The organism is Zwartia hollandica (genome assembly GCF_019923725.1).
Classification (GTDB): domain Bacteria; phylum Pseudomonadota; class Gammaproteobacteria; order Burkholderiales; family Burkholderiaceae_B; genus Zwartia; species Zwartia hollandica.
The window spans coordinates 168,761-280,826 of record NZ_JAHXRI010000006.1 but is presented as its reverse complement, the minus strand read 5'-3'; the positions used below and the strand labels follow the sequence as shown (position 1 = coordinate 280,826).

Sequence of the window (112,066 nt, the reverse complement as noted above, 5' to 3'; positions counted from 1 at the left end):
CGTGAGCGCTTGGGGCTACTGACGGCGATTGCACGCAACTTGCCAGCCTTGATCTGACTGATCACGGAAGGGATGGTGGCGAACATAAAGTCAATTCGGCTGGAGAGCAGATCGTTTAAAGCCTCTGCGCCTTTGTAGGGAATGTGCTGCGCGTCCGTGCCAAGGGCATCCATCAACATAAAGCTCGAGAGGTGCGCAGAGGTGCCGACGCCTGTAGAGCCGTAATTCATTGAACCTTTAGGCTGCGACTTGAGATAGGCCACAAACTCTTTGTAGTTGTTGACGGGAAGTTTTGGACTCACCACCAATACGTTCGGGACGTCTGCGATTAAAACGATCGGCACGAGTTCAGTTAAGGGATCGTACCGAAGATCTTTATAGAGGGTGGGGTTGATCGCCATGGGTCCAACGGACGCGACCGTTAAGGTATAGCCATCGGCGGGTGAGCGAGCCACCATTTCGTTACCGATATTTCCACCCGAGCCAGGTTTGTTTTCAACGACGAAGCTTTGTTTAAGTTGCTCGGCCATCAGGTTACCAACGCTGCGGGCAATGATGTCTGTTGTTCCGCCGGCAGTGAACGACACAACGATTTTGACGGCCTTGTTTGGGTAGTCTGCAGCCGATTGTGCATGAGCTGTGCGTGTTGTGCTGATGCCGAGTACGGCTGCACCGAGTACAAGGGATACCTGGCGGCGCTTCAACGAAGAAGGAAGGTCTTTTGATTTCATGTTCGTGATCTCTGGGTGTGTGCGTTAATAAAGTTTCTACTCAACTTTGAGTTTGCCAGCCGTTGCAAGTTCCGCTGCGATCTTATCCTCTCGTTTAAGCAGAACACTGAAAGCATTTGTCGGACCTGGTCGCGCGATACTCGCTACGTTGAGCAACTGCTCTTTTACAGCAGAGTCTTGTAAAACTTTAAACAGCGCATCACCCAACTGCTTGACTGTTGCCTCTGGTGTTTTGGCAGGAGCTAAAAGACCAAGCGTTGTGCTGATATCTAATGTCGGCAGACCTACTTCTTTGGTGCTGGGTGTTTCAGGCAAGAGCGGATCGCGTTCTGGCGCCAGCACACTTATTGCCGTCATGCGACCGCCTTTTATGTGTGCAACCGAACTTGAGAGTTGATCAACCATGGCATCGATCTGACCGCCTAACAAATCGATAATGGCAGGGCCTGAACCTTTATAGGTGACCACGTTTAAGTCTAATTTCGCGATAGATTGCAACTGCATGATCGCGATGTGATTGGTGGTGCCAATCCCCGCATTGCCAATGCTGACTTTGCCAGGATTGGCACGAGCGTAGGCGAGAAAGCTTGCCATGTCTTTAAACTTTGGGTTGCCAGCTCGTGTTGTAAAGACTAGCGAGGTTGAGGAGATCAGGCCAATACTTTCAAAGCTATTGATGGTGTAGGTGGTGGAAACCATCTTTGGCACGATCACGAGCGGGTTAGGTGTGGTGATCAAGAGAGTGCTGCCATCTGGCTGCGCGCGTGCAACCTCAGCAGCGGCGACCGAACCACCACCACCCGGGCGGTTTTGAACAACGATTGTTTGTCCGAGTTGTTTCGACAGCGCGGGAGCAATGATGCGCGCCACGATATCAATATTGCCGCCCGCAGCGAACGGCACAAGCATCGTAATAGGCTTGGGTGAGGTTTGTGCCATTGCGGGTGCGATGGCTGTGAGCGCACTGAGGGCAATCGCTTGCAGGGTTCGTCGACGCAGCATGGGGTTTCCTTTGTTGTTTTAGTTGCGGTAAGAGGTGTCGGTGCGATCAAGCTTGCGCAAAAGTGCTGTCCACTCCATTACGCCGTAAGGACGACGCGTACCAGGCTGATAGTTATTCCATGTTTCATCTAACACTTTTTGCGAAACTTTTGACAAAGGCGTGTTGCAAGACATGGCGCCGATTTGTGCTCGGCACGAAAGCTCTAGACGATGCATCCAGTTAAACGCTTCTCCGATTGTGCGACCAACGGTGAGCGCACCATGGTTACGCAAAATCATCGCTTCGCTGTTGCCCAGATCGCGCACGAGGGACTCTTGCTCCGTCTCGTCTAACACGACACCTTCGTAGTTGTGATAACTGATCTTAAGAAAGCGCATGGCTGTTTGCGTGAGAGGCAGCAGGCCACACTCGAGCGATGAGACCGCCATCGAGGCCCAGCTGTGGGTGTGAATCACGCAGCCGACATCGGGACGACCATGGTGGACCGCGCTGTGTATGACAGATCCGGCCTTGTTGACGCCGTAATTCAAATCACCGAAATCGGGCTTGCTCAAGACGTTGCCGTGGTGATCTACTTTAAGCAGGCTCGACGCAGTGATTTCCTCGTACATCATGCCGTACGCGTTGATGAGGTAAGTCCCCTCTTCGCCAGGAATGCGCGCCGAAATATGGTTGGCAATCATGTCTGCCATGCCATACATTTCGACTAGGCGGTAACAGGCGGCGAGATTGACGCGTGTGTCCCACTCTGCATCTGATACTTTGCCTTTAAGCGAAGGAATATTCAGAACGCCCTCTTTCGACATGATTGCTTGCCCCTTTGTGTTTTGCTGTTTATGCTTAGCCCGCACTTGGCCGTGTGTACTTGAACCGGATAATATCGGTAGAACGCTTATTGTGCCGTAAATTAATCCTAAGAGCCCCGAGAGTCCCAATGAAAAAACTAGCCTCAATACTCCTGTGCGGCGTGGCGTTCGTCAACCTCGCGGGTTGCCAAGGGAGTGCCGTTTATTACCATCGGGACCCCGCTCGACAGATCGTGGTGCTAGATCAGCGAGAGGTTAGCGTAGTGCCGCTGGGCAATGGCCGCTGGGAGGCGTTCGGTGGCAAACAAGGTGGTTCGTCAGTCGAGGATCTTGAAAAGCAAAAAGCTCGCCAAATTGAGGCGATTGAAAAGGTGACCGCATGCAGAGTCACTACGACAGAGTTTCCACCGGATAAAAACGAGCGGCGCTTATTGATCCAGGCGACGGTCGTGTGCGAGCCGCCGCCTAAGCGCTAAGGTCGCCCTATACCTGTCTTAGCCTCTACCATCCGCGCCATGTATGCTGCGGTCGGAGAGCTTGTCTCATTGGCAAGCCCTTTGGCTGCTCCAAGGCGGTCGCGGTCTTCGCGATTTTGACTGATTTTCCACTTTGCCTGCACTCGAGTCACCGAGAGTTCAATGGCGACGATTGCTTCGAGCATCTTGTCGAGGTAGCCGGCCGGTGCATCTAAGACTTGCCACGGCGCGGTGCGACCTGCTTCCATGGAAGCGGTTAACTGATCCACAACCTCAAGTTTGGTTTGAGCATCATGAGAAACAGAAAGTTTTCCATAAATGTGGGCGACGGCATAGTTGTAGGTTGGTACGACCTCGTGGTGAACCTGCTTGGAGGGATACCAGTTCGGTGAAATATAGGCGCTAGGCCCCTGAAAAATCACCATCCACTCAGCATCGGTTGAGGCGGCTTGCCAGACAGGGTTGCTTTTTGCAACGTGACCAATGAGCTTTGCGCCGGCAGCTAAGTCTCCTTCCAAGAGAAACGGGATGTGATCTGCTTCGAGAGCGCCGTTCTGGGTGGTGACAAGAACGCCCAACGGAAAGTGTGCAATGAGCTCTGACACGACACCAAGGTCGTCTTGTTCAAAATGTTTTGGGTTGTACATGTTAGAACTCTAAAAAGCGTTTCACTGACTGATTAAATCGGTGTATATATCTTACAGTGAATCTAATTTGCTTCAACAGGGTTAACTATGTCAAAGCTTCCACTAGGTTTGTTTGCAGCCACCCGCGCGATTGCTGCGGGTACTCTGGCGCCTCAGGATTATGTCAAACAGTGCTATGCGCGCGCTGAAGAAACCGAACCATGGTTGCGCGCATTCGTTTCGCGTAACGCCCTAGAAGATCTCCTGGCCCAAACCGGGGATGGCGAGTGGGCAGGTATTCCCGTTGGTGTGAAGGATTTAGTTGCGACGCAGGATTTGCCGACAACCAATGGTTCGCCGATCTACGCAGATCAGATGCTAGGCCATGATGCGCCGATCGTGGCGAAGATCAGGCAGCTTGGCGGGTTGGTTTTTGGCAAAACAGTGACGACAGAATTTGCCTTTCGCCAGCCTGGCCCAACGGTGAATTTTTGGAACCGCGGCCATACGCCAGGAGGCTCCTCCAGCGGTTCCGCGTCGGCTGTGGCGGCCGGTGTCGTGCCAATTGCGCTAGGCACCCAGACCGTCGGGTCGGTCATCCGCCCAGCCGCGTTTTGTGGCGTGGTGGGACTCAAAGCTAGCTATGGTGCAATTCCGCGTGCGGGGGTTTTTCCTTTGTCCGGTTCGCTCGATCATGTAGGATTTTTGGCGCGTTCAGTCAATGACGTTGCCTATGCGTTCAATACATTGCGGAATCGTTCAGTCGGTGAACCGGATGCGATAGTGTTGCCGGCTGTGCCAATGGATGCGCAGACGGGCATAGCTCCTAGCGCTGCGCCACGAATAGCATGGCTTAAGACGCCTCATGATGCGCTCGTAACCCCTGAACAAAAAGAAGCGATGGCGCAGTCGGTTGCGGCTATGCGTAAGGCGGGTGCGGTGGTTGAGGAGTTTTCCTTGCCTGACGCCTACTGGCGTGGGATTGAAATGTTGCAATGTTTGCTTGAGTGCGAGGCTGGTGTGATACACGCGGATCACTTTAAGAATCATGCGGCGTTACTGTGTGAGTCGATTGCAGATCTCGTCAAGAAGGGTCGCAACCGCACTGCCTATGAATATTTAGAAGTGCGCGCAGCGCAACAAGCCTTACGCCATGACATGATGAATCAGCTCAAGGGTTTTGATGCAATTCTCACGATCCCTGCGACCGGTGCGGCGCCAGAGGGCTTGGGCTCTACAGGCGACCCGGTATTTTGTGCGCTATGGAGTTTCTTAGGTTTGCCAGCGATCACCCTACCAATCGCTCGCTCGACAAAAGGTCTGCCCCTTGGTCTGCAACTCGTGGCACCTTACAAGCAAGATGCACACTTAATGCGTGTCGCACGATGGGCAGAACTTAGTCTGCCGGCTGTGGCCGCTTAAGTTGGTCGTTTAACCGCCCGTGATTGCGTCGCCATAAGGAGACATGATCTCGGTACAGCCCATGTTCAGTTCGCCGTCCCGCATGACTCCAGCGGGGCAGGCGAATGCATAGGGGTATACGTTGCGTCGCGTCGCAGTGACTGGAAAGATTTTTTCTAGTGCAGCGAGTACGTCGGCAGGGAGTGCCTGATCAGCAGTCACTTTACCCACGCCGCTGACGTCAATACGTGGTGTGTGGAACGCCTCTTCGAGGCTTAAGCCGTGATCCATAATGAAAGAACTTAGTTGCATGACGGCACCAAGAATCTTGCGCCCTCCCGATGCGCCAATTGCAAAGCGTCGACCCGACGCATCTTCGCCGATGACTGGGTTGTAGTTCGCGAGACAACGCTTATTGGGCGCCAATGAGTTTGGTTTGCCGGGCTCTGGATCAAACCACATGATGCCGTTATTCAGGAGCAATCCTGTGGACGGCGACACAACGCGTGAGCCAAAGATGGAAAGTAGCGTTTGCGTGACCGCACACATATTCCCGTGACGATCGACGACGCTGAAGTGTGTGGTGGAGCCAGGCGCTTTGGGGGATTCGTGATCACCCATGTTTTCAAACCGCAACTTAAATGCAGCATCGAGCGCGCGCGCGAAGGCGGTATAGGTTGACGCACCCGGTGTGCCTTTGACAGGATTTAGTTCGCTTGCCAGCAATTCGAGCGCTTTGCCGAACGTGGGACCGCCCGTTAAACCAGGTGTTGCAAACACACGGCCACCGCGGTAGTTGATCGTGAGAGGTTCGACCAATTCAGCGCGATAGTCCGCGAGGTCTTGCATGCTTAGACAACCACCTTTCGCACGAATATCATTGACGAGTTTCGCCGCGATATCACCTTGATAAAACGCCTTTGATCCGCCTTCTGCAATTTGACGTAAGGTTTGTGCAAAAGCTTTTTGATCAAGGTGTCTTTCGTTGAGCGATGTCCATTCGCCCGCGATCGGCCAATGCCCTTGCTCTAAAAACATCGCAGCGGTATCCGGGTCTTTGCTTAAGACGCGTGCATTGGCTGCAGTAACAAGCGTGGTGTACCAATCGACCAACAGACCTTCTTCGGCAAGGCCGGCAGCAGGCATCACAAGATCTTTCCAGGGCATGCGCCCAAAGTGCTGGTGTGCGAGATCCATTCCTGCGACGACGCCTGGCACGGCGACTGCTGTTGCGCCCATCACGTTGCGATCATCGACAACTGAAGGCCATGGAAACAGATCAGAAGATTTGCCCGTGCCGCTTAAGGGATAGTTTGCCGGATTTAGCTCTCGTGGAGAGCGACAACCAAAATTGACAACGCGAGCGCGACCTTCATTTGCGCGCCACAACACCATGGCACCCCCGGCCGCGGGCCCACTCATCCAGGGCTCGACGACACCGATCGCGAAGGAGGTTGCAATTGCGGCATCAACCGCATCGCCCCCTGCATCGAGCACGGCAGCACCGACTTCCGCTGCACGTCGATGTTGGGCTGCGACAACGCCACCTTTTGTGGCGATTACGGTTTTATGAATGGTTTGGGTACTCGAGAAATTTTCTGTCATGGCAAAGCCTTGTTGGTGCTTAAGTGATTTTCTTAAACCACTCACGCAATGTTGTCGTAAATAATTCTGTACGCGAGACGGGAAAAAAATGTCCGCCGTAATCAAATATTTTTAAATCTGACCCGGGAAGCAAGGCGTGGAGTTGTTCTTGTAAAAAGGCGGGCACAATCAAATCGTCGCGTGCCCCAAGTACCAGCCGCGGCACGTTGATGGCTGACAGTGCAGCGCTTTGATCGTAAGCGACCAAGGCGTCAATGCGCTCCATCACGATGCGCTGCGCAGCGGGCGTCAGGGGAGCATTGCGCACTGCAGACTCTAAGACTGCCCAGTGCGCGTTGAGCCAAGCGGTGTCGTAACCCATAAACACCGAAGAGCTGGCATAGGCCACGGGGTTGTGCACAAGCATCTCCCGACGCACCGAGAAAAGCTCTTGTCGGTGCCGACTCGGTGCCCCCCAGGCGCCGCTCATGACGCACGCACGTACGCGTTGTGGATGACGCAAGGCAATCGATTGTGTGATGCAACCGCCTGTTGAATGGCCCACAATAAGAGCCGAGTCAATTTCAAAATGGTCCAACACGGCCAAACAGTCGTCTGCGAGCTGATCGATGGTGCACGCCGCTGAGCCGCGGGTACTGTTTGCGATCCCCCGCTGATCCAAGCGTATAACTTGATGTTGCGGTGTAAGTGCAGCTAGGCAGGGCTGCCAGAACCCTGCGGTGCCCCCTAGCCCACTGATCAACAGCAAAGGCGCGCCGGCACCCGCGCTGTGCGCCTCGAGGAGGGCCCCGTCGGGTAATGCAATGTGTTCGACGCGAGGTGCTGAAGAATGGTTGGTCATGTCTATTTATGAATAATCACTTATTCTGCGTAGTATCGTGTAACAACGCACCATTTGCCAACCTAGGAATTCAGCCTGTGTGCCTTCAGTCCTGTAGAAGTTTTAGCTTACCCAATGTCTGACGACAATCAGATCATTGTTCCGCCCTCGTTTATTGCCCTGTTCGTCGAGCCTGGTCGCATTAAACCCAGTGCGTCGCGTGAGCATATCTTTGCGCGCTACGACTTGTGTGAGGATATGGCTAACCTTTTGACGGAACAGGCTAGCAATAAGCTTTGGGAGCTGGGCATTACCGAAGCCGATGTCCTTGAGCGCATCCACCGGGGCCTGCTGACGCAAGATGTCGGACTGACCGAGGCGGAAGCTGGATGGGTGGTGCAACGGCTCGCTGAAATTCTCGGCTGGGAGACTCAGTAAGAGCCATATGATTTATCATCAAGCGCACAAAACAACATAACAACACAATCATGGAGACAGCATCATGGCGTTGATTAACTACATCACCCAAATACAGTTCGATTTTGGGGCGATTAGCTTATTGCAGTCTGAGTGTGAGCGTGTTGGTATTCAGCGTCCGATGTTGGTGACTGATGCTGGGGTGCGGGCCGCAGGTTTGGTGGACCGTGTGTTGGCGCAACTAAAAGATCCTAAAAGCGTACAGATCTATGATCAAACCCCGCCGAACCCCCACGAGGCAGCGGTACGAGACGCCCTCGCCATGTACAAACAGGGCAAATTTGATGGAATGATCGCTGTTGGGGGCGGATCGGCCATGGATTTAGCCAAAGCGGTTGCAGTCTGCGCGGCACACCCTGGACCGCTAAAAGACTTTATCGCGGTCAATGGCGGTACGGCGCGCATCACCGCGGCGACGGCTCCGATTATTGCGATCCCGACGACATCTGGTACAGGAAGTGAAGTGGGTCGAGGTGCGATGCTGATTTTGGATGATGGTCGCAAGGTGGGCTTGTTATCTCCGCATATTGTCCCGAAGTCGGCGATTTGCGACCCAGAGCTGACTCTGGATTTGCCGGCATTATTGACGGCTGCAACCGGCATGGATGCGATCACTCACTGCTGTGAAACATTCATGTCCTCAGCCTTGAATTTTCCCGCGGAAGGGATTGCGCTAGACGGCTTATGGCGGGGATGGCGGCATATTGAACGTGCAACAAAAACACCCCATGACCGTGAGGCGCGCTTTCACATGATGAGCGCGTCCACACAAGGCGCGATGGCATTTCAAAAAGGTTTGGGCGCTGTCCATAGTTTGAGCCATGCGCTGGGTGGCATGAATCCAAAACTGCACCATGGCACGCTAAATGCGATGTTTTTACCGGCCGTTATTTTGTTTAATGCCAGCGAAGCATCGATGCAAAAAGGTAGAAAATTAGAGCGCTTGGCGGAGACAATGGGGCTGGGTCAGCCAGCAGAGGTCGCACCGGCAATCAAGGCGTTGAATCAAAGGCTTGGCTTGCCGAGCGGTTTGGCTGCGATGGGCGTCACGCCTGAGATGTTTCCCCGGGTGATTGAAGGCGCCATGGCAGATCACTGCCATAAAACCAACCCTCGTACACCGACTGCGGAGGATTATGCTGACCTACTCAAGCAGTCGATGTAGCGTTTTTACAAAAGGGCGCTAGCCCTTTTTTTCAGCGTTGTAGCGCTCGATGCCGTCAAGTATTTCTTGGTGCGCGTCGTCTACACCACCCCAACCCTGGACCTTGACCCACTTGCCTTCTTCGAGATCTTTGTAGTGCTCGAAGAAGTGTTGGATCGCGTTTAGGCGCATCGGATGAATATCTGCAGCCTGCTTCCAGTGGCTGTAAATGGGCAAAATTTTGTCTTCTGGTACGGCGAGCAATTTGGCATCGTCACCGGCTTCGTCCGTCATTTTTAATACACCTAAAGCACGGCAGCGCACCACCACTCCTGGGATTACAGGGAAGGGAGTAATCACTAACACGTCTACGGGGTCACCATCGCCGGCGATTGTTTTTGGGATATATCCATAGTTACATGGGTAGTGCATTGAGGTACCCATAAAGCGATCAACGAAGATTGCGCCCGACTCTTTGTCGACCTCATATTTGATGGGGTCGGCATTCATCGAGATCTCAATAATCACATTGAATGATGCCGGGATCTTTTTGCCGGGCTTGACGTTGTCGAGACTCATGGGAACTCCGAGATAGGCTTAGTTAGTGAATACCCTAATCTTAACAAATAAACAAAGACTCCCTCTCAGTGCGAATCTGCGGGATACTGTCCCTGCCACTTTTTTGAGTGCTCGACTGGGAAATACCCTTGTCGGAATAACAAGTATTAAAGAGATAACACTTAAGGAGTTTTAGAGCATGAGCAACGTTACGTTGGGCCTCTATTTTGCCTTGGGCTGCGGAGTACTCGCGGTCATATATGGCTTTGTAGTGCGGTCCTGGATTTTGAGCCAAGGCACGGGTAATGCCAAGATGATGGAAATCGCAGCAGCGATCGAGCAAGGCGCTGGCGCTTACCTTTCCCGGCAGTACAAGACCATCGGTATCGTCGGCGTTGTACTTGCCATCTTGATAGCAGTGTTTCTTGATCAAGCGACGGCCGTCGGCTTCGTGATTGGTGCAGTGCTTTCCGGCGCCTGCGGTTTTATTGGTATGAACGTCTCGGTTCGCGCTAACGTGCGTACCGCCGAGGCTGCAACCAAAGGCATGAACGAAGCGCTTAACGTTGCCTTCAAGGGTGGCGCGATTACCGGCATGCTGGTGGTCGGTCTAGGCCTGCTCGGTGTTGGACTGTTCTATATGTACCTACAAGCCACCGGCGGTAGCAAGAGCATGTCTGCCATATTGCATCCATTGATAGGTCTGGCTTTTGGCTCTTCACTGATCTCGATCTTCGCGCGTTTGGGTGGAGGCATTTTCACCAAAGGCGCCGACGTTGGTGCGGATTTGGTGGGAAAGGTCGAAGCAGGTATTCCTGAAGATGACCCACGCAACCCAGCTGTGATTGCAGACAACGTGGGCGATAACGTTGGCGATTGCGCAGGGATGGCCGCAGACTTGTTTGAAACCTACGCCGTGACACTCATCGCGACGATGGTGTTAGGTGCGTTGATGATTAAGGTTGCCACTGCTGAGGCGGTCATTTACCCCTTGGTACTCGGTGGAATCTCGATCATTGCCTCGATCATTGGTTGCTCGTTCGTGAAAGCAACTCCCGGTATGAAAAACGTCATGCCTGCGCTGTACAAGGGTTTGGTCATTGCTGGTGTGATTTCTCTGGTTGCGTTCTATTTCGCGACGAATTGGATCATGCCTGACAACATCCTGGCTGACGTCGGTTTTGCCACGGGCGGCAAGATGCGCTTGTTCGGTGCAACAGTTGTTGGTTTGCTTCTGACAGCGGTGCTTGTTTGGATTACCGAGTACTACACTGGGACGGACTACGCGCCTGTTAAGCACATTGCTAAGGCGTCGAGCCAAGGCCATGGTACGAACATCATTGCTGGTTTGGGCGTGTCCATGCGTTCAACCGCTTGGCCTGTGCTGTTTGTATGTGCGGCCATTTACTCGGCCTATTGGTTAGGTGGCATTTACGGTATCGCAGTTGCTGCGACCTCGATGCTGTCCATGGCGGGTATTGTTGTGGCGCTGGATGCATATGGCCCCATCACCGATAACGCCGGCGGTATTGCCGAAATGGCTGGCTTGCCACAGTCGGTGCGTGACATTACCGATCCGCTTGATGCCGTCGGTAACACGACAAAGGCCGTGACAAAAGGTTATGCGATTGGATCAGCCGGCTTGGCTGCTCTGGTTCTATTTGCTGACTACACTCACACGCTTGAAGCAAACGGTGCAAAGGTCGTATTCGACCTGTCGGATCACCGGGTCATTATTGGTCTGTTTATCGGCGGCTTGATTCCATACCTCTTTGGTGCGATGGCGATGGAAGCGGTTGGCCGTTGTGCGGGTGCCGTGGTTGAGGAAGTGCGTCGCCAGTTCCGCGACATTAAAGGCATCATGGACGGCTCAGGTAAGCCTGAGTACGACAAGGCGGTTGATATGCTGACAACAGCCGCTATCAAAGAAATGATTATTCCTTCTTTGCTACCAGTCGTTGTGCCAATCGCCGTTGGTTTGTTACTAGGACCTGAGGCCTTGGGTGGTCTGCTGATGGGTACGATTGTGACGGGTCTGTTTGTCGCGATCTCCATGTGTACAGGTGGTGGCGCTTGGGATAACGCCAAGAAGTACATCGAGGAAGGTCATTACGGCGGCAAGGGCTCTGATGCCCATAAAGCTGCTGTGACGGGCGATACGGTGGGCGATCCCTACAAAGACACAGCAGGCCCTGCTGTGAACCCGCTGATCAAGATCATTAACATTGTTGCACTCTTGATTGTGCCGCTGATCGTTTAAACGACAGCTCAGCGAGTAAAGCCGCCCCAGGAGACTGTGGGCGGTTTTTTTTGGCTATGATGAAACATATGAAAAACACACTGACTCTTTGGCGCTTTCCGAATCTGCGCATTATTGCGATCCGTTTATTCATGGTGGCGATGATCGTGGGCGTTGCAGCACCGTCACCCGCGCAGGCTTTGAATGTGGGCGACACGCTCAAGCTTGGTCCCATCACCCTCATGGACGGTAAGGTGTTGACGCCTGAGGATTTGGCAGGCAAACACATCGTGTTGCAAATTTGGGCATCGTGGTGTCCGTATTGCCATCGCCAGAATCAAAACCTCATGCAACTTGCACGCGATACAAAAGGCAGCAATCTTGTTGTCGTCGGTCTGTCGATTGATAAGGATCCAAAAGCAGCTGCGCAGTATGTGCAGAAACACGGATTGAACTTTCCAGTCGCGATGATGACACCAGAGCTTGACCGAGCGATAGGCAAGCGTAAAGGAATACCAGAGCTTTACGTGTTGGACCCGAAGGGAAAGGTTTTACAAAAAGACACTGGCGAGATGATTGATCTCGATGTTTTTGAACTAGACCGATTCGGTAAATAAATGATCGACGCACCCATCGCTGCACGCGTGGGGCGTCAATCTTGATTTAAGGCTTGATGTAGGCGAATTTTTGCTTTGCTTGAAGCTCAGCGAGGCGGGCGACACCCGAGGGGGTGAAGTTGGCTTCAAGAACAAACTGGTCGCGTTTCAGATTACGATTTTTGAGCGTGATTTCGCACACTTCGAATACCACACCACGTGACACAAGGGCCGAGACGAGCGAGGCGTATTCAATTTTGCCACTTTTATCGCGCGCACCATCCATCAAAAAGTCGACACCATTTGCATGTGTCACGACACGGATCTTCGTCTGGGGTGCGACATCAAGATGATTACGAATGTTACGTAAACCTTTTATGCCCTGTGCGTCAGCATCATCGATGTGATAGACCACGCTGATAACATCTTGTGCCGTGGCGACAAAAGAAACCGTTGCACCAGCAACGACAATAGACAACGCAATGAGCCAGTTTTTCATGCTTAGCTTCCTATTCCTGGATTGTTAGCCGCACCCTTGATCAGAGGAAGACTTGGTGCTTTGGCTGACACGGTTTTGATATCGCGCAGATACGTGGCAATCACGTCCCAAATAGGCTCTCCACCCGCGTCTCGAGCGGCTTCCGAGACAGGTGCCCAGCCCGCAACCTTGTAGGTTTTGCTGGCCTCGATCGGCTTGTCGCCCAATCGCATATCAGAAATTCGGTTTCCAGCGCTCGCAGTAGGATCAATGCTGTACTGCATACCACCGACGCGCACCATATCGCCACCCTGTTGATAGTAGGGGTCGGGGTTAAAGAGGTTGTCCGCAACGTCTTCCAGAACCGTCTTAATCATCTCGCCGCTCATTGGGGTGAGCGTGGTGTAGGGATAGGTGATCGCGGTTTGATCTAGCAAGTGTTCCATTGTGATAGCTTGGCCTGGAAGCAGCGACGTACCCCAACGGAAGCCGGGTGAGAAAGCAATTTCGGCACCCTTCATTTTTATTAACCCGTCAACGATCAGTTGATCGAAGGATCCGTTAAAGTTACCGCGACGATAAAGTGTTCCTTCAGCGACCGCGAGCTTCTCAGCGAGTTTTGTTTCATAGGGAGCACGGATCTTGTCAATCAGCGCATTCATCTGCGCATCGGCGGGAAGTAAATCTGCAAATACGGGCAGCAGACGGTATCGGAAGTCAGACACTTTGCCGTCTTTCACGTCCAAGTCAAGAACGCCCAAAAACTTACTGTTCGAGCCTGCGTTCGTCACAAGCGTCACGCCACCGGGGTTAGACACTTTGACCGGAACCGGCACACCATCGTGCGTATGTCCACCCAAAATCGCGTCGATACCTCGAACACGGCTCGCCATCTTGAGGTCGACATCCATGCCGTTATGCGACAGCACGACTACGGCTTTCGCACCATTGGAGCGTGCGTGATCGACCGTCTTTTGCATGTTTTCTTCTTCGATGCCAAAGGACCAGTTTTCAACGAGGTAACGAGGATTAGCAATGGGCGTGTAAGGGAATGCTTGGCCGATGATGGCAACCTTGACGCCGTTCATTTCACGCATTGTGTATGCGTCGAAAACCGGATCTTCAAAATCTGTCGTCTTAATATTTTGCGCGACAAAGTTGACCTTTCCATCAAAATCTTTTTCGACAATTTCCTTGACCCGTGCCTCACCGAGCGTCATTTCCCAATGGGCGGTCATCACATCAACGCCCAAGGCTAGACAGGCATCCACCATATCTTGGCCCTTGGTCCATAATGCGGTACCTGACCCTTGCCACGTATCGCCCCCATCAAGTAACAACGCACCAGGGCGACTTGCACGAACTTGTTTAACCAAGGTGGCGAGATGCGCAAAGCCTCCGACCTTGCCGTATTGTGCAGCAGCTTTATCGAAATCCAAGTACGAGAATGCATGGGCCTCGCGCGAGCCGGGCTTGATTCCATAGTGCTTGAGCAGAGCGTCACCGACTAAGTGTGGCGCTTTGCCGAGTTGTCCACCGAATCCTAGATTGACGCTAGGTTCCCGAAAATAAATCGGCTTGAGCTGTGCATGGCAATCGGTGAAGTGCATGAAATGCACGTTACCGAATTTCGGTAGGTCGTAGAGATTCGCGGCAGACTGCGCCCGGGTCAGGTTTGAACCGAGCGATAAGCCGGCAGCAGAAGCTGCTGCCAGAACCTGTACAAATTCTCTACGACTCATGCCCATTTTTACTTCCTTACGGCGCTCAATGCGATTCGACTACTTTATTGATTAACAGGTGAGGCAGGATCAAGCAGTAACGCCATTACGTCTTTAATTTGCTGTTCGGTAAGCAAGTTAAAGTGCTGCATACGAGGCATATTGCTGCAAGCGTTATAGGCTTTAGAGTTGCTAATTCGATTCCAGGTGTAGGTCAGGATAACGTCGCTGTTGCCACGCGTTTTTCCGTAACCCAGTAAGGACGGACCAATCGTACCGTGAGAGATTTCTTGTTTTGAAACCTGATGGCAGTTGTAGCAGCCTCCGCCATTAACGGTTTTTAAAGAGTCGGTCCAAGTTGCACCACGCCCGCTTTGTGCAATCTTCTCGCCCGTAGCCCAGTTGCCTAAATATTTTCCGTCTGAGGGTGGCTTAATCGCAGCAAGTGCGGCAGCTTGCAGCGCCTCGGCTTTCTTCTTGCCCTCAGGGCTGTCACGAAACTTCTCATCCGAACAGAGTGCTTGGATCTCGTCTTGCTGAATGCGATCCAGCTTGGCAATTCCTTGCTCACGGAAGCTACGATCCATCACAGCTTGTACGGCGGGATCAACTTTTTGTGCCGTGGCGGTGGCACTTATCATGATGCTGCCTAGAGCCAAGGTGGTGCCAGCAGCCAGTTTGAGTAGTGTGTTGTTCATTTTTATCTCCCTGGAGTTAGCGTTTGAGGCCCGGTGTGTTCACCGTTCCGCCGTTTGCAGTGTTTGCCATAAACACGGACAGAGCGATTGTGACGTCGGAGCCGTAAATCGGGAAAGGCATACGCTGTTGACGATAGCAATCGTTCAGACGTTGTTGCATCGTCCAGAAGGTTCCGCTCGAAACGCGATAGGCAGGCCAGTTACCCCAACCTTCCGCCGCACCTTTCTGTACTGTCAGGTTAGGTAGATCTTGCATACGAATACGCTTGTTGTCCACCGCATGGCAAGAGGCACACGAGAAGTCCATCGGACCACCTTGTAGATAAAAGATCTTTTCACCCAGTGCGAGCATTTCTTTTTCTTTTGGGTGGTTCACTGATACGTTGATCTTCATCCCTTTCGATTGCGTGACGACATACGCGACGATCGCTTCGATATTCTTACGCACGCCCTTACCAAAGGAACCATTGACCATTTCAGCTTCTGGAATCCCTTGTAGGGTCGTCATGCAGGTCATCAAGCGCGATTCGAGATCTTGTACGCGATTGGTGTCGGCAAAATAGCGTGGCAGTTGTGCTGAAGCCCCTTTCACAACGCCTGGGCCAAGGCCAAGATCGCATTTTTCAAGCGAAGCCTTCTTAGGACCTGCAGGTTTTTCCCATAACTCTTCGCCCTCGGCTTCATATAATTCTGCGGGGTTGCCATCAGCCAGCATTTTGCGATATTCCGCAAGCTGGTCTGAGGCCGATTGCGCGAGTGTGATAGCAGATGAGCTGAGCAAGACGCTTGTCAGCCCAGCGAATAAGAACCGTTTCATGGTTGTCTCCATTTGTGCGAACCGCATAATCGCGGTTCGACTTTTACCGACATATCAAAATTATTTGACGTCTGTTTTATCCGTACGGGTCTCGTTTTTGTTATCGACCCAGGTCACGACGATCGTGTCGCCTTTCTTACCACTGCCTTTTAATTTGAATTGTAGGTAGGGGTCTTTTGATACTGCAGGCCCGAACTGTGCTGAGTAGACCAGTTTGTCACCGATCTTTGCTTCGAGCGTTGAAATAAACCAAGCGGGGATAGTTGCGCCCGCGGCGTCTTTACGTTGACCGGTTTCCATGTCGTGTTTCATCAGCACACGTACGTCCACTACCCCGTCTTTTTCGGTTGCACGAATGCGCATTGGGTTTGCCATGATTATCTCTCTTTGCTATGTTCAGTGTTTGTTCTGTACTTGCGACATCGGCACACTTAGCCGCCGCAGCCGCCTAGGGTTACCTTGACCTCTTTGGAAGTCATTAGCCACTTACCGTCTACTTTTGCCAGGGCAAAGACATTCGAGGTTTGCCCCATCTTGACGCGCGTGGATGCAAACGCCTCAGATCCGGCGGGAATAATAAACATTGCAGCGAGTGCGCTTGGGTTCTTTTCAACCAAGATGGCGAGCTCGGTGGCCTTAAGGTTTGTTTCAACACCGATTGGTACAACCGCACCGTTCTCTGCGATATCCGGTGCACGCAAGGTAATGGCATCCGATTTAGTTGGCGTGGCGCCACCAAAAACCTTGGCTACGTCATCGATGGATTTGGCTTCGAAGGCAGCCTTGTTCCAGGCGGCTGCTTCAGCCTGGGTCATCAGGCCGGCACTGGCCATGAGCCCGACTATTGCTGACATTTGCAGAAGTCTGCGACGTTGTACGTTCATGAGAGTTCCTTTACTGGATAAATAGATTGATAGTTGAATTCGTTTATAGGCGTAGGCGTTGATGCCTAGGGCGTCTTTAGCATCCATGTTACTAAACTCGTAATCTCCGCATCGGGCAATTGAGGATGCGGTGGCATGGGAATGGCGCCCCATGCGCCAGCGCCACCCAACTTAACCTTTGACGCTAGTTTAGCAACGACATCCTGATCTTTGTACTTTTTTGCTACCTCAGCGATGGAGGGGCCAACGCCCTTTGCGGCCGGCGCGTGACAGGCCGTACAGTTATGCTTTTGGAAGGCGGCTTGCAGTGTTGCCCCGTTGGCGGGGGCCGAGGTCGTCGAGGGAGAGGCACTTGCCGGGGCGGTTACTGCCGCGACTGGGGTGATAAAACCCGCTCCCGGGAGGCTTTTAAGCGGTGGTTTGGTGCTATCCGCCCCTCTAAAGGGACCAAAGCTACGATTTTGCTCGGCGATGTTTTCGTGGGCATTCCGCGCAAAATCCGGCAATGACGAGGTGATTTTGCCGTCAGGTAGGCAGTTGCTCATGCAGGCGTCGCCCTGTACGTCTGGTTTTCCTTCGATTGCCCACATCCCGTGTTGAGTTGTTGTGCCGTTTCGGTTTGGCATGCGTGCCTGTACGTCATTCATATTCTTATCGCTCAGGGTAAAGTCCTCAGGGACAATCTCCCCTAGCGCAAGAATGTAGGCAACCAATGCGTAGGTATCGTCCGCAGATAGTGTGCGAGGAGCGTTCCAAGGCATGGCGCGATAGATGTAGTCGTACAAGCTCGAGAGCGTGGAGACCCTCATCAGGGTCGAGCGCTGTGGCTGGTTGGGATCGGTGAGCGAGGCAACACGCCCCGTTTTGATGTCTTTCGCGGTTGTTCCACCGACGATCGGGGTGAACACTTCGTTCGATTCACCAAAAACACCATGGCAGTTCGCACACTTTGCTTCCCAGAGCTCTTGCCCCTGCTCTGCCGTTCCCGATCCTTTCGGGATGCCCTTGAAGTCAGGGCGTACATCAATATCCCATGCTGCAACTTCAGCGGGCGTGGCAGTGCGGCCTATACCAGGAAACTTCTTTGTATCTTGAGCATGGACCAAGCCACTCAGTAATGTGAGTGTCACGATGCCGGTTAGACGTTTAGCCAACTTGTACATTGCTGACCTCCCCGTTGGTGTCTACTTTCCAGGATTGAATCGCGTTATTGTGATAAATCGAACGAGTCCCGCGGACCTCGCGCAGCATTCTGTAGGACGGTTGAATATGGCCCGTATCGTCCGTAGCGCGCGACTGCAATATTGCAGGCTTCCCATCCCAAACCCAATCGATATTAAAGCGCGTGATGGCTTTGGTTAATACGGGGGTCTCCATGCGCGCTTCGCGCCAGTTGCGTCCGCCATCCACCGAGACGTCAACGCGCTTGATCTTGCCGCGACCAGACCATGCCATGCCGCTGATGTTGTAGAAGCCTGTTTCGAGCAGCTGCTGTCCGCCAGAGGGTGTGGTGATGACTGACTTGCACTCTTGAATTGAGGTGTATTGTCGGTGCATACCATCTGGCATCAAGTCCATGTAATGCACTGCTTCATCTTTTGAAGCGTAGGGCATATCGCCGACTTCTATCCGACGCAACCATTTCACCGAGCTGACGCCTTGGACGCCCGGGACGACCAAGCGCAATGGATAACCATTTTCTGGGCGCAGCATTTCGCCATTCATTCCCCAGACAACGAGCACATCATCGAGCGCCATTTCCATCGAGATGGTACGAGTCATACCCGAACCATCCCCACCTTCGGCCAGAATGTACTTGCCCTTTTTTGTGTCGGCTCCAGCCATGTCCAGCAGGATGGATAGGGGCACGCCGGTGAATTCGCAACAGGAAAGCATGCCGTGGGTGTATTGCACGGTAGGGACAGCAACGTTGCCCCATTCCATTCCTGTGTTCGCTCCGCATTCGATGAAGTGGATGCGTGAAACGGAAGGCAAACGCATCAGGTCTTCCATTGTGAAGACTAACTCCTGCTTGACCAAGCCATTGATCATGAGTCGATGTTTGGCAGGATCAATGTCGTACCAGCCCTGATGGTGGCGCTCGAAATGCAGGCCGTTGGGCGTGATGATCCCAAACAGTCCCTGTAGTGGAGCAAACGCAACCGAAGCGGCTGAAACGCGTGTTAGGCCAGGCGATTCGCGACGTTGTAGATTTGCCTCGTACTTGGAGGGCATGCCATAGGGTTTGGCGGCAACAGGTTGGCCTAGCGTGGTCTGCCAAACCTGTTTTTCAAGAATGTTCGGGTCGCCTTTGGCGCCTTGGGCAAGCGCCGCTGCTGTTGCGGTGCTAGCGCCAGCTGCCATCGCTGTTAAAAAGCTGTTTCGTAGGAAACTGCGTCGTGCCTCGGTAATCCCGTTTGCCGATACTTCTGAGGCAAGCTCAGCAGGAACAAAGTTTTCTGGCGCTCGCTTAAGTCGACCCAGCTTTAGCCGCAGATCATTCGTTTTCAAGAGGCCTCCTACGCAAAGAAAAAATAGTGGCTGACACAGCTATATTTTTTAGTTATAAATAAAGATGTAAAAGTAATATAACAATAAAGCGATGGATATTCAGGCATACCCTAGGGTAGACTGACCTGAATAACTAAAAAATGTTTTGCTTAGCGGAGATCCCATGCATTCAGACCAGATTAACGACATTGAGGCGCTAGCAGGTAAGCCACGCCGTTCTCGCCGAGAGTTTTTGCGCAACACGACGGCTGCAACGGCCTGTTTAGGATTTGCGTCGGTCGCTGAACCAACCTTTGCTCAGGTGATTCAAACCAACTTCGATGGCATCGAGGCCGGAGAAGAGACCATCAAGGACGGCGACACTGAGTTATATGCCTACGTAGCGAGGCCAAAGAATACTGCCGGAAAATTACCGGTCGTTGTGATCGCCAGTGAAATCTTTGGTGTGCACGAATATATAGCGGATGTTGCGCGACGCTTTGCAAAACAGGGATATCTCGCCATAGCACCAGAATTCTTTACGCGAGCAGGAGACCCTAGCTCTCTTGGCACGATGGCAGAGATCATGGCCCAAATCGTCAGTAAGACCCCAGACAAACAAGTGATGGGCGACATCAGTATTGCGCTCAAATGGGCAGGACAAAAAGGCGGCGACTTGGAGCGTGTGGGCATGACGGGCTTTTGTTGGGGCGGCCGCATTACATGGTTGGCATGCGCCAATCTGCCGCAAATACGTGCGGGCGTAGCCTGGTATGGGAGACTTGTTGGGGATAAAAGTGAAAACTTCCCTGCGCATCCCGTTGATCTGGCGACGCAGTTGAAGGCGCCCGTACTAGGTCTGTATGGCGGCAAAGACACGGGGATAGGCTTGGATACTGTGGACCAAATGAAGCAGGCACTCGCTGCGGCGAAAGACAACAAGGCAGCAGGTGCCTCTCGTTTTGAGATATATCCAGAAGCACCTCACGCGTTTCACGCGGATTATCGCGCGACCTATCAAGCAGGTCCCGCGAAAGACGGTTGGGAAAAATGCTTACAGTGGTTTAAGACGCATGGCGTCTGATTGGGCACGAGGGTAAGTATGAATTGCTAGTGACTTGCCCTCGAGCGATTATTAAAGCAAATATTTATAGATATTAGGAGACGGACCATCATGGCAAGTGTTTCATTACAAAAGGGATTGCTCGCTGCCGGCGTTTGCGCAGCGATGTTTGCGGCGACTGCATCCGCTCAAGATATCCAGGCCCAGCGACTATACGCACAAAGTCTAGCGGCGACCTGTGCGAACTGTCATGGCACGAACGGCGTGAGCGCACCGGGTGCGACCATGCCCGTTATTAACCAACTGACAAGCTCTGCAATGTATGAACAACTGCAAGCTTATAAGACAGGTGCCCGTACAGGAACGATCATGCATCAACTTGCGAAAGGCTATACCGACGAACAGTTGAAAATCATTGCCGATGTACTCGGCAAGAAGAACTAAGGGGATAAGAATGAATCGTCGAATTTTTCTGGGACAAAGCGCCGCAGTCGCCGGACTTGCGATGGGCGTGAGCACACAAACGCGCGCCAATACGCTGAAGTCGGCACAGATCGTGGTGGTCGGTGCTGGCTATGGCGGTGCCACAGCCGCCAAGTATTTGCGTTTGCTCTCGAACAACACTGCACAAGTGACATTAATCGAGCCCAATGCACAATTTATTTCGTGTCCGATGTCTAACTTGGTTGTGGGGGGCTCTCGCCAAATTGCTGAGATCACTTCGCCCTACGCCGGGCTGGAAAAAAATCATGGCGTCAAGATGGTCAAAGATTCGGTCGCGAGTATTGACGCAACGAAAAAAACGGTGCTGCTTGCATCAGGTAAGACCGTCAAATACGACAAGCTCGTGTTGTCGCCAGGCATCGGCCTGATGATGGAGAGTATCGAAGGACTGGATGCTGCTAACAAAGCAGGCGTCACGTTACAAGCATGGAAGGCTGGTCCGGAAACTGTCGCATTACACAAGCAGATCGCTGATATGAAAGACGGCGGTGTGTATGCACTATCGATCCCGATGGCACCTTATCGTTGCCCTCCCGGCCCGTACGAACGCGTGTGCCAGGTTGCAAACTATCTGAAGAAGCACAAACCCAAATCTAAAGTGTTGGTGTTAGACGCGAATCAAGACGTGACGTCTAAAGGTAAGCTGTTCAAGGAGGCCTGGGCCAAGATGTACCCAGGCATTATTGAATACAGGCCTGAGCACAACGTGACGGCAGTAGATGCCAAAACACGAACACTCAAGTTTGATGTTCAGGATGACATTAAGGCAGACGTGCTCAATGTGTTGCCTCTAATGCGCGCCGGAGATCTTGTTGTGAAAGCGGGGCTTGCCGATGCAAATGGTCGGTGGTCCACGGTTAACTATCTGAACTTTGAATCAACGAAAGCAAAAGACGTGCACATCATCGGCGATTCGATTCAGGTCGCGCCGCTGATGCCTAAGTCAGGGCACATGGCCAATCAGCACGCTAAGGTTACTGCTGCGGCAATCGTCGCTGAGTTGGCAGGAATTGCAATTAATCCGCAACCTGTGTTGACCAATACCTGTTACAGCTTTGTCAATGAGTCAGAGGTCGTTCACGTGGCGAGCGTGCATCAATACGTCGCCGCTGAAAAAACGTTCAAAACGGTAGCGGGTTCGGGCGGACTTTCAACCGCGCCAACAGCGCTCGAAGGAACCTACGCATGGGGCTGGGCCAAAAACATTTGGTCTGATGCGCTAGTGTAGGTTTATTGCGCAGCAATAAAGAAAACGGGCTGCTTCCTTTTAAGGAGCAGCCCGTTTGATTTGGTGCCGGAGAAAGGAATCGAACCCTCGACCTTCTCATTACAAGTGAGCTGCTCTACCAACTGAGCTACTCCGGCATTTTGCTTTTATTTCAAAGCGGCACGAATTATAAATGATTTGTTCGGACTAGGTTGTCTTGCGCAAATCCTGTTTATACGAGCCTATTTCACGACGGTAAGTCTAGGCTTCTTGGGGTCCGGCGACGGTGTTGGGGCATCGCTTGCCTTGGTGGGTTCTGCGGTCGCTGGTTTCGCTGAGGCGGGCGCTTGTGCTGTGAGTTCGGCACTTTGTTCGACTTCAAAACCCATACCTGCGCCAGTTTCACGAGCGTAGATCGCAGTCACCGTTGCAATCGGCACATACAGATTTTCGGTCACACCACTAAAGCGTGCTTGAAACTCAATGGCGTCATTACCTAATACCAAACGATTGGTCGCGAGCGAGCCAATGTTCAGGGTGATTTGACCATCACGAACATGCGCAGGTGGGACCATCGTATTGGCATCAACACGCGCCACGATATGTGGTGTGTAGCCATTGTCCGTACACCACTCGTGCAGAGCACGAATCATGTACGGTTTTGTGGAGCTTTCAGCCATTGCGGTATGCGGCGACGTTACGTTTCAAGTGCTGCCCCGCAATTAGCGGCGCATCACCTTTTCGGATGGCGTTAATGCTTCGATATAGGCGGGACGCGAAAAAATACGCTCGCCGTATTTCTGAATCGGTGCCGCAGTTTTCGGCAACTCAATTCCGTAGTGATCAAGGCGCCAAAGCAACGGAGCCATTGCAACGTCGAGCATTGAGAACTCTTCGCCAAGCATATACTTGTTCTTGAGTAGCAGGGGTGCAAGTTGTGACAGACGGTCACGGACTGCAGCTCGCGCCACATTCAGACGCTTCTCGTCGCTGCGCAAAGCGCGGTCTTCGAGAGCCGCCACATGGATGAAGAGCTCTTTTTCAAAGTTATACAAGAACAGGCGAGTACGCGCACGCATCACCGGATCCGCGGGCATTAATTGAGGATGTGGAAAGCGCTCATCAATGTACTCGTTGATGATATTGGATTCATACAGAATCAAATCGCGCTCGACCAGGATAGGTACTTGGCCATAAGGGTTCATCACCGCAATGTCTTCCGGCTTGTTGTACAAGTCGATGTCGCGGATTTCAAAATCCATACCCTTTTCGAACAACACAAAGCGGCAGCGATGTGAAAATGGGCAGGTGGTTCCAGAGTAGAGGACCATCATGATGGATTTCCGTCCTAAAAATGAATGCGGATAAAAGCGAAAGGCCAGCGTCTACGTCGAGCAGACGCTGGCCCGAAAAAACAACTTACTTGACGTGCTTCCAGAACGATGCGTTCAGGCGCCAAGCAATCACAAAGAAAATAGACAAGAAAAGTAAGACCCAGACACCGATTTGCTTACGTTTTTGCTGAACAGGCTCAGACATCCAGGTCATGAAGGCGGTCAAGTCAGCCATGTCGCTGTCGTAAGCCGCTGTACGTTGGGGCTCGAGGGATTTGAACTTATGGTCTACGCTTGCTTTGCCCCGGTAGTTCGCTAACGGCTCGACTTTCGAGGTGGCATAGCCGCTTGCATCAACCGTTGTAACGATGCGCTCCCAACCTGCAGGCTTGCCAGACTGTGCTGGCGCCTGGTGCACGGTGGTTGTCGTCAACTCGCGCAGTCCCTGACGCTCCCAAAGCACATGGGGCATACCCGAGTTTGGAAACGCTAGGTTATCCCATCCCGTAGGCTTGCTTGCATCTCTGTAGTAAGTGCGCAAATAGGTATAAATGTAATCGGATCCAGTTGGGCCGGCATTGATGGATTTCGCTCTTGCCATCACCGACAAATCAGGCGGTGTTGCACCAAACCAGATTTTCCCGTCCTTGGCCGATACTGAGCCCATCATCAAATCGCCGACTTTTTCGCCAGTGAACAACAAGCTTTCTCTGATTTGCTGGTCGGTCAGGCCAATGTCCTTGAGCTTGTTGTAGCGCATAGACGATGCGCTGTGACAGTTCAAGCAGTAGTTGACGAACAGCTTGGCACCGTTCTGCAGCGCAGCGAGATCACTAATGCGGTTTGGTGCTTTTTCGAGGGGGAATGCTCCGCCCGCAGCATGCGCACCTGAGCAGGTGATTACTAGGGCAAGAGCACAAAGCAGCTTCTTGATCATGGTCATTCCGTAATTAAAGTTAGGCTCAATGCGCGTGGAACGTGACGCGGTCAGGGACCGGCTTAAACGTACCCAGGCGGCTCCATACTGGCATCAGAAAGAAAAACCCCAGATAGATGAGCGTGCCAATTTGCGACATCAGGTTAAAAATGTCAGTCGGTGCTTGGGTGCCGAGGTAACCCAACACGATAAAGTTTGCAAAGAAGATGCCGTAAAGCGTCTTGTGCCAGCCTGGACGGTAGCGGATCGACTTGACAGGGCTGTAGTCGAGCCAAGGCAGGAAGAACAACAAGACCACTGCGCCACCCATGGCGACCACACCCCAGAATTTTGCATCAATCAGGCGCAGAAGCACTGCTACGGCGAGCAACACGATTGGAGCGATCAGTTTGACGAGGCCTTTGGTACGCAGAAACAAGACGATTGCAGCCAGAACAGCACCACCTGCCAAGACCCATGTGAAGTCGTCGGTCGTTGCGCGCAGCATCGAATAGAACGGCGTGAAATACCAGACTGGGGCAATGTGCAGTGGTGTTACCAGTGGATTGGCTGGGACGAAGTTGTTGAACTCTAAGAAGTAGCCCCCCATCTCAGGCGCAAAGAAAATAATTGCCATGAAGATGATCATGAAGCCTGCAACACCTAGGATATCGTGCACGGTGTAGAAAGGATGGAAAGGAATGCCATCCAGAGGGCGACCGTATTTGTCCTTTTTGGCTTTGATATCAACACCGTCAGGGTTGTTCGAGCCAACCTCGTGCAGTGCAATGACGTGTGCCGCGACTAAGCCCAGTAAGACTAAGGGGATCGCAATCACGTGGAAGGCAAAGAAGCGGTTGAGTGTCGCGTCGGAGACCACGTAATCACCGCGAATCCAGATCGAAAGCTCAGGGCCGATGAAAGGAATCGCTGAAAACAGGTTCACAATCACCTGCGCACCCCAAAACGACATCTGGCCCCAAGGTAGGAGGTAGCCAAAGAACGCTTCTGCCATCAGACACAAGAAAATGCCGACACCAAAGATCCAGACGAGCTCGCGTGGCTTACGGTACGAGCCATAAATCAACGCGCGCGTCATGTGGAGATACACCACGACGAAGAACATCGAGGCGCCGGTTGAGTGCATATAGCGGATAAACCATCCACCAGGCACTTCGCGCATGATGTATTCAACGGATTGGAAAGCAAACTGCGCATCTGGTTTGTAGTGCATGACCAGAAAGATTCCGGTCACGATCTGCAGCACGAGCACCAGCAGAGATAGTGAGCCGAAGAAATACCAGAAGTTGAAATTTTTCGGTGCATAGTATTCGGACAGATGCGCTTTGTAGCTTGATGTCAGCGGAAAGCGACGGTCTATCCAGCCTAACAGTCCGGTCGTTTCGACGGATTTTTCGCCAGCCATGAAACGGCTCCTTTTACTTTGATCAGTATCGCGTTATGCGGGGTGGTTCAGGGGGCGGGTTAGGCCTTGTTGGTCTCGTCTACACCAATAATGATGCGGGTATCGCTCAGGTATTGGTATGGCGGCACTTCGAGGTTGTCTGGGGCAGGCTTGTTTTTGTAAGCGCGCCCGGCCATGTCGAAGGTCGATCCGTGACAAGGGCACAAGAAGCCACCATCCCAATTGTTGGGCAGGCTAGGCTGTGGCCCTGTTGTAAATTTTGGCGTCGGTGAGCAACCCAAGTGTGTGCAGATGCCAACAGCAACGAAGAGGTCTGGCTTACGCGAACGCCACTCGTTCTTTGCATAAGGAGGCGTGAAGCCAGGACGCAAGGATTTTGGATCTGCGAGTTCAGCATCGTTTTGCTTGAGCGAGCCGAGCTGTTCCTTGGTGCGGTTGATAATCCAGACCGGCTTACCGCGCCATTCGACCGTGCGCATTTCGCCCGGTGCGAGGGTGCTGACATCTACTTCAACCGGAGCGCCCGCTGCGCGAGCTTTTTCGCTGGGCGCAAACGTGCTGACAAAGGGGACGGCGAGCGCCGCTCCAGCTGCTCCGCCAACGGCACAGGTCGTGCCGATCCAGAAGCGACGTGAGGGGTCTGACGGCAGGGTTGGGGGTACCGCGCCTTCGTCGTCGTGCACAATCGAATCGTGACTCATCTTCTATCCTTATCGCAGCCAATGTGTTTGAGCCAACACATTGCAGACTAGTTCATTGCAGGCCAGCAGAGATGTTCCCGGACAGGTTGCCCTGGTCAGATCGCAAATAAGCATTTGCTGCAACTTAAATTAACCCCTTATTATAGCGCTAGCTAAGACGGACTCACAGTAAGGAAAAGAGAAATGATTCAAGGCAAAGAGATTTTGAAGGAATCGCGCGGGATATTTAAGGAATTCCGCGAGTTTGCTGTACGAGGTAACGTGGTTGACCTCGCAATCGGCGTCATTGTGGGAGCAGCATTTGGCAAAATTGTCGACTCCCTTGTTAAGGATATCGTCATGCCAGTCGTCAACTTTTTGGTTGGTGGCTCGATGGACTTCAGTAATAAGTTTTTGGTGTTATCCCGTCCTGCGGGGTATGTAGGGCCCGAGACCTATGCGGACCTGACGAAGGCTGGCGCAACAATTTTTGCCTGGGGCAACTTTTTAACCATTGTCATCAACTTTATTTTGTTGGCTTTTGTGATCTTTTGGATGGTGAAAGCGATCAACACGGCACGCAAGAAGATGGACTTGGAGGCCGCTCCGCCCCCGGTGCCGGAGAACGTGCTGTTGTTACGCGAAATTCGCGATTCGCTTAAAAAATAAGCAGATTAGACCGGGTTGTCGATATCTATAAAGTCAACCTTGAGGCCAAACTGCTGTTGGACCGCCAGGGCCAGTGCCTGGACGCCATAGCGTTCAGTTGCATGGTGCCCGGCGCCGATGAAACCCACCCCAGATTCGCGGGCGAGGTGAACGGTGGGCTCTGAGACTTCTCCGGTAATAAAGACGTTTGCGCCCGCATCGATTGCCTCGCTAAACATTCCTTGTGCTGCGCCTGTGCACCAAGCGATCGTTTGCGCCGGCTGATCGACTGCGCCAACCACGAGCGGTTCACGCCCCAGGCGTGCTGCAACTTGTTTGGCCACCTGACCAAGCGTAGCCGCACCCGGCATGGAGCCGAGCCAAATAAGGTTTGAAGCGCCTGCCGTTCGAGGCGGGCTGGTGGGATCGCTTGCGTCGGGCTGTTGCCGATCTGCCACAAGACCCAAGCGCGAGGCGAGCTGTGCATTGTTGCCCAACGTCGGATGTGCATCAAGAGGCAGGTGATAGGCGATTAAATTGATATTTGCTGCCAGCAGCGCAGCAAGCCGCGTGCGTTGTGTTCCTCGCACGCGCGGATCTTCACCCCGCCAAAACCAGCCGTGGTGCACCAAGATTGCGTCTGCACCTCGGTCAATCGCGACCTCAATTAACGCCTGACTGGCGGTGACGCCCGCGATAATATGGGACACTCGCTCACAACCCTCGACTTGCAAGCCATTGGGGCAGTAGTCTTTGAATGACGAAGCCTTAAGTGTGGCATCGAGCCAAGCGCAGAGCTCGCGGGTCGAAACTGAGGTCATATTTTTCCTGAAATCAAAATGCGTCGAATTTGGTTGATCTTTGCTCAAGCGGTAACGGTATGTTTAGCGATTTTATTCGTGGTGGTGACTTTACGCCCGGATTGGTTGGCCCGTGGAGAAAAACAAATCGTTACGGTCGGGGCGTCGGTGGCCCCTTTGGTGAAGGGACAAGGGCAAGGCATTGCTGCGCCTGGTTCCTATTCTGATGCGGTGGCTTTGGCGGCACCCGCTGTTGTGAATATCCACACCACGAAACGCATTGTGGCACCTCGCATTGTTCTACCGCCCGATCCCGTTTTACGAAAATTTTTCGAACAGATGCCGGGCTATAAGCAGCAGCAACAGGCGACTAGTCTTGGCTCGGGTGTGATTGTGTCAGCAGCAGGACACATCGTGACCAATTTCCACGTTATTAATGGTGCAGATGAGATCCTCGTGGCCTTGCACGACGGACGCCAGACAAGTGCGAAAGTAATTGGCGTGGATCCAGACTCCGATCTCGCCGTATTAAAAATACAACTGCCAGCCCTGCATGCTCTTGGTTTTATGACAGATGAAACACCGCGCGTCGGTGACGTTGTGCTGGCAATCGGTAACCCTTTTGGAGTGGGGCAAACGATCACGATGGGGATTGTTTCTGCGCTTGGCCGCCAAGGGCTAGGCATTAATACCTACGAAAACTTTATCCAAACGGATGCAGCAATTAACCCAGGCAATTCAGGGGGAGCGCTTATCGATACGCTTGGCCGTTTAGTTGGGATTAACACAGCGATTTATTCTAAAACCGGGGGTTCGCTTGGAATTGGCTTTGCGATTCCAGCGGGGGCAGCACAAAAGGTATTGGAACAAATCATTGCGCACGGACACGTTAAACGAGGCTGGCTAGGCATTGAGCCACAGGACATGACTGCTGACCTGGCAAAGGCGTTTGGGCTAGAGCGCCCCAGCGGTGTGATTATCGCGGGCTTATTGCGTGACGGCCCGGGTGCCAAAGGCGGGTTACGTGTGGGCGACATTGTCCAAACGATGGACGGTCGCCCAGTAGGAGACACTCCTAAACTCATGGCGCGCATCGCTGCCAAGGAGCCGGGTGAAAAGATCGAGCTAGGCGTTTACCGAAACGGAAAAACACAAAGCCTCTCGCTTGTCGCGGGCTTGCGACCGGTTCGGCCGCAATAAGCCCACGGACAAACCTTAGTTGGCAGTAGTTGGTTGCGCTGTGTTGCCGTTGCTCGCGCTGCTGTTGCTTGGCGGGTTCGCCGCGATGAGCGATTCAGCCTGGGTAAGCAAGGGTCGCCGAGTATTGGCATCAAGGTGGTAAAAAATCTCTTGAAGGCGCGCTTGCTCGTCATCAGCGGTGTAAAACCAGCTGACGGGCATGTTTAAGATTTCTGCCACACGACACATCAGTTGATAGTCGGGCGAATGTTTGCCACGCTCATACTGATTCATCCGCGCGCTAGCGGACATGGGGTCGATTCCGGCAAGTTTGCCGAGTTTTTCCTGAGACAAGCCGGCGCGCAGACGGGCTTGTTTAAGACGATGAGCGAGCACGATGATCCCTTTAAGGTTCGATAGGTTCCGCCAAAATAGGCATCCCCATGTGAACGATTCATATCAAATAGAATTTAGAGATCTAAAAGATATACCTTAAATACTAAGACAACAAGAGATTTGTCGTAAGAGTTCTTTGATAGCAGGCCGTTTTCAGCTTGTGGACTCGGGTGTTGTAGTCTTTTCCTCTTCTTTGCTACGGGGTTTGATCCCCCGGGCGACTAAGAGTCCGATCTCGTAGAGGACGCAGAGCGGAACGGCCAACAAGAATTGGCTGACGACATCGGGTGGGGTGACGACGGCGGCGATCACAAACGCCCCAACGATGACATAGCCACGGGCCTCGCTAAGTTGCTTGATTGTCACGATCCCCATCCTAACGAGCAGCACAACCGCAACAGGGACTTCAAACGTGAGCCCAAAGGCCAAAAACATCGTCATAACGAACGTCAGGTAAGCCTCGATATCCGGCGCCGGTGTAATCGACTGTGGCGCAAATGAAGCGATGAAGCTAAAGACCGTTTTAAACACAACAAAGTAACAAAAGGCCATTCCCACCAAAAACAGCAGCGAGCTTGAAACAATCAGAGGTAAGGCTAAATTTTGTTCATGTTTGTAAAGTCCCGGCGCAACAAAGGCCCAGACTTGATACAGGACAACGGGCAGAGCAATCACAAAAGCGGCCATCATCGTGACTTTGACAGGCACCATGAAGGGCGTGATCACGCCGGTTGCAATCATGCGGGTGCCCTCCGGCAAGGAGGCCAGCATGGGTGCCGCAAGCAGATCGTAGATGTCCGAGGCGCCAGGATAGAGAAACAAAATAAAAAAGATCACAACGATTGTGCCGACTGCTCGTAACAGGCGCGAGCGTAATTCAACCAGGTGTGACATAAAACTTTCGTTTTGTTCACCGGGCTCAGCGGTTTTTTCTGTGTTGCTCAAGATTTTGATCCCGACGGAGGGGTAGCTGAAGTCGGCGCGCTGGCCAAGGCTTTTTCTGTTTCTTGCGCTTTGCGGGCGGCAGACTCGAAGTCTGCCGTGCTCGCAATTTCGAATTCAGTTTGAACTGGAGTATCAAAGAGCCCAGTCATCCCCTGCGTTTGCGACGCGTTGGCAAGCGCAGCTTCCGGCGTCATCGCTGCGCTCTCGCTAGAGGCGACTGGTGTGCTGACAGAAGGCACTGCATTAAAGCTTATGTTTGGGTTGCCGGCCGCGTCTAGCAAGGCGGGACTATCTGAAGCGGCCTTGGCAACAGGCTCTGCGGAGGGGGTGTCGAAGGAGGTCGCTTGTTTGAGACCCGCTGTCGCTTCATTGAAGGTCGACATCGTGTTTTGCTCAAGCGCCTCAAGGGGTTTGCTGAACGAATCACTCGTGCTCTGCAAGCTGCTTTGCACACTTTGTGCGGCATCTTGCATTTGGTCTTTCAGTTTACGTAGCTCATCGAGTTCAACTTCCCGTTGAATATCCGACTTGACATCACTGACATAGCGTTGCGCTCGACCAACTAGGTGGCCTAGTGTACGTGCCACTTTAGGCAGACGTTCAGGACCGATGACGACGAGGGCCACGACCCCGACTACGAGTAGTTCAGTAAAGCTGACATCAAACATGTTCTGTGTACCAAAGTAGCCCCTCGCGGGGCGATCCAGCTGAAATTAATGGGTGCTGGATTTTTCTTTGGCCTGCACATCGACGGTTTCGTTCGAAGCAACACGTTGCGCTGGCGCGGCTTCAGTGCCAGCAGCGGCGTCACCTTCTTTTGCATTTGGATCCTTCATGCCCTCTTTGAAGCCCTTCACTGCCCCACCGAGGTCGGCTCCAATATTGCGGATTTTCTTCGTGCCGAAAATGAGCGCAACGATGACGAGAACGATTAACCAGTGCCAGATGCTAAAACTACCCATGATGATTCTCCGAATTAGAGTGCGATGGCTTTTTGTCCCTTCCAGGGACGCTTACCACCCAAAATATGAAAATGAAGGTGAGGGACCTCTTGTCCGCCCTCAATGCCAGCGTTCGCCGTGAGGCGAAATCCTCCCGCTGGCCCCGGATTGCAGCCATTTTGGATGGCGATCTCAGGAACCTTAGACAGCATTCTACCTAACCACAGGGCATCTTCGGGCAAAATTTCTTGCATTGAGACGACATGTTTGCGGGGAACCATGAGCAAATGCACTGGTGCCGCAGGGTTAATGTCGTGAAAAACCACACAATCCTCATCGTGGTAGACGATTTTTGCAGGAATTTTTCCCTCGACGATCTTACAAAAAATGCACTGTTCGCTCATGATACGTTCTGTTGCCAAGAGGTTTTGATGAAAAATCCCGAAAACTAGGATTATTTTTCCGTGCGACTGGCTTTTTCCGTTAAGCCTGACAGCCCTTCGCGTCGAGCGAGCTCTGCCGTCACAAGTTCTGGGCGCAGACCATTTTCTGTCAGTACAACGAGGCAATGAAACCATAAATCGGCCATTTCCGCCACGATTCTATCTGCCTGGCCGTCCTTGGCTGCCATGACCAGCTCGGTCGCTTCTTCCCCTATCTTCTTGAGGGCCGCTTCAGGCCCTTTTGAAAACAGTTTCGCCACATAGGAGGTCGACGGGTCCCCTCCACGACTGGGTAGTCGGGTTTCAAGTAGGTCGGCGAGTCGCTTAAGGACTGCTTCAGGGGTATCTGTTGTCATTTGTAAATAAGTTCGGGATCTTTGAGTACCGGATCAACGGTAATCCATTTGAGGGTGACGGTGCCTGCGGTGTCGGTTTGCTGGTCCAGCCGCTGATAAAAACAGCTCGCGCGACCCGTGTGACAGGCAATACCTCCGAGCTGTTCAACTTTTAGCAAAATCACATCGGCGTCGCAGTCTAGTCGCAGTTCCAGCACGCGCTGGACGTGGCCGGACTCTTCGCCTTTGCGCCAAAGTCGGCTGCGTGAACGCGACCAAAACACGGCACGTCCCGTTTGTGCAGTTTCGGCCAGCGACTCGGCATTCATCCACGCCACCATCAAGATTTGCCCACTGACGGCATCTTGGGCGATGGCTGGGACTAAGCCTTGCGCATCAAAATGCACTTCGGCTAACCAGGAGGGCAGACCAGAGTCTTGTATGGGCGTTGACATATCAGTTGCGCCTGACCGGGATTCCGCGGGACGCCATGAAATCTTTCGCCTCGCGTACGGTGAACTCACCGTAGTGAAAAATGCTGGCAGCCAGTACTGCGCTTGCGCCACCAAGTGTCACGCCGTCGGCAAGGTGTTGTAAGGTGCCGACACCTCCTGAGGCGATCACTGGAACAGCGACTGCATCCGATACCTGCCGAGTGAGCTCTAGATCGAAACCAGATTTTGTACCGTCGCGGTCCATGCTGGTTAGCAAAATTTCGCCTGCGCCGTACTCGGCCATTTTGCGGGCCCAAGCCACTGCGTCAATACCCGTTCCCTTTCGCCCACCATGCGTAAATACTTCCCAGGTGGGTGTTGGTGCGTCTTTCACGCGTCGCGCATCAATTGCCACAACAATACATTGCGAGCCGTGATAATCCGAGGCCGCGCGCACGAGGTCAGGGTTGGCCACTGCAGCGCTGTTCATCGAAATCTTATCTGCGCCAGCATTGAGCAAGCGTTGCACATCGCTGACTTGTCGCACGCCGCCCCCAACGGTGAGGGGGATGAATACTTGCGAAGCGACTTGTTCGATGATCGGCAAAATCAAATCGCGGCCATCACTTGTTGCTGTGATGTCCAAGAACGTGAGCTCATCAGCACCTTGCTCGTTGTAGCGGCGCGCAATCTCAATGGGATCGCCGGCGTCAACGAGCTGCACAAAATTTACACCTTTGACGACACGCCCTGCTGTCACATCCAAGCAAGGAATGATACGACGAGTCAGTCCGCTGACCGCGCTCGACGCCGTTGCAATGGTCATGGCGAAAGTTCGTCAGCGCGTTGTTGCGCAGCTTCGAAGTCCAGCGTGCCTTCGTAGATGCTTCGACCAAGGATCGCGCCAGCGATACCTTCCTCTTCGACCGCGCACAGAGCATCGATATCGCGCAAGTCCGTCACGCCACCGGAGGCAATCACCGGGATGCGGACGTGTTGGGCGAGGCGGACCGTTGCTTCAATATTGACACCGCTGAGCATGCCATCGCGACCGATGTCAGTGTAAATAATTGCTTCGCAGCCGTAGTCCTCGAATTTTTTAGCTAAATCCGTGACGTCATGCTTGGTGAGTTTGCTCCAGCCATCGGTTGCAACTTTGCCGTCTTTCGCGTCAAGTCCGACGATGATGCTTCCGGGGAAGGCGCCGCAAGCGTCATGCAAGAACCCGGGGTTCTTGACGGCAGCGGTGCCGATAATGACATAAGAGATACCGAAATCCAGATAGCGCTCAATCGTGTCGAGATCACGGATGCCCCCACCGATTTGAACAGGCATTTCGGAGCCAACGGAATTGACGATCGCCTTGATCACGGCTTCGTTTTTCGGCTTGCCGGCGACGGCACCGTTAAGGTCCACGAGGTGCAGGCGACGCGCGCCTAGGTCATACCAGTGCGTCGCCATTGCGGCTGGATCTTCGGAGAATACGGTCGCATCCTCCATGTCGCCTTGGCGGAGTCTTACACAGCGACCATCTTTGAGGTCAATTGCAGGGATCAGCAGCATGTCATTAAGTGAGCGTTGGGTTAAGGATTCCAGTCTACAAAATTACGGTAGAGACGCAAACCCGAATCAGCACTTTTTTCGGGGTGAAACTGTACGGCAAATATATTTTCGTGTGCAACCGCGCAGGTAAACCGCACTCCGTATTGGCTCTCGCCGACGGTGAGTCCAGCGTCGCTCGGCACGGCGTAGTAACTGTGTACAAAATAAAATGGGGTGGCGTCTGCGATGCCAGACCAAAGTGCGTGGGGGCGTGTCTGACGAACAGGATTCCATCCCATATGTGGCACTTTCAGTCTACTCGCGCGGTCGGTTTGTGCGCCGAGTTGCTCCGCAAAGAGTGGCCCAGTAAAGCGTTTTACTTCGCCTTTGAAAATCCCTAGGCTTGCTGTGTTGCCTTCGTCGCTGCGTTCAAACAGCATTTGTTCGCCCACACAAACACCCAGCAATGGTTTGTCGCGCGCAGCCCGCAGAACTGCGTCACGCAAGCCAGCTTCGTCGAGCGTCCGCATGCAGTCTGCCATCGCGCCCTGCCCAGGAAACACGACCCGATCCGCCGCATCAATCTCTTGTGCCTGCTTGCACAGGCGAATATCTGCCTCGGGAGCTGCGTGGCGCAACGCCCGTTCGACGGAGTGGTAGTTGCCCATGCCGTAATCGACGATGGCAATAGAAGTCATAGACTAAAGCACGCCTTTAGTTGAGGGTACGACACCAGCGATTCTTGGGTCGAGCTCAAGCGCCATGCGCAAGGCACGTCCAGTCGCTTTGAAAATCGTTTCGCACTGGTGATGTGCGTTGACACCCCGCAGGTTGTCGATATGCATGGTCAAAAGCGCATGGTTGACGAGTCCTTGAAAGAACTCGATTGTTAGATCGACATCAAAGTCGCCCACGCGCGCGCGAGTGAAGGGCACGTGAAACTGCAAACCAGGGCGACCAGAGAAGTCCACAACTACGCGTGAGAGCGCCTCGTCTAGCGGCACATAAGCGTGCCCGTAACGACGGATACCGGCTTTATCCCCAACCGCCTTGGCAATTGCTTGGCCAAGTGTGATGCCAACATCCTCAACCGTGTGGTGTGCATCAATGTGCAGATCGCCTTCGGCATGTACATCGAGATCGATCAAGCCGTGACGCGCAATCTGATCAAGCATGTGATCCAAAAATGGCACGCCGGTATTTAGCTTTTGGCGGCCGGTGCCATCTAGGTTGATCGCTACGCGAATACGCGTTTCGTTGGTGTTGCGGGTGATTTCTGCAGTACGCATGTCTTGTACTCGTGTCGTCGGACTCGATATTGTATGGTGGTCTGGACCGTTTATGACTGCTGTAAGCCGTTTACTTACCTGTGAGGCGGAAACTTGCGCTTGCTGCGTGCGCGGGCAGCCCCTCACCTAGGGCGAGTTCATTGGCGATTTTGCCCAATGTTTGTGCGCCGGCCGCCGATACATGGATCAAGCTCGAGCGCTTTTGGAAGTCGTAGACGCCCAAAGGCGATGAGAATCGCGCAGTGCGTGAGGTCGGCAAGACATGATTCGGGCCTGCGCAGTAGTCGCCAAGGGCTTCTGAGCTATGCGATCCCATAAAAATGGCTCCGGCGTGGCGCAGACTCGGCAGCCATTGCTCAGGCTGCTCGGTCGACACTTCCAGGTGTTCGGGCGCGATTCGGTTGCTGATCGCACAAGCTTCGGCTAGGTCGCGCACCTGAATCAGCGCGCCGCGATCACGCAGACTCGTGCGGATAATGTCGGCGCGGGGCATGGTCGGCAATAAGCGTGTGATCGACGCTTCAACTGCGTCAAGATATTGCGCATCCGGGCAAAGCAGGATCGCCTGGGCGAGCTCGTCGTGTTCGGCCTGAGAAAACAGGTCCATCGCGATCCAGTCGGCTAGCGTTTTGCCGTCACAAATAATCAGAATTTCACTTGGGCCGGCGATCATGTCGATACCAACCGTGCCAAATACGCGTCGCTTAGCCGCCGCAACGTAGGCGTTTCCAGGCCCGACGATTTTGTCGACTGCAGGGACGCTTTCAGTGCCATAGGCTAGTGCACCAACTGCCTGGGCACCGCCAATCGCAAAGCAGCGATCAACCCCGGCAATAGCGGCGGCCGCTAACACCATGGCGTTACGCTGGCCATGCGGTGTCGGTGTAACCATAATGATTTCTGACACGCCTGCCACTTTGGCCGGAATTGCGTTCATGAGCACCGAGGAGGGATAGGCGGCTTTGCCGCCCGGGACGTAAAGACCAACCCGATCCAGGGGTGTAATTTGTTGTCCAAGTCGCGTCCCGTCTTGTTCGACGTAAGACCAACTTTCCTGACGTTGATGCTGGTGATAGGCGCGCACACGCTCCGCCGCGACCTCGAGTGCCTGCCTTTGCGAGCTAGGCAAGGAAGTGAGCGCTTGCCTCCACTGTTCGGCGGGAATCTCAAGGGCTGCGACGTTCGACGCATTGACCTGGTCAAATTGATTGGTCAGCTCAAGAAGCGCGGCGTCACCTTCGTGACGCACGCGCTGCAAAATGCGCGCGGTCGCAGCTTCGATCGCATCGTCTTGCTCGGCATCAAAAGCTAGCAGCTTTTTGAGTGTGGCTTCGAAATCCGGTGCGCTTGAGCGCAGCCTAGTGATAGTCGACATAATTACTTACGGCTCGCGCGTTCGAAAGCATCAAGGAGGGGTTGCAATTGCGCATGGCGTGTTTTGAGCGCAGCGCGGTTGACCACGAGCCTTGATGAAATTGGCATGATGTCCTCAACCGCAACGAGATCGTTGGCCTTGAGGGTGTTTCCTGTTGAGACGAGATCGACAATGGCGTCAGCCAACCCAACAAGTGGTGCCAGCTCCATCGAGCCATACAGTTTGATGAGATCGACGTAGACCCCCTTGGCCGCAAAGTGCTCGCGCGCGGCTTGCGTGTACTTTGTGGCCACACGCAAACGTGCGCCTTGGTGCACGGCGGCGCTGTAATCAAAGCCTTTGCGCACAGCAACGGCTAGCCTGCACTTGGCGATGTTCAGGTCAATCGGCTGATACAGTCCGCCGGGGTGTTGCGCTGCGTGCTCAATCAGCACGTCTTTGCCTGCGATGCCTAGGTCTGCTGCGCCATACTCAACATAGGTGGGAACATCCGAGGCACGCACGATAATCAAGCGAAGATTTGGATCGCTTGTCGCAATAATGAGTTTACGGGATTGCTCCGGATTCTCGCTGACGCGAATGCCCGCTGCCTCGAGAAGAGGCAGGGTTTCTTCGAAAATGCGCCCTTTCGAGAGCGCCATCGTCAGGGGTCGGGCGAGCGCTTGCGAGCTCATGGGATTTCCTTCAGCTTGAAATTCTTACGATGTTAGCGCCTAAGGCCCTAAGTTTGTGTTCCATACGCTCATAACCACGGTCTAAGTGGTAGATTCGTTCAACGAGCGTTTCGCCCTCTGCAGCGAGCCCGGCGATGACCAGGCTCGCCGACGCTCGTAAATCCGTGGCCATGACCGTCGCACCGGACAGCTTTTGCACACCACGCACGACAGCGGTGTGGCCGTCGATATCGATGTTTGCGCCTAGGCGCAAGAGCTCTTGGACGTGCATGTAACGATTTTCAAAAATCGTCTCTACGATGACAGAGGTGCCTTCGGCAATCGTATTGAGCGCCATGAGTTGCGCCTGCATATCGGTCGCAAAACCGGGATACTCCTGTGTGCGAAAGTCGACTGCACGCGGCCTCTTGTGCATAGAGGCCTGAATCCAGTCATCGCCACACGTGATGCTTAATCCTGCCTCAGTGAGCTTAGAGAGCGTTGCACCCATTGTTTGGGGCGCGGCATCCCGTAGCGTGATGTCACCACCGGCAGTCCCAACCGCACAAAGAAAGCTTCCTGCTTCAATGCGATCTGCGATCACCCGATGGGTCGCCCCATGCAGAGCTTGGACTCCATCGATCACAATGCGGTCTGTACCGTGCCCCTTGATGCGGGCACCCATTTTGATGAGTAACTCTGCCAGGTCGACGACTTCAGGTTCGCGCGCAGCATTCTCAAGAACGGTCTGCCCTTCGGCGAGCACGGCAGCCATCATCAAGTTTTCAGTACCAGTGACCGTCACCATATCGGTTCGTATCACTGCTCCTTGCAGTCGTTTAGCTTTTGCAATAACGAAACCATGTTCGATGCGGATATCTGCCCCGAGAGCGGCCAAGCCACGTATGTGTTGGTCGACAGGCCGTTGTCCGATCGCGCATCCACCAGGCAGACTCACACGTGCTTCGCCGAAGCGAGCGAGTAAGGGACCAAGCACAAGGATCGAGGCGCGCATTGTCTTGACTAGCTCGTAAGGCGCTTCGAGTGCAGTCAGTTGATTTGCAGTGATGCTAACGGTATTGCCCTCGTCGCGTTCGCAGCGTACGCCCATCTGGCCGAGCAACTTCAAGGTTGTCGAGATGTCATTGAGACGCGGAACGTTTGTCAACGTTAGGGTATCGGCCGTGAGTAGACCTGCACACAAAATTGGCAAGGCGGCGTTCTTCGCGCCAGAGACACTGATCTCACCTTTAAGTTGACTGCCGCCCGTAATGCGCAACTTATCCATTAGTGACTTCCGTTGAACTCTTCAGGTGTCAGTGTCCTCATGGACAGCGCGTGAATCTCTTGTTTCATGCGATCGCCCAGCGCTGAGTAAACCAGCTGATGACGAGCAATCGGGCGTTTGCCCGCAAACGCAGCGCTCACGATCACCGCTTCAAAGTGAGAGCCGTCACCGGTGACTTCGATATGCTCGCAGTCCAGACCAGCGGCGATGTAGGTGCGGATGTCTTCTGGGGTGGGCAACATAAGTAGTTAATGTCCTTTTAAGTTCTAAGTTTGTAGCCATTGCCGAGGAGTCGCAAGGCAAAAAGCGTTAGCGCACTAAAGACGCCTGCAACAACAGCCAGACTATGCCAGGGCGATACGTCTGCAACACCAAAAAAACCGTAGCGAAAGCCGTCGATGGTGTAGAACAGAGGATTCCAATGTGAAACATGCTGCCAAAAAATGGGCAAAGAGTGGATCGAGTAGAAAACGCCAGACAGAAATGTAGCAGGCATGATCAAGAAGTTTTGAAAGGCGGCAAGTTGGTCGAATTTCTCGGAGGTGAGTCCTGCAATCAGACCAAGAATAGACATAATGCCGCAAGACAGCACTGCGAAGACGACCATCCAGACGGGGTGTTTAACTGCGAGAGGGGCAAAGTACAGAGAGACGAGCCAGACGCAAGCCCCTACAGCGATACCTCGGACAATGCCAGCCAGCACATAGGCACTGAAAAATTCACGATGTGTAATCGGCGGCAGTAGTACAAAAACAAGATTCCCCGTAACACGACTTTGAATGAGCGAAGACGAAGGATTTGCAAACGCGTTTTGTAGCATGCTCATCATCATCAACCCGGGAATGAGAAATGCTGTGTAAGGGACTGTCCCATATACCTGTACGCGGTCTTGCAGAACTTGTGCAAAGATCACTAAATACAGCAGCGCTGTGATAACAGGTGCGGCAATGGTTTGAAAGCCCACTTTCCAGAAACGCAGTAATTCTTTACCGAGCAAGGTCGGAAATCCGGAACCAGCGCCGGCGCGCACAGAAAGAATGGGCGTGCTCATACGGCTACCTCGACTGCGGTGTCTTCGTCGCTGTTCATGATTTTTACGAAAGCTTCCTCAAGGGAGCCGCCCGCACGAGCGAGTAGGGTCTGCGTCTTATCCAGAGCAACCAGTTTGCCGCGCTTGAGCATGGCGATGCGACTACATAGCGCTTGGGCCTCTTCCAAATAGTGGGTTGTCAGCATGATGGTGTGACCAGCGCGGTTTAGTCTGGAGATAAACTCCCAAAGGCTTCGGCGAAGATCTACATCGACCCCGGCAGTCGGCTCATCCAAAATGATCACGGGCGGCCGATGAACCAAAGCTTGTGCAACGAGCACGCGACGCTTCATGCCGCCTGATAAGGCGCGCATGTTTTCCTCGGCCTTGTCGGTCAGACCAAGGTTAGCCAAAATTTCATCGATCCAGTCGTCATTGTGGCGAAAGCCGAAATAGCCAGATTGGATACGAAGCGTTTCACGCACCGTAAAAAACGGATCATAGACGAGCTCTTGTGGCACAACCCCCAGTGAACGTCGTGCGGCCTGGTAGTCGGTGACGACATCATGGCCACAAATACTTGCATGCCCTGATGTGGGGCGGCTCAATCCCGCGAGAACCGAAATCAGTGTCGTTTTACCAGCACCGTTTGGTCCGAGTAACGCAAAAAACTCTCCGTGATCGACAGTAAAAGAGACATCGGTGAGCGCTTGGAAACCAGGACCTGACGGAGGCATGAATAGGCCGCGCCAGCCCGTCGCCTGAGGTGCATACGTCTTTGAAACATGTTCGAGGGAAACAGCGTGCATAAATTGTTATTGAGCCCGTTTGTTGAGTGCCGCGATCAGACCATCGATGCCGCTCTTACTGATTTCTTGTGTGAACTGGTTGCGGTAATTTTCGATTAACCAGATGTTTTCAACGTTTAGATCGTAAATTTTCCAACCATCCGCCGTTTTTTCGAGTCGATAGTCCAGCGCGATGGGCTGTGTATTGCTACTTTGCATGACCTGTGACTTTATAACGACGTCAGAAGCTGCAGCATCACCGCGAAACGCAAGCGTCTTCATGGCCGTGCCAGCATCAACGCGAGTAAATGCGCCGCTGTAGGTCCGCGCAAGGGTTCCGCGAAACGCTTTAACAAGCGCTGCCTTTTGCTCGGGAGTGGCCTCTCGCCAGTTACGACCAGCAGCAAGGCGTGTTGTCTTTTCAAAGTTGACGTAGGGGAGAATGAGCTCATCGACGATTTGATTGATACGCGCAGTATCCCCAGCTTTCACCGCGGCATCTGCTTTAAGTGCCGCGAGAACCTGATCGGCCACTTGCTGCACGAACTCGTTCGGTGCGCCCATGGCGTCCGGTTTGGTTTGAGCCTGCGTAGGGACACCGACAGCTAGGGTGAGTAAGAAAGTGACGCAGGCAGAGAGGCGTAAAAAAGAGAGGGTCATATTTGTAGCACCTTGCTATTTTTTTTCAGGGATACCTAGGGATTTTCTATCTGTCGCTTCTGCTTCGAAATCTTCGTAATTCGGTAAAGCCTCCGCCTCTGCTCCCGGCCCCCGTACTTGGGCACTACGGCGTTTTAGATAGGCGTCGCGAATAAAGCTGTAGCGATCAAGTGCGGTGCGGTCAATCACGTTTGAGATGTCAAGCAACGCTTCACGCCTGACGACGGCCTCTAGACCGTAGAGAGAGTTTCTCAGGTCGATATTGCTAACCGTAGAGCCCCAGCCAACTTGGTTGACATAGAGGTCAACGAGTTTGCCTGAGCCATCGCGTAGAGTAGAAGAGCCAACAATGGGTAATACAACATATGGGCCTGAGCTTACCCCCCAAACACCTAAGGTCACACCAAAATCATTGGGGATGCGTTGCGCACCGCGGGCACTAGCAAGGTCAAGGCAGCCACCCAACCCGGCAGTGGTATTCAACAAAATACGGCCCATTGTATTGAGCGCATCTACTTGGCGGCCTTGTATTGCGCTATTGAACATCGACCAGACATCACCAATATTGAGAAAAATATTGTAAATACAGGTGCGCACTGGCTGCGGTGTAACAAAGGCATAGGCCTCGGCAACGGGTTTGAACACAGCACGATCAATTGTTTCATTGAACTCAAACATCGCTCGGTTCGAGGCCTCGAGCGGATCGATCGGGTTCGCTGTGCCGACGGGTGTCGTGGTCACACAACCTGTCAATACAGTCAGACTAAGTGCGCCGATCCACCGGAGTAAAGAGGTTTTGTTCATGTCGTGACGACGTTACTTTGCCGCTGGCGGCGTTGTTGTTTGCGGGCTGCCTTGCTTTTCGGCCTGGCCGTACAGGAACTGGCTAATGAGACTCTCGAGTACGATCGCACTTTGTGTGAGCTTGATCCGTGCGCCTGCCGCTAAATTGGCATCATCACCGCCAGGCTCAAGGCCAATGTATTGTTCACCGAGCAAACCCGAGGTCAGAATTTTTGCCGAAGAATCTACCGGAAACTGATAGGACTTCTGCATTTGTAGGGTGACAACGGCTTGGAAGGTTTTTTCGTCGAGTGTGATGCTGGCAACGCGCCCCACCACGACACCGGCGCTCTTGACCGGCGCTCGAGCTTTAAGACCTCCGATGTTGTCAAAATTCGCTGTCAGTGAATAGGTAGGTGCGAAAGAAAAGCTATTGAGGTTTCCCGCACGCAACGCAAGGAAGGTCAACGCGATGCCGCCGAGCAACACAAAGAGCCCGACCCACCAATCTGTTTTTTCATTGGACATATTTGACTCCGGTATTAGTTGCTGAACATCAGTGCAGTCAGCAGAAAATCAAGACCTAGGACGGCAAGTGAGCCAGCAACAACAGTGCGAGTGGTTGCTCGCGCAACCCCCTCGGGCGTTGGGCGTGCTTGCCAGCCTTCAAAGAGTGCGATCAGCGTAACTGCCACGCCAAACACGATGCTTTTAATCACGCCATTCATAACGTCTTTCCAGACATCTACACCGCTTTGCATTTGCGACCAGAAGGCGCCCGTATCAATGCCGATCATCAGCACGCCGACAACCCAACCGCCGAGAATACCTACCATTGAGAATACGGCGGCCAAAATAGGCATCGCAATCACGCCTCCCCAAAAACGTGGGGCCAATACGCGGCGTACCGGATTGACGGCCATGACTTCCATGGCGGCCAGTTGCTCACCTGCCTTCATTAAACCAATCTCGGCTGTGAGCGAGGTGCCTGCGCGTCCAGCAAATAGTAATGCGGTCACCACCGGACCGAGCTCTCGCGTAAGAGATAGCGCGACAAGCAAGCCTAGCGCCTCTTCGGAGCCGTAGCGGTTGAGGGTGTAATAGCCTTGGAGACCTAAAACGAAGCCTACAAAAAGTCCTGACACGGCAATAATCAACAGCGAATGGTTACCAATGAAATGGATTTGCTGAGACACTAGACGCGGTCGCTTGAGCGCAATGCTACTTTCCGCGAGCAAGCGAATAAAGAAGCGGGTGAAGATCCCAAGGCCGATCACGCGTTTGCGTACCGCTGCACCGAGGGCGGCGATGCCGCGTGGGGAAGTCATTGTGCGACTCCTTGCCGGCTTAGCCAAGATTCAAACGCCGGCGTACTTGGATATTCGAACGGAACAGGTCCGTCAGGGTGCCCATTTAAAAATTGTTGCACATACGGGTCGGTCGAGGCGTGTAGCGTGGCAGGTGTGCCGTGCGCTTTGATACAGCCTTGGCCGACTAGATAAACCTGATCCGCAATTGCGAATGATTCAGCGATATCGTGGGTGATCACGACGCTGGCGCAGCCAAGACGGTCGGAAAGGCTTCGAATGAGTCGTGCCGTAATACCCAAAGAGATTGGATCTAGCCCCGCGAAGGGTTCGTCATAGAGAACGAGCTCTGGCTCAAGAATGACGGCGCGTGCTAAGGCAACGCGGCGGGCCATTCCCCCTGAAATTTCAGCAACCTTGAGATGCGCCGCGCAGCGCAAGCCGACGGCCTCTAGGGTATTGAGCACACGCGCGAGCATGTCAGCGGGTTTGAGTGTGGCATGTTCGCGCAAAGGAAAGGCGACGTTCTCAAAGACGTTTAAATCAGTGAACAGCGCACCTTGCTGAAACAAAACCCCCATGCGTTGACGCAGGCTTTGGAGCTGACGGGCATCGGTGTGTGCGAGGTCTTGATCAAATAAAGTGACCACACCTGCGCGCGCGCGGAGTTGACCCGTCGCCGCACGCAGTAAAGTTGTTTTTCCTGAACCGGAGCCCCCCATCATGGCCACAACCTGGCCACGAGAGACCTCGAGCGAAATGTCGCGCAATACCGTGAAATCGCCATAGCCTAATGAGACGCTATCTAGGCGCAGCACCGGATTGTTGGAGTCGGAGGCGGGCGAGGGCATGAGGAGCCAAAAGGAGTCGGGTCTACTCCGCAAAACTTAGTGCGTGTTTTGCGGTAGTCGGTAGCGGCATTGTAGCCTCGAGAGTACGTTCTCTGCGCTCTGATGGGCTCCTTGCTTTTGGCTACCTATGCCAGCTTCACCACCTTTAACGAGGTAACACGCTTGAGCCCATCAAGAATTCGTCCACCGAGCGCGCGCACTGGCGGCCTTCCCGGATTGCCCAGACGACCAAGGACTGACCGCGGCGCATATCGCCCGCTGCAAAAACCTTGTCGACGTTGCTGCGATAGTCGTCAGTGTTAGCGCGCGCGTTACCACGTGGATCTTGATCGATACCAAATGCCTTGAGTATGTTGCTGACAGGAGCGACAAAACCCATTGCCAACAAGACGAGATCAGCCTGAATATCGAATTCAGAGCCTTTCACTTCTTGCATTTTCAGTTGACCAGTCGACTCGTCTTTCACCCACTCAACCCGGCAAGCGACGAGCTTTTCGACCTTGCCATTCTTGCCAACCAGCGACTTGGTGGTCAGCGCCCAGTCACGCTCGGCACCCTCTTCGTGGGAGGAGGACGTGCGCAACTTTGCCGGCCAGTAAGGCCAGGTCAGTGCTTTATTTTCGCTTTCGGGAGGACGCGGCATTAATTCAATCTGTGTGACAGATTTTGCGCCGTGACGATTACTGGTGCCGACGCAGTCTGAACCAGTGTCGCCACCGCCGATCACGACAACGTGCTTGCCTTTTGCGAGCACCTGACCAGGGACTTTGTCTCCAGCGACCACTTTGTTTTGTGGGCGGAGGAAATCCATCGCGTACATCACGCCGTCGAGCTCGCGGCCGGTGACGGGGAGATCGCGTGGTGTTTCACAGCCACCGGTCAGAACGACCGCATCAAATTCCTTTTTTAGCGCTTCCGGTGTCTTAACGGTAAGTGCCTTGTCGGGAGAGTCGCTCGCTTGGCCGATGTAGTGTGACGTTTTGAAGGTCACCCCTTCGGCTTGCATTTGTGTGACGCGCTGATCAATCAACTGCTTTTCAAGTTTGAAATCGGGAATGCCATAGCGCAGCAAACCACCGATCCGATCATTTTTTTCAAAGACGGTGACATCGTGACCGACACGAGCCAATTGCTGTGCGCAAGCTAGGCCTGCTGGGCCTGAGCCGATGACGGCAACTTTCTTGCCCGTCTTCTGTTCGGGAGGCTGAGGTACAACCCAGCCTTCAGACCAGCCCTTATCGATAATTGCGTGCTCAATAGATTTGATGCCTACGGCATCATTGTTGATGTTGAGCGTGCACGCGGCCTCGCAGGGTGCGGGACAGATGCGGCCCGTGAACTCTGGAAAGTTGTTGGTGGAGTGCAGCACATCCAACGCCCCGCGCCAGTTTTGACGATAAACAAGATCATTCCAATCCGGGATGATGTTGTTTACGGGACAGCCGTTATTGCAAAACGGAATGCCACAGTCCATGCAGCGTGCCGCTTGCTTGCCGGCCTGTTCGTCTGTTAGGTGCAGCACAAACTCGCGCCAGTGTTTGAGGCGATTTGCAGGAGCTTCAGATGCTTCTTGCAAACGATCGACTTCGAGAAATCCAGTAATTTTTCCCATGATGATTCCTTAAGCAGCTTTAGGCTGGGGGTTAGCAGCGCGCCACATTTCACCGAGCGCGCGCTTGTAGTCGACAGGCATAACTTTGATAAATTTGGAACGAGCGCTTTCCCAATTGCTGACGAGATCACGCGCGCCGAAGCTGCCGGTGTAGCGGAAGTGGTTCTCGACCAAGCGTTTCAAGATGGTTTCATCGGTTTCCCGATCACCACCGCGGGTCATGCTGTGCCAGACATCAATGCCTTGAACTTTCTTTTGTTCGGCCGAGGCAAGAACGGGCTCGATTTCGACCATCGTCATATTGCAGCGTTCGGCGAAGGTTTTTTCTGGATCCCAAACGTAAGCCACGCCACCGGACATACCAGCGGCAAAGTTACGACCCGTTTGTCCCAGTACGACAACCGTCCCACCTGTCATGTACTCGCAGCCGTGGTCACCCGTGCCTTCGACGACTGCAGCGGCGCCGGAGTTTCGGACCGCAAAACGCTCGCCAGCCACGCCATTGAAATAGGCTTCACCGCCAGTCGCGCCGTACAGGACGGTGTTACCTATGATGATGTGCTCGGGACCAAAGCCGCGGAAGTCGTTGGGCGAGCGCACAATAATGCGACCACCCGATAAACCTTTACCGACGTAGTCATTACCTTCGCCCACTAGATCGAGCGTGATACCGCGCGCAAGGAAAGCGCCAAAACTTTGGCCTGCCGTGCCGTTGCACTGTATGTGGATGGTGTCATCAGGCAGGCCTTCGTCTCCATAACGCGAGGCGATGCGGCCAGACAACATCGCGCCGATGGTGCGGTTACGGTTGCGGACCGGAACGATGAAAGAGACCTTTTCGCCGCGCTCGATGGCAGCCTTGCTGCGTTCGATAAGTTCGTGATCGAGGGCCGCTTCGAGGCCATGATCCTGACCTTCGATCTGGCGACGTGGGCTGTCATTATTTGGCTGATAGAACACACGACTGAAATCTAAGCCGTGTGCTTTCCAGTGCTCGATGCTCGTGCGCGTATCGAGCAGGTCGACGCGACCCACTAGGTCATCAAAATTGCGAATGCCTAGTTGTGCCATGATTTCGCGAACCTCTTCTGCTACGAAGAAGAAGTAGTTCACGACATGCTCGGGTTTGCCTTGGAATTTTGCACGCAGCACGGGGTCTTGTGTGGCAACGCCGACGGGGCAGGTGTTCAGATGGCATTTGCGCATCATGATGCAGCCCTCGACGACGAGCGGAGCTGTGGCAAAGCCAAACTCATCGGCTCCCAGCAAGGCACCAATTGCAACGTCGCGCCCCGTCTTCATTTGCCCGTCTGCTTGAACGCGTATGCGGCTGCGCAACTTGTTAAGCATGAGTGTCTGTTGAGTCTCGGCGAGGCCAAGCTCCCAAGGTGTGCCGGCATGCTTGATGGAAGATACCGGCGAGGCACCCGTACCACCATCATGACCGGAAATCGTGACGTGATCCGCCTTCGCTTTGGCAACGCCAGCGGCGACCGTACCCACACCAACTTCCGACACGAGCTTGACCGAGATCGAGGCTTTGTCGTTGACGTTTTTGAGGTCATGAATCAGCTGTGCCAGATCTTCGATCGAGTAGATGTCGTGATGTGGTGGCGGCGAAATAAGGCCTACCCCAGGGACGGAGCAGCGCAACTTGGCGATGTATTCAGACACTTTGTGACCGGGGAGTTGACCGCCTTCGCCGGGCTTGGCACCTTGTGCCATCTTGATCTGAATTTGGTCCGCACTCGAGAGGTATTCAGCGCTGACACCAAAACGTCCGGACGCAACTTGCTTGATCTTCGAGCGCATCGAGTCGCCCGCCTGCAGTGGGACGTCTGCAGCGATACGATCTGCGCCGAGTTCGGACGCTAGCGTCGCGCCAGCGCCGATGCCACTTTTACCGGTACGCAGCTCATTGCGATAACGCAACTCGTCTTCTCCGCCCTCGCCGGTGTTGGACTTGCCACCGATACGGTTCATCGCAACAGCCAGCACAGAGTGTGCTTCAGTTGAAATGGAACCCAGCGACATTGCTCCCGTCGCGAAGCGCTTGACGATCTCTTTGGCGGGTTCCACTTCGTCGAGTGAAATCGCACGTGCGGGATCGACCTTGAACTCAAAGAGTCCACGCAAGGTCATGTGGCGACGGCTTTGGTCGTTGATGAGTTGCGCGTACTCTTTGTAAGTACGGTAATTGTTTGCGCGCGTCGCGTGTTGCAACTTTGCGATCGAGTCCGGCGTCCACATATGTTCTTCACCACGAACACGGAAGGCATATTCACCGCCTGCATCCAGTGCATTTGCCAAGACTGGGTCATTGCCGAACGCGGCCCGGTGTGTGCGCAGTGCTTCTTCCGCGACTTCGAAGATGCCAATGCCTTCAATCGTGCTGGCCGTGCCTGAAAAATACTTGTTGACCAACGTTGTACGCAAACCAACAGCCTCAAAGATTTGAGCGCCACAGTACGACATGTAGGTTGAGATGCCCATTTTGGACATCACTTTGTTCAAACCTTTACCGATCGCCTTGATGTAGTTTTTAATCGACTTTTCTGCATCTTTGCCCAGGGTCGCGAGGGTTTCCAGTGCAAGGTAGGGATGGATCGCTTCGGCACCGTAACCACCGAGCAGGGCGAAGTGGTGAACCTCGCGCGCTGAGCCTGTTTCAACAACAAGACCTGTGTTGGTGCGCAACCCTTCGCGAATAAGGTGCTGGTGAATTGCAGAGGTCGCCAGCAAGGCCGGAATCGCAACGTGTGCGTTATCAACGTTACGATCGGTCAGGATCAGTACGGTTGAGCCACTTTTTACGGCGTCGACTGCGCGTGCACACAACGCCGCAAGACGCGCTTCGATGCCATCAGCTCCCCATGCCGCGGGGTAACTGATATTGAGCTCCGAGCTGCGGAATTTGTCGCCCGTGACTTCGGAGATCGCGCGAATGCGCGCCATTTCTTTGAAGTCGAGAATGGGCTGTGTCACTTCGAGACGCAGCGGTGGGTTGACGTTGTTGATATCGAGCAGGTTTGGCTTGGGACCAATGAACGACACCAGCGACATCACCATTTGTTCACGGATCGGGTCGATTGGTGGGTTTGTTACCTGAGCAAACAACTGACGGAAGTAGTTGTAAAAGGGTTTGGCGCGGCTCGACAAGATGGCGAGCGGTGCGTCGTTACCCATAGAGCCAATGGCTTCCTCGCCTGATTCGGCCATTACCTCGAGAACAAATTTGTAATCTTCTTGTGTCCAGCCAAACGCTTGCTGACGATCAAGTAGTGACGCGGGTGCACCAATTGGCGCGTCTACTTTTGCTGGGGAGGGCAAGGAGTCTAGCTTGACGCGCAGGCGATCGATCCACTGACGGTAGGGTCGTGAGTTGGCGAGCTGCGCTTTGATCTCGGCGTCGTCGATGATGCGTCCTTGCTCAAGGTCGATCAAGAACATCTTGCCAGGCTGCAGACGCCATTTTTTGACGATGCGGTTCTCTGGGATTGGCAGTGTGCCTGCTTCAGACGCCATGATGACCATGTCGTCGTCGGTGATGAGGTAGCGGGCTGGGCGCAGACCGTTGCGGTCGAGCGTTGCGCCGATTTGACGCCCATCAGTAAAGGCGACGGCCGCTGGGCCGTCCCAAGGTTCCATCATCGCAGCGTGGTATTCGTAAAACGCGCGACGACTTGGGTCCATGTGCGTATGCTGTTCCCAGGCTTCTGGGATCATCATCATCATCGCGTGCGCGAGCGAGTAGCCAGACATGACCAGAAGTTCGAGACAGTTGTCGAACGTTGCTGTGTCGGATTGACCTTCGTATACGATTGGATAAAGTTTTTTCAGGTCGTCGCCCAGCACAGCGGACTGCATCATGCCTTCGCGTGCGCGCAACCAATTGAAGTTGCCTTTGACGGTGTTGATCTCGCCGTTGTGCGCAATCATGCGGTACGGGTGCGCGAGAGGCCAGGCGGGGAACGTGTTCGTCGAGAAGCGCTGATGCACGAGCGCAACGGCTGAGACGGTCAGGGGATCTGCTAGATCTTTGTAGTAACGACCGACCTGATCGGCTAGAAGCAAACCTTTGTAAACAACCGTGCGTACCGACGCAGAGGGTACGAAATACTCTTTTCCGTGCGCGAGGCCCATGGCTTGAATTGCGTGGCTTGCTGTTTTACGAATAACGTAGAGCTTGCGTTCGAGCGCGTCGGGCACCATCACGTCAGCGCCGCGACCAATAAATAGTTGGCGAATCACGGGCTCACAGGCGCGAACCGTGGGCGACATCGGCATGTCGGTGTCGACGGGGACATCACGCCAGCCAAGGACGACCTGGCCTTCTGCTCGGACAGAGCGCTCTAGCTCTTGTTCACACGCCAAACGGGAAGCGATTTCTTTTGGCAGAAACACCATGGCCACACCGTATTCACCAGGAGCGGGCAGAGTGATGTTTTGTTTAGCTAGATCCTGCCGATAGAACGCGTCGGGAATCTGAATTAGGATGCCTGCGCCGTCGCCCATCAACTTATCCGCGCCCACCGCGCCTCGGTGGTCAAGGTTTTCAAGAATCTTTAGGCCTTGTTCGACGATGGCGTGCGTCTTGTTACCTTTGATATGCGCGACAAATCCAACGCCGCAGGCGTCATGCTCATTTGTCGGCGAGTACAAGCCCTGTGCAACCGGCAATCCTGCGTGAGAGGTCACGGGTTGCTGCGCAGGTTTTGCGGGATGGAAATTCAAAGGAAAGGTCGACATAAGAAACTCCGGTGGCTTGTGCCATGTTGCAGTGCGAGGGCGAAACAATACGCCTGCTTTTGCGGCAGTGCAAGAACATTATTTGGGGTGCGTCCCTAAATAATGTTGGACCAACGTAGATCTGTATTAATTGGGGACGCACCATAGATGCCAGCATGGCAGCGGTGTCTATATGCGCTTTTTGGGCCGCCCGCGTCTTTCGGGGCTTACGCGGCGATTGGCCAGCTTGCTCAATTCGCTCAGGAAGGCGTCATCGCCAAGCCCCCATTGACCAAGCAAACGACTTTGCAGCTGAGCTTCTTGCGAGGGCGCGTTACCTTCGTGCAAGAGCCGACGATAGACGGCCTGCCGATCAAAAGGGGTGTTGCCGCAAGCCCAATAGTCAGCGTGTGGCTGCAGACCAACGGAGCTTGCCCCAAGGCTGCCAGTGTGTGCGCCAGCTGAGGACCAACGCCAGGTTTCGGACTCGGTGACAAGACCCTCACGAACAGGTTGGCGTTCGAGCCAAATAAGACAAGGCAAGAGCCAGACGTGCGGTTGTGGAATCGTCGAGTGAAAGCGACCGTCAAACACACTGCCGGCTTGGAGCCGACTGGCAAGCTGACGTCCGACCTGCTGTATCGCCCGAGCAAGGCTGGTCGAATTACCTGGTGTCGCGAGCAGTGTCAGCCCGCTGTGGGTCACAACCCACCCGTGTAGCAACGTGTCGGTCTCAGCGAGAGCTAGCCTAAGCCAGCGTGCAATATCTGGGAACAGAGTCTCTAAGGCTTGTCGAAAACTAGCGTCGGCTTTTTGGACGAAGTTAGCTTGGGCAAGCTGAGCAAAGCCATCCGCATACAGTCGGGGCAACCTAGCCATTGTTTTTGGGATCAAAGCCCCGGCTTCAGGGCTTTCTTAGCTTATAAAAAAGATTGGGCTCGCTCACGATGTAAATATTGCCATCGTCGTCTGTGGCGATCCCTTCAGGGCGAGGTAAAGGCTTACTGCCTTTTGTAGAAAGTGACAGCATCCCTTTTCCATCACCGCTGTCCCCGTCGAGCTGCACAATCAGTTGTGACTCCTCGCTCAAGAGGAAGACGCGTCCTGTGGTTGGATCGACCTCCACCGAGGACAGATCGGTCGCGAACGGTACGTCGTTGAGCCAGTGGCTAATGTTTTCAATGCGGAGTCCTCTGGAATCTGCTGCTTGCAAATTACTCAAGCCGCTGATCCGGTAAAGCGCTCGGGGGCTGTGTTCTTTTGATAAATATAAGCGGTCACGCTTGAGGTCGTAACCGAGACCGTTAAACCCATAGTTTGTGTCCTCACCCTCGGTGAATCGCAGCACCAAAGCAAAAGAACGCGTGACGTCGAGCACCTGAGGAGTGGGTGGTATTTCCGCGATGACAACCCGATTCCGGCGCCCGTTTACCAAGGCGAGCTTATTTCCGCCTAGCCAAGCGACCCCGTCTATGTCAGACATCCCTTTAACCGGGTAGGTTGCTAAAACTTGGCCATCCGTTGAGAGCGCAATTAGAGCGGTGGGTTTGTTGACCACAGTCCACAGCCGCTTTTGCAGAGGATCGTAGGTTAGCCCAGAGAACTTGCCCCCAGCTTGTGTGTCGATTACTTTGGGGTCGGATGGCCCGGCGTATCCAGTCAACGTATTGCCACCCGATTCGGCAATTTTTTTCTCCCAGGCAGCCTGTTTGGCCGCTAGGCCAGAAATCCAACGGTAGGCCACTTGTTCGGCATGGTAGTACCGCACGCCGATGTAGGTAGCCCAGCCTACGCCGATGACGAGTAGGCAAGCCAGTAGGATCTTTGAAAGAAATTTGACTAAATCGGACATACCCAAATCCAGGATTGGACGTTGTGGCTGAGGTATGAGACAGCCTTGCGCCCAGAGCATAGCGAGATTAACACCCCCGCAAGAATTGCGGAACTTTTGCGAAAATCCACCGTCTTATTAGCACTCGCCAGCACAGAGTGCTAAAATGGCACCCAATGCTCCGAGGTCAGGAGATGCTTTGATGACAACGAGTTCTACCGCTTTGACACTGCAACCCTCACAACTTGCCATGGCCATCTCGAATCCCGGCGCGCTGGGAACGATTGATGCCTACATCTCGACAGTCAACCGATTGCCGATGCTTTCGGCCGAGCAGGAAAATCTGCTTGCGCGTCGTTTGCGCGACGATGCGGATATCGCGGCTGCGCGCGAGTTGGTGCTGTCGCATCTGCGCTTGGTGGTCTCGGTGGCACGGCAGTATCTCGGCTACGGCTTGCCCCACGCGGATCTCATTCAAGAAGGCAACGTTGGTCTGATGAAGGCGGTTAAACGCTTTGATCCAGAGCGCGGCGTCCGGCTCGTATCCTTTGCTGTCCATTGGATCAAGGCTGAAATCCACGAATACATCGTTCGTAACTGGCGCATGGTCAAGGTTGCCACCACAAAGGCGCAGCGTAAGCTTTTCTTTAACTTGCGCAGCATGCGCCCCGATGGGCAAACCCTTGATCCTCATCAAGTAGACGAAATCGCAGCAAATTTAAACGTACGACGTGAAGATGTCCGCGAGATGGAAGTGCGGCTGTCTGGTCGAGAAATTTCGCTCGAAAATCAGAACGATGACGACGATGCCTATGCACCGATCGCGTATCTGTCGGACAACGGTCGTGCTGACCCCACTCAGGTGCTGGCTCGCCGCGACGAAGACGTCATGCACGGTTCTGGTTTGGACAAAGCGCTTGAGCAACTCGATGAGCGCTCGCAGCGTATCGTCCGGGCGCGATGGTTGCAAGACGACGGTGGTGCGACCTTGCACGAATTGGCAGCTGAATTTGGCGTATCTGCCGAGCGCATTCGTCAAATTGAAGTGGCCGCAATGAAAAAAATGCGGGTGGCGCTAAGCGCTTAGCTCTAAGTCGCGCGGCGCCACAGGTCCTCTGTCAAAACGATCGAGGCCTCTAGGGTAAAGTCTCCTGCCTGCAGCATTTCATAAATCGTTGCAGGCGTGAAACAATCAATCTCCATCACCTCACCATCCCGATTTTTCGGTATCGTGCCATTTGTGAGCACACACTCACAAGTCAAAACTTCCTCGCATTGGTAGCCCTCCGGAATTTGACGCTGCATCCGAGCGATCTTACGCAGAGGGGTGCGAGACTGAATGTCGATCGGGTCGAGTCCAGCCTCTTCGTCTGATTCGCGCTCGAGGGCGAGCTCTGCCGGTTCGCCGGCGCTTACCAAGCCACCAACCAAGGTATCCCACATCCCAGGATCTGTGGCTTTCGTCAGGGAGCGCCGCGCGACCCAAAGTCTGCCGTCTTCTGACCAACCGCTCAGATGAACGGCTTGCGTAATGAGACCGAGTGGACGCATGACTCCGCGTTCAATGACAGCAATCGGTCCGCCCCCCGCCACATCGGGTAGCACGTCCAGTAGTTCATTACGCCAGCCAGGCGTCTTACCCGCCTGCCGCAACGTATGGGCGATCGTGGCGAGTAAAGCGTTAAGTGCTAAACCAGGTGTTTGGTCAGCACCAAAATCGGCGCGTGTCGCCGTTAAGGAGACCCCCGGAATTTTCGCAAGGGCCTCAACGGCAGGTGGGAACAGCGCACCGCAAGGTTGTCCGGCAATAAACAGAGGCAGTGACCCAGAATGGGGTGGCTGCGTGCTCCTAAGCACTAACGATTGAAGAAGTTTTTCGAGGTTCGCTTTTGGAGGAAAACTGGTGGGCTGTTGCATCGAGATCTGTTGTCAAGTGGGGTCATCCGATTGTAGTGCAGCAACATAGGCGGGCGTCCGCTATAATCTCCTCCGTTTCCATACGATACGCGGGCTTGTAAGTGCATAGCGTTGGCGTGCCTCAAGCCCTCTAATAATTCTTGTGCGGTATCTGTTTCGGTCGATTCTTGGCCTAAGACAGAGAAGCGCGATGTGTTTCGAGGTAAGCATGAAGAAGTTGAGAGGGTTGCTGGGCGCCTGTGCCATGTTTTGGATTGGTACCGTCACTGCACAAGTTAAAGACATGCCGGGCGGTCCGCGTGTCAATCAGCTCAATCTCCCCGAGGGAGTCAACCAAATAGCCCGTGATGTCGTCTGGCTACACTGGTTTATGCTCATTGTTTGCCTTGTGATTTTTGTCGCTGTTTTCGGCGTCATGTTTTATTCGATTTGGGCGCACCGCAAGTCAAAGGGTTACAAGCCAGCGACTTTCCACGAGCATATGGGCGTTGAAGTAGCCTGGACTGTCGTGCCTTTTTTGATTGTTATCGCAATGGCTTTGCCGGCAACACGCACCGTCGTGGCCATGAAAGACACGAGCGGCGCAGACCTGACTGTTAAAGTCACAGGCTATCAGTGGAAGTGGGGCTACGAGTACATCGACGGACCCGCGACTGGCGTGAAAATCCTTTCGAATCTGGCCACGCCACGCGCACAGATTGAAGGCCGTGAGCCCAAAAGCCCGACGTATTTGATGGAAGTGGATAATCCACTAGTCGTGCCGGTAGGTAAAAAGGTTAGGGTCGCGGTCACTGCAGCCGATGTGATCCACTCATGGATGGTTCCAGACCTTGCGGTCAAACAAGACGCGATCCCAGGTTTTGTTCGTAACACATGGTTCCGTGCTGACAAAATTGGTGAGTACCGCGGGCAATGTACCGAGCTCTGCGGTAAAGACCATGCATTTATGCCCATCGTTGTTAAGGTCGTTTCTGAGGCGGATTACGCTAAGTGGGCCGATGAGCAGAAAAAGCTGCTGGCAGCACAAGCGGATGATCCTAATAAAGAATGGACTGGCCCTGAGTTGATTGCGCGCGGAGAGAAAGTCTACGCCGCGAATTGTGTGGCCTGCCACCAGGGTAGCGGTAAAGGTGTGATGGGCGCATTCCCCGCGCTGGACGCTAGCAAAATTGTGATGGGCCCCAAGGCGGACAACATTCAGATTTTGCTCAAGGGTAAGGCAGGCACTGCCATGCAGTCGTACGCCGCACAGTTAAACGATGTTGAAATTGCCGCCGTAATCACATACACACGCGCGTCTTGGACCAATGCAGGAAAGGGTCAGGATCCCGTGGTGGCACCGGCGGATATTAAGGCAGCACGATAGTTAATTTGGGATGATGCGGCCGCATATTGTTGCGGCTGTTCGTAAAGATGCGCTGATCACTAACTAGAGCGTTTGGTGACAGCTTAAAGCGGGATAGGAGTCCAACATGAGTAGCGTTCCAGCAGATCACGTAGCAGGTCACGGCCACGGGGATAGTCATGGCCATGGTCATGACCACGCACACGACCACGATCATCACGGCCCATCCTTGCATGGCTGGCGACGCTGGTTGTTCGCAACCAACCACAAAGATATCGGAACGATGTACCTGATTTTCTCGTTCACGATGCTCATGGTCGGGGGCGTTTTAGCGCTGTTGTTGCGCACCGAGCTTTTTCAGCCGGGCCTACAGTTTTTCCGCCCTGAGCTGTTTAACCAGTTCACGACAATGCACGGGCTAATTATGGTGTTCGGCGCCATCATGCCAGCCTTCGTTGGGTTTGCGAACTGGATGATCCCCTTGCAGATCGGCGCCTCCGATATGGCGTTCGCGCGGATGAACAACTTCAGTTTCTGGCTCTTGCCGGTTGCTGGTGTTTTGCTGACAAGTTCGTTTTTTGTACCAGGCGGTGCAACCGCTGCAGGCTGGACGCTTTATGCGCCATTGACTGCACAAATGGGTCCGGGAATGGATCTGACTATTTTCGCTGTGCACATCATGGGTGCTTCGTCGATTATGGGTGCGATCAACATCGTTGTGACCATCTTGAACATGCGCGCACCTGGCATGACTTTGATGAAGATGCCCCTGTTCTGTTGGACATGGCTCATCACAGCGTACTTGTTGATTGCTGTGATGCCTGTGCTGGCCGCTGCAATCACAATGGTCTTGACCGACCGCCACTTCGGCACCGGCTTCTTTAACGCCGCTGTTGGTGGTGACCCTGTGCTGTACCAGCATATTTTCTGGTTCTTCGGTCACCCCGAGGTCTACATTATGATTTTGCCGGCGTTTGGAATTGTGTCGGCAATCATCCCAGCCTTTGCGCGTAAACAGTTGTTCGGCTACGCCTCGATGGTTTATGCGACAGCATCGATCGCGATCTTGTCGTTTATCGTTTGGGCGCACCACATGTTTGCAACTGGCATGCCGGTTACCGCCCAGCTTTACTTCATGTATGCAACTATGTTGATCTCCATCCCTACGGGGGTGAAAGTGTTTAACTGGGTTGCTACGATGTGGCGTGGCTCCATGACCTTTGAAACCCCGATGTTGTTCTCGGTTGGTTTTATTTTCGTGTTCACGATTGGCGGATTTACTGGGCTGATCTTGTCCATGGCCCCAATCGACATCCAGGTCCACGACACGTATTACGTGGTTGCCCACTTTCATTACGTGTTGGTTGCTGGCTCGCTGTTTGGATTGTTTGCTGGTACATATTACTGGCTGCCCAAGTGGTCTGGCTACATGTATGACGAGCGCTTGGGTAAGTGGCACTTTTGGATGAGTATGATTTCGTTCAACATCACATTCTTCCCAATGCACTTCATGGGCCTGGCTGGAATGCCGCGTCGCTATGCAGACTATGCCGCCCAGTTCACAGACTTCCATCAGATCGCAACAATTGGCGCATTCTGGTTTGGTTTGTCGCAGCTCTTGTTCTTGTATATCGTGTTGAAATCCTACGCGGGTAAGGGCGAGCGGGCCCCGGCCAAGCCGTGGGAAGGCGCTGAAGGTTTAGAGTGGACGGTACCTTCGCCTGCGCCATTCCATACTTTCGAAACACCCCCTGAGGTTAAGTAAGGCGATGGGGATGACACCAGAGCAACGTAAGAAAAACAAGCGCGCAGGGTTGATATTTCTAGTGCTCGTGCTTGCGTTGTTCGGGTGGACGATAGGACGTCAGTTTTACACGCACTTTTTTGCTTGAACATAACGGACAAAGAGAAGTTATGAGCGAAGACCTCAAGCAGTTAGCTCAGCGCAAGCTGAACTTCTTTCAGACGCTCAAGGCTGTCGCCTGGGCAATGTTTGGGGTCAGGAAGGGAGCTGGTTATCAAGAAGACATTGCAAAACTGAATCCCGTCCATCTTGTGATCGCTGGCTTGCTGTTTGGAGTACTGTTTGTAACCAGCCTGTTGACAATCGTTGGCTGGGTATTGGCCAGTTTTAAATAATTTAACTATTTGTAGCATGGAGAACACTATGAGTGCACCCCACTCTGCCCACGTTAAAGAGGCACCATATTATTACGTGCCCCCAGACTCTGCCCATCCTGTGCGCGCGAGCGTCTGTCTTTTGATCGGGATGCTTGGAGCCTCTGCATGGGTCAACGGTATTGGCTCCGCTAAGTGGGCAGTGTTGGCCGGCTTGCTCGGTTTGTTTGTTGTGCTCTACCAATGGTTCGGCGATGCGATTCATGAGTCTGAGATTGGCCTGAACAGTAAGCGCATCGATGTCTCCTATCGCTGGAGCATGAGCTGGTTCATTTTCTCAGAGGTGATGTTCTTTGCTGCGTTCTTTGGCGCGCTTTGGTACACACGGACCGTCACCTTGCCTTGGCTCGGCGATTTGGATCACAAGCAGTTATTGTGGCCAGACTTCAATGCTGTGTGGCCTAACCTGGGTCCAGCTGGTGTTGTCGAGTCCTTTCAAACAATGGGGCCGTTCTGGTTGCCCACCATCAATACCGCGCTGTTGTTGAGCTCGGGCGTGACCCTGACGATTTCGCACCACGCCTTACGTGAAAATCATCGGAGCAAAGCGAGCTTTTGGTTGTTTGCGACAATCGTACTCGGCTTCATCTTCGTAGTTTGTCAAGGCTATGAGTATTACCATGCCTATACAGACTTGAACTTAAAGTTCAACTCTGGCGCCTTCGGCTCGTTGTTTTTTATGTTGACAGGCTTCCACGGCTTTCATGTGCTCTTGGGCGCAACGATGCTGACAGTGATTTGGATCCGCCTGTTGAAAGGCCATTTCACTGCAGATAATCACTTCGGTTTCGAAGGGGCTGCGTGGTACTGGCACTTTGTGGACGTTGTGTGGCTGGGGCTGTACATATTTGTATATTGGTTTTAAGTCGTCAGCTTGAGCATCGTTCATAAAAGAGGCCGGCCTTGCTGGCCTCTTTTTTATTTTGAGCACTCTTCTTAACGTTGGAAGCCTGTTGTTTCTATCCAGCCCATCCAGTGCGAAAAAAGCAGGAATAGAAACAACGCAACCGAAATCCCGATGCGCAATGTGAGCGCGTTGACGGTCTTGTTTGAAGTTCCTTTGTCTCGCATCAAATAAAACAATGCCGAGCCAAGGCTGCCGAGAATTCCAATGAACGCAATAATCACGAAGATACGCATTAAATCCTCCAGATAAAAAGGAATTATCGCAGACATGCAACACCCAGCGTCCAATAAGCTCACTGTGCTTGCGTTACTGCTGCTCGGGATCGTTGTGCTTGTCTGTGCCTCACTTGGGAGGTGGCAGTTAAGTCGTGCCGACGAGCGGCGGGCGATCAGCGCAGAAATTGAGCGAGGCCGTTTGGCAGCGCCACTGCTGATGCGTCCCGACATGACGATCGAGTCGGTTCAACCTTGGCGTGCAGCTTCGGCCTCTGGGCATTGGGCGGCGCAGTTTAGCGTCATGGTGGACAACCGAAATTTGGATGGGCGCCCAGGACTGTGGCTCGCGACCCCCCTGATACTTGAGGATGGGGTCGCTGTCTTAGTCTTGCGTGGCTGGATACCCCGTCCGATCGGGACGGAGCAAGCGCCTAAAATAGCAACGCAGTTGAGTATGCACACTGTTGAGGGCGAAATGTCCTTGCGCGTGCCGAGGTTGTTTGAGTTGTGGACAAGCAAAAAGGGAGAGGACAGCGGTTTGCCTTCGACATGGAAGGGTATTGCTGCAGGCGAATCTGGCTGGGTGGATACTTCTAGCTTAGTACGGGTGCAAAATCTTGACCTGGGCTCCTTAGCGGAACGGACGGGATTAAAATTTTTGCCTGTGGTGTTGCTACAAAACAGCCCAGCGCAGGAAGGCCTCTCGCGTAATTGGCCCAAGCCCTCGTTGGATGCGGATAAGAATGTGGGTTATGCGACGCAATGGTTTGGCTTTGCGGCGATTGCGGCGATTGCGTTCTGTGCGGTGTTGTGGCGTTTTGTACGTCGTAGACGCCGACAAATTGAATAAGTGGGATGTTTGTGAATACCTCTGTTGATCCGAAAGCTTTACCAATCACCAAGCGGCGTAGCCGTGGTACGTTGATTATCATTTTTCTGATGAGTCTTGCCCCTTTGCTTGCGGCGCTACTGGTTTATTTCAACCCAAGCTTGCGTCCTGAAGGCAGTGTGAGTTACGGCACGCTGATCGAGCCACAGCGGCCTATCCCGAGTGCAACAGCGTTGCCTGCGACTACGCTGGACGGTAAGCCGTTTGACCTGACTTCGCTTAAAGGCAAATGGCTGTTGCTAGCTGCAGATGACGCAGCGTGCCCTGAATCGTGTGCACGTAAGCTTTTCATTTTGCGCAACTCGCATGCGAGCCAGGGCAAGCATGTTGAGCGGTTGATGCGCGTTTGGTTCATTACTGATGATCAACCTGTTCCAGAGAAGGTGCTCGAAGCATACAAAGGGACGGTGATGGTGCGCATCAAGCCAGAGGTATTAAAGCAATTTTTGTTACCGCAGGTTTCAATGGTAGATGCGCCCGAAGCGCTTCGCAAACCGATGTGGATTATTGATCCCTTGGGTAACTTGATCTTGCAGTATCCGCCGGAGGCAGATCCCGAGAAGTTTCGTAATGAGTTACGTAAGTTGCTTGCGAACTCAAGGATTGGGTAGTCGCGCAATGACTGAGCTCGTTACAAAGAATATTTCTGGGCAGGAATCTGCGCGTGCGCGCTACCGGCGCCTCGTCTTTTTGACATGGTTTTTGACGCTTGACCTGATTATGTTTGGCGCTTTTGTGCGCCTGACGGATTCTGGTCTAGGCTGCCCAGATTGGCCCGGCTGTTACGGCAGTGTCACGCCAATTGGTGCGCTGGATTCCATCCGTGAGGCCGCTAAGGCAATGCCTGACGGTCCAGTCACTTTACCTAAAGCCTGGATCGAAATGATTCATCGCTATGTTGGAGCATTGCTTGGTTTTCTGATCATTTTGATTGTCGCGCTCGGATGGCGACATCGCACTGTGCTTGGGTACTCGCCTAAGCTTGCGATCGCGACCTTGATTGCGGTTTGCATACAGGGTGCGTTTGGTGCGTGGACAGTGACGCATCAGCTGATGCCGGCGGTTGTTACCGCACATTTGTTTGGGGGCATGACGTTACTAGGTATGATCACATGGCTAGCCGCGCGCGAACGCGGTTACGTCAGCCCGGCATTGGTAACGCTAAAGGGTCGCAGTTGGGCGATTGTGGGCTTATTGCTATTGGCCGTGCAGATCGTACTAGGTGGTTGGGTCAGTACAAATTATGCCGCCTTAGCCTGCATGGATTTTCCAACGTGCCATGGCAGTTGGCTCCCTGAGATGGATATGCGTAATGGTTTCTCGGTGGTCCGAGGACTCGGTGAAATGCCAAGCGGTGAAATGATCTCGCAGACGGCCTTAACCGCAATTCACTGGGTACATCGCAATTTTGCGTTCCTAGTGTTTGCCGTGCTCGGCACCTTAGCTTGGCGCTTGCTTGCTGATCCTGCGACGCGAGGTCCAGCGCGGCTGGTTTTAGTTCTTCTCGGTGCGCAACTCTTTACGGGACTGACCACGATCTTCTTTCAGTGGCCCCTTTTGATTGCTGTCCTCCACAATGGCGGCGCAGCTGGGCTCGTTCTTGCTACGGTAACGATCGTTTATCGGCTTTCTGTCCGATCCGGTCTGGGACAACCAGTACAATCACGGTAGTCCCTTTAAAACAAAGCCCATGTCCAGCACCACTGCCTCGTCCCCTAGCCTCTTGCGCCAATATTTGGTGCTTACGAAGCCACGCGTCACGCAATTGGCGGTATTTTGTGCCGTGATCGGCATGTTTTTGGCGACGCCGGTTTTACCTGACATGCAAAAAGTGATCGCCGGCACAATCGGGATCTGGTTGCTTGCCGCGGCCGCCTTCGCTGTGAACTGTCTGATCGAGCAGCGTATCGACGCGCGCATGTTGCGCACGGCTCGTCGTGCAACGGCCACGGGTACGATATCGCCCATACAGGTGGTTATTTTCTCTGGCGTGTTGGGTGGTCTTGGGATGTTCATTCTGTATCGTTGGGTGAATTCGCTCACGATGTGGCTAACCTTCGCGACGTTTGTGGGTTATGCGGTGATTTACACCATGATCCTGAAACCTCGCACGCCACAAAATATTGTGATTGGCGGATTGTCTGGTGCGATGCCGCCTGCTCTTGGCTGGGCCGCTGTGGCAGACTCAGTCCCAGCAGAGGCGTGGCTACTGGTGCTAATCATCTTTATCTGGACCCCCCCACATTTTTGGGCGCTTGCCTTGTACCGTAGCCATGACTACGCCAATGCGGGCTTGCCTATGCTGCCAGTCACCCATGGCCAGCAATTCACACGCTTGCATATTCTGCTCTACAGCGTCGCACTGGTCGCAACGACGGTGTTGCCGTATATCGTAGCGATGAGTGGTTGGCTTTACCTGCTGTCTGCTCTGATACTTGGTGCTTTGTTTGTCTGGTACGCGTGGAAGTTATACCGTGTCTATAGTGACGAACTTGCACGCAAGTTGTTTCGGTTTTCGATTCTCTATTTGTCGCTTTTATTCGCTGCTTTATTAGTCGATCACTGGTTGATCGTCGTGGGAAGTTGATTGAAGCAATTGCCCATTCGTTGTGATTCAGTCTCTAGCCGACGTGCTCTACTTGCTGTTGGCTTGATCGGAATGATGACCGGATTGCTTGGTTGCAGCGATCCTGCTCCGGCAAAGCTAAAGGGCAGCGATATTTCTGGGACGAAAATAGGACGTGGCTGGGCGCTTACGGGAATGGATGGAAAGCCCTACACTTCGGCCGACTTTGCTGGCAAGGTTCAGCTTGTGTTTTTTGGTTTTACGCAGTGCCCTGACATCTGTCCGTCGTCATTGGCCGAGCTCTCCGAGGTAATGCGCCAACTAGGCGATCAGGCAAGTAAAGTTCAAGTGTTATTGATTACGGTGGACCCTGAGCGGGATACCCCGGAAGTATTGCGTGCGTATGTTTCTGGGTTTAGCCCAAAGTTTTTGGGATTAACGGGCACGCCAGCTGAAATCAAACAGGTCGCAGCATCGTTTAAGGCGTATTACGCCAAAGCGCCTGCTGCGAAGGGCAGCTACACCATGGACCACAGCTCTTCGTTCTATCTGCTTGATCCAAAAGGTGAGGCGCGTGTCCTCGTAAGCAATACGGCTGGTGTGGCTGCATTAGTTCACGATATTCAGCTGTTACTCAAATAGCTTAGCTGTCGCACGCAGAGCCACTTAGCTGCGCCAACGTGGCGACCGCTTATCCAAAAAAGCATTAATCCCTTCAAGGCTATCTTCGAGAAACATATTGTGGGTCATCGCTTTGCCCGCAACTGTGTATGCATCCGATCTAGCAAGCTCTGCTTGTTGATAGAAGGTTTTTTTCCCTAACGCTAAAACTTCTGTGCTTTTTTCGGAAATGACGTGGGTTAAACGTTGAATATGAACTTCAATTTCTTCGGCTGGAACGGCCGTATTAATGAGGCCCCACTCCGCAGCGGTTTGGGCTGAAATGGATTGCCCAGTCAACAGCATTTCGAGTGCGTGTTTGGTTTGAACTGCGCGTGAGACAGCGACAGCAGGTGTTGAGCAAAACAAACCGATATTGACGCCTGGCAATGAAAAGCGCGTCTCTGTCGTGGCGATCGCTAAGTCGCAGGTTGCGACTAATTGACAACCTGCTGCGGAGGCGACCCCGTGAACTTGCGCAATGATGGGTTTTGGGCAGGCGAGCATGTCCTGCATTAAGGCACTGCACTGCCCAAAGAGTGCGCTGAGCCATGGCTCGTTTCGGTTCGCATTCATTTCTTTGAGGTCGTGCCCTGCACAAAAGCCCTTGCCTGCTCCCTTTAAGACAACGACCTTTATGGATGCGTCGGAGCTGATCTCGAGAATGTGCGTGCGTAACGCAGAGATCATATCTAGGGACAGGGGGTTGTATTGCGCTCCTCGATTTAGCGTCAGATGCGCCGCAGCACCAAAATCATTTCTTAAAACGTATGGTGTTGTAGCGGTATTCATAAACGCTCCGTCGCAAGGGCAGCTAACGTTGGACAAACCATTCTTTGAGAGCAGCTTGGGCCTTCTCTGACATCTCGGCAACCGACATTTGCGCTCGCCTCTCGATAATCATGAGAGCATAAGGCGTCGCCAGACTAGAGGCTTGCGCGCACAGCCGCAGCTCTTCGCCAACGGAGGGACTGCGTTGGCGCCAAAAGTTGATGGCGGCTTCTAATTCGGGCAGAGTAATAGTGTCTTGCATAACCGTATTGTCCCAGAATATCGCGCCGAGTTTGGCGACTAAGATCAATTTGACCGACCTTTTTGATTTACCAAGCGCCCTGTTGCTGAGGTGGCGTATACGAGTAATATCTAGGGGTTATCCCTTTTCAGGTTTGGGCGTGTCATGACTGCATCATCTTCCAACCCTTTTGTCTTGCCAGGACTGGGCCAAACTGGCGATATGGCCAATAACCCACTTTTCGCTAGCATGGAGATGATGCGTAAGGCGTTTGCAGGTCTGGCTGGTCCTGCCGGGATGGGTGCAGGCGTTGGAATAGCGCCCTCGATGAACCCTGAAGAGTTAGAACGCAAAATCGCAGAGCTTAAGTCCGTAGAAAATTGGTTGAAGCTTAATTTGTCGATGCTGAGCAGCACGATTCAAGGGATGGAAGTACAGCTCGCAACGATCGTAACCTTGAAGTCTTTTGTTGCGGCGGCGACGCCGGCCGCACAGGAGGCGACAGCTACTGCATCCAGTGAGGTTCCAGCGGCGGCACAAGCTTGGTGGAACATGTTGACGCAACAGTTCAGTCAGGTTGCTGCGGCCACTGCTGCCAGCATGGGCAGCGTGAAAGAAACGGCCACCACAGACAAAAAAGCGACGGCAACGAAAAAAGCAACGAAGCGTCCCGCACGTAAAACATCGACTTAAAAACTTATTACTACATCACACTATGCTTAACATCGTGATTCTTGCCGCAGGACAAGGCAAGCGCATGCAGTCTAATTTACCGAAAGTGTTGCACCCGATTGCGGGCCGTCCGATGTTGACGCATGTGCTGGACAGTGCACGCGCCTTAGAGGCACAGTGCATCGCTGTCGTGGTTGGACATGGTGCCGAGCAGGTGAAGCTTGCGTACGCCACGCAGCCAGACCTGCAGTTTGCATTGCAGCAGCCGCAGTTAGGAACGGGGCATGCGGTATTGCAAGCAGTACCCCTATTACAAGAGACTGATGCGGACGATGTCACCATTATCTTGTATGGGGATGTTCCTCTTGTTCAGCCTGATACGCTGCGCGCATTGATGCTGGCGCGTGCCAACGGGGTGGCGATTCTCACCGAGATTCTGCCGGATGCGACAGGCTATGGGCGTATCGTACGCAACGCTAAAGGCAGTGTGACTGCGATTGTTGAGCATAAAGATGCGACGCCTGAGCAGCGTGCAATTCAGGAGGTCAACACAGGGATCATGGCTGTACCAACAAGGCAACTAAAGACCTGGCTCGCCAAGCTCACGAACAATAATGCGCAGGGCGAGTATTACCTAACCGATATTGTTGGGATGGCAGTTGCAGAAGGGGTCTCTGTCAATGTGGCACATCCTAGCGCTGGTTTCGAAACGCTTGGCGTAAACAGTCGCTTGCAGCAAGCGGAACTCGAGCGGCTTTGGCAGCGCGAGCTTGCGCGTCGGCAGCTCGAGGCGGGTGTCACGATCGTTGATCCGTCTCGTTTTGATTTGCGTGGTGAGTTGCAGTGTGGCCAGGATGTCTTCATTGATGTAGGTTGTGTGTTTGAAGGGCGAGTGGTGCTTGCCGACGGCGTGCGAATCGGGGCACATTGTGTTTTGCGCAACGTCACGCTCGGTCGCGCGACGCAGGTTGAACCGTTTAGTCATCTTGATCAAGCGCAGGTCGGTGCCGAGGCGCATATTGGCCCCTATGCACGGCTGCGTCCCGGTGCCAAGTTGGCGGATGCGACACACGTTGGTAATTTCGTTGAGATTAAAAACACCTCGCTTGGTAAAGGTAGCAAGGCGAATCATCTGGCCTATGTAGGAGACGCCGACGTCGGGGAGCGGGTCAATATTGGCGCTGGCACCATTACTTGTAATTATGATGGTGTGAATAAGCATCGAACGATCATTGAAGATGATGCGTTTATTGGTTCAGATACCCAGTTGGTTGCGCCAGTGCGGGTAGGTAAGGGTGCCACGCTTGGTGCGGGCACAACGCTTACCCGCGATGCGCCTGCAGGGCAGTTGACTGTATCCCGTCCCAAGCAAACGACGATTGAGGGCTGGAAGCGGCCAGTTAAGAAAGCCTAGGAATGACAGAAGAAAAAGCTCCACGCGCACCAGACGTGCATGAAGGTTTACCGACGGCGCGACGTAGAAAAGCAGCGCTGGCTCTTGCCGCAGGCTTAATGCTTGCCGTGCTCGATGCCACGATGACGAACGTGGCACTTCCTTCAATTGCGCAAGACCTTAATGCTTCTGATGCCGCGGTTGTTTGGGTTGTGAACGCCTACACCCTGACGGTCGCAATGACCTTGTTGCCCATGTCAGCGATTGGGGAGCGCATCGGGTTTAAGCGATTGTTTTATTACGGGTTGTGGACCTTCATCCTTGCCTCGGTGTGCAGCGCATTGGCGCCAACCATGCCCGTGCTGTTGGGCGCGCGTATTTTTCAAGGGCTTGGTGGTTCTGCCATCATGTGTTTGTTCGGTGCCTTGGTGCGTAATATCTATCCCCCGCATTTGATTGGGCGAGGGATTGGGCTGAATGCGATGACCGTCGCGGTGTCGTCGGTGATTGGTCCATCGATTGGGGCTTTCATCTTGTCGTTCACGACCTGGGAATGGATATTTCTGTTTAATTTGCCGATGGGTATTCTCACCATGCTCGGGGTGCGCTATCTGCCTGACGTACCTCCGATCACCGCATCGTATGATTGGTTTGCAGCTGCGCTGAGTATGACAACGATTGCACTGTTGATTCTTGGAATCGACGCGCTCTCTAAAAATTTTTGGCTAGCGCTATTGCTATTAGTGTCCGCCTTTGTGATTGGTTGGGTCTTGGTACGACGCTCTGCGCAGCAGACGGCACCGCTCGTACCGGTTGATCTGTTCAGAATCCCCGCCATGCGATTTGCGTTAGCGGCTTCGGCGAGCACCTTTTGTGCGCAGATGGCTACGATGGTTTCGTTACCCTTCTATTTGCAGGTGACACTGAACCGCCCTCAACTGGCAGTGGGTGCGCTTATGGCAGGTTGGCCTGTCGGCGCCGCGTTGATCGCCTCGATCGCAGGCCCATTGTCAGATCGTTTTCCTGTGGCCATACTAAGCGGCTTGGGCGCTGCAGCGATGGCGCTAGGCTTGGGCTTGGTTGTGGTGATGCCCACGAGCGCGTCGGATGCCTGGCTGTTTGCAGCGATGGTTATTGCGGGAATTGGATTTGGATTTTTTCAAACACCGAACAATCGGGTCATGCTGGGCTCTGCCCCGCGGAATCGCGCCGGCGCTGTTGGTGGATTGCAGGCCACGACGCGGGTGTTCAGTCAAACATTTGGTGCGGCGATTGTTGCGCTTGTATTCAGTTTTGGCTTTAGCGGCGGTCCGATGCTTGGCCTGTGTGTTGCGATTGGCTTCTCATTAATAGCGGTCGGTGTGAACACAGTACGATATTTTCAGGCGCCCCGTTCACGGGCGGACGGCTAGCCTAGATGCGTATCCTGCAGATTAATTCGGAGCGGGGTTGGCGGGGGGGCGAGCGGCAAACCTTACTCACTGCGCTGGGGTTGCGTGAGCGGGGGCATGACGTCGAGGTGCTGGTTCGTGGGGGCGGTGTCTTGGAGACGCGTGCCCAGGCAGAAGGGTTGCGCACGCATGCGGCGAAGACGACGGCGGAGTTTGGCGGTTGGTTAGCGCGCCACGGCCGGGCATACGATGTCTTGCACGTGCAGACGGCGAATGTGCTGGCGTGGGCCTTGTTGGCCAAGCCGCTGCATCGTCGACCGGTTGTTTTCTCACGCCGGACAAGCTTTCCGATCAGAGGCTTTAGCGGATTTTCTCGGCTCAAGTGGGGTTGTACGGATGTTCGTGTCGCGATTAGCGAAGCGGCTGCCACTGCGATGCGTGAAATGGGTTTGTCGGTACAGATTATCCCAAGCGCGGTTCCTCCCGTTGAGCCGAATACTTTGCGCGTGCAGGAATTTATCTTGCGTGAAAAGTTAGCCGGGTATCGTTTAGTGGGTACCGCTGCTGCGCTATCGCCAGAAAAGGACCCCGTCACCTTAATACACGCTGCAGCGAAAGTCTGCGCAACGTATCCCGATGTGATCTTTGTGCATTGGGGTGCGGAGGGTGCTGCCGCTGAGGCGGCGCGCCTAGCGATACGTGATCTTGGGTTGGAGAGACGCTATCGGTTGTTAGGATTTGAGGCCGGTGTTGAACAATTGTTTGTAGCGCTGACGGTATTTGTGATGGCATCGCGCCACGAAGCCCTTGGCAGTAGTGTTCTAGACGCCATGGCTCAAAGCGTGCCCGTGGTGGCAACACACGCCGGGGGGCTAAAGGAGTTGCTGGCGGATGGACGGGGGCTCTTAAGTGAGCCAGGTGATGCTGGCGGGCTGGCTGCACATATCGTCGAGCTACTGAGTCAGCCCGAGCGCCGACTAAACATGGCTACGCATGGGCTCCATGAGGTGCAGACCCGCTATGGCCTCGAGGCGATGGTGGAACAGTATGAGCGTCTGTATCTTCGGGCCACGTCTCCCCGTTTAGGGTGCGCACGTTGAGTAGAGTGGCGCGCAAACGCTTTACCTCGTCTCGGTAATACAATAAAATACATCTGTATGCAAAATCCAAAACGTTTGTTTGATGGCGTTTTGCGCGGGCGTTATGACACACAGGTATTGGAGACAAAAATATGAATGAATATGATGTGATTGTTGTGGGTGCCGGCAATGCGGCGTTAGCATCGGCCGTGTCGGCCAAAGAGAATGGCGCGCAACGCGTAGTGGTGCTTGAAAAAGCGCCGCGTGAGATGCGTGGCGGCAACACACACTGGAGCGGTGGCGTATTGCGGTTTGCTTTTGACGACCCGAAAGAAATTGGTCCCCTGCTTCCTGGTGTTGAGCAAGAGTACGAGGACTTCTACTCTGGCATCGCGCCTTACACAAAAGATGACTTCCACGGCGATCTAATGCGCGTGACATCCGGGCAAACAGATCCCATTCTGTCTCGCGTGCTAGTAGACAATTCAAAGGACACCGTATTCTGGATGAGCGAAGTGGGTAAGGTGCCCATGGAGCCAGCGATCACGCTCACGGGTGTCAGAAAGGGTAATCGAATCGTTTGGGCGCGCGGCCTCGTCGTACGGGCCGAACATGAGGGAGTCGGACTGTCGCGCAGCTGGTTTGCAACCTGCGAGCGCATGGGGATAGAGGTACGTTACGGCGCCGCAGTCGTCGGGTTGTTGCAAGACGATACTGGTGCTGTATGCGGCGTCACGGTGCGTGACGACAACGGAGTCAAAGAGCTACATGCCAAGGCGGTGGTTTTAGGTTGTGGGGGGTTCGAAGCCAACGTGCAAATGCGCACACAGCATATCGGTCCACTCGTGGGTGCAGCGAAAGTGCGCGGCACACCACACAATCAGGGTGATGGGTTGCGGATGGCGATGAACCTAGGCGCGATGCCTTGGGGGCAGTGGAGTGGTTGCCATGCCACCCCGATTTCTGCTGACTGGGGAAATTTTGCACCGCGCGAAATGACAGACCGCAGTAATCGATTGAGTTATTTGTATGGCGTGATGATCAATCGCATGGGTAAGCGCTTTGTTGATGAAGGCGCCGATGGAGCGATGTTCACATACGCTAAATACGGGCGTGCGATCTTGGCTGAACCTGGTGCGAAGGCCTACCAGTTGTTTGATTCCCAGGTTGTGCATTTGCTCGAGCCTCGCTACTCGACAAGTGAGCCGATTATGTCCGATACGATCGAGGGCTTGATTGAGCAGTTGGATATCGACGATAAAAAACAGGCACTTAAAACAGTCTTGGAATATAACGCTGCGGCAAAACACGCAGAAGATGGTTTTGATCCCTCACAAAAAGATGGCTTGACTACCCAAGGTCTGGCATTAGAAAAGACTAACTGGGCAACCAAGCTTGAAAAGGCACCGTATTACGCCTATAGCGCGACAGGTGGTATTACCTTCACCTTCGGCGGCCTACGTGTCGATGAGAATACGCAAGTAGTAGGTACCGACTGGCGTCCTATCAAAGGCTTGTTTGCTTGCGGCGAAATGATTGGTGGCTTGTTCTACGACAATTATCCAGCGGGAACTGGGTTGGTGTCAGGGGCAACGTTCGGTCGTATTGCTGGTCGTCAGGCCGCTGCCTTAAGTACTGGCAAAACTCTAGCTAAAGCTGCTTAATCCGAAAGGGGGAGACGTATCATGTCCGATAAGGCAATAGCGCCACAAGCTTTGCTCACTCGACTTGCGGAGTTGATTTGTGAGTTTGATACGTCAAAGATCAATGACCAAGCGATCTCGCTGTCTCGTACGGCAATTATCGACACGATCGGCGTGACGCTAGCGGGGGTCACAGAACCTTGTGTCACAAACTTGTTCAAGGTGCTCGGCGTAGGCACAGCGCCTGGCGTTTCGACCGTGTTCGGTACGGCGATCAAGACCTCTGCGCTCGATGCGAGCTTTATTAATGGTGTGGGCTCGCATGCGCATGACTACGATGATTTCAGTCAGCCGATGGGTGGACATCAATCGGCACCTCTCGTCGCACCATTGTTTGCGCTGGCCGAAGAGCGAGGCGCAACGGGCTTGAAGTTGATACAGGCCTATATCGTGGGGATTGAGACCGAGATACGTATTGCTCGCGCTGTGAATTTCTACCATTACGACAAAGGTTGGCATCCAACGGCGACGCTTGGTGTCTTTGGTGCTGCAGCTGCCTGTGGCTATTTAATTGGACTCGACAAGCAGAAGATGGCTATTGCATTGGCAATTGCGGCGTCCTTTGCTTCCGGACTGAAGTCGAATTTTGGGACGATGGTCAAGCCTCTGCATGTGGGACAGTGCGCGCGCAATGGTCTGTTGGCGGTGCTCTTGGCGGAGTCTGGTTACGACGCAAATCCAGCAACGCTCGAGCATAAGCAAGGCTTTCTAAATGCCTTTAACGGCCCCGGAAACTTTAATGCTGATTTAATGTTTGAGAACTGGGCGAATCCCCTTGAGGTGCTCAGTAGTGAGATGGGGCTTAAACAGTTTCCGTGCTGCGGGAGTACGCATCCGCCTGTCACGATGATGTTGAAGTTGCGCAAAGAGGAAGCGATCGATCTTAAGGAGATCGCTAAGGTGGATGTGCTGGTGCATAAGCGCCGGTTACCACATACCAACAATCCAAACCCGCAGACGCCACTTGAGGCTAAATTCTCTGTCCAGTATGCCGTTGCACGCGCGCTTGTCTCTGGGGCGGTGCGGCTCGGTGATTTCGAAGGCGAGGCACATTTCGATGCAGATGTGCGTGACATCATGGCAAAACTGTCAGCTGGGCCTCACCCAGACATGGCGGATGATTCTCCCGAGCAGTTCGGCGCGGAGGTCAGTATCACCTTGAAAAATGGCCAGGTGCTGAGACGCAAGATCAGTAATCTCGTTGGCCGTGGGATTACTTATCCTATGACCAGCGATGAGATGTGGGAAAAATTTAACGACTGCGCTAAAGCCGCACTACCGCGCGCAGACATCCCACCACTCTTCGAGCGGTTGGAGACGCTAGAAAAAGCAACCGACATTCGAGCGGTTGCAAAGCTATTGGTTAAGCGCGCGCTACCAGGACAGGCGAACAGAGGTGCGACTCACATTGACACGAGCGGGGGAGGTAACGGCACAAATGTCCTTCAAGAGACATCTTGGGTGCCGTAAGCAGTAAATCAACGTGTCAGTTATTTGTTGATAGTAGGTGGAGGTCGGCTGGGCTAAATGTCACTAAGACCTCGTCATTGCGCGCAAACTCGATCTGGTCAAGTACATTGAGGGTTGTATCTTGAACCTTCACGGAATATTCAATGTGCGGGCCCATGTACTGAATGTGTTCAATGACGCCACTCAGGGTGTTGATGCGGTCAGACTGCACAACGGCCGAGCGTGCCTGTAGCCGTAGATCCTCTGCGCGTAATATAGCCGTGCGTTGTTCACCGTCTTTCCCACTAACGGGCTGAGCAAGGGTGATGGAGGACCCATCAGGGGCAAACCATTGCTGGTCACGACAGGTGAGCGTTAGAAAATTTGCTGCACCAATGAAGTCGGCAGTAAATCTTTTTGCGGGGCGGCGGTAAAGTGCGCGCGGCTGTCCCTCTTCCACAATGAGCCCAGCGTCCATGACGATGACACGGTCTGACATGGATAAAGCTTCCGCTTGATCATGGGTGACATAGACCGCGGGGATAGCAAGCTCTTTTTGAATCCGACTGATTTCAGCGCGCGTGCGATCACGCAAACGTGCGTCTAGATTGGACAGAGGCTCGTCGAATAAAAGTACTTTTGGCTTGCCTACGATTGCGCGTGCAAGTGCGACACGCTGTTGCTGGCCGCCGGAAAGCTCAGAGGGCTGGCGACCGGCAAGGCTAGACAGGCCGACCACGTCTAGCGCCCAGGCGACTGCTTCGGGAATGGTTGCGCTATCTACGTTACGAGCAATGAGGGGAAAGGCGACGTTTTCCGCGACACTCATGTGCGGCCAGATCGCGTAAGACTGAAACACCATACCAAGGTCGCGTTCATGCGGCGCGATAAATATATCAGCCTCGGGTTGGGAAACAATCCGACCATCGATCTCGATTGTTCCACCGTTTGTGCGTTCAAGTCCAGCGATGCAGCGCAAGGTGGTTGTTTTCCCGCAGCCGCTTGGCCCGAGCAATGTCACAAACTCACCGTCTGCGACATCGAAGGAAATGCCATGCACAATCGTAGTTTGACCAAATACTTTGATGAGATTACTAACGCGGATACCCATAGTGATTCTATCCAGTTGTGCAGTGTTATTTGACGGCGGGCGTTTTGCTGCGGTCAAGGAGTTTCATGGAGGGCCGATGTTTGGTTGCTAGCATGAGCAGATACATGGCGATAAATACGACGACCATTCCCACTAAAGACAGCGAGCTAGCAAGTCCCCAATTCGCTTGTTCGAAGAATGACCAAATCGATGTCGACAAAACGCTTGTCGAAGCAGTGTAGAGAAGTACCGCCGAGGCGATTTCTCGGAAGAACGCCATAAACAGAAGGAAGTATGCACCTTGTAGGGAGGGCATCGCCAGCGGAACGAGTATCCGCTTAATGCCTTGTAGGCGCGTTGCCCCCGCAGTCCAGGCAGCTTCCTCGAGGCTTTTATCGATTTGAATCATCCGGCCGCCAACTGTTTCCGTTGCATACGACAAAAAGCGTGTGATGAAGGAGATCACCAGAATAATCAGCGTTCCATAGATCGGTAAAGGAAGGTAAGCATAGGCCCACAGCAGACCGAGTCCGATCACAACGCCAGGCACGCCAAATGGGAGGCTGGCAATAAAGTCTAGAGTTCGATAGCCTGGAGGCCGATGGCGCAGCGTGAAGTAGCTAATGAAGGAAGCTAATCCGACCCCCACCAGGGCACCGAGGCCTGACACGATGAGCGTGTTCCAGAAAGAGCGCAGGGTCGCCTCGGACTCAAAGAGGAACAAATAGTTTCGCCAGGTATACGCGCCTTCAAAGGGGTTGGCGCTGAAATACTTTAAAACAGAGACATAGGCAAGAATGATGACGGGCAGGATCAGCGCGCAGAGGATATAGCCCCAACAAAGCGTGTTTGCTGCCCATCTCCATTTGCCAAGCTCAATCAGCGTGAGACGCCCGGCCTTGCCTGTTGTGACGGTTAAGCGGTTGCTACGCGCAATGCGACGCTGAAGCCAGATGGCTCCGCCCGTTAAGGCGCTGAGCGTCAAGCCGATTGCGGCGGCCAAGCCATAGTCGGGAGGGGGGAATTGCACTAGCAAATAAAGTTGTGTGGCGAGAACAGAGATTCGGCCAGGAATCCCCATGAGGGCGGGGATAGCGAATTGTTCAATCGAAAGAATGAAGGTGAGTACTAGGCTAGAGGTAATTGAAAAACCAAGTAGCGGCAGCGTGACCCGTCGCAAGACGCCGAATGGCGTGGCTCCGGCTGCACGTGCGGCTTCTTCGAATGTTGCGTCGATTCCCAGAATGGGGCCGCGCATCATCAAATACACAAAAGGAATCTGGTGTAAGACGGTCACAAAAATCATCCCGCTTTTTGTATACGCGTCAACTTTCCAGGTGTCTGAACCGAAGAGCGATTCGAGGACGCCGTTAATTAAGCCTCCTGGCGAACCGATAATGATCCATGCCATCGCCAAAATGAAAGAAGGCAGAAAAAAGCTGAGGCTAACTAGCGCCGTAACCGCGTTTCCCCTCCGAAAATCCGTACGATGCACGACCAGCGCAATGGCCGTGCCAACGACTGCTGCAATCACAGCAGAGGCGATGCCAATCAGAATCGTGGTGTAAAACGTCCCGAGCACACCGCTTGAAAATAGACCCTCCCAATTACGAAGTGTCCATTCCCCAAGCTGTCCTGGCGCCGCGCTTCGCAGGCTGCCATACAGCAGGGCAACAAGTGGAATCGCAACTAGAGCTGCGACAATAAAAAATGTGACGAGATAGATTGTGCCGAGTAGGCGACCACTATCAAATATGCTCGCGTCGCGAAAGATCGGCGCGAGCGCAGTAGGCTTCTGTGGGGTCGAAATATGACGCTCACTATTCATGTTCTTCGTTTTCCGCGAGGCATAATTTTTTTAGACCGGTCATCGCAACCGGCCTAAAAGAACGATAAAACTAATTATTGAATGCCGAAGGTGGTGCGCCAGTGGTCGACGATTTGTTTTTGCTTAGCTGGCGGCAGCAATTCAAGTCCGTCGATCGTGTTGGGTAACGAGGCTGTGGTTGGGAGGTGAGACAAAGGAGGCGCTCCGTTGCGTGTCACAGCCAGTCCCGCAAATTCTTGCAGAAAATTTTGTCCCTTCTCCGTCATCAGCCAGTTGGCCAACACTTTTCCTGCATTGGGGTTCGGTGCTTTTTCGGCGACAAACATATATCCCAGCGAGAGCGTAGTTCCAGACTTCGGATAGACCATACCGATTGGCGCGCCGTCCGCAAGCGCAACGTTTACTGGGAGATCGGTAATTTCGGCGACATGCACGTCGCCGCGAATGACGGCCTGAAGAATACCCCCAGAGCCCTCAAAGAAGCGCACGTTGTTATCCTTCATTTTTGCCGCAGTGTCACCGAGGCCAAGTTTGTCCCAATAGGCCACGATGCCTTGAATCGACACGGACCGCCAAGGGGGGTTCATGCCAATCCGGCCCTTCCACTTTGGATCAAATAGATCGGCCCATTCCTTAGGTACGTCAGCAGGCTTTACCCGTTGCTTGTTATAGATAATCCCTTCGCGCGCCGTTTGAATGTTGAACAACATGTTTTGTTGATCGTGATTCACGGCAGCGGGGAAGCTTTTAAGCTCGGGCGGAGTCCACTTCGCCATCCAGCCACCCTTCATGCCGTCAAAAATACGCTGGTCTGGAAAGGTGATCATGACGTCGGCGAGATGCCGGCCCGACGAGAATTCGGTACCAAACCGTTGGATCAGAGGCGCGCTCCCAAGTCGCGTCATTTCCATTTTGATCGCGGGATAGGCTTTACGAAACTCGTTAGCAAGGCGTTCGGCGCCAGCAGGGTTGAGGTTGTGATAGAGCATCACCTTGCCTTCCTTGCGTGCTGCGGCCTCAACGGAAGCCCAGTCGCTTGTTTGCGAAATGCCAGGTGTAGGTGCGATGACTAGGCAGGCAGTGACGAGGGCGAGCAAACACTTGGGTATTGCGAGCTTCCAAGCTTTTGGGGCAATACCGCTTACGCTGCGGGGGGACTGACTAAACATATTTGATCTCCGTGATTGACCCTGCCATTAGCAGGGCAATTCTTTATAAGTGAAGCGTTCGAGCGACGCCTGAATACAGCTGTATATTCACGAATACTGACGCAGATGTCAAGGTATATGAACGACTGATCAGGCGCGTGATTGTTCCTCAGCAAGGCAGCGTAGCAATGTTGAGATGCGCAGGACTTTAATTGGCGCTTGAAATTCAGCCCAAAATGTTTGACTTAACTCGGGCGAGATTCGCCGGTCAATGAGGTCATGGGCCTTGCTTTCAATGACCTCGGGTGCAATGGGGCGTGACCAACTTCCTAGAGGTGAGGCGCACTGCTGACGAATAACAGACCCATCCGCGAGTGTTACGCAGACTTCAACGTGCATCGCGTCAAAACGACCTGATATTTCGGCCGTTTGCGTTAATTGGGTCACAGAGAGCAGGTGTTTGGCGTCTTCAGAAAAACGTCGCGTGTCGCTAAAGGAATCCAAATTTAGACGCGCATCGAGCAGAGCAGCGACGACACAGTATTGCAGTGAAAATTTGCCATCTAGCCCAGAAGTAGGATTGGGTCGATCAATGTATGGCATCACCGGAGTAAGAATCTCTACCCGTTGAATGTTATTTGGCTGCGTAATCTGCGCACGGCAGTCAAGTGCCGCTGTAATGGCAAAGTGGGTCGCGTACTGCGACGGAAACAATTTCCAGGCGGGACCGGGCGTGAGTGCACGCGGTACAAGCAAGGGCGCGAGTAGATGCGAGGCGTCGAAGCGATCGCCAAAGTAAGCCTGTGCATAACCTCGTGGGCCAGAGAGCGCGTCAGCGTCAGCCGTGAACCCGGCCTGAGCTAACAGCGCTGCCTCAAGTCCGCTGCGGCAGGCGTCCCCGCAGTGAAGCGCCTTGGTCATTGAGCCTACGTTGGCCAGCACGCCACCGGCGCGTGATGCTGCAATACCGATAGCCGCAATGTGTTGCACTTCAGGCAAGCCTAAAAACTCTCCGCACGCGATAGCGCATGCTAAGGGACCTACGACACCGGGCGGGTGCAAACTTAGTTCGCGTGGCTCTATTTGACCCGACGCTAGACGTAAGCGTCCTTGTGCCTCGATACCCTTTAGGAGCGCACAAAGGAGCCGCTCACCTTGCGGTCCTGCACCCGAGGCCTCTTGCTGCTCCGCCAGTGCGAGTAATCCCGGCAGCATCGTTGACAGAGCATGGTTAGGCGGATTCCACATCGGCTCATAGTCGAGCACATGCATAGACATGCCGTTGATCTGCGCTGCTTGAGAGGGTGAAGTTAAAAACCCCTGTCCGATGACGGTGGCCGACTGGTTTCCTCCTTGCTTGCGGGCGAGAGCCCCGGCAAGGCTCGGTCCCGGTTGATCTGAGCCGGCAAGCGCCACTGCTAACCCGTCAAGGAGCAAAAGACGTGCCAGACGAAGAAGCGCTGGATCCTCGATTGACCAGGCACGCAACAGCGCGACAAAATCGAGAGTCATATTCTTAGACATGGCGAGTTTATTTGTTTGAAATGAGTCGGCGAATGCGCATTTTTTGCGAGGCGTAGATATGCGCACGGAGTGCTTTTTCGGCGGCATCCGGATCGTGCTTTCGTATCCCCGCCACGACCGCTTCGTGCTCTTTAATCGTATCGGTGACGCGCTTGGGATCTGTCAGTGTGGTGTTGCCGAGTAACGTAAGTGTGTCATGCAGGGTCTTTAGCATCTTGATTAGATATCTATTGTGACTGCAGTTGTAAAGCATTTCGTGAAACTGTCGATTACTACTCGCGAGCTGTGCGTCGTCTCCGACAGAGCTTGCGTATTGTTCGCACATATCTTCAAGTAGAGAAATCTCAACGCTTGAAGCGTGTTGTGCAGCGAGTCTTGCGGCTGTTCCTTCCAAGACTTCACGCATGAAATACAGTTCGGTCACCATGCTGTAGTCGAGTTCGGCCACCATGATTCCAAGGGTCGAGTCGTGCACGACCAGCCCCTCGGACTCTAGTCTTGCAAGGGCCTCGCGAATGGGTGTGCGGCTCAGGCCAATCATCTCGGCAAGCTCTACTTCGCGCAGGCGATCGCCGGGCATGAGTTGTTGACTTGCAAGTGCTTGTCGGATGTAGCGGTAGGCGCGTTCGCCACCTGGCAAATCGTGTTCTAACTCTTGCGTGGCCGTCGACTTTTTGGATCGCGGTGTGGTTGGATTTTTCATCTATTTTGTTGTGTGCAGAGGACCTTTGTGCATCTGTTTTGCGACCTGTGATTCTGGCAAAAATGGATGTGCCGCATTAATGACATTGATAGGCTTGCCAGCCAGGTACGCCACTAGATTTTTATACGACTGCGAAAAGAACTCATCCATGTTCTCTTGTGTCACGAAGCCAATGTGTGGCGTCGCAATCACATTAGGTAAGGTTCTGAACGGATGATTCTGTGGCAATGGCTCGCAAGTAAAGACATCCAAGGCTGCCCCGCCTATTTTTTTTTCGGTGAGGGCTTGGATGAGCGCGTCTTCATCGACGATTTGAGCGCGCGACGTATTGACGAGGTACGCGCTGGGCTTCATCCGCGCAAGCTCGCTTTTTCCAAGCAAGCCAAGGCTTGAATCGGTGAGCGGGTGATGGATCGTAATCACATCGGAGGTCTCAATGAGCTCGTCTTTCGAGACAGAAACGACGTCATACGGAGCTGCTCGCTCCTGTGTCAAGTTCCGACTCCAAGCGATAACCCGCATTCCCAGAATGCGTCCAATTTTTGCGACAGGAATCCCCATATTGCCTAAACCAATGATCCCCAGTGTTTTTCCAGCGACCCCATCGCCCACGGTCGTCTGCCAACCACCAGCCCGCACAGAAGCGGTTTCTTGTGGAATCGCACGAAACAAACCGAGAATAAGCGCCCAAGTCACTTCAACAGTACTTTGGTGCATCGCCTCGGTTGTACAGACCGTAATCCCCAGTTCGTCGGTGGCCTGAAGATCGAGTGAGCGAGCGTTACGCATGCCCGTAGCAAGAATGAATTTGAGCTGTGGTAGCCGCGTTAATACGGAGCGGGGAAATTCCGTCCGTTCACGAATACGCATTACGCCATCGAAACCTTGCAATCGTGCCACAAGGTCGTCTTCGGTGTAGACGTGGTCTTTGAAGGCCACCACTGAGAGACCGGGGATCTGTCGCCAGTCCACGATGCGGTGGGCGAGATCCTGGTAGTCGTCGAGGATCGCGAGTCGGAGTTGTGTCGTCATAGTAGAAGCTTAACCTGCCGGATGTGTCACTAGGTTAATGTGGTGAAGGTTTCAAACTTGCTGCGATGCACAGAAAAAAATGTGCGGACATTTCGGACATTACCCTGCGCGGTGAGTGAGCGATGCACTAAGGCGTGATAGGCCGGCATATCGGTGACCTGAATGATCAGGACAAAGTCGGGGCCGGTCGAGACCCGATAGCACTGCTGCACGGCGCGTTCGGTTTGCATTGAGGCCTCAAACAATAGCAGTTGCTCGGCCGATTGCACATCAAGCGTGACCTCAACAATCGCTGTAAGCGCGCTACCAAGTTTTTGTGGATCGAGAATGACCACTTGTTTGGCGATCACGCCCAACGCATTGAGTCGTTTGACTCGCCTTAGGCAGGTGGGCGCGGAGGCGTGTACAAGCTCCGCTAAGGCATGATTTGTGAGCGATGCATCGCGTTGCAGTTGGTCCAGGATGCGTCGATCGAGGTCGTCGAGAGCGGAGAGCGTCATGTTGCCGAAAATTAAATTGAAGTACGCGGCGTGACCGCTTCGTGAATTAATGAAATTATATTTCATTAATATTGGTATGAGAATATTTATTTCATATTTCTTATATTTATGAAATAAATATTCTATGAATATTGGCACAATAGAAATATTCTTAGGAGAACCAATATGTGCGGAATCGTTGGCGCCGTTGCTTCGCGCGACATAACCCCAATTCTGGTCGAGGGATTAAAGCGACTCGAATATCGCGGCTACGATTCTTGCGGAGTGGCAGTCTACGACAACGGAGGATTGCGTCGTGCGCGCAGTACGGACCGCGTTGCTGAACTGGGTGCCGATATCGCGCGCAATCACATCGCGGGCTTTACCGGTATTGCCCATACCCGATGGGCCACGCACGGTGCACCGGTCACGCGCAACGCGCACCCACACTTTTCTTCAATCGGCATCGAAGAGCCGAGCATTGCTCTGGTGCATAACGGCATCATTGAAAATCACGAGGCGCTGCGCGCAGAACTGCAGGCGGTTGGTTTTATATTCGAAAGTCAAACAGACACGGAAGTTATCGCACATCTTATTCGTCATATTTATAACGGTGATTTGCTCGAGGCTGTCCAGCAAGCGGTGCGCCGACTCCATGGCGCTTACGCGATTGCTGTGTTTTGTCGTGATGAACCACATCGGATCGTCGCTGCGCGGCAAGGATCTCCTTTGGTGATTGGTCGCGGCAAGGAAGAAAACTTTTTGGCGTCCGATGCGTTGGCGCTCGCTGGTACAACAGACCAGATTGTGTACCTTGAAGACGGAGACGTTGCAGACCTGCAGTTAGGAAACGTTTGGATCATGGACCAAGCGGGCAAACGAGTGGATCGCAAAATTAATACCGTGCACGTACACACGGGGGCTGCTGATCTGGGCCCCTATCGTCATTACATGCAAAAGGAAATTTTTGAACAACCGCGTGCCGTGGGTGACACGCTCGAGGACGTAGAGTCCATCACGCCTGAACTTTTTGGCGCTTCTGCTCGTCAAACATTTCAAGATATCGATCGTGTCCTTATTCTTGCTTGCGGTACAAGTTACTACGCAGGCTTGACCGCCAAGTATTGGATTGAATCTGTTGCAAAGATTCCCGTTGCGGTAGAAATCGCGAGCGAATATCGCTATCGTGACAGCGTCCCGCACTCGAAAACCTTGGTAGTTACGATTTCGCAGTCAGGTGAAACCGCCGATACCCTTGCTGCGCTGAAGCACGCGCGTAGCTTGGGCATGGAGCAGACACTCACGATTTGTAATGTATCGACGAGCGCGATGGTCCGTGAATGTAAGTTGGCCTACATCACGAGGGCCGGCGTTGAGATTGGTGTTGCGTCGACCAAGGCCTTCACTACGCAGTTGACGGCACTGTTTATGTTGACCTTAGCCTTGGCGCAGGCGCATAGCCAACTTAGCAAAGAACAAGCAGCCGCACACGTAAAGGCCTTGCGGCACTTGCCTGCTTCGATCAGTGCCGTGCTGGCTCTCGAGCCCCAAATCATGGCCTGGGCTGATCGATTCGCCACCAAAGAGAATGCACTGTTCTTAGGTCGCGGGATGCACTACCCCATCGCCTTGGAAGGAGCGCTCAAGCTCAAGGAAATAAGTTATATCCACGCCGAGGCTTACCCTGCGGGTGAACTTAAGCATGGGCCATTGGCACTGGTAACTGAACTAATGCCAGTGGTGACAATTGCCCCGAATGACGCGCTACTTGAGAAGCTGAAATCAAACATGCAAGAGGTGCGTGCACGCGGCGGCGAGCTGTATGTGTTTGCTGATGCCGATACCAAGCTTGTCAGTAGCGAGGGCTTACATGTGATTCGTATGCCTGAGAACTACGGTTTGCTATCGCCTATTTTGCACACTATTCCTTTGCAACTGCTGGCCTATCACACCGCATGTGCGAGGGGTACGGATGTCGATAAGCCACGCAATTTAGCAAAGAGTGTGACCGTAGAGTAATCAAGGAAAGTTCATGAAAAAATTAATGAGTGTGCAAGGCAACGACCGCGGTCACTGGGTAGGAGACGGCTTTCCGGTGCGCACATTATTCTTCTATCAAGACATGGGTGAACAAATGAGCCCATTTTTGATGCTGGACTTCGCAGGCCCGATGCAGTTTCCACCAACGACAGCACGCAAAGGGGTCGGATCACACCCACATCGTGGCTTTGAGACGGTGACCTTTGTGTATGAAGGCGAAGTCGAACATAAAGACTCTACTGGTCAGGGAGGTGTTATTGGCCCTGGTGAGGTGCAGTGGATGACGGCCGGCGCTGGGATCTTGCACGAAGAGTTCCACTCTGCGGCTTTTGCGCGAGAGGGTGGCGTGATGCAGATGATTCAGCTCTGGGTCAACTTGCCTGCCAAAGATAAAATGACTGCACCTGGGTACCAACCGATTTTGCGTCAACAGATTCCGGAGCTCGCTCTGGCGAATGCGTCTGGAACAGCGCGTGTGATCGCTGGGTCTTTTGGAGGGCAGACTGGTCCGGCTCGGACGTTCACGCCGATGCAGGTCGTCGATCTAAAACTGGTGAAGGGCGCAACGTTGACGATCCCGGTGCCAGAGGGATGGAGCACGGGGCTCGTTGTCTTGCACGGTGCAGTGCAGGCGCAAGAGGGCTCGGTCGCAACGGACGCGCAGATGCTGATGTATGAGCACACCGGTCAAGATATCACGGTACAGGTTCTTGAAGACACGGTTGCGTTGTTGTTGTGTGGAGAGCCGATTCAAGAACCGATCTCTGGGCATGGGCCTTTCGTCATGAACACGAAGGCCGAAATTATTCAGGCCATTGAAGACTTCAACAGTGGACGTTTCGGGCGGATAGAGAGCTGAGTGACCCCTCCTCTATCGAGGAGGAGTACAAGGCCCAAGTAGCAATTTTTAAACGGCGAATGCCCGAGACGGTTTAATAACCGACTGCTTGACCGTCGCGGCGATGGTCAGAGCCGGCGACGTAAGCGTACGGTGCTTTGTCGCCAGGCAAACGCGCAATTAACTGGGCACTACCAAAGTCCAGACTATCGGCTGGTGCAACGATTGGCTTGTGACCCATCGCACGCAGACCTTCTACGACTGAGGGGTGCACGCCCGCCTCAACGGTGAGTTCACCAACGTCGTTGATGCGCCAGCGTGGTGAGTCAGAGCAAGCTTGTGGGTTGTGCTTCTCCGTGACATACCGCAGCACCATTTGCATGTGTCCCTGCGCTTGCATGTTGCCACCCATTACACCAAAGGCCATGTCTGGCTTGCCGTCGCGCATGATGAAGGCTGGGATGATGGTGTGCATTGGGCGCTTGCCACCGCCGACCTGATTGGGATGGCCTGGGGTTGTCACGAATCCCGATCCGCGGTTTTGTAGTGCGATACCTGTTTTAGGTACGACCACGCCCGAGCCGAAGCCTTTAAAGTTTGACTGGATGTAGGACACCATGCGGCCGTCAGTGTCTGTCGCGCACAGATAGATCGTGCCGCCCGAAGGTGGTTGGCCAGGAAGGTAGGTGCCCGCCTTCTTTGGATCGATTAGTTTGGCACGCTCTTTCGCATAGGATTTGCTGAGCAAATCTTTTGCGGTAACTTTCATGAACTCGGGGTCTGCCACGTGTGCATACAGATCAGCAAAAGCTGCGCGCATACATTCCACTTCAAGGTGCATACGTTCGGCTGAGCCGGGCTTTGTTTGCGCGTAGGGCAACTGCTCGATCAAGTTCAGCGCCAGTAGTGCGGTGAGGCCCTGGCCGTTAGGCGGGATCTCATGCACGTCATAACCCTGATAGTTTGTAGATACCGTACCCACCCAGTCGCAGCGGTGTGCGGCCAAGTCAGCTTCGGTCATTGCAGCACCACATTCTTTGGAAAATGCTGCAATTGCTTTGGCCAGGCGACCACGATAGAACGATTCACCTTTCGTGCGAGCGATGTCTTCAAGCGTATCGGCCTGATCTGGAAAGCGCCAGATCTCACCGGCCTCGGGCGCGCGGCCATTAGGCATGAAGGCATCAAAGCCTGGGTGCATGTGTAACTCAGCTGCGGCGTCTTTCCATTGGCGTGCAATCACGGGGCTGACAGGGAAGCCATCGCGTGCGTGGCGAATGGCGTCTTTGAATAAATCTTCAAAGGGCAGCTTGCCGAATTTGCTCGACAACTCAACCCACTGCGACACCACACCAGGAACCGTGACGGATTCCCAGCCGCGATGCGGCATGGTGGCCATGCCTTTGAAGCGTTCGGGCGACCAAGCGGCCGGTGCACGTCCAGAGGCGTTCAGCCCATGTAAGGCTTTGCCATCCCACAAAATAGCAAAAGCATCACCACCAATGCCGTTCATCGTGGGCTCGACAACCGTCAAGGTAATCGCTGCAGCAAGGGCCGCATCAATTGCGTTACCACCACGCGCAAAGGCGTTGGCGCCGGCTTGCGAGGCTAAGGGTTGCGAAGTAGATACGACATTACGCGCCAATACAGGTTGACGACCAGAGGGGAAAGGCAGTTGGTAATTCATGAGTAGAAGGATTCCAGAAGAGGGAATGCAGATCGAAAAGTGTCAGTCGATTGTATCTGAGCGGCGCACTGCGACAGAGAGATTTTGTCGGTAAAAAAAGGGGCGCATTGTGCGCCCCTTTAAGTCTTGCAGCGTATCGCTTAGGCGACTTCGTGCAGTGCCTTTTTAACCGTTGCAAAGATTTCTTCGATCTGGCCTTCGGACACGATCAGTGGTGGTGAGAAAGCCATGATGTCGCCGGTGAAGCGTGCCAACACACCTTTTTCCATACACTTGAGGAACACGTCGTAGGCGCGCGCACCAGGAGCGCCGTCGCGTGACTGCAACTCTACTGCGCCCATTAGGCCGAGGTTGCGGATGTCTTTGACGAAAGGCTCACCACGCAAAGCATGGATCTCTTTTTCGAACTTGGGTGCCAAACCAGCTGCACGCGCAAACAAGCCTTCCTTGCGGTAGATTTCTTGCGTAGCCAAGCACGCCGCAGCAGCGGTTGGGTGCGATGAGTAGGTGTAGCCGTGGAAGAATTCAATGGCACCACCAGCGCTACCGTTAACGATCGCATCGTGCACGTGACGGCTCGCTGCAACCCCAGACATTGGAATCGCTGCGTTGTTCATGGCTTTGGCCATGGTCAACAGGTCTGGTGTGACACCGAACAATTCGCTTGCCGTGGCTTTGCCCAAGCGACCAAAGCCAGTGATGACCTCGTCGAAGATCAAAAGGATGCCGTGCTTGGTACAAATCTCGCGCAAGCGCTGCAAATAACCTTGCGGGGGAACCAATACACCTGTCGAACCAGCAACGGGCTCGACGATCACAGCAGCGATCGTCGATGGATCGTGCAGTGCGCACAGACGCTCGAGGTCGTCAGCAAGGTGCGCGCCCCAAGCAGGCTGCCCTTTGCTGTAGGCCATCTCAGCCAAGTTGTGTGTGTGTGAAATGTGATCCACACCGGGGATCAGTGCGCCCGAATAAGCTTTACGGTTGGCAAGGATGCCACCGACCGAAATACCACCAAAACCTACGCCGCTATAGCCGCGCTCGCGACCGATTAGACGCGTACGCTGGCCTTCACCGCGTGCACGGTGGTAGGCGAGTGCCATTTTGAGTGCGGTGTCGACAGCTTCAGAACCTGAGTTTGCAAAGAAGATGCGATCAAGACCAGCAGGCATGACTTCTGCAATTTTCTTTGCCGCTTCAAACGCAAGAGGGTGTCCCATCTGAAATGGAGGTGCGTAGTCGAGCTCCATCATTTGCTTGTGCACCGCTTCCGTAATTTCGTCGCGGCAGTGACCTGCATTTACGCACCAGAGACCAGCGCTCGCGTCGAGCACTTTCTGGTCATCGGCTGTTGTGAAGTACATGCCTTTTGCGCTTTTCAGAATGCGCGGCGCGGCCTTGAATTGTTTGTTGCCAGTAAAAGGCATCCAGAAATTGGCCATGTCCACATCGGTGGACAAGCTGATTTTTTCGGTAATTGCATTCATGGGAAGTCTCCGTTGTCGAGCGAATGCACCACTGTAACGGGTGAAATATGATTTTTACCAGTACAGTTACAGTACATTATGACAAACTGTATTGAAAATAGGGGCTTATTGCCCTCGAACTGTACTGGTAGATGACAATGACTTTGCCCCTGGTCTTAGATCGACAGTCCAACCTGAGTTTGGTTGAGCAGATTATTGGAGCTGTCGCGCGCGCAATCGAGGGGCGCACCTTGCGGCCAGGCGATGCGCTGCCCTCAGTGCGTGCATTGGCGCGCAGTCATGCTGTTAGTCCGTTTACCGTCGCGCAGGCCTACCAAGGCCTGGTTGAGTCCGGTCATTTGGTATCGCGACGGGGAGCGGCATACCGTGTCGCGGGTCTGATGCCCTCATCGGTTCGGCCGGCGCCTGTTTGGTCCGCCCCGACTCTGAGTGCGGCTTGGCTCTTATCGGACGTGTTTGCGGATCACTCTGTTCCGAGTAAAGCGGGTTGCGGCTGGATTCCAGGCGAGTGGATCAACGAGAGTGGTCTGCAACATGCGTTGCGGGCACTCGGACGCATCCCAGGCCCGCGGTTCGGTGGCTATGGACATCCTTATGGGATGGGTTCGTTACGTGAACAGATTGCGTTGTCCTTACGTCGGTTTGATATTCCTGCGCAGCCCAGCAATATTTTATTGACGCAGGGCGCGACACAGGCGCTCGACTTGGTTGTACGTACCCTGTTGCGACCCGGTGACACCGTCATTGTGGAGGACCCATGTTATTGCAATCTCTTGCAGATTCTCCAATTGGCGGGACTCAATGTAATTGGTGTGGCCCGTACACAAGATGGGCATGATTTTGAGCAACTTGAACACGTATTGCAGACGATGCAACCTAAAGCCATCTTCGTCAATACGGTTTTGCAAAATCCTTCCGGAACCTCTTTGTCAAAGGTGAACGCGCAACGCTTGCTTGCGCTAACCGACCGCTACGGTTTGTGGGTGATTGAAGATGATATTTATCGCGAGCTTGCACCGTCCGAAGGGGCTTGCCTGGCTGCGCTAGAAGGTCTGCGACGTGTGATTTATATCTCGGGCTTCTCCAAAACAATTGCCCCCACCTTGCGTGTGGGCTACTTGGCTGCGCATGCCGAGGTCTTGGCAGACTTAGCTCGTACCAAAATGGCCGTAGGGTTGACGTCATCGGAAGTGACGGAGCGTGTGGTTGCAAATGTGTTGAGCGAAGGGCACTACGATAAGCACGTGCGCTTCATTACAGAAAAATTGCGCGTTGCCCACCAGTCGGTTGCATGGAGCATGCGCGCCGCTGGCCTTGAGGTGTTTGCCGAGCCGCAGGCAGGTTTGTTTTTATGGGCCCAATTGCCTGTTGAGCCGAGCCAAAGTATTGCCGTGGCAACGCGCGCACTGGATCGAGGTATTTGGCTTGCGCCCGGTTCCTATTTTCGGCCAAACGATCGTGCGTCAAACTGGTTTCGCTTTAATGTCGCAACCTCGAACAACGAGGATTTATGGACATTCATACGATCCCTACCGAAAAGAGCGTCAAAAGAGAACGCAGCAGGCTAGCGATCAACCGCCAAGTAGAGTGTTTCTTTAATTTCTTCCATCACGACATAACTGCGTGACTCTGCGGAGGCGGGTAAGCGCTTCAAAATCTCGCCCAAGAGCTGTCGATACTTGTTCATCTCTGGAAGGCGAGCTTTAATGAGGTAATCAAAGTCGCCCGACACCAAATGACACTCCATGACCTCGGGGACATACTCCAGCTCTTTTTTAACCTTGTCGAATACATCGCCCGACTTGGCCGACAGCTTGATCTCAAGGAAAACAAGTAGATTTTTTCCTAACGCAGCCGGATTGACGCGTGCGTAGTAGCCCGTAATCACACCTTCGCGCTCAAGACGTCGCACGCGCTCAGAGCAAGGTGTGGCCGACAGACTGACGCGCTCGGCGAGGTCGGTCATGGAGATGCGGCCGTCGCGTTGCAACACGTCTAGAATTTTTAGATCGATTCGATCAAGTGGGCGCATGGTGACTCCTGTGGGGGCATTTTAGTGAATTTCTGCCCGAACCTGTCAAAATGGCGTACCGGATAAGCTAAGTGAGGCAATATGTTTTACAAACAAGCTCCAGAATGTGTACAAGCCGACGTGTTTACAGAGATGCCGGGCAAGTTTCGACGTACAGGTGTTCGTTCAGCCTGGGCCGACGCAAATCGCGGCGGTGTAGCGATGGATTCTTTTTTAGAGGGCCCGGTTTTTGACTCGCAGGGCAATTTGTATGTCACCGACATCATTTTCGGGAGAGTCTTTCGAATCGATCCCAAAGGCGACTGGACGCAGATTGTGGAGTACGACGGTGAACCCAATGGGATGAAGTTATTGTCGGATGATGCGCTATTAATTACCGACTACAAGAATGGGTTGATGCGTTTGGCTATTCAGTCTGGCAAGATTGAGCCCTATTTTGCGCGACGCAATACTGAAAGTTTCAAGGGCGTGAATGATCTGACGTGCGATTCGCAAGGCAATATCTACTTCACCGATCAGGGTCAGTCAGGCATGCATGATCCGACGGGGCGAGTTTATCGCCTCCAGCCGTCGGGCAAGCTTGATTTGTTGCTGAGCAACGTGCCAAGCCCTAACGGCCTAGTGCTGTCACCTGATGAGGAGGTGTTGTATGTCGCGGCCACTCGCGGCAATTGTGTGTGGCGTGCACCGCTTATGAGCGATGGTAGCGTTGCAAAAGTGGGACAGTTCTTTACTGCGTATGGACCCAGTGGCCCTGATGGTCTGGCCGTGGATGTGGCAGGTAACCTCGCCATCGCTAATCCTGGTCTAGGCTACGTATGGTTAATTAATCCGCGTGGGGAACCAATTTTTGTCTGGACGAGTCCAAGGGACAGCGTTGTCACCAATGTTGCGTTCGGTGGTGCAGAAAATTGTGATTTGTACTGCACTGAATCTGAGTCAGGAAGCATCCTGGTCATGCGCGCGCCGCATCCGGGTGCCAAGGTGCACCGCCCGCTACCGAGCAAGTCTTAGCCTATGCGAAAATGTTGTCTTGCAGTTCAACGTATGAATGGTTCCACATGACACTTAATCGATCAATCTCTACCGCTGCCCTCCGACTAGCCTTTTCTCTTTGCGGACTCGTTGCCGCGAGTGTGTGGGCAGCTCCACCGATTCTTGTGCTTAATTCGCTGAACGCGGATGTGAGTGTGATTGATCCCCAAACGTACACCGAGACGAAGCGGATCCCAGTAGGTAAAGAGCCTCATCACTTGTATCTGACGCCAGACAATAAGTCGGTCATGGTGGCCAATGCCGAAGGTGACTCGATTACGTTTCTAGACCCGAAGACTGCCGCGGTGCAGCGCACGATGACGGGGATTCTTGATCCTTACCATTTGCGATTTTCGCCAGACATGAAATGGTTTGTGACAGCCGCAAACCGTTTGGATCATGTAGATATCTATCGCTGGGAGCGTGTGGGCGAGGAGTTCAAGCTGCATTTGGTCAAGCGTATTCCAGCAGGAAAAACGCCGAGCCATATCGCAATTGATAGCAAGAGCAAGGTTGCCTACATTACATTGCAGGATAGCAATCAATTGACGGCGATCGAGCTAGCGACGCAAAAGCGGTTGTGGACGATTAGCGTCGGCAAGATACCTGCCGATTTATATCTGACACCCGACGACAAGACGCTGTTGATCGGCCTGACAGGCGAGGATGCGGTTGAGGCGTACGACATGTCGAGTGGCAAGGCCGTGCTCAAAACGCGTATCCCGACGGGTAAAGGCGCGCACGCCTTCCGGTCGCAGGGCGATAAGCGGCATGTGTTCGTGAGCAACCGTAGTGCAAATACGATTAGTCGTATCGACTGGACGACATTAAAAGTTGTTGACACGTATAAAACGCCAGCCGGGCCAGATTGTATGGAAATGTTGGCGGACGGTAAGACCCTTCTGGTTACTGCACGTTGGGCTGGCAGGCTTGCCGTGATCGATATTGAGAAAAAAGCGGTGGTGAAACAGATCCCTGTCGGTAAGTCACCGCACGGCGTATGGACGCTGAATCATGCGAGCCGGGATTAAGGGTTGGGCCGTCGCTCTTAGTTTGTCTGCTTCGATTGCGTGCGCTCAGTCGTCGCAGCCGAGCTGTAGTCGCCCAATTTATCTGACCTTTGATACCGGGCATATGGAAGTAGCGCCGCTGATTGAAGATGTGTTGAAGCGGCAAGGTGTTCGCGCGAGCTTTTTTTTGGCCAATGAGCTGACGCGCACCGGCGGGACTAGCCTAGATGATGAGTGGGCGCCATGGTGGGAAGCGATGGCTGAGCAGGGGCACGTCTTCGCTTCGCACACTTATGACCATGTGTATTGGCGGGCAGACTTGCCTGATGGTTCGTTCAGGGTTCGGGCAAGCGCCGGACCGCTTCAGGGCAAGAACCAGATCTGGACCGCTCAGGACTATTGCCGCGAGCTCGCGCGGCCGGGTGAGCGGTTTGAAGAAATGACGGGGCGCAGAATGTTGCCGCTGTTTAGATCGGCTGGGGGGCACACCTCACCCGCGCTCTTGCAAGCCGCGCAAGCATGTGGATATAAGCATGTAGGCTGGGCGCCAGCAGGGTTTTTGGGCGATGAGCTGCCTAGTGAGCAGTATCCTAATGCTGTGCTGTTGGAGCGTGCATTGCGGAACATTCGGTCTGGCGACATCTTGATGGCACACTTGGGAATTTGGTCGCGTAAAGATCCTTGGGCGCCGACGGTTCTTGAGCCTTTAATTGAAGGCCTAAAGCTACGTGGCTTTTGTTTTGCGACGATCGACACCCATCCCGCGTATGTCCAGAGCCTGCCGCCTATGACGCAACCTTTGATAAAAAATAGTGATGATTCAATTCGCCAGTGACCTGTTTGATCATGCACACCAATGGCTCTTTGAGACGATTGTGCAGCCACTATTTTTTAACCTTGGTTTGAGTGGCTATCTCGAGGACGCCTACAACGGAACGATGTGGCTGCTGATCGGGCTATTACAAATCGCGATGATAGCCACAGTTTTTGGTGCGTTACAGCGCTGGCGACCTGTCGAGCCCGTGGTCAATCGCAAGGAAATACGCAACGATATTTTGTACACGCTCATTCATCGGCTCGGTCTGTTTCGACTTGTTTTGTTTTTTTCTGTGGCACCGTTGGCCGATGCGCTCTTTGGGCAGGCACGCGTCGCAGGATTTACGACCTTTCACGTGGATCAAGTTTGGCCAGGCGTGACAGACATCGCCTGGGTGAGTTTTTTGATTTACCTGCTCATTTTTGATGCCGTTGACTATTTTTACCATCGCGCCCAACATCGTTACGCTTGGTTTTGGAGCTTACATGCGGTGCATCATAGTCAACGCCAGATGACTATGTGGAGCGATAACCGCAATCACTTGCTCGACAGTTTGTTGCGCAGCATTGTGTTTGTGTTTATCGCTAAATTAGTGGGTGTACCCCCCGGGCAATTTATTCTGATTGTTGTCTTGACACAGTTGGTTGAAAGCTACTCGCATGGCAATATTCGACTATCGTTTGGCAAGCTAGGTAATTGGCTCATCGTCAGCCCCAAGTTCCATCGCTATCACCATTCCATTGAATATAGCGAGTCTTCGGCTGGTCCAGCAAAGGGACATAACTTCGCTGTTCTATTCCCATTGTGGGATATTCTTTTTAAGACAGCACGCTTTGACACGCCGTACGCTAAGACCGGCATACACGATCAGTTGCCTGCAGAAGGGGGGCGTGATTACGGTCGCGGCTTTATGTCTCAGCAGTGGCTCGGCCTTCGTCGTTTGTTTGGATCTAAGACCGCTGGCTTCCCCAAATAAGCTAAGCGGTTGATCGCGCAGGGTCTATCGCTACAACACGCCGCGTGCAAGTAATGCAGCGTACTGCTCTGGCGTCACGCCAATCTCTTTGAGTACTGCTTGGGTGTCCGCGCCTAGTAATGGCGGGGCGTCGTTAAAGGCAAGAGGATTTTGTTTGAGCTTGAGCGGACTTACAATTTGTGGAACTTTTCCGGCCGTTGGATGGGGAAGATAGCGCAGCATCTCACGATGAATAATCTGAGGGTCTGCCAAAACTTCTGGAATCGTATTGATGGGCCCGCATGGCACGCCGTGTAAGCGCAATGCATCGATGCACGCTGCGCGAGAGCGCTGTCCAATTTCTTGAACCAAAATCTCCATCAGCGCCGTCAGGTTCACGACACGTGAACTGTTGGTGGTGAAGCGTGGATCGCTGGCAAGATCAGGGCGATTCATGGCCTGACAGAAGCTAGCAAACTGTCCGTCGTTGCCGACGGCGAGCACCATCTGGCCATCCGTGCATTGAAAAACATCTTGTGGCTGAATATTGGGATGTTTGTTCCCCATGCGTTGCGGTGTCTTGCCGGACACGAGATAGTTCATTCCTTGATTAGCGATGGTGGCCACCATCACATCGAGCATCGCTAGATCGATGTACTCGCCCTCACCGGTTTCGTTACGACGCGCCAGCGCAGCGAGTACGCCAACAGCAGCCCACATGCCCGTCATCAAATCCATGATGGGCATGCCGACTTTTTGTGGCCCACCACCCGGTTGGCCATCGCGCTCGCCCGTCACGCTCATCAGACCCCCCATGGCTTGAATCATGAAGTCATAAGCGGGTAGTTCGGCTAACGGACCATCTTGTCCGAAGCCTGTCACTGAACAGTAAATGATCGCTGGGTTGACCGCTTTTAAGTCCTCGTACCCGAGCCCATAGCGAATGAGCGTACCAACCTTGTAGTTTTCAAGAACGATGTCGGCTTGCGCCGCAAGTTTACGAACAAGCTCTTGTCCTTCGGTCGTACTGATATCAATCGTGACGGACTGTTTGCCGCGGTTAGCCGCTAAAAAATAACAAGCTTCTTTCGTTTGTTCGCCGTTCTCGGCTTTTAAGAAAGGCGGGCCCCAAACTCGGGTGTCGTCACCCACGCCGGGTCGTTCGACTTTGATGACGGTCGCACCAAGGTCGGCAAGAACCTGCCCGGCCCAAGGACCCGCCAACACACGGCTGAGATCAAGAACTTTGACGTGTGTCAGGGGGCCATGTTGTTTCATCAGTCTGAACCGAGTGAAAGTTTATTGGGCATACGTTTTTCAATGGACCACTTCAGCAGTGCAGCACTTCTATAGACGCCGTGTGCAAACTTTCCATAGGGCAAGGTCAAAAAGAGCGCCATGACGATACCTAAGTGAATCGCCAGTAACAGTGCCATGGCACTGGTGTCACGCCAAATCAACAGCGCTAAACCAGTGAGGCTGGTTAAAAACAGTAGCGATATAAACCCAATATCCATTGGCTTTTGCGCGGCGTCGCCGTGTAAAGCGGAGCGATTGAGATTGAGCCATAGCAGACCAGCCGGTCCAATGAGCAGGCCGATGCCACCCACCGTCCCTAGGATCACTGGCAAGCTTGTGTAGGCGTAGGGCGCCTGTAACCCGAAGGCGTAGTGATAAAGCGTCGCGACAGAGGTCGACGCAAAACACAACATAAAGCCGTAAAACGTCAGGTGATGATAGCGCCTACGTCGCAGCGTAAAGCGATCGTCTTCATCGTTACAGCCGTCGCCGTGCCCGCCATCCAGATATTTCAGTTTTAGCGCGTTGTGCGCAGCTTCGCCGATTGCTTCACCGGTCGCCTGTCCTGGCGTGATTTCACTCCAGAAGCGTTTGACACCGATCCCTAAGGCAAGAATTGCAAAACCGAACGTAAAACCGAACATCAATACGAGCGTGTTGTGCGGGAAGATAGCGTAGAAATTACCAGCGAGCGGCTCATGTAATAGCGTGCCTGTCGACATGACCGTCAGCACTAGAAAAAGCGCGAGACCAAAGGCCGCTGCAAGCGACACTGTCAGACCGTTATTTTTATACAGCTTACCTAGCGAAGCGGGCCACGCAAAGTCAGTATAGGTTTCCATCCGCACTTTGGCCATCGCTTGGGGTACGTTCACCATGAACTCATGGGGTGGTGCGTACTGACAGGCATGCAGACAAGCGCCACAGTTGTGACAGAGGTTAGCCAGATAGTTCAAGTCAGCCTTGCTGTCGAATTGCAGACGGCGTGCCATCGCGGGGAACACTGCGCAAAAGCCCTCGCAGTAGCGGCAGGCGTTGCAAATTTGCATTTGACGGGCAACTTCGGCTTCGTTATCCGAGATGCCTTTTTTGTGCCACGAGATCGAGTGTTCAGTTTTCCCGGCCAGGTCTTGTGCTTCGCGGGTTAGGGATTCAAGCGGTTGCATGCTGCGCTCCTTCTTTTATTTTCTTTGCTGCTGCGGCAGCTTGTGTGCCGGCGATACGACCAAAGGCAGTACCGATCGACATACCCACTCCGGCGGTGTAGCCCTTGCCCAAGACGTTGCCCGCGTTGATTTCCCCAGCTGCATACATATTGGGGCTTGCTTTACCGTCAAAAAAGATACTAGCTTTTTCGTCTGTGGCGAGACCGAAGTAAGTAAAGGTCACGCCCGGCCGCACGGCATAGCCAAAAAACGGCCCGGTATCGATAGGACGTGCCCAGTGCGTTTTGGCGGGAGTAATTCCCTCGGTGTAGCAGTCGTCTTGAATGTTGTGGTCGAACGTGCCTTGGCGGCAAGAGGCATTGAACGCGTTCACGGTCTCCATAAACGTATCCACATCCAGTTCAAGCTTCGCGGCAAGCTCCGGCAGCGTGTCTGCCTGAACGCCTGTAAACACGGGTGGCATGAAGCGTCCCACGGATTTTGCATCAATGATCGAGTAAGCGATTTGCCCGGGCTGCAGGGCAACGAGGCGCCCCCACAGCGCATAACGCTTGGGCCAAAAGTCTTCGCCCTCGTCGTAGAAACGTTTCGCTTCACGGTTAACAACAATGCCCAGCGATACACAGTCAATGCGGGTGCAGATGCCACCGTCATATAACGGGGAGCGTGCATCGATGGCGACGCAGTGCGCTTGAGTGGGATCACCCATCGTATCGGCGCCTGCGCGCATCATGACCTTTAAGACGACGCCCATGTTGTAGCGTGTGCCACGGATTAAGAAGTTGTCTGCGGGCCATTCGCCACGCTCGTTTTGGCCCCAGGCCTCGCGCAACCATTCGCGGTCGGACTCAAAGCCGCCGCAGCCGAGCACACAGGCATTACCAGGGTAGCGTTTGTCTCCTACTTTGGCTGCGATGAATTTGCCATCTTTGATCTCGAGATCGTCGACGGGTGAGTCATACAGAATATCAATACCAAGCTTTTCAGCGCTGTGGTAATAGGCGTTGATCAGAGCCTTTCCACCACCCATAAAGAACGCGTTGGTACGAGCAACGTGCAGCGTACCCGACAGTGGGGCCTGAAAGCGCACACCGTGTTTACGCATCCAGTCGCGGCAGCTGGAGGATTCGCGTATCACCATGCGCGCTAGTTTTTCGTTGGTGATGCCGCCGGTGACTTTGAGTAGATCCTGCCAGTACTCTTCTTCAGGGTAGGAGTCGACGAGGACGTCCTGGGGGCCGTCGTGCATGCAGCGCAAATTGCGTGTGTGCTGTGAATTTCCACCGCGCCATTCTTTTGGTGATGCCTCGAGAATCAATACGCTGGCGCCAGCTTCACGCGCCATGAGCGCGCTGCACAAGGCAGCATTGCCACCGCCTACTACGATTACGTCCCACATATTCTTGCCTCGCGGTTTGGTTCGCGTTGAGTTTTTGAATGCTGAATGGTAAGCCGGCGGCGGGGGTTCGCGCCTGCCTAATTTGTGAGCGGTATTGTAGGGGAATGCGGGGTTGCGGGTGGGGGTGTCCTGATTTTGTATGGGGGATGTTTGGAAGGCGTGCGGGCGATTGGTTGACGGTGTGCTGGGCGGTGGGGCTCTGCCGCTGAGACAGCTGCGGATGGGCGTTGCCCACTTCCCTCACCGATCGCTAGCTGACACTGCGCCATCTTTAGCGACCGGATCGGCTCGCCGCAATGTCTCAGCGGCAGAGCCCCACCGCCCAGCACACCGTCAGCGTACCGATTACGATGTCGTAACATACCTACCTAGATAGGAACCTTGAGCCCCATGTTGAACAACACCACGATGGCCGAGCGAGTCGCCCAGATTCGCAACAGAATCGATCAAGCTTGCGCGCGCGCCGGGCGTTATCCTAGGGAAGTAACGCTTTTGCCCGTGAGCAAAACGTTTGATGTGGCGGCGATTCGTGAGGCGATCGCTTTAGGGTTCACGAGGTTCGGCGAGAACCGCACACAAGAAATCGCACAAAAAGCACCGTTGCTCGGGGATTGCGATGTGCAATGGGTGGTGATCGGGCAGCTGCAAACCAATAAAGCAAAAGAAGTTGCAAAGTTCGCGCATGAGCTCCAGTCGTTAGACCGCCTCGAATTAGCCGAGGCGCTCGACCGCCGGCTGCAGCAAGAGGGGCGTGCCATTGATGTATTGGTGCAGGTCAAAACCTCACCGGAAGAAACTAAGTCGGGACTTGAGCCCTCAGAACTATTCACATTCTTGCGACAGCTCGCGAACTACCAAACGTTGCGGGTGCAGGGGCTGATGACCATGGCCGTACTATCTGAAGATACGCAAGCGGTTCGCGCCTGCTTCGCGCAACTCAAGCAGTTGCAAGCGCGTGCGCGCGAAGAGGCTATTGCGGGCGTATCGCTCGAACGCTTATCGATGGGTATGAGCGGCGATTTTGAAATTGCGATTGAAGAAGGCTCAACGGAGGTTCGAGTTGGCTCTGCAATCTTCGGCTCGCGTAGTTAGGCTACTTTAAGACGAGCGTGCCTTGCATGACGGGCGAATGCCCCGCAAACGTGCAAAAGAATGCGTAAGTTTCTTCAGGTTGTAGTGCGGAAACTGAAAAACTGACGGAGGCAGCCTGGCCGCCTCCAATCACCTTGGTGTGTGCAATTACGCGTCGGTCAGCGGGGTCGATATAGTCCTGTGCAGCACCAGCCAACATCCCGGTGCGTGCTACACCGGCCATGTCGGATTGTTTGGCGAGCACCCAGTTGTGGCCCATCGCGAGCACCGGCAAACGACCACTGTGCGTAAGCGTCACGGTAAAGTCTTTGCAAGAGCGCGGCACTTCGATCGTTTGTGGTGTGTAACGTAGGGCGTCATCACTTTGAACCACGGCATTGCACGCTTGTGCATGTGCGGTGGTTGGGGCGCTTGTCAAAACTAAGCCAGCCACTATTAGGGCTAGACCGTAATGTATCGAGGTTCGAATCATAGAATTGGTAATTTTTTAGGACAGCTAGCTAGGCATACGACTGACCCGACCATCAGGGTGACGTTGAAGATGGCCGGCAAGCTCAAGGTCGAGTAACGCCTCGTGCAGCGCCGCAACGGCGACTTTTGTGCGTTGCTGCAACACGTCCTCCGTAATGGGATCGTAGCCGATTGCGTTCCAGATTGGGGAGGATGGCTGGAGGGGGTTCTGTAATGCCGGTTCCACGTGATCCAGCGCTATTTGATGCCAGCCTCCGAACTCCTGAAGGAGGTCGTCTGCGCAAGTGACAAGTTTGGCACCTTGTTGAATCAGGGCATGAGGGCCGCGACTTAAAGGAGAGTGAATGGAACCAGGCAGAGCAAAGACTTCACGGCCTAAGTCGGTCGCCAATCTGGCGGTGATGAGTGAGCCGCTCTTGAGTGCGGCCTCGATAACAAGTGTGCCTCGAGTAAGACCGGCAACAAGGCGGTTACGTCGAGGGAAATTGCCGGCAATGGGTGCTGTGCCCAAGGAAAACTCCGAGAGCAGGAGTCCACCTTGCGCGACTATTTCTGCGGCGAGACCTGCATGTGTGGGGGGATAAATGGTATCAATGCCTGTGCCAAGCACTGCGATTGTCGAGGCGGCCGCGTCACCCGCTCGTAGGGCGCCGCGGTGCGCTGCGCCGTCTATACCGTTGGCTAGACCGCTGACGACGCACCAGCCACGCGCGGCCAAGTGTTGAGCAAATGCGTGAGCATTTGCGATCCCGTCCGCCGTCGGGTGTCGGGTGCCAACGATTGCGATGGCGTTTGCTGAGAGGCACTTGAGATTTCCACGCGCATATAAGACAACGGGTGCGTCTTCTGTGTGGCGTAGGATCGCCGGAAATTCTGCCTGATCTTGGGTTAAGAGCGTGTGGCCGGGGAGTGCAGACCATCGCAAGGCTGCCTCGATCCTGGCTTGTATCTCTGCGGGGGGTGGTCTGGTCAACTGCCGCGCGGAGGCTCTAGGTACGATCGTGCTCATTAAATCTGGCGCGCTACGGTACAAGGCAAGGGGATGTTGGAAGCGGCGCAACAGCCTATTGGCAAGGATGGGACCGATCCCGGGCTCGAAACTTAGTCTTAGCCAGTGGTATTGTTGTAAGGAAGCGTCTGAGTCATGCATCCTCGTAAGTTTGGCATGAGCTTAAGCCCTGCTCTAGACGGGTGGGACAGGTTTGTCTAGTGTTGTTTTGGCTATCGCCCAGATTTAAAACAGCTATTAGAAAACTCAGGATTATTAAATTAGAATTGGTATATCAAACAATCTTCGCCTTAATAACGAAAAGATTTATGGCACTCCTGACAATCTTGCATTACCCCGATAAGCGCTTACACAAAGTCGCCAAGCCGGTCCTTGCTGTGGATGACCGGATTCGAAAGCTTGCCGAGGATATGGCACAAACGATGTATGAGGCACCAGGTGTGGGGTTGGCCGCGACGCAGGTCGATGTGCATGAACGCGTTGTTGTTATTGATGTGAGCGAAGAAAAAAATGATTTGCGTGTGCTGATTAATCCAGAGATCATTTTCCATAGCGAAGATCAGAACACATACGAAGAGGGCTGTTTGTCGGTTCCCGGCGTGTACGATGAAGTGGACCGCCCCGCGCGTGTGCGCGTCCGAGCACTGAATTTAGAGGGTAAGTCTTACGAGTTTGAGGCAGACGGGTTGTTGGCTGTCTGCGTGCAGCACGAAATCGATCACCTCAACGGCAAAGTCTTTGTGCAGCATCTGTCAATGCTCAAGCAAACGCGACTCAAGGCGCGCTTGCGCAAAGAGCAGCGCGAGCTTGAGCGGGTGTAGCCAAGCATGTTTCATCCAGAAGTCCTTGGGTATATCGCAGCTTTTTTAACGACTGCTGCCTTCTTCCCCCAGACCATCAAGACGATCCGTACGCGCGACACAAAATCCATATCGCTCGCGATGTACGTGATGTTTACCTCTGGGATCGCGCTATGGCTGATGTATGGCCTGCTGGTCGAGTCATGGCCACTGATTTACGCAAACAGCATCACGTTTGTCTTGGCCCTAACTATTTTGGTGCTGAAGCTGCGTGAGCCCAAGACCAACCAGAAATAAACACTGCCGCCGTTTGGCGTTTGCCGCCAGCACGCTGTAATTCGAGTAAGCGTAGCGTGCCTTGCCCGGTTTGAATGTCGACGCCCTCATGGGTCGCAGAGAGTACTCGTGCCTCGTCAGACGTGCTCTGTGCCGCGCTGGGCATGGTAAGCACTGCAGTCGAACGCGCTTCCAGTTCTTGCGCTTGCCAAATCTTAACGGGCTCCTCGATGCCTGGTAAGCGCAAGGTGGCGCCGGGCACCGGATTAAAGGCACGGATGCGGCGCGCGAGCGTTTGGGCATCCAGACTAAGATCGAGCGCGGCTTCGCTTTTGTCTAGTTTTGCAGCGTAGGTCACGCCTTCGGTAGGTTGTGCACGCGGGCTCAGTGCACCACTTTCCAACTGTGTAAGTGCGTCCACAATTAATTGAGCACCCAGTTGCGCAAGTTTGTCGTGCAGTACCGCGGCAGTGTCGGTTTCTGTGATCGCGACTTGCTCTTCTAAAAGCATATCTCCCGTATCCAAACCCTCATCCATCTGCATGATCGTGACACCTGTGTGCGTATCACCTGCTTCAATTGCGCGTTGTATAGGCGCGGCACCACGCCAGCGCGGCAATAGACTGGCATGAATATTCAAACATCCCCAGCGCGGCGTGTTCAGCGCCCAGTTTGGCAAAATCAAACCATAAGCCGCGACTACGAGCACATCAAGCTCAGCCTCCTGCAAGGCGTTACGTGCGAGCAGAGCGTCTTCTGGATATTTTCCCTCCAGACGCAGACTTCGCGGTTGCGCGACAGGTATTTTGATTTCTGCGGCAAGTTGTTTGACGGCGCTTGGCGTGAGCTTTAACCCTCGCCCGGAGGGGCGGTCAGGTTGCGTCAGCACGAGCGGCACGGTAAAGCCCGCGTCAAGGATCGCCTGTAGTGCGAGACGTGAGAATTCGGGAGTGCCGGCAAAGCCTACGCGCAGTGTCATGTGATCAAGGCTTAAGACTGAAGGTGCTCAGCCCACAGGTCGTATTCGTCAGAGTCCGTCACACGCACGCGCACCTTGTCGCCAGGTTTGAGTATTACTTGACTATCGACATACACGCAGCCATCGATCTCGGGGGCATCTGCGCTAGAGCGTCCGATGGCGCCGTCTTCATCGACTTCGTCAATCAGGACCTCAATTTCTTTGCCTACTTTACGTGCGAGTCGCGCAGTCGAAATCGTTTGCTGATGGGCCATAAACCGATCCCAGCGTTCTTGTTTAATCTCGTCAGGTACGGCACCCTCCAAGGCATTGGCGGCTGCACCTTGGACCGGTGAATACTGAAAGCAGCCGACGCGATCGAGTTGCGCTTCTGACATCCAGTCGAGTAGATATTGGAAGTCACTTTCGGTTTCACCTGGAAAGCCAACAATGAAGGTCGAGCGCAATGTAAGGTCTGGGCATTCTTCCCTCCAGCGGTGAATGCGAGCGAGCGTTTTGTCTTCGAAAGCGGGACGCTTCATTGCCTTCAGGATGCGGGGACTGGCGTGCTGGAAGGGAATGTCTAGGTAGGGGAGAATTTTGCCTTGCGCCATCAACGGGATGACCTCATCTACACTTGGGTAAGGATAGACGTAGTGGAGTCTGACCCAAATGTCTAATTCGGAAAGTGCCGCACACAATTCAGTCATGCGAGTTTTAACAGGCCTGCCGTTCCAGAACCCGCTACGGTATTTCACATCGACGCCGTACGCGCTGGTGTCTTGAGAGATAACCAGCAGCTCTTTAACACCTGCCTTTGCCAGTCGTTGGGCTTCATCGAGAACATCCCCAACGGGGCGGCTAACCAGATCGCCACGCATCGACGGGATAATACAAAAGCTGCAGCGATGGTTACAGCCTTCTGATATCTTCAGATAGGCATAGTGACGGGGAGTGAGTTTGATGCCCTGGGGCGGCACCAAGTCTGTAAAAGGATCGTGCGAGGTGCTGGGTGGGGCTGCCGCGTGGACTGCGCGAACGACCTGCTCGTACTGCTGGGGGCCGGTAACGGCTAGTACGCTTGGATGCGCGGCACGGATCACGGACTCCTCGACGCCCATGCAGCCCGTGACAATCACGCGTCCGTTTTCCGCAATCGCCTCGCCAATCGCTTCGAGAGACTCTGCTTTTGCGCTGTCAATGAAGCCACAGGTGTTGACTACTACTACGTCCGCGTTGTCGTAGTCAGGCACGATTTGATAGCCCTCGGTGCGCAACTGTGTGAGGATGCGCTCAGAGTCTACAAGTGCCTTGGGACAGCCAAGGCTGACAAAACCGACTTTTGGGGATGACATGATGTGCCGCCTGACGGACTAACGCCCGCATAAGAGAGAGAAGGATTTTACCTTGCGAAGCACCCCCTCAGTGGCGCCTTAAGCCCCTACAATCCAAGTATGAATACCGCCGCTCCTGCTTTGTCTCATTCCTTACTGGCCGCAGCCAGTGCAATCGCTGGTGTCGAGTCCGGCCAATCGCTCACAGAGGCGCTCGCCGAGCTACCTTCCAACGTGCGCCCTTCCGCGCAGGCCTTGAGTTTTTTTGCCATGCGAAATTGGGGGCTGGCCATGGGGTTGCGCCACACCTTAGTCGAACGAGAACCGCCAAACGCTACGTTAAATGCCTTGGTTGGTTTGAGCCTGCTGCTACTTGAAACTTCAGTACGAGCTGGGGAACAAACTCCCGCGGCAGGCACTCCGGTTTATACCGCGCATGCTTTGGTTGATCAGGCGGTTGAGGCAACTCAGCTGCAGCGTTCCACCGCCTCTTTCAAGGGATTGGTGAATGCTGTGTTGCGTCGCTTTCAGCGCGAGCGTCAGGCAGTCCTGGCTGATACGGCTGACGCACCAGAGGTGCGCTTCAATCATGCGCGCTGGTGGATTGACGCTTTACGCAAAGCCTATCCCGAACAGTGGGAGCGCTTGTTAGACGCGGCCAATGCGCATCCGCCATTGACGCTAAGGGTGAATGTTCGGGCGACTTCGCGAGAGGCGGTCATACAAGCGTTCGCCCATGAACAAATCGGCTCAACGGCCTTTGGTGAGGCCGGTATTGTCCTGGATGTGCCTCGTCCTGTGACGACATTGCCTGGCTATGCTCAGGGGTGGTGGTCTGTGCAAGATGCCGGCGCTCAGCTGGCTGCTCCTTTGCTAGAGGTGCGTGATGGGATGCGAGTGCTTGATGCTTGCGCCGCACCTGGAGGCAAGACCGCACATTTGCTTGAGTTGGCCGATGTTGAGTTGACAGCGCTCGATGTCGATCCAGCGCGGATGGCGCGAGTAGAGCAGAATCTAGAGCGGCTTCGGCTGTTGAGCCCCAAAGTCAGATTGGTTGCAGAAAGTGCGACACGCGCGCACCTTTGGTGGGATGGCAAGCCGTTTGATGTCGTTTTAGCTGATTTGCCATGTACCGCTTCGGGCATCGTCAGTCGTCACCCTGATATTCGCTGGCTCCGGCGCGAAAGTGACGTGCAGCAAACCGTTAAATTACAGCGCGAAATCCTTGACTCTCTCTGGAGCATGGTTGCGCCCGGAGGAAAATTATTGCTGGCAACTTGTTCGATATTCCCCCAAGAGGGCGAAATGCAGGCAGAATCATTCTCTAAGCGGCATGTGCAGGCGCAACGGTTGCCCGCGCCCGGGCAGCTATTGCCATCCCGACCGGATGCAGAGCATCCCGCTGGTCACGATGGGTTCTTCTATGCATTGTTTACTCGCCGGATGCAGGCTTAATAAGAGATGACAGTACGCACAACACCTTGGATGCTTGGTTGGCGCCTGTGGGCGGTGTGGCTCCTGTGCGTTGCCTGCGTGAGCGTGAACATGAACGTTGCTCGAGCTTCGGAAGCCCGGGTGGCGCGCATCGAGCCCTTACCGCAAGATGGCCAGCTGACGATGGACCTTGATGTCGCGCTCGATCTTAGTCGCAGCGTCCTAGAGGCGGCGGAGCACGGTGTCCCGCTGTACTTCACCTACGATGTGCAAATCAGCGCTCCGCGCTGGTGGTGGTTTGATAAAGTTCTCGTGCAGGCTACGTTGAGCCGGCGCTTGATTTACAACAACTTGACGCAGCAATGGCGTGTAGCAACAGGGGATTTGTTTTTGCCTGTTGCGACGCAGGAGGATGCACTGCAGGTGATTAAACAAGTGCGAGGCTGGCCCATTTCCCCGGTCGATCGCTTCGAGCCTGATGTCAGGTACGAAGGCAGGGTGCGTGTTCGGCTGGATACGAGTCAGATGGCGCGTCCCTTACAGCTTGACGCGCGAAATCGGGGCGCCTGGTCCATGGCAAGTCCTTGGGCGCCGTTTGATTTTTCGATTAGGCCAGCGGGACCTGCAAAATGAATACGTTTTTGCGCATCGCTCTTGTCGTTGGCATATTTAGTGCATTTGGTTTGTTTGCGCTCTTGGCTTGGTCAACGGGCAATGCCTCGTTGGTTGCACGTTTTCAAGACTTATTGCTCTGGTTAAACGGGGCTCTCGCGTTGGCCTTGTTTATTTGGGTTGTGGCGTTGACCATCCGTCTTGTCGCACAACTCAGGCGCGGACAGTTTGGTGCTCGCCTCACGGCACGCTTTGCTTTGGCCTTTGCCTTAATCGGAGTCTTGCCTGGCGCGTTAATTTATGGCGTGTCTATTCAGTTTATGGCTCGCTCTATTGAGTCTTGGTTTAATGTGCGCGTGGATACGGCGCTCGAGTCTGGACTGGCGCTCGCCCGATCTGCGCTGAGCTCTCAGTTAGCAGAGCTTGAAGCGCGTGCCCGTGCGATGGCCCCTGCTTTGAACAATACGCCAGATTCTGACATTGCAACCACCTTAACTCGTTTGCGGGAAACCAATACAGCAATCGATGCCCTAGTATTCAGCGGCGCGGGGCGACTTATTGCATTTTCCACCGATAAACTCGGGTCGTTAACACCGACGTTGCCACCCCAGAGCGTGATGAATCAGTTACGCGTATCACGCGGTTACTCAGCAGCCGATAGTGATGACCTTGGGGCGGCGCTGTCTCAGACCGGCCTGCAGTTGCGTGTGATCGTGCCGCTGGCAGCCCCCGAGCGTGTCGATGCTGCGCTCGGTGTCGCAGGGGAAACCCGGTGGTTGCAATTGATGCAGCCCGTATCTGAAATCATCGCACGCAACGCCAGCGAAGTGCAGAAAGGTAACCGCGATTATCAAGAGCTTGCGCTGTCGCGTGAGAGTTTGCGTAACCTCTTTGGCGTCACGCTGACATTGGCCCTGCTATTAGCCGTTTTTGCTGCGATCGCGATCGCGTTATACCTATCAAAAAAGCTGGTGAGCCCGCTACTTGCTTTGGCCTCGGGCACTCAGGCTGTCAGCGTCGGAGATTTTCGGGCACTTCCTGAGCCGCCCTCTAAAGACGAGGTCGGACAGTTAACGCGGTCCTTTAACGCCATGACTCGACAGTTGGGTGAGGCGCGGCGCATGGTTGAAAGTAATCGCATGCAGCTTGAACGTTCGAATGTCTACTTGGAAAGTGTGCTGTCTAACCTGTCAGCAGGCGTGCTAGTTTTTGACGAGCAGTTCCGGTTGACGACATTCAACCACGGCGCTCAAATGATTCTTAAGGTGGATCTGCGCTCAGCACCTGGACGGCCGCTTGAAACGATTGAAGGCATGCTTGATTTTGCGCGAAGAATTAGACAAGCGTTTGCTGAGCACTCTGCCGTCGGGTCAGAGCGTTCGCATTGGCAGGAACAATTTGAGATCACCCTGGAGGATGCGAGGATCGCCACCGAATCCTACACCTTGACCTTGCTCGCACGCGGGACGCAACTGCGTGTGGACGGCAGTAATAATGGGTACATGGTTGTGTTTGATGACATTAGCGAGGTCATCTCTGCAAGTCGCAGCGTTGCCTGGGCTGAGGTTGCACGCCGCCTCGCGCATGAGATCAAGAATCCGTTGACACCCATACAGCTGTCGGCCGAGCGATTGGCAATGAAGCTCGCTCATAAACTAGAGCCCGCAGACGCCCAACTTTTGGCGCGCGCCACGAATACGATCGTCAATCAGGTCAGCTCCCTGAAGCACATGGTCGACGATTTTAAAGAATACGCGCGCAAGCCGGCGGTGGTGATGGTGAGCTTGGATTTCAATGCGCTGGTCGATGAGGTGTTGGGCTTATATGGCTGGGACCCAATCGAAGGGATGGTTCGGGATGCTCATCATGCGTGGCACCTCAGCGTATCGCTTGAGCCGGATTTGCCCTGGGTGGTGGGCGACCCAACACAATTGAGGCAAGTTGTACATAATTTGTTGGCGAATGCGCGCGATGCGTTGGTGGATCAACCCGAGTCAGGAGTCATTGAGGTGACGACGCAGCGGGTGGAATCAGCGCCCAGCGAAGGCTTGGAGCAGTCTGGCATTCGTCTGACGGTTTCCGACAACGGCCCTGGGTTTAGCGCACAAATCTTACAGCGGGCTTTCGAGCCCTATGTCACTACGAAAGCCCAAGGCACAGGCCTCGGGCTGGCGATTGTGCGTAAGATCGTTGAGGAGCATCAGGGGCGCATTGATATTTCGAATCGCAAGGAAGGCGGGGCGCGGGTTTCAATTTTATTGACCCAGATCGCGTCAGCGGTGGACGGAAAGTCGTAAGATGACGATAATGCACGTGTGCAACAGGTGATAAGAGATATATGGCAAGAATTTTAGTTGTCGACGATGAAGTCGGAATTCGCGAGTTGCTTTCCGAAATCCTCTACGACGAGGGGCATACGATTGAGCTTGCTGAGAACGCGGCGCAAGCGCGTGCGGCACGGCTTCGCATGCGACCCGATCTGGTATTGCTGGATATCTGGATGCCGGACACGGATGGTGTGACGCTGCTCAAAGAGTGGGGTTCACAGGGTCTGCTCGATATGCCTGTCATCATGATGAGTGGCCACGCAACGATTGATACTGCGGTTGAGGCCACTCGCATTGGTGCGATTGATTTCTTAGAAAAGCCCATCACATTGCAGCGCTTGCTCAAGACTATCTCTACTGGTCTTGCGCGCGGCCGCCTGCCTGTGGTGAAGTCCGCGAGTGGCGCGTTCGTGCCGGTTGTGCCCACAACGGCTGCGCCTGTGACGGCGATGCAAGAGCCGGCGGAGGCAGTTGCTGCTGCCGCTGCTGTTGTCGCAGCGCCTCTTGATCCAAGCTTGCTGGGAGACATCTCCTTAGAGTTGCCTTTGCGCGAGGCGCGGGATGCATTTGAGCGGGTGTATTTCGAATATCACCTCGCTCGCGAAAACCACAGCATGACTCGGGTATCAGACAAAACTGGTCTGGAAAGAACCCACCTCTATCGCAAGCTTAAGCAGCTGGGGATTGAGTCGCGCAAACGTGGCGGGTAAGCGTCCGCACTGATCGTTTGAACTCAGCTAGGTTGTTTTGGGTGGATGGGTCAGTCCAGCGACCCGCTCATCCTCGAGCTTGCGCCTAACCTGAACGAGCTGCGCGCCTACAGCAACCGCGATTTCTGCAGGCGTGCGGCTACCAATCTGCAGGCCGACTGGACCATGTAGGCGAGCGATATCATCCTCGGTTAAGTCAAAATCCAATAAGCGTTGACGACGTTTGGTTTGGTTACGCGATGAGCCAAGTGCACCGACATAAAATGCCTTGGATTTAAGTGCTTCGAGTAATGCCATGTCGTCGAGCTTTGGGTCGTGAGTGATGGCAACGATTGCAGTACGCGCATCGGTTTGTATTTCCAATACGGCGTCATCCGGCATGCCGGTTTGCAGGGATACACCCGGCATATCCCAATCTGCAGTAAATTCCTCGCGCGGATCGCAGACAATCACCTGAAATTCCAGCATGGTTGCGATTTTTGCCAAGGCCTGAGCGGTTTGATTTGCGCCAATAATCAACAGGCGCCAGTGCGGGCCGTACACGAAATGACAGCCTTCTTCCTTAACTTCAGTCAGTTGTCCGGGGCGAGCGTCGGTTAAGGTCGATACGCCTGTTGCCAAGTCAAGCCAGCGCCCAACGAGTTGTTGAGCTTGCGTGACTTCGACAACGCGGTCGATCCAGTCACCGAGCTTGAGTGGTTCAATGACGAGACGTAACGTGCCACCGCAAGGCAGACCAAAACGCGCGGCTTCTTCTTGGGACACACCATAACGTGCCCACTCAGGCTTTGACGGCAGTTGTCCGCCTTGGGCACGTGCGATGAGGTCGTCTTCAATGCAGCCGCCAGAAACAGAGCCCACAACGCGCCCGTCTTTCCGAACGGCCAACATCGCGCCCGCTTGACGGGGCGCCGAACCCCATGTTTGGACTACGGTCGCGAGATGAACGGGATGGCCTTCGCGAAGCCATTCCAATGCGTGTTGCAAGACTTCGGTATCGAGAGAGTTCATGCTGAGTATTCGTTAGGAGAGGAAGTTGGCACAATCGTGGCCGGCACAATAAAGATCCTATCAGTATACTGAGCCACTTTTATAGCGTCGAGGCAACGATCACCGTCATGGATCCACTATTTATTGTCGCACTTGTCATTCTAGGCTGTGTCACGGGCTTTGCTGCTGGATTGTTGGGAATCGGGGGCGGGATGTTGTTGGTTCCCTTCTTAACGCTGCTGTTGACTTGGCAAAAGCTTTCGCCTGAGCTCATCGTACACACAGCGATCGCCACCTCGATGGCTTCAATTCTGTTTACTTCTGTGTCGAGCGTTCGTGCGCACAATAGTAAAGGCGCGGTTCGATGGGATCTCGTGATCGCCCTTACGCCAGGCATTCTGATTGGCGGCTTGATTTCGGGCGGTGCAATTTTTGCAGCACTTAAGACGGGTTGGTTAGCGCTCTTTTTTGCAATCTTTGTTGGTTATTCCGCGCTACAGATGTTGCGTGACAAAAAACCAAAAGCGGCCAGACAGATGCCTGGTCCTGCCGGGTCCAGCGCTGCTGGTGGAACGATTGGCTTTGTCTCTGGTTTAGTAGGAGCAGGTGGCGGGTTTATCTCTGTGCCGTTCTTGCTCTGGTGTAATGTCCCTTTGCATCAGGCCGTTGGGACTTCGGCGGCGTTAGGTTTTCCGATCGCCTTTGCCAACACAATTGGGTATATTTGGTCTGGTTGGGGCAAAGAGGGTTTGCCACCAGAAATGATTGGCTACATTTACTGGCCAGCGCTCTTGGTATTGGGTTCGGTCAGTATCTTACTGGCACCGATTGGCGCCAAAGCGGCTCACAAGTTACCCGTCAAAACACTTAAACGTATTTTTGCGTTCCTGCTGTTCGGTCTCGCAACGTATATGAGCATTAAAGCGTATCAGTCATTCTTTGGCTGATTTGCGTCCAATCGCGCTCACGCTGATGCGGGTTTCACCGCTGGGCGTGCGTCGCAAGGCACTACGCCAAGCATGGCCGTAAGCCACCTCGATCGTTAAGTGAAGACGGCCGTCTGCTTGTCGTTGCGCTTCTAGTGCAGCGAGAAGGCGGGTACGCCACTCCTTGCTTACCAAGCCTGGGCGCCTTCCTATTGCTGCGTTACCGCCAAGTGCTTTGACATCAGCGAGTAGTTTTTCTGGCGTTTCGTAGGTCAAGGTCAACACTTCTTGATCCATGACCGGGTCTGAAAATCCCTTTTCGACCAGCAAATCGCCAAAGTCATGCATGTCCACAAATTCCGGCGTGCGCGTATGCAGGTTCGCGACTTGCAGGGCAGCCCGTAACTCCTTCAGCGTTGCGGGACCAAAGCACGAGAAAAATACCAGACCGTTTGGGCGCAAGAGGCGGCCCCATTCTTGAAGTACATCATGAGGGGCCGGATGCCAGTGCAAGCTCAAGTTAGACCAGACAAAGTCAAATGACTCGGGCGGCAGATTTGTTTGGGCAAGATCCGCTCGACTCCACTGAGCTGACGCCTTACGCGCCAGCAGTTTGAGCAGCCAGCTCGGTGGGCGCCGTGGCCATTGTTGTCTTGCACGCTGTTGGGCTTGGTTGAGTAATGCTGTGCAGTGATCAAGCCCGTGATAGTGGGCGCTGGGGTAGCGTGTGTGCAACAGACTTAGCTGTTGGCCTGCCCCGCAGCCAGCATCCAGGATTTCGCGTGGCTGCAGACGAATCAGCTTAAGCCTTTGATCCATCCTCTTAGCGATCTCTGCGTATAAAAACTGAGCATTGGATAGATCACCGCGCCGAGCGAATTGCAGAGCAACGTGTTTGGCGTCAATGGGTAGTCGGTTCGGCGTAGACAGGGAAGTCATGGTTTCACACAATCGACCAGCGTGCTCGGACAATGGCTGCTGGAGGTATCAAAATGTACTCTATTCGAGAGAGCTTTCGGCGTTGCTTAAGTGGGACATGTCCGCTATGTGGCTGGTCCGCGCGAGCAGGCGACTTATGTCTACCTTGCGAGGTGACGGTGCGGTGTGAGAGAAGTTTGAGTCAATTGCCTAGTGGTATTGCGGTTGTTGCGGCGACCCATTACACCTCGCCAGCGGATCAACTGATGCGCGCGTTTAAAGAGGGTGGGCAATTGAATCATGCGGGACTGTTTGCACGACTGCTCTGGAGCACGATGCGTTCGGCTCAACCGCCGTTGCCAAGCCTCGCGGCACTTGTCCCGATTCCGTCCGACATTCTTGCTGCACAGCGACGCGGGTTTAATCCCGCCTGCGAGATCGCCGTAGAGCTTTCGCGGTGGATGCGCCTTCCGGTGCGGCGCTTATGGCTTACGCGCACGCGCAGTGGCAATAGTCAAAAATCACTTGGTCGTGTTGCACGTAGGCGAAGCGTTTGTGATCTTTATGTCTGCGATCTAACGCTCCCTGATGTTTGGGTGGGTCTGGTAGACGATGTCACCACGACAGGAAGCACACTTGAGGCTGCGGCGTATGCGTTGCGACAGGCGGGCGTGCGCGGCGTTGTTGGGCTTGTTGGTGCAAAGACTCCTCTAATTTAGTCGCGCCTGACGAGTCACCCAGGCTCTGGCACAATAACGAACATGTTTCATGTGATCCTCGTTCAGCCTGAAATTCCGCCAAATACGGGCAATGTCATTCGACTATGCGCGAATACCGGTGCACGTTTGCATCTGGTCAAGCCCCTGGGGTTTACGGTGGATGACGCGAAGCTTAGGCGCGCAGGCCTCGATTACCATGACTGGCAACCGATCGCTCAACACGAAAGCCTAGAGCAAGCGCTTGCGACGATTGGCACGCCTTGCGACCGCGTTTTTGCGATTACAACAAAAGGCACGCGCCATGCCGGTGAGGTGACCTACCAACCCGGTGATGTTTTTGTATTCGGTCGCGAAACCGCAGGCTTGTCTGCACAACAGATGGCATTGTTCGCGGCAGAGCAGCGTTTGCGCTTGCCCATGCTGCCGACGCAGCGTAGCTTGAACTTATCCAATGCCGTTGCAGTGCTGGTGTATGAAGCTTGGCGTCAGCAAGGGTACGTGGGCGCGAATTGAACCAATACCCCGAGCAATTAATCTAGCGACAGCTTTAAGCGCGCGATGACTTCGTCCCAACGTGCAGTTTCTTGTTGCATTAAGCGAGTGAGTTCTTGGGGTGAGGAGCCAACAGCCGTAAAGTATTGCGCCGCAAACTTCTCCTTGATCTCGTCGCTTTGAATAATTGAGGAAAGTTCTTTTTGTAGGCGCGCTGTGATGGCGTTAGGCGTCCCGCTTGGCGCAAGAATGGCATTCCAAGAGATTGCTTCGAACCCTGCAAATCCTTGGTTTGCAACAGGCTTCAGACCAGGTAGTGCAGCAACCTCAGTTAGGCTTGTAATAGCAAGCGCTTTGACTTTGCCGCTCTTGACTTGTGCCATGGCAATGGCGGGAACCATAAAGGCCGCTTGAATATCTTGACCAATTATCGCAGTCGTGACTTGAGGGAAGCCGGGGTACGGAATGTGCGTCAGCTCAAGTTCAGCGCGATGTTTGAAGAGTTCCATCGCTAGGTGTGAGGCGCTACCAGGACCGACAGAGCCGTAGTTCGCTTTGCCCGGTATTGTTTTGACATAAGACACGAACTCAGAGAGCGTCGAGGCGGGAAACGCGGCGTTGACGATGAGCACGTTAGGGCTCGTTGCAACTAGCGTCACCGGCGCGAGATCCTTAAAGGGATCGTAGCCCAGCGTTTTTTTGTAGAGCGTTGCGGCCGTTACAAGAGGCCCATTGATCGTGTAGAGCAGTGTGTAGCCATCTGGTGCTGCCCGCGCCGCTAAGCGCGTACCAATGTTGCCTCCTGCACCAGGCTTGTTTTCGACAATGATGTTTTGATTGAGTGCCTTGGAAAGTGGCGTCGCCAAGAGGCGTGCCAGCAAATCGGGTGAGCTACCAGCTGGAAACGGAACGATCAGATGGATGGGGCGTTCAAGCGGCCAAGCCTGCTGAGCGGAAGTGACACTTGAAAACGCGCTTGTCATGAGCGCACAGATTATTGTGAAGATGCGAGCCATGTAGCTCGTGTTGGTTATTGTGCGCCGTGTGTTGTGTGTTTGCATGGTAGCTACTCTGTTGTCGCTTCGCGGGCCAACAAACGAGTGACCGCGCCGATTGGGGAGATTCCTTGAAATAAAACTTCACATACCGCTCGGGTGATTGGCATGTCTACCTTTAACGATTGGGCGCGCAGCAATACAGCTTGCGCGCAGCGTGCGCCTTCTGCAGTCAGGCCACCCGCAAGAATGTCAGATAATGAGCGCCCACGGCCGATCTCGAGGCCGACCAACCGATTACGTGATAGCTCTCCCGTCGCGGTTAGTACGAGATCCCCTAGGCCAGTGAGCCCGTAGAACGTTGCTGGGCGAGCACCAAGTGCTTCACCAAACCGCGTCATTTCCGCGAGGCCTCTGGTAATTAACGCCGCACGCGCATTTGTGCCGAGCCCTAAGCCATCGCTGATGCCGCAGGCGATGGCCATGATGTTCTTTAAGGC

At 53.9% G+C, this 112,066-nt stretch carries 117 protein-coding genes and 1 tRNA gene (2 of these 118 cut by a window edge); 45 read left to right on the top strand and 73 right to left on the bottom strand.

Annotation, left to right across the window (positions count from 1 at the left end; all coding sequences use genetic code 11):
- The 3 genes in view from KZZ10_RS04660 to KZZ10_RS04650 are tightly spaced (at most 36 nt apart) and all read right to left on the bottom strand, a layout consistent with a single transcriptional unit that may run on beyond the window.
- Positions 1-731 carry the 5' portion of a Bug family tripartite tricarboxylate transporter substrate binding protein gene (locus KZZ10_RS04660; protein ID WP_259660338.1) on the bottom strand. It extends 277 nt beyond the left edge of the window, so the window shows 731 of its 1,008 coding nt (coding positions 1-731); it begins with the start codon at positions 729-731; its stop codon lies off the left edge, out of view.
- 36 nt (positions 732-767) lie between these two features.
- A complete protein-coding gene (locus KZZ10_RS04655) occupies positions 768-1,733 on the bottom strand; it encodes a Bug family tripartite tricarboxylate transporter substrate binding protein (RefSeq protein ID WP_259660337.1) in 966 nt (321 codons plus the stop codon).
- Positions 1,734-1,751: 18 nt separating this feature from the next.
- A complete protein-coding gene (locus KZZ10_RS04650) occupies positions 1,752-2,540 on the bottom strand; it encodes a class II aldolase/adducin family protein (RefSeq protein WP_259660336.1) in 789 nt (262 codons plus the stop codon).
- Between the two features lie 128 nt (positions 2,541-2,668).
- Between KZZ10_RS04650 and KZZ10_RS04645 the strand changes: the two genes are divergently transcribed.
- Complete coding sequence (locus KZZ10_RS04645) at positions 2,669-3,016, top strand: hypothetical protein (protein WP_259660335.1); 348 nt, start codon at positions 2,669-2,671, stop codon at positions 3,014-3,016.
- On the opposite strand, the gene KZZ10_RS04640 is transcribed toward KZZ10_RS04645, so the two are convergent.
- Positions 3,013-3,663, bottom strand: a complete 651-nt coding sequence (locus KZZ10_RS04640; protein WP_259660334.1) for an FMN-binding negative transcriptional regulator — start codon at positions 3,661-3,663, stop codon at positions 3,013-3,015. The two genes, KZZ10_RS04645 and KZZ10_RS04640, sit on opposite strands and share 4 nt — an antisense overlap.
- Before the next feature lie 87 nt (positions 3,664-3,750).
- On the opposite strand from KZZ10_RS04640, the gene KZZ10_RS04635 reads away from it, so the two are divergent.
- Complete coding sequence (locus tag KZZ10_RS04635) at positions 3,751-5,064, top strand: amidase (protein ID WP_259660333.1); 1,314 nt, start codon at positions 3,751-3,753, stop codon at positions 5,062-5,064.
- Between the two features lie 9 nt (positions 5,065-5,073).
- On the opposite strand, the gene KZZ10_RS04630 is transcribed toward KZZ10_RS04635, so the two are convergent.
- Positions 5,074-6,648 (bottom strand): gamma-glutamyltransferase family protein, encoded by a 1,575-nt coding sequence (locus KZZ10_RS04630; protein WP_259660332.1) that lies wholly within the window; start codon positions 6,646-6,648, stop codon positions 5,074-5,076.
- A 19-nt stretch (positions 6,649-6,667) separates the two neighbouring features.
- On the bottom strand, positions 6,668-7,489 hold the full coding sequence (locus tag KZZ10_RS04625; protein ID WP_259660331.1) for an alpha/beta fold hydrolase: 822 nt from the start codon (positions 7,487-7,489) through the stop codon (positions 6,668-6,670).
- A 114-nt stretch (positions 7,490-7,603) separates the two neighbouring features.
- Here KZZ10_RS04625 and KZZ10_RS04620 point away from each other — a divergent pair, with 114 nt between their 5' ends.
- Positions 7,604-7,906, top strand: coding sequence for an ATPase with chaperone activity (locus KZZ10_RS04620; RefSeq protein WP_259660330.1), 303 nt, complete (start codon positions 7,604-7,606; stop codon positions 7,904-7,906).
- Between the two features lie 64 nt (positions 7,907-7,970).
- A complete protein-coding gene (gbd, locus tag KZZ10_RS04615; RefSeq protein ID WP_259660329.1) occupies positions 7,971-9,110 on the top strand; it encodes a 4-hydroxybutyrate dehydrogenase in 1,140 nt (379 codons plus the stop codon).
- Between the two features lie 18 nt (positions 9,111-9,128).
- Here the strand turns inward: gbd and ppa are convergent, their stop codons facing one another.
- Positions 9,129-9,668: an inorganic diphosphatase gene (gene ppa, locus KZZ10_RS04610; protein WP_259660328.1), complete on the bottom strand. Its 540-nt coding sequence runs from the start codon at positions 9,666-9,668 to the stop codon at positions 9,129-9,131.
- 178 nt (positions 9,669-9,846) lie between these two features.
- Between ppa and KZZ10_RS04605 the strand changes: the two genes are divergently transcribed.
- Together KZZ10_RS04605 and KZZ10_RS04600 are read left to right on the top strand one after the other, a co-directional pair.
- Positions 9,847-11,907, top strand: a complete 2,061-nt coding sequence (locus KZZ10_RS04605) for a sodium-translocating pyrophosphatase (RefSeq protein ID WP_259660327.1) — start codon at positions 9,847-9,849, stop codon at positions 11,905-11,907.
- A 68-nt stretch (positions 11,908-11,975) separates the two neighbouring features.
- Complete coding sequence (locus KZZ10_RS04600; RefSeq protein ID WP_259660326.1) at positions 11,976-12,503, top strand: TlpA disulfide reductase family protein; 528 nt, start codon at positions 11,976-11,978, stop codon at positions 12,501-12,503.
- A 46-nt stretch (positions 12,504-12,549) separates the two neighbouring features.
- On the opposite strand, the gene KZZ10_RS04595 is transcribed toward KZZ10_RS04600, so the two are convergent.
- The 8 genes from KZZ10_RS04595 to soxC form a co-directional block, all read right to left on the bottom strand.
- Entirely contained in the window at positions 12,550-12,981 is a 432-nt protein-coding gene (locus KZZ10_RS04595) for a DsrE family protein (protein ID WP_259660325.1), read from the bottom strand.
- A 2-nt stretch (positions 12,982-12,983) separates the two neighbouring features.
- Complete coding sequence (gene soxB / locus KZZ10_RS04590) at positions 12,984-14,702, bottom strand: thiosulfohydrolase SoxB (protein ID WP_259660324.1); 1,719 nt, start codon at positions 14,700-14,702, stop codon at positions 12,984-12,986.
- Between the two features lie 44 nt (positions 14,703-14,746).
- Entirely contained in the window at positions 14,747-15,379 is a 633-nt protein-coding gene (soxX, locus tag KZZ10_RS04585; RefSeq protein ID WP_259660323.1) for a sulfur oxidation c-type cytochrome SoxX, read from the bottom strand.
- A gap of 16 nt (positions 15,380-15,395) precedes the next feature.
- A complete protein-coding gene (gene soxA / locus KZZ10_RS04580) occupies positions 15,396-16,196 on the bottom strand; it encodes a sulfur oxidation c-type cytochrome SoxA (protein ID WP_259660322.1) in 801 nt (266 codons plus the stop codon).
- Positions 16,197-16,256: 60 nt separating this feature from the next.
- A complete protein-coding gene (soxZ, locus tag KZZ10_RS04575) occupies positions 16,257-16,571 on the bottom strand; it encodes a thiosulfate oxidation carrier complex protein SoxZ (RefSeq protein WP_259660321.1) in 315 nt (104 codons plus the stop codon).
- A gap of 56 nt (positions 16,572-16,627) precedes the next feature.
- A complete protein-coding gene (gene soxY / locus KZZ10_RS04570; protein WP_259660320.1) occupies positions 16,628-17,080 on the bottom strand; it encodes a thiosulfate oxidation carrier protein SoxY in 453 nt (150 codons plus the stop codon).
- A gap of 65 nt (positions 17,081-17,145) precedes the next feature.
- Entirely contained in the window at positions 17,146-18,243 is a 1,098-nt protein-coding gene (locus tag KZZ10_RS04565; RefSeq protein ID WP_259660319.1) for a c-type cytochrome, read from the bottom strand.
- A complete protein-coding gene (soxC, locus tag KZZ10_RS04560; protein ID WP_259660318.1) occupies positions 18,227-19,591 on the bottom strand; it encodes a sulfite dehydrogenase in 1,365 nt (454 codons plus the stop codon). Before soxC ends, KZZ10_RS04565 begins: the two co-directional genes overlap by 17 nt.
- 163 nt (positions 19,592-19,754) lie before the next feature.
- Between soxC and KZZ10_RS04555 the strand changes: the two genes are divergently transcribed.
- The 3 genes from KZZ10_RS04555 to KZZ10_RS04545 all read left to right on the top strand — a co-directional run bounded on the left by KZZ10_RS04555 (position 19,755) and on the right by KZZ10_RS04545 (position 22,365).
- Entirely contained in the window at positions 19,755-20,654 is a 900-nt protein-coding gene (locus tag KZZ10_RS04555; RefSeq protein WP_259660317.1) for a dienelactone hydrolase family protein, read from the top strand.
- A gap of 90 nt (positions 20,655-20,744) precedes the next feature.
- On the top strand, positions 20,745-21,077 hold the full coding sequence (locus KZZ10_RS04550) for a c-type cytochrome (protein ID WP_259660316.1): 333 nt from the start codon (positions 20,745-20,747) through the stop codon (positions 21,075-21,077).
- 10 nt (positions 21,078-21,087) lie between these two features.
- Positions 21,088-22,365 carry an NAD(P)/FAD-dependent oxidoreductase gene (locus tag KZZ10_RS04545; RefSeq protein WP_259660315.1) on the top strand — a complete coding sequence of 426 codons (1,278 nt, stop codon included), beginning with the start codon at positions 21,088-21,090 and terminating at the stop codon, positions 22,363-22,365.
- A gap of 61 nt (positions 22,366-22,426) precedes the next feature.
- On the opposite strand, the gene KZZ10_RS04540 is transcribed toward KZZ10_RS04545, so the two are convergent.
- The 6 genes from KZZ10_RS04540 to petA form a co-directional block, all read right to left on the bottom strand.
- Positions 22,427-22,502: transfer RNA gene (locus KZZ10_RS04540), tRNA-Thr, on the bottom strand.
- Between the two features lie 84 nt (positions 22,503-22,586).
- On the bottom strand, positions 22,587-23,024 hold the full coding sequence (locus KZZ10_RS04535; RefSeq protein WP_259660314.1) for a ClpXP protease specificity-enhancing factor: 438 nt from the start codon (positions 23,022-23,024) through the stop codon (positions 22,587-22,589).
- Between the two features lie 42 nt (positions 23,025-23,066).
- Positions 23,067-23,678, bottom strand: coding sequence for a glutathione S-transferase N-terminal domain-containing protein (locus tag KZZ10_RS04530; RefSeq protein ID WP_259660313.1), 612 nt, complete (start codon positions 23,676-23,678; stop codon positions 23,067-23,069).
- An 85-nt stretch (positions 23,679-23,763) separates the two neighbouring features.
- The gene (locus tag KZZ10_RS04525) at positions 23,764-24,621 is read right to left on the bottom strand and encodes a cytochrome c1 (protein WP_259660312.1); all 858 of its coding nucleotides are present in this window, start codon (positions 24,619-24,621) and stop codon (positions 23,764-23,766) included.
- 19 nt (positions 24,622-24,640) lie between these two features.
- Positions 24,641-26,020 (bottom strand): cytochrome b, encoded by a 1,380-nt coding sequence (locus tag KZZ10_RS04520; RefSeq protein ID WP_259660311.1) that lies wholly within the window; start codon positions 26,018-26,020, stop codon positions 24,641-24,643.
- Positions 26,021-26,079: 59 nt separating this feature from the next.
- Positions 26,080-26,721 carry a ubiquinol-cytochrome c reductase iron-sulfur subunit gene (gene petA / locus KZZ10_RS04515; RefSeq protein WP_259660310.1) on the bottom strand — a complete coding sequence of 214 codons (642 nt, stop codon included), beginning with the start codon at positions 26,719-26,721 and terminating at the stop codon, positions 26,080-26,082.
- Between the two features lie 183 nt (positions 26,722-26,904).
- Between petA and mscL the strand changes: the two genes are divergently transcribed.
- Positions 26,905-27,369, top strand: coding sequence for a large conductance mechanosensitive channel protein MscL (mscL, locus tag KZZ10_RS04510; protein ID WP_375372535.1), 465 nt, complete (start codon positions 26,905-26,907; stop codon positions 27,367-27,369).
- Between the two features lie 5 nt (positions 27,370-27,374).
- Here mscL and KZZ10_RS04505 read toward each other — a convergent pair whose 3' ends face one another.
- Entirely contained in the window at positions 27,375-28,169 is a 795-nt protein-coding gene (locus KZZ10_RS04505; RefSeq protein ID WP_259660309.1) for a Nif3-like dinuclear metal center hexameric protein, read from the bottom strand.
- An 18-nt stretch (positions 28,170-28,187) separates the two neighbouring features.
- On the opposite strand from KZZ10_RS04505, the gene KZZ10_RS04500 reads away from it, so the two are divergent.
- Positions 28,188-29,348 carry a S1C family serine protease gene (locus KZZ10_RS04500; protein ID WP_259660308.1) on the top strand — a complete coding sequence of 387 codons (1,161 nt, stop codon included), beginning with the start codon at positions 28,188-28,190 and terminating at the stop codon, positions 29,346-29,348.
- Positions 29,349-29,363: 15 nt separating this feature from the next.
- On the opposite strand, the gene KZZ10_RS04495 is transcribed toward KZZ10_RS04500, so the two are convergent.
- The 26 genes from KZZ10_RS04495 to KZZ10_RS04370 all read right to left on the bottom strand — a co-directional run bounded on the left by KZZ10_RS04495 (position 29,364) and on the right by KZZ10_RS04370 (position 52,579).
- Entirely contained in the window at positions 29,364-29,723 is a 360-nt protein-coding gene (locus tag KZZ10_RS04495; protein ID WP_259660307.1) for a helix-turn-helix domain-containing protein, read from the bottom strand.
- A gap of 153 nt (positions 29,724-29,876) precedes the next feature.
- The gene (gene tatC, locus KZZ10_RS04490) at positions 29,877-30,617 is read right to left on the bottom strand and encodes a twin-arginine translocase subunit TatC (RefSeq protein WP_259660995.1); all 741 of its coding nucleotides are present in this window, start codon (positions 30,615-30,617) and stop codon (positions 29,877-29,879) included.
- Between the two features lie 47 nt (positions 30,618-30,664).
- Positions 30,665-31,336: a Sec-independent protein translocase protein TatB gene (gene tatB / locus KZZ10_RS15495; protein ID WP_446001715.1), complete on the bottom strand. Its 672-nt coding sequence runs from the start codon at positions 31,334-31,336 to the stop codon at positions 30,665-30,667.
- A 45-nt stretch (positions 31,337-31,381) separates the two neighbouring features.
- Positions 31,382-31,630, bottom strand: coding sequence for a Sec-independent protein translocase subunit TatA (gene tatA / locus KZZ10_RS04480; RefSeq protein WP_259660306.1), 249 nt, complete (start codon positions 31,628-31,630; stop codon positions 31,382-31,384).
- A gap of 14 nt (positions 31,631-31,644) precedes the next feature.
- The gene (locus KZZ10_RS04475; protein ID WP_259660305.1) at positions 31,645-32,013 is read right to left on the bottom strand and encodes a histidine triad nucleotide-binding protein; all 369 of its coding nucleotides are present in this window, start codon (positions 32,011-32,013) and stop codon (positions 31,645-31,647) included.
- Positions 32,014-32,063: 50 nt separating this feature from the next.
- A complete protein-coding gene (locus KZZ10_RS04470) occupies positions 32,064-32,408 on the bottom strand; it encodes a phosphoribosyl-ATP diphosphatase (protein WP_259660304.1) in 345 nt (114 codons plus the stop codon).
- On the bottom strand, positions 32,405-32,842 hold the full coding sequence (gene hisI / locus KZZ10_RS04465) for a phosphoribosyl-AMP cyclohydrolase (protein ID WP_259660303.1): 438 nt from the start codon (positions 32,840-32,842) through the stop codon (positions 32,405-32,407). The genes KZZ10_RS04470 and hisI overlap by 4 nt, the downstream gene beginning before the upstream one ends.
- 1 nt (position 32,843) lies before the next feature.
- The gene (gene hisF / locus KZZ10_RS04460) at positions 32,844-33,647 is read right to left on the bottom strand and encodes an imidazole glycerol phosphate synthase subunit HisF (RefSeq protein WP_259660302.1); all 804 of its coding nucleotides are present in this window, start codon (positions 33,645-33,647) and stop codon (positions 32,844-32,846) included.
- Entirely contained in the window at positions 33,644-34,384 is a 741-nt protein-coding gene (hisA, locus tag KZZ10_RS04455; protein ID WP_259660301.1) for a 1-(5-phosphoribosyl)-5-[(5-phosphoribosylamino)methylideneamino]imidazole-4-carboxamide isomerase, read from the bottom strand. The genes hisF and hisA overlap by 4 nt, the downstream gene beginning before the upstream one ends.
- 20 nt (positions 34,385-34,404) lie before the next feature.
- Positions 34,405-35,061: an imidazole glycerol phosphate synthase subunit HisH gene (hisH, locus tag KZZ10_RS04450; RefSeq protein ID WP_259660300.1), complete on the bottom strand. Its 657-nt coding sequence runs from the start codon at positions 35,059-35,061 to the stop codon at positions 34,405-34,407.
- Positions 35,062-35,064: 3 nt separating this feature from the next.
- Complete coding sequence (gene hisB / locus KZZ10_RS04445) at positions 35,065-35,652, bottom strand: imidazoleglycerol-phosphate dehydratase HisB (RefSeq protein ID WP_259660299.1); 588 nt, start codon at positions 35,650-35,652, stop codon at positions 35,065-35,067.
- Positions 35,653-35,722: 70 nt separating this feature from the next.
- Positions 35,723-37,027 carry a histidinol dehydrogenase gene (hisD, locus tag KZZ10_RS04440; RefSeq protein ID WP_259660298.1) on the bottom strand — a complete coding sequence of 435 codons (1,305 nt, stop codon included), beginning with the start codon at positions 37,025-37,027 and terminating at the stop codon, positions 35,723-35,725.
- Positions 37,028-37,029: 2 nt separating this feature from the next.
- Positions 37,030-37,701: an ATP phosphoribosyltransferase gene (hisG, locus tag KZZ10_RS04435; protein WP_259660297.1), complete on the bottom strand. Its 672-nt coding sequence runs from the start codon at positions 37,699-37,701 to the stop codon at positions 37,030-37,032.
- 10 nt (positions 37,702-37,711) lie between these two features.
- Entirely contained in the window at positions 37,712-38,968 is a 1,257-nt protein-coding gene (murA, locus tag KZZ10_RS04430; protein ID WP_259660296.1) for a UDP-N-acetylglucosamine 1-carboxyvinyltransferase, read from the bottom strand.
- Positions 38,968-39,210, bottom strand: coding sequence for a BolA family protein (locus KZZ10_RS04425; RefSeq protein WP_259660295.1), 243 nt, complete (start codon positions 39,208-39,210; stop codon positions 38,968-38,970). The genes murA and KZZ10_RS04425 overlap by 1 nt, the downstream gene beginning before the upstream one ends.
- A 17-nt stretch (positions 39,211-39,227) precedes the next feature.
- Entirely contained in the window at positions 39,228-40,019 is a 792-nt protein-coding gene (locus KZZ10_RS04420; protein ID WP_259660294.1) for an ABC transporter permease, read from the bottom strand.
- Complete coding sequence (locus KZZ10_RS04415; RefSeq protein ID WP_259660293.1) at positions 40,016-40,807, bottom strand: ABC transporter ATP-binding protein; 792 nt, start codon at positions 40,805-40,807, stop codon at positions 40,016-40,018. Before KZZ10_RS04415 ends, KZZ10_RS04420 begins: the two co-directional genes overlap by 4 nt.
- 6 nt (positions 40,808-40,813) lie before the next feature.
- Entirely contained in the window at positions 40,814-41,446 is a 633-nt protein-coding gene (locus tag KZZ10_RS04410; RefSeq protein WP_259660292.1) for an MlaC/ttg2D family ABC transporter substrate-binding protein, read from the bottom strand.
- 15 nt (positions 41,447-41,461) lie between these two features.
- A complete protein-coding gene (locus KZZ10_RS04405) occupies positions 41,462-42,250 on the bottom strand; it encodes an MlaA family lipoprotein (RefSeq protein WP_259660291.1) in 789 nt (262 codons plus the stop codon).
- Between the two features lie 12 nt (positions 42,251-42,262).
- Positions 42,263-42,757, bottom strand: a complete 495-nt coding sequence (gene mlaD, locus KZZ10_RS04400; protein WP_259660290.1) for an outer membrane lipid asymmetry maintenance protein MlaD — start codon at positions 42,755-42,757, stop codon at positions 42,263-42,265.
- Between the two features lie 14 nt (positions 42,758-42,771).
- Entirely contained in the window at positions 42,772-43,557 is a 786-nt protein-coding gene (mlaE, locus tag KZZ10_RS04395) for a lipid asymmetry maintenance ABC transporter permease subunit MlaE (RefSeq protein ID WP_259660289.1), read from the bottom strand.
- On the bottom strand, positions 43,554-44,387 hold the full coding sequence (locus tag KZZ10_RS04390; RefSeq protein ID WP_259660288.1) for an ABC transporter ATP-binding protein: 834 nt from the start codon (positions 44,385-44,387) through the stop codon (positions 43,554-43,556). Before KZZ10_RS04390 ends, mlaE begins: the two co-directional genes overlap by 4 nt.
- Positions 44,388-44,532: 145 nt before the next feature.
- Complete coding sequence (locus tag KZZ10_RS04385; protein ID WP_259660287.1) at positions 44,533-45,999, bottom strand: glutamate synthase subunit beta; 1,467 nt, start codon at positions 45,997-45,999, stop codon at positions 44,533-44,535.
- Positions 46,000-46,008: 9 nt separating this feature from the next.
- Positions 46,009-50,748, bottom strand: coding sequence for a glutamate synthase-related protein (locus KZZ10_RS04380; RefSeq protein WP_259660286.1), 4,740 nt, complete (start codon positions 50,746-50,748; stop codon positions 46,009-46,011).
- Positions 50,749-50,916: 168 nt separating this feature from the next.
- Positions 50,917-51,606, bottom strand: coding sequence for a hypothetical protein (locus KZZ10_RS04375; RefSeq protein WP_259660285.1), 690 nt, complete (start codon positions 51,604-51,606; stop codon positions 50,917-50,919).
- 25 nt (positions 51,607-51,631) lie between these two features.
- Positions 51,632-52,579, bottom strand: a complete 948-nt coding sequence (locus KZZ10_RS04370) for an SdiA-regulated domain-containing protein (RefSeq protein WP_259660284.1) — start codon at positions 52,577-52,579, stop codon at positions 51,632-51,634.
- 181 nt (positions 52,580-52,760) lie between these two features.
- Here KZZ10_RS04370 and rpoH point away from each other — a divergent pair, with 181 nt between their 5' ends.
- The gene (gene rpoH / locus KZZ10_RS04365; RefSeq protein WP_259660283.1) at positions 52,761-53,645 is read left to right on the top strand and encodes an RNA polymerase sigma factor RpoH; all 885 of its coding nucleotides are present in this window, start codon (positions 52,761-52,763) and stop codon (positions 53,643-53,645) included.
- A 2-nt stretch (positions 53,646-53,647) separates the two neighbouring features.
- On the opposite strand, the gene KZZ10_RS04360 is transcribed toward rpoH, so the two are convergent.
- The gene (locus tag KZZ10_RS04360; RefSeq protein ID WP_259660282.1) at positions 53,648-54,475 is read right to left on the bottom strand and encodes an NUDIX hydrolase; all 828 of its coding nucleotides are present in this window, start codon (positions 54,473-54,475) and stop codon (positions 53,648-53,650) included.
- 208 nt (positions 54,476-54,683) lie between these two features.
- On the opposite strand from KZZ10_RS04360, the gene coxB reads away from it, so the two are divergent.
- From coxB to KZZ10_RS04340, 5 genes are all read left to right on the top strand, one after another.
- Positions 54,684-55,841 (top strand): cytochrome c oxidase subunit II, encoded by a 1,158-nt coding sequence (gene coxB / locus KZZ10_RS04355; RefSeq protein ID WP_259660281.1) that lies wholly within the window; start codon positions 54,684-54,686, stop codon positions 55,839-55,841.
- A 106-nt stretch (positions 55,842-55,947) separates the two neighbouring features.
- Positions 55,948-57,585: a cytochrome c oxidase subunit I gene (gene ctaD, locus KZZ10_RS04350; protein WP_259660280.1), complete on the top strand. Its 1,638-nt coding sequence runs from the start codon at positions 55,948-55,950 to the stop codon at positions 57,583-57,585.
- Positions 57,586-57,595: 10 nt separating this feature from the next.
- The gene (locus KZZ10_RS15490; protein ID WP_446001714.1) at positions 57,596-57,712 is read left to right on the top strand and encodes a cytochrome oxidase small assembly protein; all 117 of its coding nucleotides are present in this window, start codon (positions 57,596-57,598) and stop codon (positions 57,710-57,712) included.
- A gap of 22 nt (positions 57,713-57,734) precedes the next feature.
- Positions 57,735-57,959 (top strand): DUF2970 domain-containing protein, encoded by a 225-nt coding sequence (locus KZZ10_RS04345; protein ID WP_259660279.1) that lies wholly within the window; start codon positions 57,735-57,737, stop codon positions 57,957-57,959.
- A gap of 28 nt (positions 57,960-57,987) precedes the next feature.
- Complete coding sequence (locus tag KZZ10_RS04340; protein ID WP_259660278.1) at positions 57,988-58,863, top strand: cytochrome c oxidase subunit 3; 876 nt, start codon at positions 57,988-57,990, stop codon at positions 58,861-58,863.
- 71 nt (positions 58,864-58,934) lie between these two features.
- On the opposite strand, the gene KZZ10_RS04335 is transcribed toward KZZ10_RS04340, so the two are convergent.
- A complete protein-coding gene (locus KZZ10_RS04335) occupies positions 58,935-59,138 on the bottom strand; it encodes a twin transmembrane helix small protein (protein ID WP_259660994.1) in 204 nt (67 codons plus the stop codon).
- A gap of 34 nt (positions 59,139-59,172) precedes the next feature.
- On the opposite strand from KZZ10_RS04335, the gene KZZ10_RS04330 reads away from it, so the two are divergent.
- The 5 genes from KZZ10_RS04330 to KZZ10_RS04310 all read left to right on the top strand — a co-directional run bounded on the left by KZZ10_RS04330 (position 59,173) and on the right by KZZ10_RS04310 (position 63,217).
- Positions 59,173-59,970, top strand: coding sequence for an SURF1 family protein (locus KZZ10_RS04330; RefSeq protein ID WP_259660277.1), 798 nt, complete (start codon positions 59,173-59,175; stop codon positions 59,968-59,970).
- Between the two features lie 5 nt (positions 59,971-59,975).
- The gene (locus KZZ10_RS04325; protein WP_259660276.1) at positions 59,976-60,620 is read left to right on the top strand and encodes an SCO family protein; all 645 of its coding nucleotides are present in this window, start codon (positions 59,976-59,978) and stop codon (positions 60,618-60,620) included.
- 7 nt (positions 60,621-60,627) lie between these two features.
- The gene (locus KZZ10_RS04320) at positions 60,628-61,680 is read left to right on the top strand and encodes a COX15/CtaA family protein (protein WP_259660275.1); all 1,053 of its coding nucleotides are present in this window, start codon (positions 60,628-60,630) and stop codon (positions 61,678-61,680) included.
- A gap of 19 nt (positions 61,681-61,699) precedes the next feature.
- Positions 61,700-62,596, top strand: coding sequence for a heme o synthase (gene cyoE / locus KZZ10_RS04315; RefSeq protein ID WP_259660274.1), 897 nt, complete (start codon positions 61,700-61,702; stop codon positions 62,594-62,596).
- Positions 62,597-62,668: 72 nt separating this feature from the next.
- On the top strand, positions 62,669-63,217 hold the full coding sequence (locus tag KZZ10_RS04310) for an SCO family protein (RefSeq protein WP_259660993.1): 549 nt from the start codon (positions 62,669-62,671) through the stop codon (positions 63,215-63,217).
- Between the two features lie 24 nt (positions 63,218-63,241).
- Here KZZ10_RS04310 and KZZ10_RS04305 read toward each other — a convergent pair whose 3' ends face one another.
- Complete coding sequence (locus KZZ10_RS04305; protein ID WP_259660273.1) at positions 63,242-64,027, bottom strand: enoyl-CoA hydratase; 786 nt, start codon at positions 64,025-64,027, stop codon at positions 63,242-63,244.
- 22 nt (positions 64,028-64,049) lie between these two features.
- Positions 64,050-64,268, bottom strand: coding sequence for a DUF3717 domain-containing protein (locus tag KZZ10_RS04300; RefSeq protein ID WP_259660272.1), 219 nt, complete (start codon positions 64,266-64,268; stop codon positions 64,050-64,052).
- A 144-nt stretch (positions 64,269-64,412) separates the two neighbouring features.
- Between KZZ10_RS04300 and KZZ10_RS04295 the strand changes: the two genes are divergently transcribed.
- From KZZ10_RS04295 to KZZ10_RS04270, 6 genes are all read left to right on the top strand, one after another.
- Positions 64,413-64,940, top strand: coding sequence for a PhaM family polyhydroxyalkanoate granule multifunctional regulatory protein (locus KZZ10_RS04295; RefSeq protein WP_259660271.1), 528 nt, complete (start codon positions 64,413-64,415; stop codon positions 64,938-64,940).
- Positions 64,941-64,962: 22 nt separating this feature from the next.
- Positions 64,963-66,333 (top strand): bifunctional UDP-N-acetylglucosamine diphosphorylase/glucosamine-1-phosphate N-acetyltransferase GlmU, encoded by a 1,371-nt coding sequence (gene glmU / locus KZZ10_RS04290; RefSeq protein ID WP_259660270.1) that lies wholly within the window; start codon positions 64,963-64,965, stop codon positions 66,331-66,333.
- A gap of 2 nt (positions 66,334-66,335) precedes the next feature.
- Positions 66,336-67,724 (top strand): MFS transporter, encoded by a 1,389-nt coding sequence (locus tag KZZ10_RS04285; protein ID WP_259660269.1) that lies wholly within the window; start codon positions 66,336-66,338, stop codon positions 67,722-67,724.
- Between the two features lie 5 nt (positions 67,725-67,729).
- Entirely contained in the window at positions 67,730-68,803 is a 1,074-nt protein-coding gene (locus KZZ10_RS04280) for a glycosyltransferase family 4 protein (RefSeq protein ID WP_259660268.1), read from the top strand.
- 131 nt (positions 68,804-68,934) lie between these two features.
- The gene (gene tcuA / locus KZZ10_RS04275; RefSeq protein WP_259660267.1) at positions 68,935-70,446 is read left to right on the top strand and encodes an FAD-dependent tricarballylate dehydrogenase TcuA; all 1,512 of its coding nucleotides are present in this window, start codon (positions 68,935-68,937) and stop codon (positions 70,444-70,446) included.
- Positions 70,447-70,467: 21 nt separating this feature from the next.
- The gene (locus tag KZZ10_RS04270; RefSeq protein ID WP_259660266.1) at positions 70,468-71,955 is read left to right on the top strand and encodes an MmgE/PrpD family protein; all 1,488 of its coding nucleotides are present in this window, start codon (positions 70,468-70,470) and stop codon (positions 71,953-71,955) included.
- Positions 71,956-71,971: 16 nt separating this feature from the next.
- Here the strand turns inward: KZZ10_RS04270 and KZZ10_RS04265 are convergent, their stop codons facing one another.
- The 7 genes from KZZ10_RS04265 to KZZ10_RS04235 all read right to left on the bottom strand — a co-directional run bounded on the left by KZZ10_RS04265 (position 71,972) and on the right by KZZ10_RS04235 (position 79,759).
- Positions 71,972-73,045 (bottom strand): ABC transporter ATP-binding protein, encoded by a 1,074-nt coding sequence (locus KZZ10_RS04265; RefSeq protein WP_259660265.1) that lies wholly within the window; start codon positions 73,043-73,045, stop codon positions 71,972-71,974.
- A gap of 25 nt (positions 73,046-73,070) precedes the next feature.
- On the bottom strand, positions 73,071-74,852 hold the full coding sequence (locus KZZ10_RS04260) for an ABC transporter permease (RefSeq protein WP_259660264.1): 1,782 nt from the start codon (positions 74,850-74,852) through the stop codon (positions 73,071-73,073).
- 74 nt (positions 74,853-74,926) lie between these two features.
- Complete coding sequence (locus KZZ10_RS04255) at positions 74,927-76,021, bottom strand: ABC transporter substrate-binding protein (protein ID WP_259660263.1); 1,095 nt, start codon at positions 76,019-76,021, stop codon at positions 74,927-74,929.
- A 129-nt stretch (positions 76,022-76,150) separates the two neighbouring features.
- Positions 76,151-77,524: an MmgE/PrpD family protein gene (locus tag KZZ10_RS04250; protein ID WP_259660262.1), complete on the bottom strand. Its 1,374-nt coding sequence runs from the start codon at positions 77,522-77,524 to the stop codon at positions 76,151-76,153.
- A 7-nt stretch (positions 77,525-77,531) separates the two neighbouring features.
- Positions 77,532-78,227, bottom strand: a complete 696-nt coding sequence (locus tag KZZ10_RS04245; RefSeq protein ID WP_259660261.1) for a GntR family transcriptional regulator — start codon at positions 78,225-78,227, stop codon at positions 77,532-77,534.
- Positions 78,228-79,259 carry a D-2-hydroxyacid dehydrogenase family protein gene (locus KZZ10_RS04240; protein WP_259660260.1) on the bottom strand — a complete coding sequence of 344 codons (1,032 nt, stop codon included), beginning with the start codon at positions 79,257-79,259 and terminating at the stop codon, positions 78,228-78,230. It lies immediately after the preceding gene.
- A gap of 29 nt (positions 79,260-79,288) precedes the next feature.
- A complete protein-coding gene (locus tag KZZ10_RS04235) occupies positions 79,289-79,759 on the bottom strand; it encodes an Lrp/AsnC family transcriptional regulator (protein WP_259660992.1) in 471 nt (156 codons plus the stop codon).
- A gap of 165 nt (positions 79,760-79,924) precedes the next feature.
- Here KZZ10_RS04235 and glmS point away from each other — a divergent pair, with 165 nt between their 5' ends.
- The gene (gene glmS / locus KZZ10_RS04230) at positions 79,925-81,757 is read left to right on the top strand and encodes a glutamine--fructose-6-phosphate transaminase (isomerizing) (RefSeq protein WP_259660259.1); all 1,833 of its coding nucleotides are present in this window, start codon (positions 79,925-79,927) and stop codon (positions 81,755-81,757) included.
- A gap of 13 nt (positions 81,758-81,770) precedes the next feature.
- Positions 81,771-82,637, top strand: a complete 867-nt coding sequence (locus KZZ10_RS04225) for a pirin family protein (protein ID WP_259660258.1) — start codon at positions 81,771-81,773, stop codon at positions 82,635-82,637.
- A gap of 73 nt (positions 82,638-82,710) precedes the next feature.
- Here the strand turns inward: KZZ10_RS04225 and KZZ10_RS04220 are convergent, their stop codons facing one another.
- A complete protein-coding gene (locus KZZ10_RS04220; protein WP_259660257.1) occupies positions 82,711-84,303 on the bottom strand; it encodes a gamma-glutamyltransferase family protein in 1,593 nt (530 codons plus the stop codon).
- Positions 84,304-84,443: 140 nt separating this feature from the next.
- Complete coding sequence (gene aptA, locus KZZ10_RS04215) at positions 84,444-85,790, bottom strand: omega-aminotransferase AptA (protein WP_259660256.1); 1,347 nt, start codon at positions 85,788-85,790, stop codon at positions 84,444-84,446.
- A 131-nt stretch (positions 85,791-85,921) separates the two neighbouring features.
- Between aptA and KZZ10_RS04210 the strand changes: the two genes are divergently transcribed.
- Entirely contained in the window at positions 85,922-87,358 is a 1,437-nt protein-coding gene (locus tag KZZ10_RS04210) for an aminotransferase-like domain-containing protein (protein ID WP_375372534.1), read from the top strand.
- Here the strand turns inward: KZZ10_RS04210 and KZZ10_RS04205 are convergent.
- A complete protein-coding gene (locus KZZ10_RS04205; protein ID WP_259660254.1) occupies positions 87,355-87,822 on the bottom strand; it encodes an Lrp/AsnC ligand binding domain-containing protein in 468 nt (155 codons plus the stop codon). The two genes, KZZ10_RS04210 and KZZ10_RS04205, sit on opposite strands and share 4 nt — an antisense overlap.
- A gap of 81 nt (positions 87,823-87,903) precedes the next feature.
- Between KZZ10_RS04205 and KZZ10_RS04200 the strand changes: the two genes are divergently transcribed.
- From KZZ10_RS04200 to KZZ10_RS04185, 4 genes are read left to right on the top strand one after another with little or no spacing between them, the layout of a single operon-like run.
- Positions 87,904-88,836, top strand: coding sequence for an SMP-30/gluconolactonase/LRE family protein (locus KZZ10_RS04200; protein WP_259660253.1), 933 nt, complete (start codon positions 87,904-87,906; stop codon positions 88,834-88,836).
- A 47-nt stretch (positions 88,837-88,883) separates the two neighbouring features.
- Positions 88,884-89,888 carry a YVTN family beta-propeller repeat protein gene (locus KZZ10_RS04195; protein ID WP_259660252.1) on the top strand — a complete coding sequence of 335 codons (1,005 nt, stop codon included), beginning with the start codon at positions 88,884-88,886 and terminating at the stop codon, positions 89,886-89,888.
- Positions 89,872-90,702 (top strand): polysaccharide deacetylase family protein, encoded by an 831-nt coding sequence (locus KZZ10_RS04190; RefSeq protein ID WP_259660251.1) that lies wholly within the window; start codon positions 89,872-89,874, stop codon positions 90,700-90,702. Before KZZ10_RS04195 ends, KZZ10_RS04190 begins: the two co-directional genes overlap by 17 nt.
- A complete protein-coding gene (locus KZZ10_RS04185) occupies positions 90,683-91,660 on the top strand; it encodes a sterol desaturase family protein (RefSeq protein ID WP_259660250.1) in 978 nt (325 codons plus the stop codon). Before KZZ10_RS04190 ends, KZZ10_RS04185 begins: the two co-directional genes overlap by 20 nt.
- Before the next feature lie 30 nt (positions 91,661-91,690).
- Here KZZ10_RS04185 and KZZ10_RS04180 read toward each other — a convergent pair whose 3' ends face one another.
- The 3 genes from KZZ10_RS04180 to tcuA (KZZ10_RS04170) are packed head-to-tail and all read right to left on the bottom strand — an operon-like array spanning position 91,691 to position 95,503.
- Positions 91,691-92,917 carry a CaiB/BaiF CoA transferase family protein gene (locus KZZ10_RS04180; protein ID WP_259660249.1) on the bottom strand — a complete coding sequence of 409 codons (1,227 nt, stop codon included), beginning with the start codon at positions 92,915-92,917 and terminating at the stop codon, positions 91,691-91,693.
- The gene (tcuB, locus tag KZZ10_RS04175; protein ID WP_259660248.1) at positions 92,917-94,104 is read right to left on the bottom strand and encodes a tricarballylate utilization 4Fe-4S protein TcuB; all 1,188 of its coding nucleotides are present in this window, start codon (positions 94,102-94,104) and stop codon (positions 92,917-92,919) included. Before tcuB ends, KZZ10_RS04180 begins: the two co-directional genes overlap by 1 nt.
- A complete protein-coding gene (gene tcuA, locus KZZ10_RS04170) occupies positions 94,091-95,503 on the bottom strand; it encodes an FAD-dependent tricarballylate dehydrogenase TcuA (RefSeq protein WP_259660247.1) in 1,413 nt (470 codons plus the stop codon). Before tcuA (KZZ10_RS04170) ends, tcuB begins: the two co-directional genes overlap by 14 nt.
- A gap of 390 nt (positions 95,504-95,893) precedes the next feature.
- On the opposite strand from tcuA (KZZ10_RS04170), the gene KZZ10_RS04165 reads away from it, so the two are divergent.
- Positions 95,894-96,595, top strand: coding sequence for a YggS family pyridoxal phosphate-dependent enzyme (locus KZZ10_RS04165; protein ID WP_259660246.1), 702 nt, complete (start codon positions 95,894-95,896; stop codon positions 96,593-96,595).
- Between the two features lies 1 nt (position 96,596).
- On the opposite strand, the gene azu is transcribed toward KZZ10_RS04165, so the two are convergent.
- Positions 96,597-97,067, bottom strand: coding sequence for an azurin (gene azu, locus KZZ10_RS04160; protein WP_259660245.1), 471 nt, complete (start codon positions 97,065-97,067; stop codon positions 96,597-96,599).
- Positions 97,068-97,091: 24 nt separating this feature from the next.
- Positions 97,092-98,216 (bottom strand): DNA-processing protein DprA, encoded by a 1,125-nt coding sequence (gene dprA / locus KZZ10_RS04155; RefSeq protein WP_259660244.1) that lies wholly within the window; start codon positions 98,214-98,216, stop codon positions 97,092-97,094.
- A 167-nt stretch (positions 98,217-98,383) separates the two neighbouring features.
- Between dprA and def the strand changes: the two genes are divergently transcribed.
- Positions 98,384-98,896: a peptide deformylase gene (gene def, locus KZZ10_RS04150; protein WP_259660243.1), complete on the top strand. Its 513-nt coding sequence runs from the start codon at positions 98,384-98,386 to the stop codon at positions 98,894-98,896.
- A gap of 6 nt (positions 98,897-98,902) precedes the next feature.
- Entirely contained in the window at positions 98,903-99,172 is a 270-nt protein-coding gene (locus tag KZZ10_RS04145; protein ID WP_259660242.1) for an SWEET family sugar transporter, read from the top strand.
- Here KZZ10_RS04145 and fmt read toward each other — a convergent pair.
- Positions 99,126-100,124 (bottom strand): methionyl-tRNA formyltransferase, encoded by a 999-nt coding sequence (gene fmt / locus KZZ10_RS04140; protein ID WP_259660991.1) that lies wholly within the window; start codon positions 100,122-100,124, stop codon positions 99,126-99,128. The genes KZZ10_RS04145 and fmt overlap by 47 nt on opposite strands.
- 17 nt (positions 100,125-100,141) lie before the next feature.
- On the bottom strand, positions 100,142-101,464 hold the full coding sequence (gene rimO, locus KZZ10_RS04135) for a 30S ribosomal protein S12 methylthiotransferase RimO (protein ID WP_259660241.1): 1,323 nt from the start codon (positions 101,462-101,464) through the stop codon (positions 100,142-100,144).
- Positions 101,465-101,563: 99 nt separating this feature from the next.
- On the opposite strand from rimO, the gene rsmB reads away from it, so the two are divergent.
- Genes rsmB through KZZ10_RS04115 form a run of 4 tightly spaced genes read left to right on the top strand, consistent with a single transcriptional unit; the run spans position 101,564 to position 106,526 of the window.
- Positions 101,564-102,898 (top strand): 16S rRNA (cytosine(967)-C(5))-methyltransferase RsmB, encoded by a 1,335-nt coding sequence (gene rsmB / locus KZZ10_RS04130; protein WP_259660240.1) that lies wholly within the window; start codon positions 101,564-101,566, stop codon positions 102,896-102,898.
- Positions 102,899-102,904: 6 nt separating this feature from the next.
- The gene (locus KZZ10_RS04125) at positions 102,905-103,510 is read left to right on the top strand and encodes a DUF4390 domain-containing protein (RefSeq protein ID WP_259660239.1); all 606 of its coding nucleotides are present in this window, start codon (positions 102,905-102,907) and stop codon (positions 103,508-103,510) included.
- Positions 103,507-105,786, top strand: coding sequence for a sensor histidine kinase (locus KZZ10_RS04120; protein ID WP_259660238.1), 2,280 nt, complete (start codon positions 103,507-103,509; stop codon positions 105,784-105,786). The genes KZZ10_RS04125 and KZZ10_RS04120 overlap by 4 nt, the downstream gene beginning before the upstream one ends.
- A gap of 41 nt (positions 105,787-105,827) precedes the next feature.
- A complete protein-coding gene (locus KZZ10_RS04115; protein ID WP_259660237.1) occupies positions 105,828-106,526 on the top strand; it encodes a response regulator in 699 nt (232 codons plus the stop codon).
- 27 nt (positions 106,527-106,553) lie between these two features.
- Here KZZ10_RS04115 and KZZ10_RS04110 read toward each other — a convergent pair whose 3' ends face one another.
- The gene (locus KZZ10_RS04110) at positions 106,554-107,537 is read right to left on the bottom strand and encodes an XdhC family protein (RefSeq protein WP_259660236.1); all 984 of its coding nucleotides are present in this window, start codon (positions 107,535-107,537) and stop codon (positions 106,554-106,556) included.
- A gap of 107 nt (positions 107,538-107,644) precedes the next feature.
- Here KZZ10_RS04110 and KZZ10_RS04105 point away from each other — a divergent pair, with 107 nt between their 5' ends.
- A complete protein-coding gene (locus KZZ10_RS04105; protein ID WP_259660235.1) occupies positions 107,645-108,463 on the top strand; it encodes a sulfite exporter TauE/SafE family protein in 819 nt (272 codons plus the stop codon).
- On the opposite strand, the gene KZZ10_RS04100 is transcribed toward KZZ10_RS04105, so the two are convergent.
- Positions 108,449-109,381, bottom strand: coding sequence for a methyltransferase domain-containing protein (locus KZZ10_RS04100; RefSeq protein ID WP_259660234.1), 933 nt, complete (start codon positions 109,379-109,381; stop codon positions 108,449-108,451). The genes KZZ10_RS04105 and KZZ10_RS04100 overlap by 15 nt on opposite strands.
- A gap of 176 nt (positions 109,382-109,557) precedes the next feature.
- Here KZZ10_RS04100 and KZZ10_RS04095 point away from each other — a divergent pair, with 176 nt between their 5' ends.
- Positions 109,558-110,079 carry a ComF family protein gene (locus KZZ10_RS04095; RefSeq protein ID WP_259660233.1) on the top strand — a complete coding sequence of 174 codons (522 nt, stop codon included), beginning with the start codon at positions 109,558-109,560 and terminating at the stop codon, positions 110,077-110,079.
- A 42-nt stretch (positions 110,080-110,121) separates the two neighbouring features.
- Positions 110,122-110,592 (top strand): tRNA (cytidine(34)-2'-O)-methyltransferase, encoded by a 471-nt coding sequence (locus KZZ10_RS04090; protein WP_259660232.1) that lies wholly within the window; start codon positions 110,122-110,124, stop codon positions 110,590-110,592.
- Positions 110,593-110,609: 17 nt separating this feature from the next.
- Here the strand turns inward: KZZ10_RS04090 and KZZ10_RS04085 are convergent, their stop codons facing one another.
- Both KZZ10_RS04085 and KZZ10_RS04080 read right to left on the bottom strand, forming a co-directional pair.
- The gene (locus tag KZZ10_RS04085) at positions 110,610-111,554 is read right to left on the bottom strand and encodes a Bug family tripartite tricarboxylate transporter substrate binding protein (protein WP_259660231.1); all 945 of its coding nucleotides are present in this window, start codon (positions 111,552-111,554) and stop codon (positions 110,610-110,612) included.
- An 83-nt stretch (positions 111,555-111,637) separates the two neighbouring features.
- Positions 111,638-112,066 carry the 3' end of an NAD(P)H-dependent glycerol-3-phosphate dehydrogenase gene (locus tag KZZ10_RS04080; RefSeq protein WP_259660230.1) on the bottom strand. It continues 615 nt past the right edge of the window, so 429 of the gene's 1,044 nt are visible here — the last part of the coding sequence; the start codon falls outside the window, past its right edge — the gene reads right to left on this strand; the stop codon is at positions 111,638-111,640.

Coding starts and splice junctions, on each gene's coding strand:
- KZZ10_RS04655 (WP_259660337.1), bottom strand. CDS start 1,733: ATGCTGCGTCGACGAACCCTGCAAGCGATTGCCCTCAGTGCGCTCACA.
- KZZ10_RS04650 (WP_259660336.1), bottom strand. CDS start 2,540: ATGTCGAAAGAGGGCGTTCTGAATATTCCTTCGCTTAAAGGCAAAGTA.
- KZZ10_RS04645 (WP_259660335.1), top strand. CDS start 2,669: ATGAAAAAACTAGCCTCAATACTCCTGTGCGGCGTGGCGTTCGTCAAC.
- KZZ10_RS04640 (WP_259660334.1), bottom strand. CDS start 3,663: ATGTACAACCCAAAACATTTTGAACAAGACGACCTTGGTGTCGTGTCA.
- KZZ10_RS04635 (WP_259660333.1), top strand. CDS start 3,751: ATGTCAAAGCTTCCACTAGGTTTGTTTGCAGCCACCCGCGCGATTGCT.
- KZZ10_RS04630 (WP_259660332.1), bottom strand. CDS start 6,648: ATGACAGAAAATTTCTCGAGTACCCAAACCATTCATAAAACCGTAATC.
- KZZ10_RS04625 (WP_259660331.1), bottom strand. CDS start 7,489: ATGACCAACCATTCTTCAGCACCTCGCGTCGAACACATTGCATTACCC.
- KZZ10_RS04620 (WP_259660330.1), top strand. CDS start 7,604: ATGTCTGACGACAATCAGATCATTGTTCCGCCCTCGTTTATTGCCCTG.
- gbd (WP_259660329.1), top strand. CDS start 7,971: ATGGCGTTGATTAACTACATCACCCAAATACAGTTCGATTTTGGGGCG.
- ppa (WP_259660328.1), bottom strand. CDS start 9,668: ATGAGTCTCGACAACGTCAAGCCCGGCAAAAAGATCCCGGCATCATTC.
- KZZ10_RS04605 (WP_259660327.1), top strand. CDS start 9,847: ATGAGCAACGTTACGTTGGGCCTCTATTTTGCCTTGGGCTGCGGAGTA.
- KZZ10_RS04600 (WP_259660326.1), top strand. CDS start 11,976: ATGAAAAACACACTGACTCTTTGGCGCTTTCCGAATCTGCGCATTATT.
- KZZ10_RS04595 (WP_259660325.1), bottom strand. CDS start 12,981: ATGAAAAACTGGCTCATTGCGTTGTCTATTGTCGTTGCTGGTGCAACG.
- soxB (WP_259660324.1), bottom strand. CDS start 14,702: ATGAGTCGTAGAGAATTTGTACAGGTTCTGGCAGCAGCTTCTGCTGCC.
- soxX (WP_259660323.1), bottom strand. CDS start 15,379: ATGAACAACACACTACTCAAACTGGCTGCTGGCACCACCTTGGCTCTA.
- soxA (WP_259660322.1), bottom strand. CDS start 16,196: ATGAAACGGTTCTTATTCGCTGGGCTGACAAGCGTCTTGCTCAGCTCA.
- soxZ (WP_259660321.1), bottom strand. CDS start 16,571: ATGGCAAACCCAATGCGCATTCGTGCAACCGAAAAAGACGGGGTAGTG.
- soxY (WP_259660320.1), bottom strand. CDS start 17,080: ATGAACGTACAACGTCGCAGACTTCTGCAAATGTCAGCAATAGTCGGG.
- KZZ10_RS04565 (WP_259660319.1), bottom strand. CDS start 18,243: ATGTACAAGTTGGCTAAACGTCTAACCGGCATCGTGACACTCACATTA.
- KZZ10_RS04555 (WP_259660317.1), top strand. CDS start 19,755: ATGCATTCAGACCAGATTAACGACATTGAGGCGCTAGCAGGTAAGCCA.
- KZZ10_RS04550 (WP_259660316.1), top strand. CDS start 20,745: ATGGCAAGTGTTTCATTACAAAAGGGATTGCTCGCTGCCGGCGTTTGC.
- KZZ10_RS04545 (WP_259660315.1), top strand. CDS start 21,088: ATGAATCGTCGAATTTTTCTGGGACAAAGCGCCGCAGTCGCCGGACTT.
- KZZ10_RS04535 (WP_259660314.1), bottom strand. CDS start 23,024: ATGGCTGAAAGCTCCACAAAACCGTACATGATTCGTGCTCTGCACGAG.
- KZZ10_RS04530 (WP_259660313.1), bottom strand. CDS start 23,678: ATGATGGTCCTCTACTCTGGAACCACCTGCCCATTTTCACATCGCTGC.
- KZZ10_RS04525 (WP_259660312.1), bottom strand. CDS start 24,621: ATGACCATGATCAAGAAGCTGCTTTGTGCTCTTGCCCTAGTAATCACC.
- KZZ10_RS04520 (WP_259660311.1), bottom strand. CDS start 26,020: ATGGCTGGCGAAAAATCCGTCGAAACGACCGGACTGTTAGGCTGGATA.
- petA (WP_259660310.1), bottom strand. CDS start 26,721: ATGAGTCACGATTCGATTGTGCACGACGACGAAGGCGCGGTACCCCCA.
- mscL (WP_375372535.1), top strand. CDS start 26,905: ATGATTCAAGGCAAAGAGATTTTGAAGGAATCGCGCGGGATATTTAAG.
- KZZ10_RS04505 (WP_259660309.1), bottom strand. CDS start 28,169: ATGACCTCAGTTTCGACCCGCGAGCTCTGCGCTTGGCTCGATGCCACA.
- KZZ10_RS04500 (WP_259660308.1), top strand. CDS start 28,188: ATGCGTCGAATTTGGTTGATCTTTGCTCAAGCGGTAACGGTATGTTTA.
- tatC (WP_259660995.1), bottom strand. CDS start 30,617: ATGTCACACCTGGTTGAATTACGCTCGCGCCTGTTACGAGCAGTCGGC.
- tatB (WP_446001715.1), bottom strand. CDS start 31,336: ATGTTTGATGTCAGCTTTACTGAACTACTCGTAGTCGGGGTCGTGGCC.
- tatA (WP_259660306.1), bottom strand. CDS start 31,630: ATGGGTAGTTTTAGCATCTGGCACTGGTTAATCGTTCTCGTCATCGTT.
- KZZ10_RS04475 (WP_259660305.1), bottom strand. CDS start 32,013: ATGAGCGAACAGTGCATTTTTTGTAAGATCGTCGAGGGAAAAATTCCT.
- KZZ10_RS04470 (WP_259660304.1), bottom strand. CDS start 32,408: ATGACAACAGATACCCCTGAAGCAGTCCTTAAGCGACTCGCCGACCTA.
- hisI (WP_259660303.1), bottom strand. CDS start 32,842: ATGTCAACGCCCATACAAGACTCTGGTCTGCCCTCCTGGTTAGCCGAA.
- hisF (WP_259660302.1), bottom strand. CDS start 33,647: ATGACCATTGCAACGGCGTCGAGCGCGGTCAGCGGACTGACTCGTCGT.
- hisA (WP_259660301.1), bottom strand. CDS start 34,384: ATGCTGCTGATCCCTGCAATTGACCTCAAAGATGGTCGCTGTGTAAGA.
- hisH (WP_259660300.1), bottom strand. CDS start 35,061: ATGACTTCTATTGCCATCGTCGATTACGGCATGGGCAACTACCACTCC.
- hisB (WP_259660299.1), bottom strand. CDS start 35,652: ATGCGTACTGCAGAAATCACCCGCAACACCAACGAAACGCGTATTCGC.
- hisD (WP_259660298.1), bottom strand. CDS start 37,027: ATGTCGACTATCACTAGGCTGCGCTCAAGCGCACCGGATTTCGAAGCC.
- hisG (WP_259660297.1), bottom strand. CDS start 37,701: ATGAGCTCGCAAGCGCTCGCCCGACCCCTGACGATGGCGCTCTCGAAA.
- murA (WP_259660296.1), bottom strand. CDS start 38,968: ATGGATAAGTTGCGCATTACGGGCGGCAGTCAACTTAAAGGTGAGATC.
- KZZ10_RS04425 (WP_259660295.1), bottom strand. CDS start 39,210: ATGTTGCCCACCCCAGAAGACATCCGCACCTACATCGCCGCTGGTCTG.
- KZZ10_RS04420 (WP_259660294.1), bottom strand. CDS start 40,019: ATGAGCACGCCCATTCTTTCTGTGCGCGCCGGCGCTGGTTCCGGATTT.
- KZZ10_RS04415 (WP_259660293.1), bottom strand. CDS start 40,807: ATGCACGCTGTTTCCCTCGAACATGTTTCAAAGACGTATGCACCTCAG.
- KZZ10_RS04410 (WP_259660292.1), bottom strand. CDS start 41,446: ATGACCCTCTCTTTTTTACGCCTCTCTGCCTGCGTCACTTTCTTACTC.
- KZZ10_RS04405 (WP_259660291.1), bottom strand. CDS start 42,250: ATGAACAAAACCTCTTTACTCCGGTGGATCGGCGCACTTAGTCTGACT.
- mlaD (WP_259660290.1), bottom strand. CDS start 42,757: ATGTCCAATGAAAAAACAGATTGGTGGGTCGGGCTCTTTGTGTTGCTC.
- mlaE (WP_259660289.1), bottom strand. CDS start 43,557: ATGACTTCCCCACGCGGCATCGCCGCCCTCGGTGCAGCGGTACGCAAA.
- KZZ10_RS04390 (WP_259660288.1), bottom strand. CDS start 44,387: ATGCCCTCGCCCGCCTCCGACTCCAACAATCCGGTGCTGCGCCTAGAT.
- KZZ10_RS04385 (WP_259660287.1), bottom strand. CDS start 45,999: ATGGGAAAAATTACTGGATTTCTCGAAGTCGATCGTTTGCAAGAAGCA.
- KZZ10_RS04380 (WP_259660286.1), bottom strand. CDS start 50,748: ATGTCGACCTTTCCTTTGAATTTCCATCCCGCAAAACCTGCGCAGCAA.
- KZZ10_RS04375 (WP_259660285.1), bottom strand. CDS start 51,606: ATGGCTAGGTTGCCCCGACTGTATGCGGATGGCTTTGCTCAGCTTGCC.
- KZZ10_RS04370 (WP_259660284.1), bottom strand. CDS start 52,579: ATGTCCGATTTAGTCAAATTTCTTTCAAAGATCCTACTGGCTTGCCTA.
- rpoH (WP_259660283.1), top strand. CDS start 52,761: ATGACAACGAGTTCTACCGCTTTGACACTGCAACCCTCACAACTTGCC.
- KZZ10_RS04360 (WP_259660282.1), bottom strand. CDS start 54,475: ATGCAACAGCCCACCAGTTTTCCTCCAAAAGCGAACCTCGAAAAACTT.
- coxB (WP_259660281.1), top strand. CDS start 54,684: ATGAAGAAGTTGAGAGGGTTGCTGGGCGCCTGTGCCATGTTTTGGATT.
- ctaD (WP_259660280.1), top strand. CDS start 55,948: ATGAGTAGCGTTCCAGCAGATCACGTAGCAGGTCACGGCCACGGGGAT.
- KZZ10_RS15490 (WP_446001714.1), top strand. CDS start 57,596: ATGACACCAGAGCAACGTAAGAAAAACAAGCGCGCAGGGTTGATATTT.
- KZZ10_RS04345 (WP_259660279.1), top strand. CDS start 57,735: ATGAGCGAAGACCTCAAGCAGTTAGCTCAGCGCAAGCTGAACTTCTTT.
- KZZ10_RS04340 (WP_259660278.1), top strand. CDS start 57,988: ATGAGTGCACCCCACTCTGCCCACGTTAAAGAGGCACCATATTATTAC.
- KZZ10_RS04335 (WP_259660994.1), bottom strand. CDS start 59,138: ATGCGTATCTTCGTGATTATTGCGTTCATTGGAATTCTCGGCAGCCTT.
- KZZ10_RS04330 (WP_259660277.1), top strand. CDS start 59,173: ATGCAACACCCAGCGTCCAATAAGCTCACTGTGCTTGCGTTACTGCTG.
- KZZ10_RS04325 (WP_259660276.1), top strand. CDS start 59,976: ATGTTTGTGAATACCTCTGTTGATCCGAAAGCTTTACCAATCACCAAG.
- KZZ10_RS04320 (WP_259660275.1), top strand. CDS start 60,628: ATGACTGAGCTCGTTACAAAGAATATTTCTGGGCAGGAATCTGCGCGT.
- cyoE (WP_259660274.1), top strand. CDS start 61,700: ATGTCCAGCACCACTGCCTCGTCCCCTAGCCTCTTGCGCCAATATTTG.
- KZZ10_RS04310 (WP_259660993.1), top strand. CDS start 62,669: ATGATGACCGGATTGCTTGGTTGCAGCGATCCTGCTCCGGCAAAGCTA.
- KZZ10_RS04305 (WP_259660273.1), bottom strand. CDS start 64,027: ATGAATACCGCTACAACACCATACGTTTTAAGAAATGATTTTGGTGCT.
- KZZ10_RS04300 (WP_259660272.1), bottom strand. CDS start 64,268: ATGCAAGACACTATTACTCTGCCCGAATTAGAAGCCGCCATCAACTTT.
- KZZ10_RS04295 (WP_259660271.1), top strand. CDS start 64,413: ATGACTGCATCATCTTCCAACCCTTTTGTCTTGCCAGGACTGGGCCAA.
- glmU (WP_259660270.1), top strand. CDS start 64,963: ATGCTTAACATCGTGATTCTTGCCGCAGGACAAGGCAAGCGCATGCAG.
- KZZ10_RS04285 (WP_259660269.1), top strand. CDS start 66,336: ATGACAGAAGAAAAAGCTCCACGCGCACCAGACGTGCATGAAGGTTTA.
- KZZ10_RS04280 (WP_259660268.1), top strand. CDS start 67,730: ATGCGTATCCTGCAGATTAATTCGGAGCGGGGTTGGCGGGGGGGCGAG.
- tcuA (WP_259660267.1), top strand. CDS start 68,935: ATGAATGAATATGATGTGATTGTTGTGGGTGCCGGCAATGCGGCGTTA.
- KZZ10_RS04270 (WP_259660266.1), top strand. CDS start 70,468: ATGTCCGATAAGGCAATAGCGCCACAAGCTTTGCTCACTCGACTTGCG.
- KZZ10_RS04265 (WP_259660265.1), bottom strand. CDS start 73,045: ATGGGTATCCGCGTTAGTAATCTCATCAAAGTATTTGGTCAAACTACG.
- KZZ10_RS04260 (WP_259660264.1), bottom strand. CDS start 74,852: ATGAATAGTGAGCGTCATATTTCGACCCCACAGAAGCCTACTGCGCTC.
- KZZ10_RS04255 (WP_259660263.1), bottom strand. CDS start 76,021: ATGTTTAGTCAGTCCCCCCGCAGCGTAAGCGGTATTGCCCCAAAAGCT.
- KZZ10_RS04250 (WP_259660262.1), bottom strand. CDS start 77,524: ATGTCTAAGAATATGACTCTCGATTTTGTCGCGCTGTTGCGTGCCTGG.
- KZZ10_RS04245 (WP_259660261.1), bottom strand. CDS start 78,227: ATGAAAAATCCAACCACACCGCGATCCAAAAAGTCGACGGCCACGCAA.
- KZZ10_RS04240 (WP_259660260.1), bottom strand. CDS start 79,259: ATGACGACACAACTCCGACTCGCGATCCTCGACGACTACCAGGATCTC.
- KZZ10_RS04235 (WP_259660992.1), bottom strand. CDS start 79,759: ATGACGCTCTCCGCTCTCGACGACCTCGATCGACGCATCCTGGACCAA.
- glmS (WP_259660259.1), top strand. CDS start 79,925: ATGTGCGGAATCGTTGGCGCCGTTGCTTCGCGCGACATAACCCCAATT.
- KZZ10_RS04225 (WP_259660258.1), top strand. CDS start 81,771: ATGAAAAAATTAATGAGTGTGCAAGGCAACGACCGCGGTCACTGGGTA.
- KZZ10_RS04220 (WP_259660257.1), bottom strand. CDS start 84,303: ATGAATTACCAACTGCCTTTCCCCTCTGGTCGTCAACCTGTATTGGCG.
- aptA (WP_259660256.1), bottom strand. CDS start 85,790: ATGAATGCAATTACCGAAAAAATCAGCTTGTCCACCGATGTGGACATG.
- KZZ10_RS04210 (WP_375372534.1), top strand. CDS start 85,922: ATGACAATGACTTTGCCCCTGGTCTTAGATCGACAGTCCAACCTGAGT.
- KZZ10_RS04205 (WP_259660254.1), bottom strand. CDS start 87,822: ATGCGCCCACTTGATCGAATCGATCTAAAAATTCTAGACGTGTTGCAA.
- KZZ10_RS04200 (WP_259660253.1), top strand. CDS start 87,904: ATGTTTTACAAACAAGCTCCAGAATGTGTACAAGCCGACGTGTTTACA.
- KZZ10_RS04195 (WP_259660252.1), top strand. CDS start 88,884: ATGACACTTAATCGATCAATCTCTACCGCTGCCCTCCGACTAGCCTTT.
- KZZ10_RS04190 (WP_259660251.1), top strand. CDS start 89,872: ATGCGAGCCGGGATTAAGGGTTGGGCCGTCGCTCTTAGTTTGTCTGCT.
- KZZ10_RS04185 (WP_259660250.1), top strand. CDS start 90,683: ATGATTCAATTCGCCAGTGACCTGTTTGATCATGCACACCAATGGCTC.
- KZZ10_RS04180 (WP_259660249.1), bottom strand. CDS start 92,917: ATGAAACAACATGGCCCCCTGACACACGTCAAAGTTCTTGATCTCAGC.
- tcuB (WP_259660248.1), bottom strand. CDS start 94,104: ATGCAACCGCTTGAATCCCTAACCCGCGAAGCACAAGACCTGGCCGGG.
- tcuA (WP_259660247.1), bottom strand. CDS start 95,503: ATGTGGGACGTAATCGTAGTAGGCGGTGGCAATGCTGCCTTGTGCAGC.
- KZZ10_RS04165 (WP_259660246.1), top strand. CDS start 95,894: ATGTTGAACAACACCACGATGGCCGAGCGAGTCGCCCAGATTCGCAAC.
- azu (WP_259660245.1), bottom strand. CDS start 97,067: ATGATTCGAACCTCGATACATTACGGTCTAGCCCTAATAGTGGCTGGC.
- dprA (WP_259660244.1), bottom strand. CDS start 98,216: ATGCATGACTCAGACGCTTCCTTACAACAATACCACTGGCTAAGACTA.
- def (WP_259660243.1), top strand. CDS start 98,384: ATGGCACTCCTGACAATCTTGCATTACCCCGATAAGCGCTTACACAAA.
- KZZ10_RS04145 (WP_259660242.1), top strand. CDS start 98,903: ATGTTTCATCCAGAAGTCCTTGGGTATATCGCAGCTTTTTTAACGACT.
- rimO (WP_259660241.1), bottom strand. CDS start 101,464: ATGTCATCCCCAAAAGTCGGTTTTGTCAGCCTTGGCTGTCCCAAGGCA.
- rsmB (WP_259660240.1), top strand. CDS start 101,564: ATGAATACCGCCGCTCCTGCTTTGTCTCATTCCTTACTGGCCGCAGCC.
- KZZ10_RS04125 (WP_259660239.1), top strand. CDS start 102,905: ATGACAGTACGCACAACACCTTGGATGCTTGGTTGGCGCCTGTGGGCG.
- KZZ10_RS04120 (WP_259660238.1), top strand. CDS start 103,507: ATGAATACGTTTTTGCGCATCGCTCTTGTCGTTGGCATATTTAGTGCA.
- KZZ10_RS04115 (WP_259660237.1), top strand. CDS start 105,828: ATGGCAAGAATTTTAGTTGTCGACGATGAAGTCGGAATTCGCGAGTTG.
- KZZ10_RS04110 (WP_259660236.1), bottom strand. CDS start 107,537: ATGAACTCTCTCGATACCGAAGTCTTGCAACACGCATTGGAATGGCTT.
- KZZ10_RS04105 (WP_259660235.1), top strand. CDS start 107,645: ATGGATCCACTATTTATTGTCGCACTTGTCATTCTAGGCTGTGTCACG.
- KZZ10_RS04100 (WP_259660234.1), bottom strand. CDS start 109,381: ATGACTTCCCTGTCTACGCCGAACCGACTACCCATTGACGCCAAACAC.
- KZZ10_RS04090 (WP_259660232.1), top strand. CDS start 110,122: ATGTTTCATGTGATCCTCGTTCAGCCTGAAATTCCGCCAAATACGGGC.
- KZZ10_RS04085 (WP_259660231.1), bottom strand. CDS start 111,554: ATGACAAGCGCGTTTTCAAGTGTCACTTCCGCTCAGCAGGCTTGGCCG.